The sequence below is a fragment of the Streptomyces sp. NPDC001668 genome, from assembly GCF_042893155.1.
In the GTDB taxonomy this organism is placed as follows: domain Bacteria; phylum Actinomycetota; class Actinomycetes; order Streptomycetales; family Streptomycetaceae; genus Streptomyces.
In genome coordinates this window covers 1-115,343 of record NZ_JBIAUQ010000025.1, presented here as the reverse complement: position 1 = coordinate 115,343, position 115,343 = coordinate 1, and the positions used below count along the sequence as shown (strand labels likewise).

The window sequence follows — 115,343 nt, the reverse complement described above, 5'->3', positions numbered from 1 at the left end:
CCTCGGCGTAGTGGGTCTCGTTCTCCACTAGGTGCTCTCCGTTACTTTTCGTCTGCGTATCGTCTTTTGTCCCGATCCGCCCGTGTGGCGGGGGGACGTGCGCGGAGAAGCGCTCCATCTGGTGCGGGCCGGTCTTCGATCGAAGCACCCGGGTTCGCAAGGCCCGGGGGCCACTACCGAGGACCGGCGGCGGCGAGGCGCACCTCTCCTTGTTTCACTGCGTTGTGCTACCACACTACAAAGCGGGTGTGACACCGCGCACGTTTCCGTACGCGCGGTGCGCATGTACGGCAAAGGGAGCGGCCCCCGATCGTTTCGGGAACCGCTCCCCTCACGGCGTCCTACTTGGCGCCCGCCGCACCGCGGCGGATGCCGAGGCGGTCGACCAGCGTACGGAAGCGCTGGATGTCCTTCTTCGCCAGGTACTGGAGAAGGCGGCGGCGCTGACCGACCAGGATCAGCAGACCACGACGGGAGTGGTGGTCGTGCTTGTGGGTCTTGAGGTGCTCGGTCAGGTCCGAGATACGGCGCGAAAGCATCGCGACCTGGACCTCGGGGGAGCCGGTGTCGCCCTCCTTGGTACCGAACTCGGTGATGATCTGCTTCTTCGTAGCGGCGTCGAGCGACACGCGTACTCCTCGTAGTCTCTTTGGGTAGCCACCGAGTGCCCCTGGTCCACTTCTCAGGGGAGCTTCCGTTACTCGGGAGGCGGGGATCCGCTGGGCGCGGCCTCCAGAGCGATGGCTCCGGGGGTGCGTACACAAACGGCCGTCAGCCAGGGTATCAGCCCGGCGGCGGTGTCCCGCCCACGCCCGCGTCGTACACATGACGCGGCGGCCGCCACCCGGATGGGTGACGGCCGCCGCGAGGTGTCCGGGTCGTCAGCTGGTCATGCCGCGGGCCGCCGCGTACAGGTCGAGGACCGCGAGGCAGAGCGGGACGAGGGAGAGGAGCACCGCGCCCTCGCTCAGGTCGAGCATCCGGCCCCAGAACGGGGTGACGCCCTTGCGCGGCACGATCAGGGCGATCGCCACGAGGAGCGTGGCGCCCAGGGCCACCGCGGCCGACAGCCAGACGGTGCGGATGTCGAGCGGGGCGCTGTTGTGGTCGTAGACGAGCTCCTTGATGATGTCGGTCGGCGGGTTCAGGGCGAGGCCGAGGACCAGCAGGCTGACGGTGATGATGCCCGAGATCATCAGGGTCACGACCTGGGACGTGTACAGGAAGAGGCGGGCCCGCATCAGCATGGCGAGGCCGGCCGCGAGCGACAGCAGCTGGGCCCAGCCGCTGCTGGAGAAGCCGAGCACCACGCCCGCGGAGGCCACGCCGGTGACCGCGCAGCCGCCGACGAGACCCAGCAGCAGTTCGTGGCCGCGGCGGGCCTGGTCGGTGATGAGCTGGTAGTCGACCGGCTCCTGCTCCTGCTGGTCCTCGGCGCGGCCGCGCTTGGCGATCTGGTCGGGCGAGCGGAAGCCGATGGGCAGCCGGGAGAAGCGGGCGGACCAGCCGGGCAGGAAGCCGATCATGGCGATCATGACGACGGCCGTGACGGCGGCGGTCTCGCGGGGCTCGGCCTCGGAGACGATCGCGGCGAAGGTGGCGAGGACACCGATGCCGGCGCCGAACGCGGCGGCGATGAAGGGGGCGTCGTTCTGCGGCAGCATCAGGACCAGCAGCACCGCGGCGACGAGCACGACGGCGAAGCCGACCAGGAGGTTGAGCCGTCCGGGGCCCTCGCCCGCGTCGAGGCCCATGACGCCGGAGCCGCCGACCATCAGGTGCGGCAGCGAGGCGAGACCGAGGGCGACGGCCGCGTGGTGGTCGTCGTAGACGCGGGCGCGGACGGAGGCGAGCGCGACGAGGACGATGCCGGTGGCGCCGGCGATGACGCCGGGCAGGCCGTGCATGTCGTGGCGCAGCGGCTCGGAGAACCACAGGGCCAGCGCCATCATGGTGAGCAGCAGCGCACCGGCGGTCAGGCCGACGACGCGCATCATGCCGTCGTTCCAGCTGCGGCGGTCGGCCTCGACGGCGGCGGCCACGGCGTCGACGACGTCGTCGAAGACGGCGGGCGGCAGAGAGTCCGCGAACGGCCGCAGGAGCAGCAATTCGCCATCGCGTATCTGCTGTTCGGCGAGCGAGCGGCCGTCGTCGAGGACGGAGCCGTCCCTGCGTACGAGGTTGTACCCGGTGGGCGCGGCCTCTTCGGGAGTCTGTCCCGACAGCCGCAGGATCTCCGGGTAGACGTCAGAGAGCGGCACGTCCTCGGGGAGTGCCACATCGATCCGGCTGTTCGGTGCCGCCACCGTGACCCGGCAGAATCCGGTTGCTGAAACCGTACTCACCTGACGGTTCCCCCTAGTCCAGTACTCGGTGATTCGTCGCGGTTTGCCAGGGCGATTCCCGCTCCGCGCTTCGTTTGGAGCGTCACCCTACCGTCCCCTTGCGGCATCTCCTCATCCCCTCCCGGCTCAACGGCCCCGCAGAACAGTAGGATCAACGCCCGACTCATGAGAGGGCCGAAGCCCCGTGAGTCGAGAGACGTACGGGGGCCGTCACGACGGGGGCGGTTCGACATTGCGACTGCGTGAAGGACTGGTGGATCGGTGAGCGTTGTCATCGTCAAGCGCCCGCCGCGGGTTTACCCGCCGGAGGTGCCGAGTGAGGAGGTCAAGCTCGAGTCCCCTCCCGAACTTCCTCGCATCGAGGACGACAGCATGCTGATGAACCTGCTGCCCATGCTGGGCATGGGTTCGTCGGCGGCGTTCTTCTTCATGCCGAACAGCTCGTCGAGCGGCGGCTTCATGAAGGTCATGGGCGGCCTGATGCTGGCGTCCACGGTCGCCATGGTCATCGCCCAGATCGTGCGGTCCCGCAAGGGCCCCTCCGGTCAGATGGCCGAGGCCCGGCGCGACTACCTCAAGTACCTGGCGCAGAAGCGGCGTGAGGTGCGCCGCACGGTGCACAAGCAGCGGGACGCGCAGTACTACCTGCACCCGGCGCCGGAGCAGCTGTGGGCGCTGATCGCCGAGGGTTCCCGGCTGTGGGAGCGGCGTTCGACGGACCAGGACTTCGTCCAGGTGCGGATCGGCCTGGGCCCGCAGCAGTTGGCGACGCCGCTGGTCGCGCCCGACACCGCGCCGGTCGACGAACTGGAGCCGCTGACCGCCCACTCGATGCAGCAGTTCATCGCGAGCTACGGAACGCTCGGTGACCTCCCGCTGGCGATCGGGCTGCGCTCCTTCTACCACGTGACGATCTCCGGCGACCCGGAGACGGTCTACGGCCAGACGCGCGCCGTGGTCGGCCAGTTGGCCTCGCTGCACTCCCCCGACGACGTGGTGATCGCGGTCGTGGCCGCGCCCGGTGCCGCGGTGGACTGGGAGTGGACCAAGTGGCTGCCGCACATGCAGCACAAGGAGTCCGACGGCGCCGGCAGCCGGCGTCTGCTCTGCTTCGACCTGGGCGAGCTGGAGGAGATGATCGCCCACCAGCTGGAGGGGCGCCCCCGCTGGAGCCGGGACGGCCAGCCGGTCCTCGACCAGCCGCACGTGGTCGTCATCCTCGACGGCGGCGGGGTGCCCGCGGACTCGGTGCTGGCCTCGGCGGAGGGCCTGCAGGGTGTGACCATCCTCGAGGTGGTGCCCGGTGAGCTCGACGAGGCGCGCGGTTCGCTGTCGGTGCGGGTGTGGCCGGACGCCATGGAACTGGAGGCGGGCACGGGTGTCTTCACCGGTGTCCCCGACGTGCTGTCGCAGGCGCAGGCCGAGTCGGTGGCCCGGCAGCTCGCGCCGCTCCGGCTCGGTGCCGCCGACGCGGACGAACCGCTGCTGGCGAACCTGGACTTCACCGACCTCATGCAGATCGGTGACGCGGCGAGCGTGGACGTCTCGCGCACCTGGCGCCCGCGCACGCTGCACGAGCGGCTGCGGGTGCCGATCGGTCTCGGCGAGAGCGGCGAGCCGGTCATGCTGGACCTCAAGGAGGCCTCGCAGGAGGGCATGGGCCCGCACGGACTGTGCGTCGGCGCCACCGGTTCCGGAAAGTCGGAGCTGCTGCGCACCCTCGTGCTCGGTCTCGCGGTGACCCACTCCTCCGAGACGCTCAACTTCGTCCTCGCGGACTTCAAGGGTGGTGCCACCTTCACCGGCATGGGCAACATGCCGCACGTCTCCGCGGTCATCACCAACCTGGCCGACGAGCTCACCCTCGTCGACCGGATGCGCGACTCCATCACCGGTGAGCTCAACCGCCGTCAGGAACTGCTGCGGCAGGCGGGCAACTACCAGAACATCACCGACTACGAGAAGGCCCGTGCCGCCGGTGCCGCGCTCGAACCGCTGCCCTCGCTCGTCCTGATCATCGACGAGTTCAGCGAACTCCTCGCCGCCAAGCCGGACTTCATCGAGATGTTCATCCAGATCGGCCGGATCGGCCGTTCGCTGGGTGTGCACATGCTGCTCGCCTCGCAGCGCCTGGAGGAGGGCAAGCTGCGCGGCCTGGACACCTTCCTGTCGTACCGCATCGGTCTGCGCACCTTCTCGGCGGCCGAGTCCCGTACGGCGATCGGTGTGCCCGACGCCTACCACCTGCCGAACGTCCCCGGCGCGGGCATCCTCAAGTACGACACCGAGACGATGGTGCAGTTCAAGGCCGCGTACGTGTCCGGCACCTACCGGCCGAACGGGCCGATGGCGCAGGGCGGCGGCCGGATCGACCGCTCCCCCGTGCTGTTCACCGCGGCGCCGGTGCCGGTGCGGATCCTCGCCGAGCCGGAGCCGGAGACCCGGGGCAACCAGGTCGACGACGCGCTCGCCGACACCGTCCTCGACGTCATCGTCAGCCGCCTCGACGGTCAGGGTCCGCCCGCCCACCAGGTGTGGCTGCCGCCGCTGGACGAGCCGTTCAGCCTGGACCAGGTGCTGCCGGCGCTGGGCATCAGCCCGGAGCGCGGTCTGCACGCCGAGGGCTACCACGCGCAGAGCAAGCTGATCGTGCCGGTCGGCCTGGTCGACAAGCCCTTCGAGCAGCGCCGTGACGTGATGTACGCGGACCTGTCGGGTTCCGCCGGTCACGCGCTGATCGTGGGCGGTCCGCAGTCCGGCAAGTCGACGCTCGTCCGCACGATGATCACGTCGTTCGCGCTCACCCACACCCCGGCCGAAGTGCAGTTCTACGCCCTCGACTTCGGCGGCGGCGGCATGCTCGCGCTGGAGAACCTGGCCCACATGGGCGGCGCCGCCTCCCGTCTGGACCAGGAGAAGGTGCGCCGTACGGTCGCCGAGGTGCACGGCATCCTCAACGCGCGTGAGGAGTTCTTCCGCTCCAAGAGCATCGACTCCATGGGTACCTTCCGTTCCCGCCGGGCGCAGGGGCACTACCCCGACCAGCAGTGGGGCGACGTCTTCCTGATCATCGACGGCTGGGCGACGTTCAAGAACGACTACGAGATGCTCGACCCGGTCATCGCGGACATCGCGACCCGTGGTCTCGGTTTCGGCATCCACCTGATCGTCACCGCGACCCGCTACACGGAGATGCGGCCGGCGCTGCGCGACCAGATCCTCAGCCGGCTCGAACTGCGCCTCGGTGACGCGATGGAGTCGGAGTTCGACCGCAAGCGCGCCGAGAACGTGCCGATGGGCAAGCCCGGCCGCGGTCTGTCCCCGGAGAAGCTGGACTACCTCGCCGCGACGCCCCGCATCGACGGGTCGACGCAGGTGGAGGACCTCGCCGACGGCATGGCGCACCTCGTGCAGAGCGTCAACAGCGCCTGGCAGGGCCCGACGGCCCCGAAGGTGCGGATGCTGCCGACGATGCTGCACGCGTCCGAACTGCCCGGCGGCGGAGACTTCGGCAGCCGCGGTATCGCGGTCGGCGTCGACGAGCTCACCCTCTCGCCGGTCTTCGTGGACTTCGAGACCGACCCGCTGTTCGTCATCTACGGCGAGAGCGAGTCCGGCAAGTCCTCGCTGCTGCGGTTCATGGCCAAGCAGATCTCCGAGCGGTACGCCCCCAACAAGGCGCTGTTCGTGGTCTCGGACTTCCGGCGCGCGCTGCTCGGCCAGGTGCCCGAGAGCCACATGTACAAGTACTGCGCCTCGGGTCCGCAGCTCCAGGAGGTCATGGAGTCGCTGGCCGGCTCGATGAGCCGCCGTATGCCGGGCCCGGACGTGACGCCGGACCAGCTGCGCAACCGCTCCTGGTACAACGAGCCCGACGCGTTCATCTTCATCGACGACTACGACCTCGTCGCCACGTCGATGGGCAACCCGATGTCGGTGCTGCTGGAGTACCTGCCGTTCGCGCGTGACCTCGGTCTGCGCATCATCCTGGCCCGTACCACGTCGGGCGCCTCGCGCTCCTCCTTCGAGCCGGTCCTCACCCGGATCAAGGAACTCGGCGCACAGGGCATCGTGCTGTCGGGCGACCCGTCGGAGGGCCCGGTGTTCAACAACATCAAGGCCACACCGCAGCCGCAGGGCCGCGGCCAGTTCATCTCACGCCGGTCGAGCGGGCAGCTCGTGCAGACGGGATACCTGCCGGAGAGCTGAGTCTGCGTCGGGTGGGAGGGGCGGGCCGTGTCTGCGGGCCGCCCCTGTTTGTTGTTGTGAAGGAACCTGCCGAACGGGGAGAGAGATCGTGACGGACTATTTCAAGACCGACACCGCCGAACTGGGGCGCTTCAGAAAGACGTTGGAGGACGCGAAGGCGGAACTTGACAACGTCCGCAAGTGGATGCAGGACGTGTCCGCGGAGGGCATCGGCACCAAGGAGCTGGACGACGCCTGCGCCGAGTTCCACGAGCACTGGAAGTACGGCTCCGAGCAGATCGCCGAACTGACGGGGAAGTTCGCGGACAGTGTGGGTCAGAGCAAGGCCAACTACGACGAGGTCGACCACGCTCTCGAAGAGGGCTTCCGCAAGGCGGCGGCACAGGGAGGCGGCAAGTGACCTCCTATCCGTCGCTGGGCTTCGATCCGGCACCGGGCAGCGTTTCGGTCGTGTCGGAACTGACGTCACGGCTCCAGAAGTCGGCGCAGACCATCTCCGACGCCCACAAGATGATCGAGAACCTGCGCTCGGGCGGCGACTGGGAGGGGGACGCGGCGGTCGCCTTCCGCGAGCAGCTCGACGGGGCACTGCCGACGAACCTGAAGAACGCCCACTCCTCCATCACCAGGGCGGCGACCGCGCTGGCCGACTGGCAGAAGGCGCTGGACGGCTACCAGCAGCGGGCACGGGCACTCGACGGCGACGCGAAGGACGCGAAGGGGAAGATCGACACCGCGGAGGGCCAGGAGAAGACCGCTTCCGCGAACCCCGATCTCAAGCTGGCGGGCAAGACCTTCACGGACGACGCCGAGCTGAAGAACGCGCAGGCGCGGCTGGACCGGGCGACCGAGGAGCTCACCAAGGCACGCGAGGCGGTGACCAACGCCAGGACCGCCTACAACGACGTCATCAGGAAGGCGCAGGAGCTCCAGGAGGAGCACGGCACCGACGCCCGCGGCAAGGCGCGTGTGCTGCGGGACTCCACGGACAAGCTGGCGCCCGAGGAGCCGAACTGGTTCGAGAAGGCCATGGACTGGGTCGGCGACAACCTCACCGACATCCTCGGCACGATCGCGGCCATCGCGGGCCTCGCGGCGCTCTTCTTCGCCGTACCGGTCGGCCCCATCCTCCTGCTGGTCGCGGCGGCGGCGAGCGCGGCGACGCTGATCAGCCGGTTGTCGAACCCGGTGGTGCGGGCGTCGCTCAAGGACGGGTTCACCAAGGGGGAGTTCGACGCGGACTTCTGGAGCAACGCGGTGGGCGTGGTCGGCGACACCCTCGGCATGGTGCCGGGTGTTGGTGCCGTCGCACGTGGGGTCAACGGTGCCGCGCGGTCGGCGAGCGCCGGCGCGGAGGCACTCACCCTGGGCGAGAAGCTGAGCAGCGCGGGCGGCAAGACCTGGCTGGCCGCGCAGCGCATCCACGCCGCCGAGAACCCGCTGACCACCTGGCTGGTGAAGGGCGCAGCCGATCCGTCCTCGGCGGCGAAGGTCATCGACGTCTCGGTCTCCGGCGCGGGTGCGCTCACCGGGACGTACGGCGTGGCCAAGAACCTGTGGGACGAGATCAAGAACCCCGCCGCGGAGAACGCGGCGACCGGGGCGGACGGGGTCCGGGCCGGCAGCTTCGACGGGGCCGGTCATGGTGCCACCGCCCTGAAGACGCTGAAGATCCTGTTCGGCGCGACGCACTGAAGGAGTGGAACTCATGACCGACGACACGGACGAGTTCGAGTACGCCATCGACGAGTCGGCCATGGAGCGTGGCTGCGACCTGTGGTTCGCGCTCGCGCCCGGCTATGTGGAGGTCCCCTTCCGCAACCTGTTCGCCGATCCGGAGTCCCCCGAGGGCGCGCGGGTGGTCGAGGCGGTCAACTCGCTCCTGGAGCTGGTCCCTCAGGAGCAGCGGTCCGGCTTCCTGGAGCAGCTCGCCGAGGCCCGGGCCCTGACCTCGCAGATGCGGCGGGAAGGCGTGGTGAGCTTCGCCATCGGCGCTCACGAGGGGGACGACGGCACCATGCTGGAGTCGGTCGTCATGCTCGCCCGGCGTGAGATCCCGTGGACTCCGCCGAAGCTGGCGGCGGCACAGGCGGCGACCGCACGCGACAACGCACTGCCGGTCTCCGTGACGGACCTGCCCTGCGGGCCCGGCGCGTTCACCGAGGCCTTGGTGGAGCTGCCGCCGGAGGCCGATGTCCGGCAGCGGTCCCTGTACGAGGCGACCGCGTACCTGCCCTTCCCGGACGGGCGGAACCTCGCGGTCCTCACGCTGACGACGACGGCCGTCGACGCCCGCGAGCACTACCGTGACATCCACCGTGCCATGGCGGAGATGGTGAGCTTCGACAATCCGCTCCCCGAGGAGTTCAGGGCCCGGATTCCCGAGTCCGAGGTCGAGGCGTCCGTGCGCGCGGTCTTCGGCTGACCCGATGGAGACAGACGCAGTGGACGTTCCCCTGACGAAGACGGCGTACGAGGACCCGGCCACCCGGCGGGCCTGGCGCCGTACGGCCGCGTTCCGGCTCAGTGCCCTCGTGCTCTCGCTCGGGTCCGTCGTGGCGTGGCTGTACGCGGTGCTGCTGACGCCCGTGTGGACGCTCTGGGTTCTCTTCCCGGCCCTGTTCGTGCTGATCTACCTGGCCATGCTCAGCACGGCACGGGTCCTGGGCATCCGGTCGCTGCGCCGGATCCTGAAGGTCTACCCGTGGCAGTCGGTACCCGGAGCCGCGTCGATCGCGAAGAACGGCACCACCCGGTTCTCCCTCACGGACCCCGACCGCCCGGACAAGACCGTCTCCCTCGGCTACGGCAGCTTCCTGGGCAGCGGATACACCTTCTGGGTCCGCAAGGTCAGGTCCGGCGAGGTGGGCGAGGTCTGGTTCGCGGGTGACCCCCGCTTCCTGGGCGTCGTCGCCGTACCGGGCCCACGACGGCTGTTCGGGGTGGCCCAGCGCACGGCGGTGGACGACCGGACGTCGGCCCGCAGACGTGGTGTCAGCCCCGAGGCGCGGGATCGGGCCAGGGCGGCGGGGGCGCGGGTCGGTTGACGGGCCGAGCGGCCACGAACACGGCGGTGCCGGCACCGCCGTGTTCGTGCCGTCTGTCAGAGCCGTGTGTCCAGGAGCTTGCGGAGCGGCGGGGAGAGTTCGTGCACGGGCGCTCCCGCGGCCTGGGCGCTGGTCAGCTCGTCGAGGTAGCGGAGGGCCTCGCCGGACAGTTCCTGCTGGCGTTTGCCGAGGCGGTGCCCGGCCACCCACGTCCAGACGCCGAGGCCGACGAGCAGGACGGCCGCGTACGCCGCGGGCAGGTCCTTGACCACGGCGTAGCCCACGCCGACGGCTCCGGCGACGACGAGGATCCAGCCCGCCTCGTCGTGCCAGCCTCCGTGGTCGGCGATGCGCTCGTACTCCTCGACCGGGGCGGGCTTGGGCGGCAGGGCCACACGAGCGGCTCCCGCGCCGGCGGACGGCCCTCCGGACGGTGCGACGTAGGACGGCAGCGGAGCCACGTCCAGTGCCGCGCCGCCCCGGCCGGTCAGCCAGGTGGGCACATAGGTCAGGGGCGCGCCGTGTGCCCGTGCCGCCGCGAGGACATGGCGGTACCCCTCCAGGAACGGGTGGCGGAGCTTGCGCCTGCCCTGGATGTTGACCAGGACGAAGGCGGCGAGGGCCAGGACGAGTACGGCGGCCGGGGGCGCGACCGCGACGACCATGTCGTCCTGCTCGCGGGAGGCGGCCCACATGACCCAGACGATGCCGACGGCGGTCCCCAGGGACCCGGCCCAGACGAGCCCGCCGCGCGCGAGTCGGCGCAGGGAGGTCTCGTGTTCGGCCAGGGTCCGTCGGACCGTCTCGTCGTCGAAGTAGTCGTAGCCGTACGTGCTGCCGAACTCCCGCACGGCGGCGGCGAGTCGGGGGTCCGCGGACAGTGCGTGGGCGCCGATCGGCAGGAGTCCGCCGGTGGTGTCGTTCATGCTGGAGCCCCTTCGCTATCCGAACACGGAGTCGCCGGGCCCGCGCACCGTGCGGGTGCAGGGGGCGACGACCTCGACGACGAGCCGCTGCCGGCCGTGGATCAGTGTGACGTTGACGCGGTGTCCGGCACCGCTGTCCGCGGCCAGGGACGCGCTCTCCCCCGGTGTCCCCGCCAGTTTGAGCCAGCCCTGGCTCTGGAAGTGGGCGTCCAACCGGCCGACGGCGGCGGCGAGTTGCTCGTCCGGGACGCCGTCGATCCGCCAGAGATGGCGGGCCGTGCACACCGTCGTCAAGCCCTTGGACCAGCAGTCGGCGCAGGTCACCGAGGACACCTCGTTGCCCTCGTCCATGCGGCCGCGCACGCCCAGGCCGTCGAGGACCCGGCTGGAGAAGGAGTAGAGCTCCTGGACCACGGCCGGGTCGGGCCTCACGTCCGGGACCGGCTGGGCCTGGGAGAGGGCGGCCTCCATCTCGGCCTGCTCCTCCGTCGCCCAGTCCAGGGTCCGCACGATCGTCGCGAAGAGCTCCGAGTAGAAGTCCCAGTCCTCCATGCAGGGCGTGGAGAGCTCGAAGGCCAGCAGGTCCGCGTTGTTGGGCAGCGGGATGTACACCTGGATCTGGCCGCGCGGCACCTCCAGGGGCTCCCCGGTGGGAGAGGCCTCGGCGGTGAGCGTGAAGGGGGCCTGGCCGATCCGTACGACGGCCCGGGCGTCGCCCTTGCCGGAGGGCAGGGTGCTGATCCGGACGTCGTCGTCGGGGTAGGCCCGCTGGAGGCCGGTCAGGGCCTCCGAGAGCACGTCCTCGGCGGTGATGTCGTGCAGCGGCATGCGGTAGACGGCGACGGTGGCGGTGCTGGGGCGGCCGTCGAAGTCCAGGTTGCAGAAGCCCGCGTACACGGCTCCGGCGTCCCGCAGGTCGTCGATGATGCTCGCGTAGGTGACGAACATGCGGAACCGGTCCTGGTCGGTGCCGCCCGGCATGACCTTGTGGACCGTCTCGTAGAGCTGTTCGGCCGCCTCGTCGGCATCGTCCGTGGCCAGCGGGAGTTCGTGGAAGAACGGCGGGACCACCCAGCCGACATGAAGCCTGAACGGCTCCGTCACCGGCACGGCGGTGATGGTTTCGGTCATGGTGCTCAGGCCGCCAGGGTCTGGTGGAACTTGTCACCCGAGGCCGGCCAGGGCATCGTCGTGACCTGCGGGGCGGGCCGGGGCTGGCCGGTCGCCGGCGCCGGCTGGGTGGAGACCGCGGGCGCGCCGCCGCCCTCGTTGCCGCCGGAGATCAGGTGGCCGATGCCGAAGCCGGTGGAGAAGCCCTTGACGCCACCGGTGATGAGCGACGGGTCGACCGCCTTGCCGAACTTGCCCAGTCCCCAGTTGATCATCTTGGTGCTCATGGGGTTCTTGATCTGGTTCATCATCACCTTGGCGCCCGAGGCGAGCGCTCCGGCCTCGCGGGCTCCGGTGAACAGCGCCTTGCCGCCGGAGATCAGCGCCTTGCCCGCGCCGCCGACACCGGGAATCACACCGAGCGCGTCGAGGCCGACCTTCCACATGGGGGCGCCGCCCATCCAGTGGCCGGCCATGGCCGCACCGGCGAAGGCGACCGAGCCCGCGCCGAGGATGGCCGAGGCCACCTGACCGCCGACCGGGATGACGTTGACGACGATGGCGGCGGCCGCGAGCGCGGCGGAGATGGTGGAGAACAGGTCCGCGTTGTCGATCAGGAAGTTCTTGAAGCCGTCCCAGGCGCCCTTCAGGCCATCGGTGATCTTGTCCCAGACGCTGATGTCCGGCGGCCGGTTGTTCGCGGCCTCGCGGATGGCCTTCTCCGCCTTCGCGGCCTGTTCCTCCCAGTACTTGCGCAGCGCCTCGGCGTCCTGGATGAGGATCTTGAGGTCGGTCGCGGCGTCCTGGGCGGCCTTGGTGGCGGAGTCGGCCTCTTCGGAGAGGGCCTTCGCCTGCTGCTCGGTGATCTGCTGGAACTGAGTGCCCTCGATCTTGACGTTGACCCGTTCGACGTCGGCGTTCTTCTGGTCGAGCCGCTTGCGGGCCTCGACCGCGCGCTCCTCGAGGTTCCTGGCCTGGCGCTGCAGGGTCTCGAGTTCGTCGTGCCAGCCGCGCAGGGCCCTGGAGCAGGCGTTCATCGACTCGTGGCCCTGCTGAAGGTACTTGGGCAGTTCGCCGACCTTCTCCTGGAACTTCTTGGCGGCCTCGCCGTCCCAGATCCCGTCGGTCTTGCCGATGCCCACCAGCATCTCGCGCATCTCGTCGAGCTCGTCGCCGACCGTCTTCACGTCGTATGCCAGCGACTCGATCGTGTGCAGGTCACCCTTGGCCGGGTTGAACGTCAGTCCGGGCCAGCTGGGATCGTCGAACATCCCCATCGTCTTCTCCCCGTTGTGTGCGTGTGCGTGTGCGTGTGCGAGTTGTGAGCGGTGCTGCGGGCTACTTCTGGCTGAAGCCCTTCTGCAAATCCTGGTCCGTCGTCTGATACGCCTCGAGCGTCTTCTGCAGACCCTCGTGCAGCTGCTTGGCGCCGTCGGCGATCCGCTTGATGCCGTCGCCCCAGTCGTCCTGGAAGTCGTCGCAGGCGTTGTCGAGACCGTCCGTGCCGAGCCCCTTGGGACCGACCTTGTTGAGCCGCTCCTGGGCGCCGCGCATGCGGTCGCCCACCTGGTCCAGCCGATTGATCAGGGTCTTCATACGATCGGCGTCGATCTGGAAGTCCGCCATCGCCGTGTGCCTCCCCGTAGCGTGATCGGTGATCGCCGGTCAGACTATCGGAGCAGCAACTTCCGGCCTACCTGGCGAAGTTCGCTGTCGCCAATTTGTGGCATGCGCATGCTAGGCGCGGTCCCATACGTGCAGGACGGCCTGCGCATACGCCAGCCGGGGGTCCAGCCGCGGTGACGCGAGGCGGTACTTACGGCCCGTCTGGTATTCGATGGCGACCTCCGCCCCGCCCGCGTGACGCCAGCGCGTCCACGTCGGGGGCTCCATCTCCCAGGCCGCTTCCTTCTTCGCCTCGCCCTTCTCGCCGAGGAGCAGCCAGATCGCCCCCTGGGCGGCCATGACCGCCCAGCACACGAAGTACAGCGGGGAGATGAGCACGAACACCGTCCACGCCTTGCGGGTCCCGACCTCTCCCTCCAGCGGTTCGCCGCCCTGCGCGGGCTGCACGCTCCAGTGCACGCGGCGCGGCCACGGCAGGGTCCGTCCGCCGCGCCTGGTGATCCGCCCGACCGGGATGCCGTCGCCGCCGTAGACCTCGTAGACGCCGTCGCCGACGGACCGCACCGAGCTGAGCGGTTCACCGTTCGGGCCGCTCACCGTGAACGGCGGACGTGACCCGCGCCCGCCCTTCGGAGCGTCCTGGGGGACGTGGACGTACGCGAGCGGCTCGCCGTTCGTGCCGGGGCCGGCGTGCCGGATGGTGACGGTCTGCTCCCCCGGCTTGACCTTGTCGTATCTGTGCAGCCTCTTGTTGGGGACCTCGATGACGGTCTCCGCCGGGGCGTGGGCCCGGCCGTACGGGTGCGGGGCCTGCGGTGGGTGTTGCGGCTGTCCCGGTTGCTGGGTGTGCGAGGCCCACTCCTGGCTGCTCTGGTTCATGGCCGCCCAACTGTCGATGCGGTTGACGATGACGATCGACAGACTCTCAAAAGTGGGTCGGTGATGTCGCGGGGCGGTCGGCGTCAACCGGCCCGGGGGCGACTCGTCCACAGAACGTCCACGGGATTTCCCCGTCGACTCTCGGTTCCACCGTTCTACGGCAGCCGGGCCCGCCACAGATCCCGCAGCAGCGCGATCTCCGCCATGTGGTGGATGAGTTCCAGGTTGGACCCCCACAGCACGGAGATGTACGGCTCGTCGGGCGCGGAGCCGTACGGGTACTGGGAGAAGCCGATCGTGTCCAGCTGCTCCTCGGTGACCCGGCCGACCGCGTCGCGCCAGCGGTCGAGCAGGGTCCAGAAACGGTCGAGGGCCAGGGCCGCGGAGGGGGTGAAGGCGACCAACTGGTGGGGGTCCGTGCGCCGTTCGCCGAAGGTCCACTCCCACTCGCCCGCGAAGCAGGAGTGCAGGTGGCCCAGGCGCCACGCGATGGTCGTGACCGGTGCCGCGTCGGGTGGGACGGGGCCGGTGTGGGCGAGGACCTCCTCGACCCGTGCGACGCTCACGCTCCAGTCCTCGGCGATCTTGGCGACGCTCATGCCGTCGGCGGCCTGCCGGGCGACCTCGGCGTACTCGCCCGAAGGGATGTCCGGGGCGCCCTTGTCGAGCACCCACTCACCGGGACCGTAGGCCCGGGGTGTCACCGCCTCGCTCCGGCGCCGGATCGACCAGCAGCCGGGGACCGGCTCCCAGAGGTACTCCTCGTCGCCGAGGCCCTCAAGGCGTACCTCGGCCCGCTCCCTGACGCAGTCGAACTGGTCCAGCAGTACGCCCAGTCGGTCGGTCCGTACACGTCCCGTCTCCATGCCCGGCTCCCCTCGCGGTCCCGCCCAGGCGGGGGCTAACCGGGCGCCCGCGGGGAGCGCGACGGATTTCCGTGCCCATCGGTTCCGTCCGGAAAGGTCTGCGCCAATCTGCGCCAACTGGGCCTCAGTTCAAGTCATGTGACGCCTGGTGAGCTTGTTCGCGAGATCCGGTCGAAGTTACGTTGCCCGGAGAAACTTTCGAACGGGGGTCCCTGTGGGTGTAGTCCTGCCGAGCGAGCTGGATGCGGCCCTGGACCTGATAGGCATCAGCTGGCCCAACGTCGACGAGGACGACTACCGCGACATGGCCCAGGCCATGCGGGAGTTCGCCGACGACATCGAGGACGGCGCCGCGGACGCGCACCAGGTGATCACCGATCTGGTCGGCGGCAACGAAGGCCTCGCGATCCAGGCGCTCGAGAAGCACTGGGACCTCGTCAAGGGCAAGCATCTGACGAACCTCTCCGAAGCGGGCCGGGTGGCGGCGACCGCGCTGGACGCGGTCGCCGTGCTGATCGAGGGCGCGAAGATCGCGGCCATCGCCCAACTCGGCATCCTCGCCGCGGAGATCGCGGCCGCCCTCGCCGCCGCCCCGCTCACCTTCGGCCTGTCCACCCTGGGCGGGATCGCGGGCACCCAGGTCACCCGGATCGCCGTGAAGCGCATCTTCGAGGAGGTGTGCGAGGAGATCGCCGGGCGGATCATGGAGGTCGCGATGGGCCCGGTCTTCCAGGCGATCGGCTCGATGGCGGGCGACCTGGTCGTGCAGATCGGCGGCAACGCCCTCGGCACCCAGAACGGCGTCGACCTCGGCCAGACCGTGAAGGCGGGCGAGAAGGGTCTGGGCGAGGGCGTCGACACCCTCAAGTCGGGCGGGATGCAGCTGGCCAGCGCGGGCGGGGGCGCGGGCGGTTCGATGCAACTGGCCGGTGCGGACGGCGGATCCGGTGGGTCCGGTGGGTCCGGTGGCTCGGGCGGGGGCGGCGGAGGGCAGTTCAGCCTGGACCCGGACTCCTACGACCGCGCGGGCAACGGACTCAAGAGCGCGGGCGGCAAGATCCGGGACGGGGCCGGCACCAAGCTGTCCCGCGCGAAGTCCTCGCACGGCCGCGCGCGGGGCAAGGACCCTCTCACCAGCCTCCTCGACCCCATGGTGGACGAGGTCATGGAAGGCATCGGGCGGGGCGTCAAACGCTCGGCCGACCACCTGGGCGAGAGCATGACCGACGGCCTGCGGAAGATGGCCAAGAACCACCGGGACAACGACGACGACGTCGCGACCAAGCTCCAGGGCATCAGCAAGCAGCACGTCTACCACGTGAACGACCAGGGGAAGGTCACCCGCCTCACCTCCTCGGGGCACCAGGATCTGACCGACAAGGACCGGGAGCGTCTCACCCCCCTGAACCTCCAGAGCGACGACAACGTCGGGCGGCGGGTCGCGGGCGACTACCGGCTGCCCGACGCGGCGGACCGGAAGCGCAAGTCGTCGCAGCAGGTCCCCTTCGGAAGCACCGATCTGTCGCAGGCCACACGTATGGCACGTGATGCGAACAAGGATTACGGCCAGACACGAAAAGGAAAGTTCTCCAGCCGGAACTACGCCGCGGCGCGCTACGGCGAGCCGGGCGGAAACAATGAGTTCGTACTCGTCGGCCGCAGCAAATGGCCTTCCTCCCATTCGGAACGTCAGGTCGGTATCCCGTTCCTCAACAATGGCACCGAGAAAGGGATGACCGAGCTCTACACCGAGCGTGAGCCCTGCACGACAGGCCCGGGAGCCAAGGACTGCAGTGCCTGGATATCGCAGCACCTGCCCGATGGCGTGAAAGTTTCGCACACCGTGGAGTACGGCCACACCGCGGATTCGAAACAGAAGGGCAACGACGACATGGAGCGATATCTCAACGGCATCAATCCCAAGAAGAAGTAGAAGAAGCAGAAAAAGTAGAAATTGACCTGGGGTGGCAGTCTCGATAAAATGCCGTGCCCAGCAGCAGTGATGGTGAAATAACCGACAGGACAGAAAATGCCCCAGCTTGTCGACCGCGCGATGATGGAGTCGGTCTTTCCCCCGGAGCGGCTTGTGACGCTGGAGGGGGAAAAGCTGCCCGCCGGACTTCACGAGTCGGCCCGCTCGGTCCTGACCGGCGTCGGCCTTCCGGACGACCGGAGCTCCTTCTTCCTGATCGACGGGGCGCTCTTCGAGGGGGAGACTCCCCACCGGTTCCGCCGCTGTGCGGAACTCAGCTACTTCTCCGACTACAAGGACATGCCGGAAGGCTGGGAGAACTGGCTCGTCATCGGGGAGATCTTCGAGGACGTCGTGGTCCTGGACCCCGTGTCCGGGACGGTGTACTGCCTGCCGGACGGCGAGCCGGGCACCTACCCGCTCAACCAGAGCCTCGATTCCTTCGTCTACTTCACCTATCTGCTGGAACTCGAACGCCCCAACTACGACTTCACCGTGTCGGACGAGATCCCCGACTCCGAGGGAGTCGCGGTGTCGCTGCGGGAACGGATGATCCGAGCCGATCCGCTTCCGTTCGAGGGGGTGGAGCCCGCCTGGTCGGAGGAGTTCGACTGGGAGGACGAGGACGCCCCGCGCATGCCCGCGTGGGATGTCGTGCTCTCGAACGTGTACGAGTCCATCGGCTGATGACGCCCCCCATCGACCGGGAAACCCTGGAGACCGAGTTCGGTCCCGACGAACTCACCACGTTTCCCGATGCCGTGGTGGCGGACATTCGGCACGGGCCGAGCGCGCGTTTCCTGCGCCATGTCGGCCTTCCATGCCGCCCCAACCCCTGGTTCGACCTCGTGGACGGGAGTCCGGAGCAGACCAGGACGCTCGGCGCCTGTTACCCCGACCTCCGCGAGCGGTGGACCGATCTGCCCGCGGGCGCCGAGAGTTGGCTCGTGCTCGGCACGATCCCCTACGACGACATCGCCCTGGACGGGGTCACAGGGGTGGTCCAGTTGCTGCCGGGCGACACCTGCGACAGCCGTCCGCTGAACAAGGACCTCCACTCCTTCGCGCACTTTCTCCACCTGCTGGAGAAGGAGCGCCCGCACTACGACTTCGCGTCGGAACAGGAGACCCTCGACCTCGAGGGAGCGGCCCGCCGGCTGACCGAGCGGATGCGGGAGATCGATCCGGAGGCCCTGGCGGCGACCCGATCGCGCTGGCACGACATCCTGGAGTACGTCGAATTCCCCGAAGCGCGATAAGGCGGAGCCATTCATGACTGTCCCCGACAACGGCGTCCGGCACTTCCGGCAGGAGGCGAGCGGTGACGCCTTCGACGTGCCCGCGAGCGTGCGCCGGCTGGCGGAGGTCGCGGTCCCCGTCCAGGTCGGGCCGTACTTCGTCACCGCCCCCGACGACGCCGTACGCCTGGCGGAGTACGCCGAGGCCGTGGGCCGGCAGGTCGTGAAGGAGTCCTGCCGGGACTGGGCGCGGCTCGGCTCGGACCGGGGCTTCGAGATCTGCGCGGACCCCGAAGGTGTCGTACGGGCCGTACTCCTCGACTGGGCCGAGGAGTCGAGGTTCGTGAACTCCGGTCCCGAGGCGTTCGCCGAGTCGCTCGTCCTGCTGGACCGGGCCCTCGCCGAGATCCTCGGTACCGAGGAGCCGCAGGAGGCCGCGGCCGTGTTCGCGCAGTTGGAGCAGCGGTTGCGGACCCGCGATCCGCAGGCCTTCGAGGGACGCGAGAACTGGTGGCCGCTCGTCCTCGACGACATCCGGGACACCGCGAGCGCGGAGTGGTTCACCGCGTTCGAGATCGTCGACGGCCAGGGTGAGAAGCAGATCGTCACGCAGGCCGGCGGAATCGCCGTCCACCCGGAGGAACGGCTCTGGTCCCGGCTGCGGGCCGCCGGGGTCGAGCCGGAGCAGGTGCTGCGGATCCACACCGAGTTGGAGGCCTGCTTCATGCCGGGCCACTACTGCTCGCTCTGGCTCGGACAGGTCTTCCCCGACGCCCAGTTGACCCACAACTTCCCCTACGGCGAGACGGCCGAGTCCCGCGCCGAGGGCATCCGGCTGCTGAACGAGGCCGCCGAGCAGCAGCCGTCGTAGAGCGAGCCGTCGAGCAACAGCCGCCGAGCAGCAGCCGTCGTAGAGCGAGCCGTCGAGCAACAGCCGCCGAGCAGCAGCCGTCGAGCAGCAGCCGTCGTAGCACGGCGGAGAACGACCGATGAGGGGAAGCAGTACGCCATGACCGCCGGTACCACCACACCGGACATCGCCGCCTGGCCGCCGCTGGACGAGCATGAGCGGGCCGCCGGGCGGCAGTTGCTCGACTGGGCGGCGGACGACAGCGGGGCCCGGCCCCGGTTGTGCCTGGTGCGGGGTGCCGCGGGCAGCGGCAAGAGCCGGCTGCTCGCCTGGTTCCTGGCCGGGTCGGCCGGCCACCCGGCGACGACCGTCCACGCCACCGTCCTGGCCGAGGGACTGACGGCCGAGTCCTTCGCCTGGGCGGCCGGGCGGCAGCTCGGCTACGGCCCGCTGGCCCCGGCGCGGCTGCTGGACCGGATGAGCGAGGACGAGCGACCGGTCCTGCTGCTCGTCCCGGATCTGCACCGGGCCGGAGCGGGCCCCGCCGATCTGCCCGCGGCGGCACCGGCGCCCCTGGTCACCGAGCTGCTGGAGCCCCTGCTGTCCCTCCCCCATGTGCGAGCGGTCGTGGAGGTCGGCGAATCCGGTCTGCTGCCCGCGGACGACGCCGAGACCATCGACGTGGGCGACGGCGCCACCGCACGCCCCGGCACCGGACGGCAGTCGTTCGCGGACCTCGTCGCGACGGTCCCGCACACCGCAGAGGGCCGACCGGACTGGGCCCAGGCATCCGCCCCGGTCCTACGGCACGTCCTCGACGCCGCACTGCGTGCCGACGACCAAGGGGCCGCCGTACGCGGCCTGTTGAGTGATCCGGGGTTCCTGGTGCACGGCTCGGTGCCCGCCCTCACCGCCGTCCTCGCCGACGAACGCATCGCCGTACCCGGGCAGTTACGCCGGGTGTGGCGGCGAGCCGCGTCCGGGCTGACGGCCCAGGACGACGACAGCACCGGCCGTGCCGCCGTGCTGCACGCCGCCGCCGTGGACACCGACGCGTCCCTGACGGAGTTCCTGCGTCCCCTCGCCCGGCGGCACTGGTGGTCCGCCGTGTGGGCACGCCCTGACGTCCCGGTGACCGCGCTGGCGCTGCTGCCTGGTGCCGGGCGCGGCCTCGGCCTCCTTGCGGCCGACGTGACGGGGCGGCTCAGGACGTACGACGTGGACACGGGCGCCGGGACGGACGTGCACGCCGGCTCCGGCGCGGGCTTCGTGCACGCCGGCTCGGGCGCGGGCTTCGTGCGGCCCGGCTCTCTCGCCCCGCGCGACGCCCGCTCGGTGCTGCTGCTCGACGACCGGGCCGACGCGCTGCTGCCGTGGGTGCCCGAGGACGATCCGACGGCCGCGATCGTGCTCGGGCACATCGCCGAGTACCACGGCTCGCAGGCCCTCGCCGAGCGGGACGCCCGGGTCACCGCGCTCGGCGGCGGCCCGGAGAGCCCGTACGCGGTGGTCGGCGACGGCTCCGGTGCCCTGCACCTCTGGTCCCTGACCGAGTACCAGGACAGCCCGCGCTCCCGCCCGGTGCACGAGCGGCCGGTCACCGCCGTCGCGTGCCTGCATCTCAGCGACAAGGACCTCACCCTCGTCTTCAGCGCGGGTCTTGAGGGGGCCGTGCGGCTGTGGGAGGCCTCGGCCGAGCCGATGCCCGACCCCGTGGAGCGGCGCGGGTCCCGGCCCACCGCGCTCGCGGCCGCCGACACGCCCGTCGGCCCGGTGCTCGCCGTGGCCTGGGACGACGGCGAACTGCACCTGTGGCACGTGTTCTCCGGCCGGGTGCGTACCCTGCCCCTGCTGCACCCCTGCGCCGCCCTCGCGCTCACACCCGAGGGGCTGCTTGTCGTCGGGGACCCCGAGGGGCTGTACGCCGTACGACTGCGGCTGGACGTGCTCTGGGAGCTGTGACCCGTGCTCTGAGAGCTGTGGGACGCGCTCTGGGAGCTGTGGGACGCGCTCCTGGATCTGTGGGACGCGGTCAGCGAGCTGCGGGACGGCTATCCGAAGGGGCTCGCACCGGCGGGCGCGCTCACCGGGACCCGGGCCGGTTCCGGTGCCGTGAAGGAGATTCCGGCGGCTACGAGCGTGGCCAGTTCCAAGAACTCCTCCTCCGCCTCGAAGACCTCGGTCGACAGGGACACCACCACCGCCTGCGGGATCCGTGGGAAGGCGAGGTGGAACGTGGCGGTGCGGACGGCCGAGGTGCTCTCCCCCTCGACGCCGAACAGCGCTCCGGGGACCGTGACGGCCTGGTCCGCCACCACGACCGCGGCGAGTCCCGCCGGCAGCGGGACGATCCCCTTGTGCGTGTCCGGCTGGTCCGGGTGGGCGCGCAGCGCGCTGTGCGGGTAGAGGTGGGGGTCTCCGGCCGGACGGTCGGTCACCGAGATCTGGCAGATGCCGGTGAGGAGGAGGTCGTCGTCCGTGCGCAGCACGAAGGAGCTGAAGTGGACCAGGCCGTCCGCGACGAGTCTGCCCAGTGCGGCCTCGAAGGCGAGGGTGCTCGCGACCAGTTGGCCGGTCGTCGCGTCGGGGCACAGCTCGGCCAGCGCGGTGTAGTTGGCCTCCATGCGCTCTTCGGGCTCGGCCGAGAGCTCGACCGGCCGGAAGCCCTCCGGCAGCGTGTACCAGAGCGGCAGCGGCAGGCCGGTGCCGGCGGTGTCGACGGTCTCCGGCGCCCGGGCCGTCACAGGGCCCTGGCCACGGCGAAGATCTTCTGGAGGGGTTCGACGGCGAGCCCGCCCGCCATGACGCCGTCGCCCGCGACGGTCGCGTTCGTGGCGGGTGTCGCCCACCTGTCGGTGTAGTCGGGGTCGAGGGTGATGGCGGTGGGCAGGGCGAGGGCTCCGGTCGCCACGGCCTGTGTGACGTCCGCGGCCATCGCGCCGGCGGCGGACGAGGAGCCGAGCTTGGCGGCGGCCCACTCGACGGGTCTGGCGATGAGCGGGTTGGACGGATCGGCCGCCTTCGCCGCCCAGTTGAAGGCCTCGCCGCCGTCTTTCACGGCCTGCGAGACGGTCGCACCGGTACGGGCCAGTGTCTCGGCACCCCGCGCCGCCTCGAACGCGGTCCTGCCTCCCTCGATGGCGGCCTTCGTGCCGTCGATGGCGGGCCCGACACCCGGGACGGCACCGAGCAGGTCACCGCCGAGGGTGGCCCACTCGCTCAGGTTCTTCGACGTCGGCGGCCACATGTCCTTGCCGCTCCGAACGTACTGGTAGGTGTGCTGGGCCGCCGCGGCCAGGCTGAGGCCGATGGCGATGGGCGCGAGGACGGGGCAGAAGATCGCGGCGATGCCGACCACCGTCGCGGCGACGGTGAGCAGGTCGCCGCCGTGCTCGTTCCACCAGTCCTTGAACTTCTCCCAGGCCCCGCCCTCGGGCGCGTACTCGCTGGCGTACTTGCGGATCGCGTCGGCGTACTCCTGGGCGCGTTCGCCGTGCTGGTTCTCCAGCTTCCTGGCGTCGTCGATCAGATCCTGGAGTCGGCCGCGGGCGGTGTCCAGGGTCTTCCCGGCGTGCTCCAGCCGGCTGTTGGCGCTGTCCAACCGGGCCTGGGCGTCGTCGAGTTGAGCCTTGTCGGTGAACATCCGCCCGGCCAGGCGCAGATCAGGGTCGGACCGGGCGCTCTCGTAGTCCCGCTCGGCCTGGTCGGCGTTCCTCCGCGCCTCCTCGGCGTCCGCCTCGTAGTGGCCGGCCCTGACCTTGAGGTCGTGCAGGGTGTCGCTCCACTTGGCGATCTCCCCGCCCGCGGCCTTGAGGGAGTCGTGGGCGCGCCGGAGGTAGTCGGGGAGGTCCGCCACCTTGTCGGTGAACGCCTTGGCCGCCTCCCCCGACCACCAGGCGCTCTCCTTGGAGAGGGAGTCCAGCAACTCGTAGGTGGTCTGCAGGGTTTCGGCGGTGTGCAGCAGGTTGGTGGAGAGGTTGGTCGCCAGGTGGGGGTGGCCGGGGGTGGGGTTCCAGCCGAGGCCGCTCCAGTCGTCGCTCACTTCGCCGCCTCTCGGGTACGGGCTCCGGCGTGGGCTCCGGGCTGGGCAGCGGCCTGAGCGCCGGCCTGGGCTCCGGTGTGCTGGAACGCCCCCTGGATCTCCTGCTCGGTCTGCTCGTACGCCTTGATGATGGCGGGGAGGGCGTCGTTGAGGACCTTGATGCGTTCCTGCGTCTTGCCGAGTCCGAACTCCCAGCCGTCCTCGAAGTCCTCGCACGCCTTGTCGAGCACCCGCTTGCCCAGGTCCTTCGGCCCGGTGTCCTTCATCCGGCGCATCGCCTCGTCGAGTTGCGCCTGGCTGTCCTCGAGTTTCTTCTTCAGCTTGTGCAGTTCGTCGAGACTGACCTTGAAATCGGCCATGTTCCTTCCCCCGTACTCGAGTTCCGTGCGTCAGTCGGAGACCTGGCGCAGGAAGAGCCACATTCCCTTGGTGCCGTGGGTCTGCCGGGCGAACCCCTCTTCCCCGGCGATGGCCTCGGCCTCGCCTGCGGAGATCCCGGGGTACCGGGCGGGATTGACGCGGATGTGCCCGCGCACGTTCGGGGCGCCGTTGCGGATCTCCCCGCGCAGTTCTTCACGGAGTCGCGCGGGCGGGACCTGCCTGCGCCGGCGCCGCGCCCCGAAGGCGATCAGGAGGTTCACGAGCACCAGCGCGGCCAGGCCGGCGCCGATCCACCCGAGGGTGACCGGGCTGACGACACCACCGGGCGGGGCCGCGAGCGGAACACCGGCCATGTGCATCGCGGGGAAACCTCCAGGTGAGAACGGCTACTACGGGAGCTACAGGTATTACGGCGACTACGGCGACTACGGCAGAGGGCCCGCACCTTAGCGAGGCCCGGTAAGGATTCGGCCAGAAGGATCGCCGCCGAATCGTCGCGTCCACACGTCCGTTCTGTGGCCGTACCGGCGCTGTTGCACCCCGGAGGCCATGGTTCCCTCACGGTTCTTCACACCATCACCCCAGTCGGCCCACATCACCCCCGTCGGTCTTTTCCGTATGGATCACCATCTTTTTCCGCCCGGATGAGGAAGGGCGCGGGGAGCGGCGCAGGTCGGAAACAGACGTGCTTGTAGGGTGTCATGAGCATTTCGGGGGAGCTTTTGATCACTTGAGCGCCATGCTCCATTTCGCTGTGGGCTCCCACGCATCGTCGAGACTCACGAGACTCATGGGGAGAGGGAGTTCATGTCGTACCCTCCGCCGCCCGGAGGGCCGGGCGGCGCGTATCCACAGGGGCAGGGAGGGTGGACACCACCTCCGCAGCCCCAGCCTCAGCCGCAGCCGGGTGGCGTGCCCTATCCGCCGCAGGCCGCGCCCGGTGGCGGGACGTATCCGCCGCAGGCCGCGCCGACTGCTGGGCCTTATCCGCCCCAAGCCACGCCGGGTCCCTACGGCTATCCAACGCAACCACCCACCCCCGCGCCGGGTTGGCCCACGGCGCCCTACGCGCCGTATCCGCAACAGCAGCCTCCCGGCATGGGCGGCGGTGGAGCCGGCGGTGGAGGCGGCAAGGGCCAGGGCGGCGGAAGCGGAAGCGGCCTGAAGAAGGCCGTCATCGGTGTGGTCGTCCTCGCCGTGCTCGCCGTGCTCGGAATAGGTGGCCTCGCCGCCTACCGGGCCCTCGGGGGCGGCGCGTTGCCCACCGCGGCCGGCAATGCTCAGGGCGATCAACTGCTCAGCCGGAACGACATCGAGAAACTGCTCGACGGCCGTAGCCGGGCGTTGCGGAGCGGTGACGAGGACACGTATCTCGCGCCCTTCACCGGTGAGGCCAAGGACACGCAGAAGAACCTCTTCGAGAACCTGCGGAAGATCCCCTTCGCCCAGGCCCAGTACTCCATCCTCAACACGACCGGATCCACCACGGACGAGTACGGCGACGGCGCCACGGTCGCCCTCGACGTCGCCTTCGTCCACAAGATCCAGGACGTGGACGTGCGGCCGGTGTCCGAGTGGTACCGGTGGATCATCAAGCGGGAGTCCAAGGACGCCGAGCCGCGGATCACCAAGGTGGGCCCCTCGCCCGGCGCCTACGGCTCCAAGGGCTATGTCTTCTACCCGGCTCCCTGGGACCTCTACGAGGACATGCACGTCGTCAAGAAGGCCCACACGCTCACGATCTCGGACAAGAAGCACGCCGCCGACACGGACCGCTACGCGCCGTACATCGAGAAGGCGGCGGCCGACGACATCGAGCTGTGGAAGGCGAACGGTCCCGAGGACACCGAGACGCCCACGGGATTCGTGACGGTCCTCGAACCGGACCGCAAGACCTACTCCTCCCTGTACGGCTCGCCGTACGTCGACTGGGAGGCCGGACAGAGCGTGGCGATGCCCACCTTCGACGCCGGTTTCGGCGGGGACGAGAAGGACCTGGAGTACGGCGGCGCGCGGGTCAAGATGGACATGTCCGGCAGCCGTTTCACCAACGCGACGTACTGGCCCAAGCTCGTGCGGGAGATCTCCCACCACGAGTTCGCGCACGCCATCGTGCAGCCGCTGGAGTCCACCGGCACCTTCACCACCGAGTCCAACGCCCGCTGGTGGGTGGTGGAGGGCTTCGCCGACTATGTGGCGTTCCGCTTCGACACCGAGCTCGGCGCATGGAACGTCCGCAACGACGTCACCGGCAAGAGGTTCAGCGGCACACTGCCCACCTCCCCCGGGAGCGAGGGCGACGTGAGCATGGACTACACGGTCAGCTACCTGGCCATCCGGTTCATCGCCGAGAAGAGCGGTGCCGCCGCCGCGCTCGAGTTCGTCGCCGACCACTATCGCCACCCCAAGCAGCTCGACCAGCAACTGCGCGCCGCCACGGGCATGGGGGAGAGCCAGTTCCAGGCCGCCTGGGCGAGCTATGTGAGGAGCCACAGCTGATGAGCACAGACGGCACGCAGGGAACCGGGGCGCCCGGCGGGGCGTACGGGGGACAGCCTCCCGCGCCCGCGCCCCCACCGGGATACGGCTACCCGCAGCAGCCCCCGGCACCACCGCAGGGGGCTCCGCCGCAGCAGTACGGCTACGGGTACGGGTCCCCGCAGCAGACCCCTCCGCCACCGGAGCCCGGGTACGGGACCCCGCAGGCGCCTGCCCCCGGGTACGGGGCGCCGCAGCAACCCCCGCCGGGTTACGGCTACCCGCAACAGCCGTATCCGCAGCCGCAGCCGTACGGTTATCCCGGCCCCGTCGGCCCCGTCGGTCCCGTCGGCGGGCCGCAACCGGGGAGCACGCGCAAGAAGCCCGTCGGAATGATCGTGCTGCTCGTCATGGCCGTGCTCGTCCTGAGCGGGGCCGGGTTCGGGGCCTGGTACATGTTCGTCGGGTCGCCGAGCAACAACGTGCTGTGGAGCGTGAAAGCCCCCGAGCAGAGCGGTGACTCTGCCGACGCGGCCGCGGCGGCGATCAAGGCGAACACCCGGGGCACCTGGTTCACCGACAAGGCGGTTGTCCAGACCCTGTCGAGCGGTGTGAAGGCGTACGACATCGACACCGGCAAACAGCTGTGGGCCACGCCGCTGCCCGGCGACAGCAACGAGGCGTGCGTCGCGCCCGAGAACTCCTCCGGTGACATCGGGATCGTCGCCTACGGCGAGGGACAGGCCTGCGATCACGTGGTCGCCTACGACCTCGACAGCGGCGAGCAGCTCTGGGACAAGGACCTCAAGCCCGGGGACACGACGTCGAAGGACCAGGTGTCGGTCGCGCGGGCCGGCGATGTCGTGGTCATCCACGCCGCCAAGGCGACGCTGGCCCTGAAGGCGGCCGACGGTACGACGGCATGGGATCCGAAGAAGTTCGCGACGAAGGACTGCGACAGCGGCGAGTTCACCGGCGGCAAGGCACTGATCCGGGTCCGCGGCTGCCAGGTCAACGACTTCGACGACCCCGACTGGGGCCAGAACTGGGACGAGGTCTCGCTGATCGACCCGGCCACCGGAAAGGCCCGCTGGACCTACCACCACAAGGTTCCCGAGGACAGTTTCGGCGAACTCGACGGCGGCGACGTCGTTTCGACCTCCCCGGTCGTCCTGCTTCGGCACGGTGACGACGGAGACGCCCTGTTCTCCCTCGACGACGAGACGGGGAAGGTCCGCAGCCAGTTCTCCCCCGCCACACCGGCGCGGTACGTCATGACCCACGACTCGCTGGGCGGCCCCTGGTCGGAGGCGGGCGCCTTCGGCGACACCTTCGTCATCGGTGTGACCGGCGACAAGGACAAGGACCTGCTGGCCGCCTACGACCTCGACAGCGGCAAGCTGCTGTGGAAGACCGAGGCGGTCGAGTTCAGGGCGTTCTATCCGTTGCCTGCGGCCGGCGGCGACCGGATCCTGGCGTACCGGGAGAACAACGACAACGACGAGGGGTCCGAGCTGGTGGAGCTGGGAGCGAAGGACGGCGCCATCAAGACGGTCGTCGAGTACCCGCCGGACGTCCACAAGGGCATGTCCATCTACGCCAGGCCCTACTGGCACGACAACCGGCTCTACGTCTCCGAGGCGAACCCGTCCGTCATCTCCGGGGACACCCCGTACACCCTGGTGGCCCTCCCCACCACCGACTGACGGCCGGACCGTCGTCGTACACGAAGAAGCTCCCGTCACCGGCACCCTGGCGACGGGAGCTTTCTTCGTACGTCAGTGACGCGCGACGACCCTCGGATGTTCTGCCGCCCCTTGCGGACAGCCCACGATCCACCCTGCGACGCCGTTCCGACCGCCGGCGACCGTCAGTCAGCGCCGGGCCGCCCTTTACCTCGCCCTCGCGCTGATCAACGATGTGACCGCGGGACCCCGGTCGGCCGGGTGGGGTGCGCGTCACCGGTGCGGGCGTCGGCTAGTCACCGTGCTTCACCGCTGACCTCGAAGCTGCTGAGCCGCCGTCTCGGGGGCCATCCTCGCCATCGACTGCAGGGCGAAGCCGACACCCGGAGCGAGCAGGCCCGCCACGGCGGTCCACCACCGCCAGGCACCGCTGTCCGGGACGAGCAGCAGGGTGGCGAGGCAGCCGAACGCCACCGCGAACCCCACGACTCCCTGCAAAGTCGCTGTCACCAGCCAGCCCGCTCCAAGATCCAGCAACCCGACCCGCCGCTCGGGGTCCGGCCGCGCGGGCTCGGTGAGCTCTTCCGCTACGACCTCCTCGGCCACCCGCACCGGAACCTTGCCCGGCAGCTGCCAGCCGTCGTCGCCCACCAACTCGGCGAGGACGTCACGGCCTCGACGCTGACGGGGATGCCAGAGCAGCCGGCCCTGCACGCCGAACAGGACTTCTCCGGCCGCTTCGGTTCCCATCTGGGAGTGGAAAGGGATCTTTCGACCGCGGCACTCCAGCACAAGGCACTGCAACCGGCGGGTGTTCTCCCGGCGCTTCTTCTCGTCGGCCGCCTCGGGGCTTCCGGGCAAGGGCGCCTCGGTGTGCTGTTCGGTGCCGGTGACGGTGACTCGTAGGGTCCGCCACTCCGGAGTGACCGTGCGGGCGGGGCGCCGGAGGCTGTCGGTCAGGAACCAGCCCATGGTCGCGGCGAGGGTCACCAGTAGCCAGAAGGCCCCGATCACCAACATGCTCTCGAACTCCACCGCGCGTCCGTCGAGTTGGCGTTCCACCTCGGCGAGCCGATCGTCGCCGATGGCACCGAGGCCGGGCCGCCCGGGTACGGACGCCACGTACAGCTCGCTGCCGATTCCCTGGCGCCGGTTGGTGTCCGCACGGAAGGTCACGGGCACGGTGCTTCCTCCGTCAGACGGGGGAAGGAGGACGGTGTAGTCGGCCGTGGCGGAGGAGCGGGGGCTTCTGTTCGCTTCCTGGTTCTCGATCTTCACGACCGGGCGCCGTTCGATCACCGCGCCTTCCCGGGCCAGCACCGCGCTCACGCCTGTTCCTCGCGCATCCGATGCGGCGAGCGTCACCCATAGGGCCACCAGCGTGAGGGAGGTGACCACCGCACCGCCGTAACGAAGCGTCAGCCAGCGTGTGCCGCTCATCCGCAACGGTACGGTTCCCTCGCCGCGTCCGGGCGAAGCCGAGGCTGTCCGCACCGCCCACCCGTAGGTCTCACCGCGGGACCGGTCGCCGTCGCGCAGCACCGCGACAGCCCAGATGACCAGGGACGCGGCGAGCAGAGACAGCGAGCACCACAGAACGGCCGTGCGCACCGGCGTGGCACCCAGGAACAGCCGGCCGGCGGTCAGCGCCACGAGGGCGAGCGGGACGGCCACGGTGACGAACCTTCCGCAGCGCGGGTAGGCACGAACGTCGTTCGCGGCCTTGTCCAAGGTCCACTGGCTGCTCATCCGAACGCTCCGTACCGCCGTGGGTCGGGCCGGTCCGGCAGAGCTCTGGCATCTGCACGCGTTCCCCTGCGCGTGTCATCGGCCGCGCCGGGTCGGTCCGCCTTCTCGTCCGCGTTGGGATCCCCGTTGACCGCCGCGTCACCGTGCTTGGCCAGGTTGCCGCCGGCACCGAGAGCGAAGCCGACGGGAACGTTGGTGGCCACATCACCCGTCAGGTTTCGCGCCGCCGAGAGGGTCCGCCCGCCCGTGGCCCGGTGAACGGCTGCGCTACCCGCTCCACCCGCGAGCCCTCCCGCAACCGCTCCGTACGCCATCTGTGAGCCGTCGAACCGAGCTCCGCTCCGCAGGGTGTTGGCGGTGTCACCGGCGACGGAGGAGAAGGCGCCCAGCGCGACGCCGTCGACAGCGTTGGCGACCGTGCCTCCGCCGAGCTGCGCCGCCAACCGACCCGCGAGGAACCTGCCACCTACGGCTCCCAACACGCCGTTGACCGCGTTGCCCCTGAAGTCGGCGTCATCGCCGGTGGCCAAGTTCGTCACGACACCGGAGCCGGTACCGGCGGCCCACTGGACACCCAGCTCGACGCCCAGCCTCAGCACCTTGCTGTCCCTCACAGACGTACGAACGGTCTGGAACATCCGCGCGGCAGCCACCAGCAGCCGCCCCAGCCTCGTAGCCGCCTCCCCGGCCTGCGCACCCAGGCGCACCGCATTGGCCGCCCCGGCCGCCGCCAAGAATCCGACCGTCACAAAGGAAAGAGCGACGGACGCGGCGATCGAGACACCGATCTCAAGGTAGATCTGATGAATCTCGTCGTTGATCTCCTCGATGTTGTCGGCCGCCTCCTCCAGCCCTTTCGCCGCCTGTTCGAAGAGCGGCACGGTCTCCTCGACCGCTCGCCCGGTCTTCTCCCAGTACTCCCGGAATGCCTCCGCGGACGCCCCTCGCCAATGCGCACCGAGTACGCCCTGCACCTGCCTGTCGAGCCCGCCGTACGCCTCCTCCAGCTCCTCCCCCATGGTTCGCCACCCCTTGGCCGCCGCACGCAGCACATCCGGACGGCCACCGGGATTCACGACCTCGATCCCGGCTTCGTAGACCTTCTCGGCGACGCTCTCCTCGCTCAACGCTTCCCACCCTTGAACAGCCCGGCGAGAGCGTCGTCCGCCGCTGTGGAGTTCTTCGCGTTGTCTTGCAGTGCCTCACCCACGGAGTCGAATTGCCGAGCCAGATTCCCCAACGCCTCGGCCATTCCGGCGGCCAGATCGACATAGGCCGACGTGACCTCTTCGGACTCCGTCAGAAACCCGAAGCCGTCATGGATCTGCTCCGCCCCTGTCGCCCGCTCAAATGCGGTGACCGCACTCGCCAGGTCGTAGGCGCGCGTTCCGAACGCGCCGGCCAGACTCGCCATTTCCTGCGGTTCTAAAGAGAAGTCACCAGACATGCGTCGCTCCGTACACCCATCCCTCGACGACCTTGACCGTGCACTTCCGCAACCGCACACAGGCCGAAGAGTCACGCACCGGCACACGATGGGAGGACGGCGTCAACTCCCTGTCTGTAGGACCCTCTCAATTCCTGGCGGTCTGGAAAAGGCCCAGGAGGCGTTCGACTCGGCCCAGTACGCGGTCGAGGACTTCGAGCAGGCCAAGGCCCACGGCGACGGCACCGCCGTAAAGCCACCCGACCGTCCCCCGGTCACCGAGGCCCTGCGCGCCCAGGTCTCCCGCCAAGACGGCGGCGAGTTCTCGCACCACCCGAACTACCGCCCCTCGCCGGTGGCGTTGGAGGCTTCGGCACCGACCACGGCCCTGGACGCCGCCACGCACCAGGCCGTCACCGGCTACACCTCGCCACCATTCCCGCGGCGGCTCTGCGGCCTTGGTGCAGTGAGTTCAAGCCGCTCCCACCAACCTCTGCTTCACGACGGCAGCTTCGCCGGTGCCCCGCAGCCATGCCGGGCGGCGGACTGCTGGGCGAAGTGCGTCAGGTCCGCTCGCTCCTCCTTCGTGAGCGGGGCCGTCGTGAACCTGCGGTCGCTGCCCTCGACCGGTGAGGCGTGGTAGTAGCCGATACCCAGGGCGCCCTGGCAGGTGACCGACGTCCAGGCCGTGGACCTGTCGATCCCCGACGGTTTGTCGTAGCCGCCGTACTTGCCGTCGTCGACCGCGTCGGAGGCGTCGCTGAAGGGGCCGTAGGCGGCCGTGAGTTGCAGACCGCTGAGCAGGCACTCTTCCACTGGTGACTTTTCCACGCCGGTCTCGCGCACTGTTGATGCGGAGGTCATCCCCGCGCAGGTACCCGTCGCGTCGCCTGCTGACACGGTCCTGGCGTCCGCCTCGGGGGCGGTGAGCCCGCTCTCGTCACCGGGGTCTGTTTCGCAGCCGGTCCGCTCCGCCGCGCGCCGTGCCGTTCCGGTGGCCACGCGGGCCAGCTTGAGCCGTACGGCTGCCGTGACGGCGGTGTCGTAGGGCGAGTCGGCCGTCACGAGTATTCCGCTGCCTTTTTCAGGCGTCCAGTTCTTGCAGCTGAGGAGGACGGAGGCGGTGGATGCGTCGTTTTTCGTGACCATCAACCCCTGCCACCCCCCGTCCAGAGGGACGGGAAAGCTGTTCGGATCACGCTGGAAGGTATAGGCACCGTATGCGTTGTGGGCGCCTTCCGTGGTTTCGATGGCGATCTCGGCGCCGTCCACCTTGCAGCGTGTGGCCAGGCCGGCCGGTTCCGTCACATCGTCCGAGACGTCGAATTGCCAACTGGAGATGTGAAATCCGAGTCCGGACACCGAAAGTCTCGACTTGCCCACGAGATCCAGCACCGGGCCGACGGGGAGCATCCCGCTGCACGCCCGTCCGGTTCTCGCGGCCGGATACTGGAGCTGAAATCCGTAGTATCCGCAGCCCAGCACGGCAAGCGCCACGATGGAATTGATCAGTCGACGCCCCGCGTTCCCACGTCGGAGACCCCGGAATATAAGGCCGTTCAAGCCCATGTCTCTCTCAGCCGTCCGAAGCACTCGGGGAGGCCGGCCCGGAAGCCGCTGGTGAAGGGGACGCCGAGCACTTGAAGACATCGTCACCGAGGTAGCTCGTGGCGATGGTCAGGGCGGAGACGAACGCCTTGGTCAGCGAGTCGTCGAGGGTCCGCGCCGGCGGCGGCTCCTTCACCTCGATCTCCAGCACGGCGTGATCACTCGTCGCCTCTCCCGGAATCGCACATGGAAGAGCCAGCCACGCCCGGTTCTCGTTCACGTTTCCCTTGGCCACCCGCACCTTGGTCGTCTCCAGGTATCCGGTGGTTGAACCGACTTTGAAGGTCTTGACGGTGGAAGGGCCCGGAGACCTGTACCGGTCGAGGTTGTCGATGCTGTCCGAGTGAAAGAGGTAGTCGACGACCACGGCGTGCTTCTTGCCGTAGACCGAGCAAGACCCGGCGGCAGTCCACTCAGTGGGAGAGAACTTGTCGACGTCCTCCTCGATGACGCCGCCGTCGCCGACGAGCGTCTGGAAAGCGTCTCCATCGAGCTTGCCACCGCACACCGGCTTACTCTCGTCGTTCGTCTGCTTGTCCGAACTGCTGCAACCTGCCACGGCCACCAAGGCAACGGCGAGTGCGATCAGGTGTCGAGTTCTCCGAGGAGCGCGTGACAACACGGTGATCATCGTCCATTCACTGAGGAGTTCCAGGTGGCCCCCGCCGCGTGCCCGGACTTCGCGGTCTGTGCCACGGAGCCGGCCAACTGGTTGAGGTCTTCGTCCGACATGTGCCGACCCGAGTGCGCGATGGCGTCCCTTACCGACGAGGCGCTGGATTCACCTGCCGCCTTCCAGCCTTCGGCGTACTTGGTGGCTGCCTCTCGCTTGGCTTCGTCCGTGGTGTCCTGTTGAACCTGTTCCACCACCATTGCCTGGATGTCCTCGACGGCCCAACCTGCGATCGTTCCCACGATCGGTGCGGCCGTACCCGTCGCCGCGCCGACCGCCATGCCGAGACCTCGACCGGCCCACTTGTCGCCGGTCGCCACGGCGTCGTTGAAGTCCTTGTCCGAGGCGGAGTGTTCCTCGAAAATGGCCTGGTCACGTGAGTCGCTGAGAAATCCCGCCACGACGCCTCCGGGATAGGCGACGTTCTCCATCGCGGCGGTGAGGTCCGACGGGTTCCCCTTTGCCACCTCCTGCATCCAGATGGCCGTGTTCGCCTGGGACGCCTCAGTGATCGCGACATAGGCGTCAGGATCCCGCCCGACCGTCGAGAGGAACGGCTCCAGCGTGCCCATGTCGAGGTGGGCGTCCGCACCGAAGGGCTTGATGGTGCCCTGTTCGTTGGCAATGGAGGCCTGCACGTCCGCCATGTACTCCGCCGTCATGTTGCCCAGGCTGTCACGGAGCGCGTCGCGGCCGGAGTCACTGGCCAGGCTGGGATCGCCGCCGATGGTGTCGACCACCTCCTTCATCAAGGCCGCACGCTCAGGGGTGTGCTTCACGGGAGCGCCGTCGTCGTCGAAGGCACGGCCCGAGGTTGCGGACTCCATGGCGTGGCCGAGGTTGTTGTAGCCACTGGGATTTGCGGGGTCACCCGTATAGCCGGAGCCTTCGGGCCAGTGCCGGTCCTTGAGCAGATAGTCCAGGTGGTCGACCTTCTCACCGTCGACGGTGGCGTCGGAGGTGAGGAACTCGGTGGAGGCGTCCGGGTTGTGTCCCAGGGCGTCCATGAATCCCGTCATCGGGTCGAGCGCGCCGATGTTGGTCGAGCCCAGCGTCCGCGGATACCCCCAGTAGGCGTCCGGGTTCTGCCCGGCGTTGGCGCCGTTCTTCTCCGCGGTGATCAGCGCGTCGCCGTAGTCCTGGAGGAAGTCCTTGTCCCACTTGCCCTCGCTCATCAGGCTGCTGGTGAGCTGGTAGCCGCTGAGGCCGTACGGCGACTCGGTGGGGTTGGCGTTGAAGTCGCGCCCGCCTGCCTTGAGGAGGTCGTTCTGGAACTTGGTGATCTCCGGGTCGGGTCCGCCCCTGCGCTGGTCGTCCGACGTGGTCGCCGTGCCGATGGTGGTGCCCAAGTTCGCCTTGAGCTGCTTGAGTTGGGCCAGCTGCTCCTTGGAGAGCGTGGTCCCGGCCGGCGGGCTCATGAGCTCGTTGTACTTGCTGAGCATGTTCTCGCCGCCGGTCTTGACCGCGAAGTCCCGTGAGAACTCGGGGTCGTTCTTGTTGGCGGAGAGAAGCAGGTTGAGCTTGGTGATCTCGGCGTCGGACAGACGCCCCTTCTTGTTCATCAACGCGGCCGCCTGGTCGGCTTCGACCGCGTCGAGGGTCGTGTAGACGCTGGTGTTGAAGGACTGGCTGTCGCCGTTGTTGTCGCGTTCCAGGGCGGCGCTGGCGGCCTCGTCCGCGGCGGTGGCCAATTCCAGGACCCGCGTCAGCCGCGAGACGAGGGAGTCCAGCTTCTCCTTGCGTTCCTTGGCAAGGGACGGCGAGGCGGAAGCGGTCGGGCTGTCCTGCCGCGGATCGACGTCCTCGACGCGGCCGTCTTCGTAGACCTTGAAGTTGTCGTTGCGGGCCTCGTCGAGCAGGGCATGCAACTGCTTCTGGGACGCGCTGAATTCACCGTGTGCGTCCAGGAGCAGCTTGGCTATGCGCTCCGCCTCGGTGGCGGCGTTCTCGTACTCCGTGCGGGCCTTGCCCATGGTGACGAAGGCGGCGTCGGCCGCGTCGCCGTTCCAGTGGCCCTTGAGGTGGTTGATGACCCGCTGCTCGAACTCCCGTTGCAGCGCTTCGTACTTGGCCGGCAGCGCCTTCCAGGATGCGGCGGCATCGGCCAGCGGGCCGAGGTCGGCCTTGTCGAGATAGGGGATGGACACCATGTGCGACTGCTCCTTGCGAGGGGGTTCCGGTCCGGCTCGGTGGGCTCACCCGGGCGTGGCGCTACGGCGACGGCCCGGGCGGCCCTACGTCACCCGAAGGGCGTGCCGATCGAGTTCTGCCGGGCCCGCTCCTCCTGCTCGGTGCGGGTGTAGTGGCCGGACGTGGTGTGGAGCTTGTCGCTGATGTCCTGGAGCAGCTGCTTGAGGTTGAGGACCTGCGAGCCCCAGCGGACGTCCATGGTCACCAAGGAGCCGGCGGTGGCCCAGGACCCGGCCTCGGCCATGCCCCCGGCACTGTGCTTGTTCAGCCCCCTGGAGGCGCTCAGGCAGTCGTCGTCGGCGCCGTTGTCGGCGTTCTCGGTGTCACCGCGCAGTTCTACGAGCGCGTTGGCGGCCTCGTCGAGGCGCTGGGTATCGACGTCGGTACCGACACCACCGCCCCCTCCACCACCGTCCGCGGGTACGGAGTTCAACCGCGTCCGAGTGGATCCGCTGTGCTGCGGCGCATCGAAGGGAGTACTCATCCCTTGCCTCATCCCCGTTGTGAAAGTGGTGGGCATGTCCGTTTCTGCCCTCACCCGGCCCCGGATCTCGTTGCATCCGTACGACGGGAGGCGGGTGCCCACTCCGGCCGAGCCGCACGCTCGGTGCCGTAGGCAAGGACATGCCAATCAAGCAGGGCGAAGATACCGGATCTTCCGTTACGTGGACCACCGTTCACCAGACGGTGAGACACGAACGCGGACCGCCCGACGGGCACCAGCCCGCCGAGCCGTCCTTCGCCCGCCTCGGATCACAACTTGGGCGCCGCCACGACCGCCCCGGCCGGCGCCTTCGCGCCCACCGGCGTGCCGAAGTCGGAGTCCGCGAGGTCCAGCGTGTTGGAACCGGTGCTGTCCTGCTTGATGAAGTACGGCTTGCCGGTGGTCGCCACGTACCACGTGACGGACTCGCCCTTCTCCGTCCCTACGACCGGCACCGCCTGCTGACCGTCCACCGTGGTGACCTTGCCCTTGGTCGCCTTGGTACCGGCGTCGAGCGTGTCGGGGGCGGTGAGCTGCTCCGGGTGGCACCAGCTGGCGAGCTTCGCCATCAGCGCGTTGCTCGACGTCCCATGCACCCACTTGTCAGCGGACAACGCGGTCTCGCCGATCGCCGCGTTCATGCCCTTGGCGAACGCCGAGTCGGGCTTGGCCCAGATGTCGCTCCCCTTGCGGATGATCTCGAAGGAGCCCTTTCCGGACAGTTCGACGGTGCCGACACATTCCGTGGCGGAGAGCCCCAGATCGCTCGTGCTGCCCTCGCGGTCCATCTTCTCGTGGAAGGATCCCGCCTCGGCATTGGTCTTCATGCCGGTGTCGTAAATCTCCTTCGCGGAGAGCTTCTCGATTCCGTTCGGCTCCGCGGCGGGGCCGGTGGACGCGACCGTGGACGGCGTGGAACCGGCTGCGGACTCCGCGGCATCGCTGTCGCTCTTGCAGGCCGTGAGCGACACCAAAGCGGCGGCACAGGCGGCCGCGGTGACGGCATGCCGCAGGGAGAGGTGGTGCTTCTGCATGGATACCCCGTAGATATTCGTTCGCGGGCGAGTTGACCTGATCATTCAACAGCAGTCGCCCGGCACTCCAACTCGGTTTCCCATCGGCGGAGTTAAAGCCCGAAACCCCCAGGGATATCGCACCTCGACGCCGATAGGGCCGTCGCAGCTTACCGGAGCTCGCGAGCAATCGAAGACGGAGTCCAACCGGCAGCGAATCACAGCGATATCCCCACCCTCCGGCCACCGGCACTTCACACAACCCGCCGAAATTCTCCGCTCCATGCCGATCCGCTACGGACACTCTTCGAACTCCAGGGCACAGGTGCTCGTAGATTGAACCCATGGGACTCTTCGACAAGTTGACCGGCACCCGGCACCCCGCCGACGATGTCGTACCGGCCTCGGCCGCGGAGGTACGGACAGCACTGCTCGGCCTCAACCGGCCCGACCTCCCCTACGTCATCCGAGACGGCGCTACGGAGGACGCCGACCTGGTCGCGGAGTGGCGCCTGGCGGAGCCGACCTGGCAGGGCTTCTTCCTCAAGTCCCAGCTGTCCCGCGCCGTCCGCATCCGCATGCGCCTGGACCACGAGGACCATGAGGTACGGGCCCTGGAGGAAGGGTGGGAGGTCAGCCGGGTCGGAAATCCTCCGACACTGAAGATCTCGTCGCGGTACACACGAGGCCCGAGCAGGACCATCTCCACCCACCGGAGGATCCAAGAGGGAGAGAACGGCACCCTCGAAGCAACGGAGACCTTCCGCTTCGACAGCTCGGACCTCCTCACCCCCCTGCGGGACACCGTCCTCAAGTGCGGGTGGACTTGGCGGGGGGTGGTCTTCGGCACATTGTGAGTGAGCGGTCCGAGTTTTTACCGAACCCAGAACAGACCGTGCGGGCGTGGAATTCGTGTGCGTCAGCTTCCGGCATTCATGGCAGTACGGGATCAAACAGCTTTGGTGCGGTGCCCCACCGCGCCTTCTGACCCAAGGGTGCCCACACAGGACCCGACCGTCCACGGACGGGTCCCTGTATTCGCTGGAGACGCCGTAATCCAGGGGGCTGCGAACGGCTGCTGCGCTGCTGCGCTGCTGCGCTGCTGCGCTCAACGGTCCTTGGAATGGAGAACGGCCTGGGCGTAGACAACGCGGATATCCATGTGGCCGGGGTCAAGGTGGTAGACCTTGTTGAGCCCCCGGTACTCCATGACGACGCCCGGCCCATGGAGCCGCCACAGCGTCCGGCTCGGACCCATGACTCGCATGTCGTCGATGTCTCCGCTGAGAAGCGAGTAGACCACCATGCAGAGCCAGAAGAGCACCCACAGCGGGGCGGCCACGTAATAGACCAACCACGAGTACCAGGTGCCGACCTTGCCGCTGACGTGCTGTGCGGTGCCGGCCACTTGCACGGTCCACCGAACACGGCGAGGTCCCAGCAGAATCCGGCCCGGCCGACGCGTGATCCGCGCGAGCGGCGAACCGTCGGCGGCGAACACCTCGTACGTCGCAGGGCCTGTCGGCCGGACCGAACACAGCAGCCCATTGTCCGGCCCGCCGTGGATGCTGAACGGAGGCGGGGAGGACCGATCGCCTCTCTTCCCCTCCCCCGGCTCGAAGACGACCCAGGCGAGACCGACTTCCTGTGGCCCCACACCCCAGAGACGGATCCGCTCGCCGATCTCGCCGGCGATGGAATGCCTGCCGACCGGGATCGGAGCGGACGGCGCAGGAAAGCCCGACTCCTGGTACGACGGCTGCCGCGCTGGGTGCGGGGTGGGGGCGGGGGCGGGGGCGGGGGCGGGGGACACGAACTGCCGCTGGTGCTCGGGCCCTTCCACCGAACGCCGCCGCAGCACCAACCACTTCGGCGCGTACCGGGCGGTGTCCTCGGGCAGGTGCCAACCGTGCTCCCCCGCGATCTGCAACGCCCTCGTCGCACCGAGCTGGCGGAAGTAACTGTCATCCACCTGGACGACCTGCGCCGCGCTCCTCGCACGCCCACTGGCAGCCGGGAGGTCGGCGAGCCGTTCCCGCAGTCGCGCCTCCACCTGGCCTGCGTCCGTACTCCGCTCGCGTCGCAGCCGGTCGCGACTCAGCCAAATGCGCCGGGGCGGGCGCGTCCGAGGGCTCCCTGACATGTCGTGAAGGACATGCAGGACCCCGCTGACGAACGGTGCCAGGACCATTGCAACGAGATACAGCGCCCCCCAGAACCACTGAAAGAGATACCGGCTCCACAGCCGGAACGCGGACTTGGGCGGGCGTGGCCCCCACGCCGAACCCGCCAAGGTACTTACCTGTGAGTTCACGGGCACCTCAGCTGCAACCAGCCAGGCAGCTTCTTCTCGACACCGTCCACTGGCACCCATCCGAACTCGTCGCAGGCGATGCCCAGAGCGCGCCTCGCACCCAAGAGACGGTAGTAGCAGTCGTCGAGGCCAAGCCGGTGCCGGCCACCGGGGCACGGCAGCGGCACAGGTGCTCCGGGCCGCGGCGGGACACAGTTCAGCCGATGGTCCGCGAGAAGTTGCCGCAACTCACGCTCCTGCGCCTGCGGGTCCCGGATCCGGTCGAGACGCAGTCGCTCCCGGTCCACCCAGATCCGTCGCCGCCAACGCGGTTTGCGCATCCGTCGTCCCGTCCCGGATCCCTGGACCTCGATCTCGAGAACGGCCAGCAGCAACAACGGAATCCGGGCGAGCAGCCAGATCACGGGGCCCCAGATCCACTGCACGCCATAGCGCACCCAGATACGCAACGCCGACTTGGGCGGTCTCGGCTCCCACTCCCTGTGGAAACCGCGGGTCGTTGTACTCATCAGATGTTGAAAGCCCCCGGGAATGTAGCGCTGCCTGAGCGTAAGCGACACGGAAGTCCAGTCGCCGCGTCGCCAGGTGGTGGATCTTGTCAATGCCCGCTGACCGTCGTCACCAGTCGCGAGGGCGCAGGGGCCGGCGAAGTTCCTCAGGGCCTGGTACGGGCCACGGGTTGCCCCTTAAAAGCCCATTCTGATGTGCGCCCCACGAAAAAGCCCTGAGCCGAAGGGCGCTCCCCCCACACCTGGCGTGCCGGACTCGCAAGCGGGGCCTAACGAACCCTGCTCCGTCAAACACCCATCCGCGGAAAACGAATCATGGAAAGTCGACCGTATAAGTGGACCATCAACTGCCGATACCCGGAATTTCCGAGCGAACCCATGAAGCCCATTGCGACCAGAAGCGGTCTTCCTCCACTCCGAACAGAGTTGGGTAAAGTTTTTCTTCGTTCGCGGGGTCCGCATAAAAGAGCGCGACGAAGCGGAGCGCCTTTTCTTCACCGTACTTTTGTGCCATGTACTGGACTGCCAGCCGAGACAGCGTGTAATTCCCCGCCCTCTCGCGTGCGTCATCCGAGTAGAAATCTTCGCCGCCGGACGGCGGAGTCCCCCTGAAGAAATAGCCGTTCAGCGTACTGAGTTCTGCTTGAGCAGCGCTGGAATCCCCCCGAAGCTCCATGAACTCGGCGAAGCCTTCAGCCAGCCACGTAGCTGGAGGTGAAGAGTGAGCGAGCATCGCATGCGCGATCTCATGACGGCTGATTCGTTGGACCCCGTCTCGCCACGTACTCGAGGTGAACCTAGCGAGCGATGAGTCCATGATCACGCGGGAACCGAACTGAAGCCTCTCATTGGATTTCGATTTGTACGCCGGCACCGATACGGTAGATCCAGCTTCCAAGGAGTCGTTTTCGCCGCCCCTAGAAAAGAACCTGTCGTAGATCTTTCTGTTCGGCTCCAAAATCACCATCGCGCCCTTGGTCACGGACACGTCGGCAGGACCCTTTTGGTCCCAGTAGGAGAAATCTTCAGCACCTGCACGGAAGATATACGGGGCATAACACTGGGTACTCCGTGCATACTTCTTGTCCGACACGACCACTACACGCCCCTGCTTGACGACAGTCATGTCGTCATAAACATCCCAGGGTGCAGGGTAGTACGTCGCATCCAGCCCGATATAAGGGGCGTCGCTTTCGCGGACCTCGCTGACGGAAAAGGGGTACTCGGATTCGTAGTCAAACTTCAGCTTCCACGTGTACTGCTCGTACACAGGAGCGACATCGACACCCTCGATCTGATGTACAAAGGCGATGTCTTCGTAACCAGCTGCTGCTGCTTCCCTGAGAGGCTGAAACCGCGCCACCGAGAAAGGGACCTTCACAAGGTTGCGAAAAACCTTGCGCTGCTTTTCTTTGGCCGTTCCATTGAAGTGTGAAATGAAAGAGGCCTCATCCTTCTCTTTGAGAGCCTGGTTGAGGTCGTCAAAGAGCCTGCCCACGGAGTAAGCATATTCTTCATCATCTGTGGGCGCATGATACGTCATTTTTCCATAAACGAGCATGCTCGTGAGTACGAGAAAGACGAACGCAACTACGCCGGCACTGGCAATCAGAATCTTGCGTAGAGGACTCCGGCGGGGAGGCGGCGGTGTCGGTTGAGGCGGGGATTGCCAGGACGACTGCAAGAAATGCTGTCGCTGATCATCCTGCTGAGGTGCTTGGCCCGGCCAGTTGCCGCTAGGAGGCTGCGAGTACGACACAAAAGTCCCTACGGTTCTCAGAATGCGAGTTCAAGAGAGTTACTCGAACCGCCACGCATTCGTAGCGTCTACCAATCGACATGACGAGTCGGAGCGATCCGAGTTGCCTGACTGAGTAGCCTAGGAACAGAGGAACGTGGGCCCTTCGTGGCAAACGTCCCGTCCCCTGCTCGCCCAGCCACTACAAGTCAGCGAGCCCACTTGAGGTGGCCGGAAGGCCTTGAGGTCCCACGTCCACGTCAGGCCGCTCCCTCTCTGGCTACCCGCGGCTACTGCTGAGGCGGCCACTGCCCCTGCGGCGGCGTGGGCTGTTGGTACGGGTTTTGCTGCGGCGCTGTCTGCTGCTGGTACGGGTTCTGATGCGGCGGAGACGGCTGCTGGCCATAGTTCGGATAGCCGCCCGGCCCTTCAGGACTGCCGTTCTTGTTCCGTCGAGACAGCTTGACAATCAGGAGAACAATGAAGCCGATCACGACCAGGCTGACAACACCAAGGACGACGACGAAGAGTACTTGCTTCTGGTCTTCCTTTTTATTTTCGGCGGTACCGATGTCGGACGCTCCCGAACTAGGAACATCTGAAGAAGCCTCGGATCCTGAAACCCTGAGAGGTCCGTACTTGGAACCCGCTGGGAGATTCTTCGTCAAAGCCATCAGCGGGTTGACGATTCCGTAGCCATACTTCTTGTCCGGGAGAGAGATACCCTTGGCTGAGGGGGGAACGACAGCAGTCTTCACTAGGCGGTTAGCAATCTGACCCGCTGTAAGGTCGGGAAACTTCGCCCGGATCAACGCTGCAGCAGCAGAAACATAGGCAGTGGCATCTGAAGTTCCGTTTCCGATGCTGAGCTTGGTATTTCCGGGCCATCCCGCATGCACAATGCGGGTAGCCGGCGCAGTTAGAAGAACTTCAGGACCGTAATTGGATTTTTCCCAAACATTTCCGCTACTGTCCACGCCTCCGACAGTTAGCACGCCTGGATACTTCGCAGGGAACTGAATGTTAGCATTTCCGTTATTCCCCGAGCCTGAGACGATCAAGACATTGTGCTCAATTGCATATGCCACAGCCTCTCGATCTTGGGGGAGATCCTGCGTCTGAAATTCAGAAACGTTGATGATTGAGGCGCCCTGGTCGACGGCGTAGCGGATGGAATCCGCGTAGCCATTGGTGCCGGACCGAATGGGGAGAATCTTGGCGCCCGGCGCCAGCCCCTTGACGCCATCCTCTCCTTCTTGTCCATGGCCGTGAGCGGCAATAATCGAAGCCATTGCCGTGCCGTGACCTGATCCCGAATTGCTCCCCTCGGGACTCGGATCGTCGTCGTTGTCCTCAAAGTCTCGCCCCTTGAGCACATTGCCCGTCAGGTCGATATGGTCGGCATTGACGCCATTATCAATGAGGGCAACAGTGACGCCCTTGCCGGTCGAGACCTTCCAGACCGATTCGGCTTGCAGTGCATCCAGTGCCCACTGGTCACGTCTGGTTTGGTCAGCGGAAGCAGCAGGGGCTGCGGCGAGGATCAGCGCGCCAGTCAGCGCCATGGCACCCAACGCGTGCACCGTTCGCTTCAAGGCCATTCTGTCTTCCCTATCCCGTTACTGAGCGTGGGCGTGGCCCGGAAGCCACGCCCACGCATCCTGTCACGTGCCGGTGAGCCCCGACTGCAGGCGACTACTCAATGACTCGAGGAGCCACGTTTGTCTGCGGGGTCCAGGTCTCCTCGTCCTCGACCAGGTAGTCGGGACGCTCGCCCTCGTGCTGTTCGTCTTCCTTGCGGCGGCCGGTGCGCGAACCGGGGGCGCCTGCGATGCCGCCCTTACGGACAGCGCTGGCTCCCTTTCCTGCGGCACCACGGCTGCTGTGCAGGCCCGAGCCACCAGCGGTGCCCCTGCCCGCGCCCGCACCGGACTTGGGCGTGCCACCGACTACGCCACCGCGAGCCGTGCCTCCGACCCGCCCGGCCGCGCCCTTGGCAGCACCTGCGCCGCCCACGCTTCCGGCGCGAGCAGCGCCGCCCACGCTTCCGGCACGACCTGCCGTACCCGCAGCGCCGGCCCGGCCGACCATGCCACCACGGGCTGCACCGGCTCCAGCCGCTCCGCCCACCGCGCCACCGACGAAGCCGGCACCGCCACCGACGCCACCGCTGGCAGATCCACCACCGACCATGCCAGCGCCGCCAACCGTCGGCGCACCAGTGCGCCCCCCGGAAATGCCATCAATCGCTGTGCCTACAGTCGGGCTCTGGGGCATCGCTTTATGTGCTCCACCGGTGACGCCCGAAGGCGGAGACACAGGCTTGGATGAACTGATCGCACCGGTCTGGCCGCTAGGGCGAACACTGCCCGTCGATACCTTCTGCGGGCTGCGCGTTGCGGTCCCTGTAGGCACGACCACGGGAGCGGGCGGAACGCCACCACTAGGATCACCAGGGTAGTCCTGGGAATCCTCGATGCCGCCTTTCCACCTACCCATCTCCATGGCCCGGCTGTTATAAGCCGCACCCAAAATCTCCATTTGCTCAGCCATCTTGAGCTGAGCCTCTCGCCCCGCTGACAAGCTGCCCTCGTTACTGGCGAGGACATCGCCGGAACTGGCTCCGTTCTTAAGGGCGTTGTCTGCATTCCCTGCGTCCCGGTCGCCGAGATCGCCTACATAGTCGAGTGCACTGGAGGTCTTGCTTGGCTTCTGCATCGCCATGACCGTGTCCTTTACCTTCGAAAGGATCACAGACGCACCATGGAGGGAAGCCGCGACATTGTCGGCGTAGCCGGCGCTGTCGGCGATTGTCTTACTGATCTCCTGCGCCCGCTCCCGGAACAAGTCCGCACTCTGGCCTTCCCAGTGCGCCAGGACGTGCTGGACGGCAGCTTCAAGACTTTCCTTGATGCCGCCGCTTCCGACGAGGTCGTTACTGAGATCTGCCCAGCCCTGTGCGACCGACGACACAGTTCCCGCGTCTGCACTCTGGACCATCGCTTTCATCTGGTCCATGTCGTATTCAAGCCCAAATTTCGTGGTGGGCTTTTCCGCGAAGCACTGATTCGCCGGAATGTATTCCAAGCTGCCGATGCCCTTGTCGCCCATGGCTACTGCCCCCTCATCTCCATGTAGCAGAACACCTGTCACTTCCCTCGGAACGCGGAGTAGTTCTCCGCCTCAGCGTCGCTGAACGCGTCATGCGTCTTCTTCGTCTTCTGCCCGAAGTCGTCCAGCAGGTCCTCGAGGTATTGGACGACACCCTCAAGGACCGTCTTCATCTGGTCATGCGCTGTGTACAGCGCCTCTGCCTCCCCGAAGCCAGTCCCAAGAGCCCCCGGCGGCAGATACGTCTTGCTCTGAACACTCGCCTTGGACGCCGACATGTTCTTGAGGACAGCGTTCAGCTTGGTGATCGTCCCCTCGATCTCACTCAGATCGACCCTGTACTGCTCAGCCATAATGCTCAGCTCCCCGTTGACTCCACGTTGTTACCCACACCCTGCTTGCGCCGCCAGTCACTCAGCACCCGTCCGCCCCCGAACAGCAGCAGCACCAGCGCGAAGCCCGCCGCGACGACGTACAGCGCGTAGCGTTCCGTGCGTTGTTGTTCGGACTCGCCGAGGACCAGTGTCGCGGCCTGGACGTTGGCGGAGTCGCCCGCGCGGCCGATCGAGTCCGGCTTGGGGCCGGCGGCCGAAGGGGGCGTCGTGTCGTCGTTGACCGCGGCTGCCGGGTCGATGACGCCCCAGCCCACGAAGTCGTCACGGCCCGCCTTGGTCCGGTCCGCCGTCTGCTCGATCTGCGTGATGACCTGCTTGTAGGTCCACTCGGGGTGCTTGGCCCGGATCAGTGCGGCGACCCCGGAGACGTACGGCGCCGCGAAGCTGGTGCCCTGGTCGACGCAGTGGCCGCCCACCGGGACCGTCGAGACCATGTCGATGCCCGGCGCCGCCACCCCCACGAAACTGCCCGACTGGGAGAAGGGGGCACGCGCGTTGTTGCGGTCGGAGGCCGCGACCGCTAGGACACCCGGATAGGCCGCGGGGTAGGTCTTCTGGGTCCTGCCGTCCGCGCCGTTGTTGCCGGCCGCCGCGACGATCAGGACGTCGTGCTTGTCCTGGGCGTACTTGATGGCGTTCCGGAACGCGGTGTCCACCGTCGGGTTCATCTTCGACGCGGTGTCCTGCGAGATGTTGATGATGCTCGCGCCGTGATCGGCGGCCCAGATGATTGCCTGCATCATCGTGCCGACGTTGCCGCTGCCCTTGTCGTCGTTCTGGCGGATCGGGATGATCGTCGCTTCCGGGGCGAGGCCGATGAATCCGGTGCCTTCGAGCTTCCGGGCCGCGATGATGCCCGCCACCTTGGTGCCGTGGCCCACGGTGGGGTCGATCTTGCCCGTGCCGCCCTTGTGCAGGTAGTCCGTGCCGTCGATGACGGCGCCGCCCTTGAGCTGCGCGTTGACGGTGTCGACGCCGGTGTCGATGACGGCGACCTTGACGCCCTTGCCCCTGGTGTCCTGCCACAGCTGGTCGAGCACGATCCGCTGGAGGGACCAGGGCGTTCCCTTGATGATGTCGGACGGGAACGAGCAGCTGGTGTCGTCGATCTGGAAGCGCACGTCGTCGTCGGCCAAGACGGTCCGCACCTGGTCCGCGGCGGCTGCCGGTGCGACGCCCGCGAAGGGCAGCCCACAGGCGAGGACCGCCAGGGCGGCGGTGACTGCCGCGCTGCGACGCGCGGCTGTGGTCCCACGCGCGACCACGCTCCGACGTGTGGCGCGCGATGCCCCGGATCCCACTGTCTTACGTCCTCCCGTTTTGTTCCTCTGCGGGGCGCATGAACCGGCTATGAGCCGATACGTCCATACGCCCCGTGAATCGCCGATGGGGGCGAGTGCGCGACAGCACACTCGCCCCCATCAAGCGGTCACGTCAGCCGCCCCAGATCTGGGCGTTCTTCGACTCGGTCGCCTGGTAGTTCTGGGCGGCGCTGTCGAGGGCCTTGGCGATGGCCTCCAGCGTCTGCTGCATGGAGGCGGCGCGCTGGTCCCACTCGGCCTGCTTGGCGCGGTAGGACTCCTGCGCCTGGCCTTCCCAGCTGGCGGAGATGCGCTTGACGCCGCTCTCCAGCTCGTCAAGCTGCGTACGGATCTTGCCCGCGGTGCTGCGGACGTCCTGCGCGGCCTGGGAGATCGTGGCGAAATTTACAAGAATCTGCCCGGACATCTCTTCTATGTCTCCTCGGATGTGTGGATGGTCGGTCACGGCCGTGCGCGACGGCGCACGGGTCCGATCATCCGAAGGGGGACGAGGCGGCGATGTTCTGGATGGACGCGCGCTGCTCCTCTTCCGAAGCCGCGTAGGCCTTGGTGCTCTGGTCGATCGCTTCCTTGATGTCGTTCAAGATCTGGTTGATCTTGTTGGCATCCTGGTTCACCTGCGACTGCAGGTTGTTGTACGCGGTGGCCGCCGAGCCCTTCCAGCCGCCCGTGATCGTGTCGATCACGGTCTGCAGGCGGGAGATTTCGCCCTGGATCGAGGAGTTGACCGAGGAGATCTTGCCGCTGAACGCGACCATCTCCTCCTCGGTCATGGTGAACTGCTGTCCAGCCATGTTGTGTCCCCCATGAGACGTAGGAGTTCTGAGTCGACCCTCACTCGAAACGCCGACACCGAATGGCGGCAGACGTATCCAGTCCGGTCTGGTTCCACTCTAGTCGCATCCGCTGACAGAGCGAACATCAGTTGGGGCTTGTAGCAAGATCGCGATGAACTCAACTCACCTTTTTCACAAGTGCGTTCGTGAAGTGTGAGGGCGAGGGTGAGTGTGACGCGACCAGACTGCGGGGTTACGACCCCTGCGCCTGCTCCGCGTTGCCGCTGCTCAGCTCCGGCCCCGCCGCCAGCAGGTCCGCCCACGCCGCCGGAACCGGCACCGGCTTGATCTTGCCGTAACCGAGCCTGACCTGGGCGGTGTTGGTCTGCTGGGTGTCGGCCTTCTCGCCGCCGGTCACCTCGCTGTCGTTACGCGCGGGGACCGAGTAGCGCAGACCGGTGTCGGTGACCAGGAAGGTGCTGCCGCCGCCGGCGTCGGCGCCCGTGAGGCGCTTGAACAGCAGGCCGCTGCCGGGCGAGACGTAGGTGCTCGAACCGCTCTGGGAGACGTCCTTGGGGTAGTCGGGGCCGGCCCAGACGGTCATCTGGTCCCGGCCGGTCCGCGGGTCGTCCTTGCCGCCGTGCCAGACGCTGCACGAGACCTTGTTCCCGCCCCTCTCCTGCGTGTTGGCCACGATCACCGGCTCCTCGGGCCAGTTCTTCGAGGACATCCACTCGCCGGGCGACGGCCGGACGTCGTTGAACCTGACCTGCACCGGTGCCGGCGTCCGGGAGCCGTAGGCGCCGTCCACCCAGGTACTGCGCAGCCACATCTTCGCCGTGAAGTTCGACACCGCCTGGACCTTGTCCTTCAGCACGATGTACTGCTGCTTCTTGCCGCCGATGGAACCATCGGCCTCGAGGATCAGGCCCACCTTGGAGTAGTTGGGATCAAGGCCCTCGACGTGCGCCTCCGACCCCACGTCCCCGCCCAGGTCGGGGAAGTCGAGGTCGCCCACGACGTGCAGCGTCCTGATGAAGTCCGCGCTGACCTTCTGCGGCGTCGCGGAACCGAACACCGCGCGCTCCAGCGTCTGCATCGACTCCTCGCCCCGGAGCCTCCAGCCCACACCGCCCAGCAGGTAGGCCTGTCCGTTCGCGGTGACCATGTACCGCGGGCCGGTGGTGTCGCCGGTCGCGGCGGGGCCCTCGACGTACAGGGCCTCGCGCTGGTTCAGCTCCTTCTTCCCCTTGTGCAGCAGGTCGTTGTAGTCGCCCTGGTCGAGCACGTACGTCGCCCGCACCGGCTGGCCGTCCTCGCCCGGCGCCTCGCACAGCGCCCAGACCTTGGCCTTCTCCGCGTCGGAGGCCGACGGCAGCCGGTCCGGGGCGAAGGGGATGCCGACCGTCGCGCCCATCGGGTACTTGCTGTTGTCGAGCACCGACTCCTTGATCTTCATGACCTGGGGGTTCTCGCCGTTGAGCAGCAGCTTGGCGGACGCCAGGTTGAGGACCGGGTGCAGGCTGAGCTTGTCCTCGCCCTTGGTCTTCACCAGCACGTAGCGCGTCGTCGACTCGCTGCCGACGAGGATGTTCTTGCCCTGGGCGTCCCAGCCCTTCGGCGCGGTCGGGCTGAGCATGCCCCAGGCCCCGAATCCGATGAGCACCAGCGTGGCCACACCGAGACTGGGCAGGACGGTCTTCAGGGGACGCGGTGCCGCCTCCTCCGAACCGTGCGGCGACGGCTGAAGAAACGCCGCCACCGTGCGCCTGCGCGCGAAGGAGTAAGCGTTCAGCTCATCCCGACGTGTCGCCATCGATGGGTCAACTCCCCGTTTTTTCGCTTTGTTTCCGAATGCGGAACTCCCCAGGGCCGCCCGGTACTCCGTGGCGTTTGCTCCTGCAGGGGCCTCTACTATGCCGTGTGACGATCGCACCGTACGGTACGGGGTACGGTGATCCGCCGCCAGCTCGAGTCGCGGCCAGACAATGCAAAGGGGTTGTACCGGGGGATGAGCACTGCGACCAGGTCCCGGCGCCGTAACGGCCGCCGTCGTACCCAGGAGAACCAGGGGCCCGGGCAGGTGCCGCAACCGGCACAGTCGTCCTCGGCCCCGAGGCCCCCGAGTCCGGCCTCGCCGTCGCTCGCCCGGCGCCCCGGCAGCATCGGACCGATCCGCGTCCAGCAGCTGGTCGGCATCGAACTGGCCGCCGCCGTCCTGCTGATCGGCTGGCTGCTGCGCCCCATCGGCCTCACCGTCGGCATCGTGCTCGCCGTACCGCTGGTCCTCGCCGGACTGCTGCGCCGGCGCGGCCGCCCGCTGCCCGAGTGGTTCAGCACCGCCCGCGCGCTCCGGGACCGCCGCAAGCGCAACGCCGAACCCGTACCACCCGGCACCGACCCCGGCTTCGCCCCGGCCGTCGAGTGCGACCCGGCGCTGCGCACCTACAGCTTCCAGGACCGCGCGCAGCGCGAGATCGGCATGCTCGGCGACGGCACCTTCCTCACCGCGCTGGTCCAGGTGCAGGCCGCGGACACCCCCCTGCGGCCCTCCTACGGCAGCGGCGACATCCCCCTCGACCTGTTGCAGGGCCTGCTCGAGGTGGACGACATCCGGCTCGCCTCGGTCCAGGTCGTCCAGCACACCCAGCCCGCACCCGCCCCGCACCTGCCCCCGCAGGCCATGGCCGTGCGCTCCTACGGGCCGCTGCAGGCCCAGAGCATGACGCCGGGGCTGCGCATCACCTGGGTCGCGCTCAAGCTCGACCCCGAGCTGTGCCCGGAGGCCGTGGCGGCCCGCGGCGGCGGTATGCAGGGGGCCCGGCGGGCGCTGCTGCGGGTCGCCGACCAGCTGGCCAGCCGGCTCATGGGGGCCGGCATGCAGGCCAAGGTGCTGAGCGAGTCGGACATCTGCGGGGCCATCGCGACCTCCAGCTGTGTCAATCCGATGGCCACCACCGGCGGTGCCGCCCTCGACGGCAGCCGTTCGGGCCGCCGTACGGCCGAGACCACCCGTACCTGGCGCTGCGACGACCGGCTGCACACCACGTACTGGATCTCCAAGTGGCCGCAGTTCGGCGGCGCGGGTCCGGCGTTCCCCCGGCTGGTCGGTGCGCTGACCTCCGCGCCCACGCTCGCGAGCACCTTCTCCCTCACCATCAGCAGGCGGCGCGGCAAGGTCCTGGCCCTGTCCGGACATGTGCGTCTGACCAGCCGCGGTGAGAACGAACTGGGCGAGGCCGCCCAGCACTTGGAGCGGGCGGCGTCCGCCTTCAAGGTCGGTCTCGTCCGGCTCGACCGTGAACAGCTGCCCGGAGTTCTGGCCACCCTGCCGCTGGGAGGTACCCGCTGATGTCCGCTCCCACCATGAGTCCCTCCGGCCGCTCCGGCTTCGGATCGTCGTCCACGCCGGGCTTCCCCGGACAGCGTCCCGGGCATCTGCCCCGCTCCCCCGAGCCCGCCCGGATCGGCCCCGAGCGGCGCCTGCGGGAGGCCTTCGGGCTGCTCGGTCCCCGGCGTGACCGTCACCTCGTCGACGCCGAGGTGCTCTCGCAGCTGACGCTGCCGGTCGGCGACGACGGTCTGATCCTCGGTATCGACCAGGACAACCAGCCCGCGGTGCTGGGCCTGTGCCGCCCCACGCGCCTCGACATGGTGCTGGTGGGCGGTACCTGGATGGCCCAGGTCATCGCCCTGCGGGCGGCGGCGATCGGCGCGCGGGTGGCCGTCGAGACGGCCCGTCCGCAGTTGTGGGCGCCGATGGCGCAGGCGGCCGGCGGCGGCCAGCAGGCGGTGACGGTGCACCAGGTGGGGCGGATCGCCCCGCAGGGCCCGTCCCCCGCCAGCCCCGTGCTCATCATCCGCGACCTCGGCATCCGCCCCCCGCGCAGCCGTCTCACCACGGCGCCCTGGCAGTCGGTGCTGACCCTGCTCCCCTACCTCGGCCCCACCGCGCCCCGCCTGCTGGCCAACGCGGACGTGGTCGGCGTACAGCGGATCTCCCCGCAGGAGTCCCAAGTGGTCGGCAAGTCCATGCGGTTGCCCCAGCGCGACGCCGCGTCCCTGTCGTCCCTCGCCGACAACGTGGCCCTGTGGTGCACGCAGAAGAGCCGGCAGTACGTGATGACCCAGCCCACCGACGCGGAGACCGGTCTGCTCGGGGCGCCCCGCCGTATGGACTGACGGGCGGCTCGTGGTGTGCCCAAGCTGTCGGTCCCTCGCACGAGTTCGTGACCGGACCGTTGCGCCGCGTGAGGGGGCGCAGGCCAAGTAGGGTGCTCCTGCACGAGGTTCGCTCATGAGAAAGGGCCCGCCGACCATGACTGACGCGGACGACATCGCCGCAAAGACACCGGACGCGGACGTGAAGGCGCGAAAGGAACGGGAACGGGACGAGCTGTACGGCCTGGACATCTCCGGCGTCGAGTGGCACAGCGCGCCCGGCACCGAGGAGCACGAGGAGCGCGTCGAGATCGCCTATCTGCCCGAGGGCGCGGTGGCCATGCGGTCCTCCCTGGACCCGGACACCGTGCTGCGGTACACGGAGGCGGAGTGGCGGGCCTTCGTACTGGGCGCGCGCGACGGCGAGTTCGACCTGGAGCCCGCTCCGCACGACGGCGGCACCGCCGCCGAGCAGGCCGAGCAGCGGAGCTGACGGAGCAGCCCGCGCTCAAGAGACGGACAACCGCCACAAGGACGACAAGGACGACATCGAGGCAGGCAGCGGTCCGCGGTGCGTGCGAGCGCACAGCGGACGGGCCTGCCCCGCCGACGCCTGTGGCGTTTACGCTTGATGCGGGTGCGACGTCAGAACCCACGGGTGGGTTGTTCGCGTCCAGGGGACTTCAGTCGGATCGGACAACAGGAACGGTCGCCCCCAGCCCGGCACATGACTGCCCACACGGCACGAGGGTGCTCGACCAACCAGGAGGAATTGTGCAGAGCGATCGGGACGGGCTGCGCGCGGGCTGGACCACGCCCAGCGACGACCAGTCCGACGCGGAGTCCGCCACCGAGTTGACGGGCGAGTTCACCATCGACTACGCCGCCCCTGCCTGGTACACGCAGAGTGCGGCGCCCGAGGCCGAGCCGGAGCCTCCCGCGCCCGCCCCTGCCCCTGCCCCCGCCGCGCCTGCACCCCACCCCGGTTACCCCGATCCGTCCTCTTCCGCACCGACGGCTCCCGCGCCCGGCCCGCAGTTCGCGCCGCCCGCGGGCCCGGCCGGCGCGACGCCCCCACCGCCTCCGCCGCCGTGGGCGGGAAACCCGGCGGCCCCTCAGCCGCCGGCGCCCCCGAACCCGCAGAGCGGCTACGGCTACCCGCAGCCGCCCGCGCCTCCCCACCCGCAGAGCGGTTACGGCTACCCGCAACCGCCCGCGCCCCCGCAGGCCGGCTACGGCTACCCCCAGCCCCCCGCGGCTGCGGCACCTCCCACGGCACCGGTGCCCCCCGCACCCCCCGCCGCACCCGTGGCCCCCGCGCCCCCGGTGGCCCCCAGCCCCACCGGCGCCGACAGCCCGGCTGCAACGGGCGGTGACGCGGAAGGCCGTACCGACACGCCTGCCGCCCCCGCCGCGACACCGAGCGCACCGCAGCCCCCTGCGGCATCCGCGGCCCCCTCGGCGGACGCGCCCACCACACCCGAGCCGCCCACCACACCCGAGCCGCCCGCCCCCGCCGAGGCCCCGCAGGCTTCCGCGGAGGCTGCTGACCCCGCACCGGCCGCCGCCCCGGCCCCGGGCGAGACGGCACCCGGCTCCGACGACGAGCCCGGCACCGCCGCCCAGGACACCGAGGCCCCCGAGGCCGTGCCCAGCACCGAGGCCCCGGCGCCGGAAGCCGCGGCAGCGTCGTCCGCCGCGCCCAGCGGTGACCCCGACACCGGCACGGAACCGCAGGCCGCCGCGCAGACGGCCGTACCGGAGCAGCCCCCGGCCGCCCCGAGCCCCGCTCCCGAGCAGCCCGAGGCCGCGCAGCCTCCCGTACCGGAGCAGCCCGACGCCCAGCAGCAGGAAGGCTGGCGTCCGCCGCCGGCCCCGCAGGGCGCCGTTCCGCCGCTCCCGCCGCAGTTCGCGCAGGCGCCTGCCGGTGCGGCGCCGCCCGGGGCCCCGGAGTGGACGACGGGCGGTCAGCCCGGTGCCCCGCTCCCGCCCGCCCAGCCGGGGGCCGCCGCGGCACAGCCCCAGGCACCGCAGCCCGCCCCCTCCGGCTGGTCGGCCACCCCGCCGCAGCCCGACGGCCAGGCGCCGCAGGGCGGTTACGGCTTCCCGCAGCCGCCCGCGCCCCAGCCCCCGCAGAGCGGCTACGGCTTCCCGCAGCCCCCGGCCCCGCACCCCGGCCAGGGCGGCTACGGCTACCCCCAGCCGCCCGCGCCCCCCAACCCGCAGGGCGGCTACGGCTTCCCGCAGCCCCCCGCGCCCCAGCCCCCGCAGAGCGGCTACGGCTATCCCCAGCAGCAGCCCCAGCCGGGGCAGCAGCCGGGTCAGCCCGTGCCGCCGCCCCACGGCCAGCCTCAGGCGCAGCCGGGACAGCCGCAGTTCCCGGGACAGCAGCCGCCGCAGGCCCCCCACCCCAACCCCTACGCGGGCGCTCCCGGCCAGCCCGGCGCGGACCCCCGCGCGGGTGCCGGCTGGCCCGCGGCCGTCCAGCACGACCAGCGGCAGCAGGTCGCCGGCGCGGGCGCGCCGCTCGGCTACAACGCCGCGGTCGAGCTGACCTCGGACCGGCTGGTCAACAGCAAGAAGCAGAAGGCCAAGAGCAGCCGTCCCATCCCGGGCGGATCGAAGTTCAAGCTCGGCGGCAAGAAGGAGGAGCAGGAGAGGCAGCGCAAGCTCGACCTCATCCGCACCCCGGTGCTGTCCTGCTACCGGATCGCGGTGATCAGCCTCAAGGGCGGCGTGGGCAAGACGACCACGACGACCGCGCTCGGCTCGACGCTGGCCACCGAGCGGCAGGACAAGATCCTCGCCATCGACGCCAACCCGGACGCCGGCACCCTCGGCCGCCGGGTGCGACGGGAGACCGGCGCGACCATCCGTGACCTGGTCCAGGCGATCCCGTACCTCAACTCGTACATGGACATCCGCCGGTTCACGTCCCAGGCGGCGTCGGGTCTGGAGATCATCGCCAACGACGTCGACCCGGCCGTGTCCACGACGTTCAACGACGAGGACTACCGGCGCGCGATCGACGTGCTGGGCCGCCAGTACCCGATCATCCTCACGGACTCGGGCACCGGCCTGCTCTACAGCGCCATGCGCGGGGTCCTGGACCTCGCCGACCAGCTGATCATCATCTCGACGCCGTCGGTGGACGGTGCGAGCAGCGCCAGTACGACGCTGGACTGGCTGTCGGCGCACGGGTACGCGTCCCTGGTCTCGCGGTCCATCACCGTGATCTCGGGGGTGCGCGAGACCGGCAAGATGATCAAGGTGGAGGACATCGTCACCCACTTCGAGCAGCGCTGCCGTGGCGTCATCGTCGTACCGTTCGACGAGCACCTGGCGGCCGGTGCCGAGGTGGACCTCGACATGATGCGGCCGAAGGTCCGGGAGGCGTACTTCGACCTCGCCGCGATGGTGGCCGAGGACTTCGTGCGGGCCCAGCAGGAGCAGGGTCTGTGGACCGGCAACGCCGGTGTCCAGCCGCCGACCATGGCTCCGCCGATGCCCGGTCAGCAGCAGCCCGGCCAGCCCCCGGCCGCACAGCCGCCCTTCCAGGGCTTCCCCGGCGCCCAGCCCGGCCAGCCGTGGCAGACGGGCCAGCCCGGTCAGCCGCAGCCCGGGTTCCCGCAGCCGCCGTACGACCCGAACGCGGGGCAGCCGCCGCAGCAGTAGGACCACGAGAAAGAGGGCCGGCACCGTGAAGGTGCCGGCCCTCTCGTCATGCCCCGGGGCTCTCAGCCCTCCGCGGCCCCGATCAGTTCACGGCACCGCTGCACGTCGACGGCCATCGCCTTCAGCAGCGCGTCCAGCGAGTCGAACTTCTGCTGCCCGCGCACATAGGCGAGGAAGTCCACCGCCACGTGCAGCCCGTACAGGTCGAGTCCGACGCGGTCGATGGCGTACGCCTCGACCGTGCGCTCGGTGCCGTCGAACTGCGGGTTGGTGCCGACGGAGATCGCGGCCGGCATCGCCTCGCCCTGGGCGTGCAGCCAGCCCGCGTAGACGCCGTCGGCGGGGATGGCGGTGTGCGGGAGGGTCTCGACGTTGGCGGTCGGGAAGCCGAGTTCACGGCCGCGCTGGGCGCCTCGGACCACCACGCCCTCCACCCGGTGCGGGCGGCCCAGGATCTCCCCGGCGCCCTCCACGTCGCCCTCGGCGACCAGACGCCGGGTCAGGGTGGAGGAGAAGGGCTCGCCGCCGCCCGCCGCACCGGTCACGTACAGGTCGACGACCTCGACCTCGAAGTCGTAGGTCTTGCCCTGCTCGACGAGGAACTCGACGTTGCCCGCGGCCTTGTGGCCGAAGCGGAAGTTGGGGCCCTCGACGACCGCCTTGGCGTGCAGCTTGTCGACGAGGACCTTGACGACGAAGTCGGCGGGCGAGAGCTTCGAGAACTCCTTGGTGAACGGCAGGATCAACAGCGCGTCCACGCCCAGGTCCGCCATGAGCTCGGCGCGCCGGTGGTGCGGGGCCAGCAGCGGCGGGTGGCTGCCGGGGCGGACGACCTCGCTGGGGTGCGGGTCGAAGGTGACGACGACCGAGGGAACACCCAGCTCACGCGCCCGGTCCACGGCATGCCGGATGATCAGCTGGTGCCCGCGGTGGACCCCGTCGTAGGAACCGATGGTGACGACGCTGCGCCCCCAGTCCTCGGGGATGTCCTCCAAGCCACGCCAGCGCTGCACTGTGACCGCTCCTCGTCGAACCCGTGTCCGTATTGACTCTTGCGACTTACGCAGGTCTAAGGGTGCCATGCCGCGTGCCCGTCGCTCGCATCGGCATGGAGGCTGTGACCCGACGCACGCGGCCCCGAGGGGCTGGGAGGGCCCGCTCAGGCGGGCACCCGTACGCCCGCCAGGTTCTCGATCATCCGCCGGGTGCTGGGCCCGACCACCGCCGCCCACTCCTGCGGGGACTCGGCGAGCCAGCCGGCCACCAGCGCGGCGAACCCGGGGACGTACCGGCCGAGATCGACGAGACCGCGGTCGAAGCGGGTCGCGCCGTCCGGGGTGCGGACGAGGTGGAGGCCGATGCGGTGGATCAGGTCGCGGATGCCGGTGTCCGCGCGGGCGGCGGCCGCGGGCAGCAGGGCGGCCAGGACCGCGGGCTCCTGTTCGTGCTCCAGGAGGAAGTCGAGGAGTTCCTCGCGCAGCGGGCGGGAGACGGGCGTGCCGGGGCCGGCGAGCACGGCCGCCAGCGCGGCCCGCACCCCTTCGGGACCGCCCGCCAGCAGGGCGGTGACCAGCGGGAGGAGAACGGCCCGCGCGGCGGGGCCCTGGTCGAGGCGCCGGTCGACGTACGCGGCCACGTCCCCGGCGGTCTCCGGGCGCCGCTCCACGGCCTCCCGCACCAGCACGGCCACCCGGCGGGCCGGTGCGGGCGTGGTGATGTCGGCGAGCGCGCGCAGCGCCTGCCCGGCGTCCGGGCCCCGCAGCCGCTCCCGGAAGGCGTCCAGGACGGGATCGGGGTGGGTGGCGAGCGCGGGGAGCAGCGCGCTCGGCGGGAACTGCGGGTCACCGGCCGCGAAGTACCCGAGCGCCTGCGGGAGATGACGGGCACGGGTGTGTGGATCGCGGACCAGGAGGGCGAGCGCTCCGCCGTGCAGGGTGCGGTCCTCGGGGCGGGCGAGCAGGGCGAGGGCCGCGTAGCGCAGGAGCTCGCGGTCGGCCTCGGTGCGCACGTGCGGGGCGGCACGCAGTCCGTACGCCACCGCCGCCACCCGTCGCGCGGGCCGCTCGTCGTGCGCCCACCGGTCCACGGCCCGGCACACCGCCGACGGCTCGTCCTCGGCCAGCACGGCGAGCAGTTCGTCGGCCCGCCGGTGCGCACAGCCGACGAGCACCTCGGCGAGGTCGTCCAGGGCCCGGGTCCGGTGTGTGTGCAGCAGCGCCTGCGCGGCCTTCGCCACGGTCGCGTGCGGGGTCGCGGGCAGCGGCCGCTCGTCGTCGAACCAGCGGGTCAGCTGCGCCTGTACGGCGGTGGGGTCGGCGGCGAGCAGCTCGGCGACGGCGTCCAGGAACCGGGGGCCGGGCTCCCGCGGCGGTCCGTCGGCGAGGACGAGACGGCGGAGCAGGTCCAGGAGGGCGCCCGTCGGGAGCGGGAGGGCGGTCCAGAAGGCGGGGCCGAACGCGGCCGGGACCGGTTCCTCCTGGCGGCGCCGGGCCACCAGGCGGTCGGCGAGCTGCCGCAGCACATCGGTGTACGGCGTCGCGTCGGGCACCCGCAGCAGGGTCCCGGTGAGCAGATGGGCCGCCCACCAGGAGTCCGGGTCGGCGTCCAGGGCGTGCAGCAACTCCTCCAGCCGGTACGCCAGTTGGGGTGTGCCGTGCTGGCGGGCGACGAGGAGCAGGGCCTGGACGACGGGGCCGATGCGGTGGTGCGGGACGGGGAAGGGGTGGTCGCGGCCGGTGCGGCGGCGGTGGACCAGGGCGCGCAGGGCCTCGTCCAGGTCCAGGTGGGTGCCCTGGATCCAGTCGGCGAGTTCCTCGTGGGCGAAGCGGTAGCCGCTGCCCGCGGGAACGAGGAGGCCCTCGGTGAGGACGGCGGAGGCCCAGCCGGTGTCGCCGAGCCTCTTGGGGGCCGGGCCCCAGGGGAACACCGCCTCGAACGACGCCCGGTCCAGTTCGCCCTGGCCGGGGCCGAGGCTGCGGCGGGCGGCCTCGTGGACCTGGCCGGAGACCTTCGCGGCGAGCCGGCGGACCGCGGCGCCGCGCAGACCGCTCGGGGTGGCCAGCCGCACCGCGATGCGCAGGCACATGAGGTCGAGGTAGGCCTCGAAGACCTGGTCGCGGTCCAGGGGGGCGTGCGCGTCGGGCGGGAGAGCCGCGCGGACCTCGGACAGGAGGCGCAGGGCGAGAGGGTGCCGGGCGTCGGAGGCGGCGATGGCGCTTTCGGGGAGGGCGTAGCGGGCGCGGGCACGGCGGGCCTCGTCGTCGGTGAGGTCGCCGAGCCGTACGCAAGGCTCGTCCGGGCCGCCGTACAGCAGTTCCTTGGGGAAGCCGGCCTGCTCCCAGTACTCCTCCCGGCACGCCACCACCAGCCGTGCCCCGGTCTCCGCCAGCCAGCTCGCCGTGTTCCGCGTCCACTCGGCGAGGCGGTGGGCCAGGACCGGGGGCATCTCCTCGGGGCCGTCGAGGAGGAGGAGCAGGGGCCGGCCGGCGGTGCGGGACAGGCGGGCCAGCCGCTCGGGGGTGGTGTCACCCAGGTCGGCGGGGACGGTGTCCGCGGAGGTCGCCACGATCCGGGCCGCCCTGGCGAGCGCGCGGCGGGCCGCGTCGGCCACCGAGGCGTCGGTGTCCGCCAGGTCGGCGCCGCGCAGCCAGAGGGTGGGGGCCGGGGCGGGGCCGCGGTGGCGGCGGGCGGCGAGGGCCGCGAGTTGTGTCGTACGGCCGCTGCCGGGCGGTCCGACGAGGGCGAGGACGGTGGCCGGGCCGGCGGTGAACGCGTCGAACTCCCGGGTGACCGCGGCCCGTTCGACCAATTCCGTGGTGTCCTCGCGGCCCACGTGACCGGCCAGGGCACCGGGCGGGCCGTCCTGGCCGACCGAGGTGGCGGTCAGTTCCAGCACGCCGGCGAGGTTGAGGTCGGCGCCGTAGGCCGGGACGGTCGCGGCGTTCTCCGCGAGCAGGTCGGCGAGGGGGCCGGGGCGGACGGGGCGGAGCGGGACCGCGTGACCGCTGTCGCGCCGGCCGCTCTGCAGGGCGGTGCCGAGGACCGCGACCACCGCGCCGGTCCCGGCGTCGAGCACGGGCCCTCCGGCGGCCCCGCCGCCCAGCCGCAGGGCGTCCCGTCCCGCGGTGCCGATCGCCAGCTCCAGGGCGCCTTCGAGGAGATGGAAGCGGTCGGTGGCTGTGTAGGTCACGGAGGCCGTACCGAGCACCCGGGCCTCGCGCCAGCAGCCCGCGGGGAGCCGGACGTAGGTGCCGGTCCCGACGGAGTCCCGCACGGAGACGGGCAGCGGGTCCACGCCGAGCCCCTCGGTCCGCACCAGCGCCAGATCCAGCTCGGGCAGCGGGGTCACGGCGTCGGCGGCCACCACACAGCTGCGGTCGCCGGCGTGCAGCACGAGCCGCGCCAGCCCGTCGACGGCCTCGTGGCTGGTGACGACGGTGCCGTGGTGATCCGCGACGAAGCCGGTCCCCCGGGGCCGCCCCGCCAGATCGTGGATCCGCACGAATTCCGGGTCCTGCCCGGGTCCGGACGAGACCTGCTCCTGGGGTTCGCGCCGGCGTCCGTGCGCGGGCTGATGACGATCGCCGCGGCGACCCCACCGGTTCCTCTCGCACCCCGGCCGCGGCTGCCCGTCCTCCTCGGTGGCCGCCCGGTCGCCCCACCGGACCCGCGGGCCCGTCTCGCGCGCCTCCGGGCCCTCCTGCGCCGACATCCGATGGCCGGAGGCGGACGGCACGGCTCCGCCGACGGAGTCACCCCCTGCCACCATGGCCGACCTCCCCGCCGTACGCACGTTCCTGTTTTCGACGGTAGGCGTGCGGTGATCAGCGGGACAGATCGCGTGGTGAACGCGCCCCCTTCCACACCCCCGGTTCACTCCGAGCGCCTGCCCGCGCGGGTGAATGGAAGGGGGACGGCGGATACACCCTAGGGGTGGGGGAACCGAGGGGGGACCGTGGAGCGGCGGCGCAACCCCGTGATCGCCGCTCCACGGGCGGGCCGCCCCGGTGCCCCCGGTTCGGCGTCAGCCGAAGACGGCCAGGCTCTTGGCCTTGCCCTTCTGTTCCTCGACCAGCGCCAGGAAATGGCCCTCGGGGCCGAAGACGGCGACCGTACCGGCGCCCGCGTACTCGTCGGGCATGTCGAGCCGTACGCCGTTGGTGAGCAGCTTGGCCCGGCGGCCGTCGACGTCCCAGCGCGGGAAGGCGGCTGCCGCGGCGTCGGCGATCGGCATCACCGTCAGCTCCTGCTGGAGCTGGTCGAGGGTCCTGGCCGAGTCCAGCTTGTACGGGCCCACGCGCGTGCGGCGCAGAGCCGTCAGATGACCGCCGACGCCCAGGTCGGCGCCCAGGTCGCGGGCGAGGGCCCGGATGTAGGTGCCGGACGAGCAGACCACGGAGACCACCAGGTCCAGCACCGGGGTGCCGTCCTCGGCGACGGCGTCCCGGATGTCGTACACCGCGAAGGACGAGACGGTGACGGGGCGGGCGGGGATCTCGAACTCCTCGCCCTCACGTGCCCGCTTGTACGAGCGCACCCCGTCGATCTTGATGGCGCTGACCTTGGACGGCACCTGCATGATGTCGCCGGTCAGCTTGGCGATCCCGGCGTCGACGGCGTCGCGGGTGACCTTCGAGGCGTCCACCGACCCCGTGATCTCGCCCTCGGCGTCGTCGGTCAGGGTCGTCTGGCCGAGCCGGATCGTGCCCAGGTACTCCTTCTCGGTCAGCGCGAGGTGTCCGAGGAGCTTGGTCGCCTTCTCGACGCCGAGGACCAGCACACCCGTCGCCATGGGGTCGAGGGTGCCGGCGTGTCCGACGCGGCGGGTCCTGGCGATCCCGCGCATCTTGGCGACCACGTCGTGCGAAGTGAAGCCCGACGGCTTGTCGACGATGACAAGGCCGTCGGGCGTCCGGTTCTTCTCGGTCATTCGGCGGCGTCGTCCGTCTCGTCCTCGTCGCCCGGCTTCCGGTACGGGTCGGCGTCGCCTGCGTACCTGGCGCCGGCCGAGACCTCGCGCACCTTCTCGTCGGACTGGCGGGCCTTGTCGAGGAGGTCGTCGATGGTCTTGGCGGTGTCGGGCAGCGCGTCGGCCACGAAGGTCAGCGTCGGGGTGAACTTCACGCCCGCCGCCGCCCCGACCGCGGAGCGGAGCACGCCCTTGGCGCTCTCCAGTCCGGCCGCCGCGGCCGCCCGCTCCTCGTCGCCGCCGTACACCGTGTAGAAGACGGTCGCCTCCCGCAGGTCACCCGTGACCCGGGTGTCCGTGATGGTGACGTGTGAGCCGAGCCGCGGGTCCTTGATCCCGCGCAGCAGCTTCTGGGCCACCACCTCTCGGATGAGGTCCGCCAGCCTCTTGGCGCGCGCGTTGTCGGCCACTGGTCCGTCTCCTTAAGTACTTACTTGTTGCTTCAGTCTTCGTCGCTGTGGAGCCTGCGTCGAACCGAGAGCAGTTCCACCTCGGGCCGCGCCGCCACCAGCCGCTCGCAGCGGTCCAGTACGTCGGTGAGGTGTCCCGTGTCCCCGGAGACCACCGCCAGCCCGATCTCGGCCCTGCGGTGGAGGTCCTGACTACCCGTCTCCGCCGCGCTCACCGCGTACTTGCGCTGGAGCTCGGCCACGATCGGACGGACGAGAGAGCGTTTCTCCTTCAGTGAGTGCACGTCACCGAGGAGCAGGTCGAAGGACAGAGTCCCCACATACATGTGTGTCCGGATGTCCCGCCGGTTCGGGGTACGGGCACCGCTTCGGCGCCGATACGGGAACCGTACACGCAACGGCCGGGGCCGATCGACGGATATTACGTCCGCCGACCGGCCCCGATCGCGTGCTGTGACGGTCAGCCGCGCGGCTTCTCGCGCATCTCGTACGTCGCGATGACGTCGTCGACCTTGATGTCGTTGAAGTTGCCGAGGTTGATACCGCCCTCGAACCCTTCGCGGATCTCGGTGACGTCGTCCTTGAAGCGACGCAGACCGGAGATGGTGAGGCTCTCCGCGACCACCTTGCCGTCGCGGATGAGGCGCGCCTTGGTGTTGCGCTTGACCTCGCCCGACCGGACCAGGACACCGGCGATGTTGCCCAGCTTGGACGACTTGAAGACCTCGCGGATCTCCGCCGTGCCGAGCTCGACCTCTTCGTACTCCGGCTTGAGCATGCCCTTGAGGGCCGCCTCGATCTCCTCGATCGCCTGGTAGATGACCGAGTAGTACCGGACGTCCACGCCTTCGCGCTCGGCCATCTGCGCGGCACGCCCTGCGGCGCGCACGTTGAAGCCGATCACGATGGCGTCCGAGCCCATGGCCAGGTCGACGTCCGACTCCGTGACCGCACCGACACCGCGGTGCAGGATGCGGATGTCGACCTCTTCGCCGACGTCGAGCTGGAGCAGCGAGGACTCGAGAGCCTCCACCGAACCGGACGCGTCGCCCTTGATGATGAGGTTGAGTTCCTGCACCAGACCGGCCTTGAGGGCCTCGTCCAGGTTCTCCAGGGAGAACCGGACTCCGCGCCGGGCGAAGTTGGCGTTGCGCTCACGCGCCGCGCGCTTCTCGGCGATCTGGCGGGCCGTGCGGTCCTCGTCGACGACGAGGAAGTTGTCGCCGGCGCCCGGGACGTTGGTGAGACCCAGGACGAGGACCGGAGTCGACGGACCCGCCTCTTCCAGGTTGTCGCCCTTGTCGTCGAGCATCGCGCGGACACGGCCGTACGCGTCGCCGACCACCATGGTGTCGCCGACCCGCAGGGTGCCTCGCTGGACCAGGACGGTCGCGACGGCACCGCGGCCACGGTCGAGACGGGACTCGATCGCAATACCCTGCGCGTCCTGCTCCGGGTTGGCCCGCAGGTCGAGCGAGGCGTCCGCGGTGAGGACCACGGCCTCCAGGAGAGCCTCGATGTTGAGGCCCTGCTTGGCGGAGATGTCGACGAACATGGTGTCGCCGCCGTACTCCTCGGCCACCAGGCCGTACTCGGTCAGCTGACCGCGCACCTTGGTCGGGTCGGCACCCTCGACGTCGATCTTGTTGACCGCGACCACGATCGGCACATCGGCCGCCTTGGCGTGGTTCAGCGCCTCGATCGTCTGGGGCATCACACCGTCGTTGGCCGCCACCACGAGGATCGCGATGTCGGTCGACTTGGCACCACGGGCACGCATGGCGGTGAACGCCTCGTGACCCGGGGTGTCGATGAAGGTGATCTTGCGCTCTTCGTCGTTGACCTGAGTCGTGACCTGGTACGCACCGATGTGCTGCGTGATACCGCCGGCCTCGCCCGCGACGACGTTCGTCTTGCGGATGGTGTCGAGGAGGCGGGTCTTTCCGTGGTCGACGTGACCCATGACGGTCACGACCGGCGGACGCGGGACGAGGAACTCGTCGCCGCCCTCGTCCTCGCCGAACTCGATGTCGAAGGACTCGAGCAGCTCGCGGTCCTCCTCCTCGGGGCTGACGATCTCGAGGGCGAAGTTCATCTCGTCCGCGAGGAGCTTCAGCGTCTCGTCGGAGACGGACTGCGTGGCAGTGACCATCTCGCCGAGGTTCATCATCACGCCGACGAGCGACGCCGGGTTGGCGCCGATCTTCTCCGCGAAGTCGGTGAGGGAGGCACCGCGCGACAGGCGGACGGACTGTCCGTTGCCGCGAGGCAGCATCACGCCGCCGACCGACGGGGCCTGCATGGCCTCGTACTCCTGGCGCCTCTGCCGCTTCGACTTGCGACCGCGACGCGCGGGACCGCCGGGACGGCCGAAGGCGCCCTGCGTGCCACCACGGCCACCCGGACCACCGGGACGACCGCCGAAACCGGGACGACCGCCGCCGCCACCGCCGGGACCACCCGGACGGCCGGCGAAGCCGCCGCCACCGCCACCGGGACCGCCGGGACGGCCGGCGAAGCCGCCGCCACCACCGGGACCGGCCGGACGGCCGGCGAAGCCGCCGCCACCCGGACGACCGCCGCCGCCACCGGGACGACCGCCGCCACCGGGACCGCGGCCACCGGGGCCACCGCCGCCGGGACGCGGGCCGGCAGCCGGACGCTGCGGCATCATGCCGGGGTTGGGACGCGCGCCGCCGGGGCCGCCGCCGGGACGGGGACCGCCCTGCGGACGGGGCATGCCGCCGGGGGTGGGACGGGCGCCGCCCGGAGCCTGCGGACGGGGACCGCCCGCCGCGCCCTGGGGACGGGGACCGCCCTGGCCCTGACCCTGCGGACGCGGGGCGCCGCCGGGACGCTCACCGGGGCCACCCGGGCCGCCGGGGCGAGGGGCGCCGCCGGGACGGGGCGCCTGCGGGCGCGCCATGCCGGTGGAGCCACCAGAGGTGAAGGGGTTGTTGCCCGGACGGGGACCGGCCGGACGAGCGCCGGGACGGGCACCCTGGCCGCCCGGACGCGGAGCGCCGGGACGGTCGCCGCGGTCGCCGCGGCCCTGGCCGGGAGCGCCGCCCTGACCGGGAGCGCCGGCCGGACGCGGGGCGCCCGGACGAGGAGCCTGGCCGGCCGGACGCGGGGCGCCGGGGCGCGGGCCGGAACCCTGGCCCTGGTTCTGGCCCTGGGAGGCCGGTGCGGCGGGAGCCGACGGCGGTGCCGTGAACTCGGGCGTGGTCGGAGCCGGGGACGCCGGGGCGGGCCGCGGCGCGGGCTTCGGGCCCGGGGTGGGACGGGGGCCGGGAGTCACCGGCGCGGCGGGAGCCGCGGGCGTCTCGGCGGCGGCCGGCTTGGGGGCCGGCGGGCGCGGGGCGGCCGGACGGGCGGCCTGCGCGGGAGAGGGGGCTGCCGGACGTGCCGGGGCAGCCTTGCGTGCGGGGGCGGACTTGCCGCCTCCGTTGCCCTGCTGGAGGGCGTCCGTCAACTTACGGACGACGGGCGCTTCGATCGTCGAAGACGCCGAACGGACGAATTCACCGAGTTCCTGGAGCTTGGCCATGACGACCTTGCTCTCAACCCCGAACTCCTTGGCGAGTTCGTATACCCGGACCTTAGCCACTTCGCTCCTTTTAGGTCCGGGTTGCGTCCGGACCGTCGCTACTTCATGGGCGTACTCATCGCGTGCTCATCGAGTGCTCATCGCAATCTCGACCTACTTCCAACTCGCGGGGTACCTGGGCCGCACGGGGGTTCCGCGCGACGCTTCTTACGGTGTTGCCTGCTCAGCAACTGTCTGTCTGCTCGACGTACTGGCGCAACGCCTTTGTGTCGAGCGCTCCCGGGGCGCGCAGCGCCCGCGTGAACGCCCGGCGGCGTACCGCCTGGTCGAAACAGACCAGGGCGGGGTGGATGTACGCACCCCGGCCGGGCAGCGTACCGCGAAGATCAGGGACGCATGCGTCCTTGATCGCCACGATGCGCAGCAGATCGGTCTTGACCGCTCGCTGCCTGCATCCCACACAGGTTCGTTCAGGGCATGCGCGGGCGTGCGTCCGGCCAGACACTCTTAAGTCTACCTCCCCGTACCGACCTCACCCCTTGGGGGCGAGGATCGAACGGTTGTTGTCGTGATCTGAGCCACCGACGGCTTGGATCTATTCCCCGGTCTGCTCGGTGTCCGGCCGGATGTCGATCCGCCAGCCGGTGAGCCGGGCCGCGAGCCGGGCGTTCTGACCCTCCTTGCCGATGGCGAGGGAGAGCTGGTAGTCGGGGACGGTCACGCGCGCGGAGCGGGCGGCCATGTCCACGACCTCGACCTTGGAGACCCGGGCCGGCGAGAGGGCGTTCGCCACCATCTCGGCCGGGTCGTCCGACCAGTCGACGATGTCGATCTTCTCACCGTTCAGCTCGCCCATGACATTGCGCACACGACCGCCCATGGGGCCGATGCAGGCGCCCTTGGCGTTCAGGCCCGAACGGGTGGAACGTACGGCGATCTTGGTGCGGTGACCGGCCTCGCGGGCGATCGCGGCGATCTCGACGGACCCGTCGGCGATCTCCGGCACCTCCAGGGCGAAGAGCTTCTTCACCAGGTTGGGGTGCGTACGGGACAGGGTGACGGACGGACCGCGCACACCCCTGGCCACCCGTACGACGTACGACCGCAGCCGCATCCCGTGCGGGTACGTCTCGCCGGGCACCTGCTCCTGCACCGGCAGGATGGCCTCCAGCTTGCCGATGTCCACGAGCACGTTCTTCGGGTCGCGGCCCTGCTGGACCACGCCCATGACGATGTCGCCCTCACGCCCCGCGTACTCGCCGAGCGTCGCGTCGTCCTCGGCGTCGCGCAGCCGCTGCAGGATGACCTGCTTGGCGGTGGTGGCGGCGATACGGCCGAAGTCGGACGGGGTGTCGTCGAACTCCCGGGGCTCCTGGCCCTCTTCGAGCTCCTCGGGGTCCTCCTTCGCCCACACGACCACGTGTCCGGAGTCCCGGTCGAGCTTCACGCGCGCGTGGCGGTGGCTTCCCTCGGTGCGGTGGTAGGCGATGAGGAGGGCCGACTCGATCGCCTCGACCAACAGGTCGAAGGAGATCTCCTTCTCCCGTACCAAGCCCCGCAGGGCACTCATGTCGATGTCCACGGCTACGCCTCCTCTTCGTTCTTGTCCTTGCGGTTGAACTCGACCTGCACACGCGCTCTGTCGATGTCGGAGAAGGCGAGTCTGCGGGCGGTGGCCTTGCGGCCCTTCACACCGGGCACTTCGAGATCGAGGCCCTCGTCGTCGACCTTCAGGATCCTGGCGACCAGTTCCCCGCCGTCCTCGGTCAGCTGGAACTTCACCAGCCGGTCCACGGCGCGCACGTAGTGCCGGTGTTCCTTGAGAAGTCGTTCCGCGCCCGGGGTGCCGACCTCGAGGGTGTACTCCCCCGCGCCCATCGCGTCGGTCTCGTCGAGCTTCGCCGAGAGCGCGCGGCTCACATCGGCGATCTGGTCCAGGTCGGCTCCGCTGTCCGAGTCGACGACGACGCGCAGCACCCGCTTCCGTCCTACGGAGTCCACGGCGATCTCTTCGAGATCCAGGCCCTGGGAGGTGACGAGCGGTTCCAGGAGCTCTCGCAGCCTCTCGCTCTGGGTGGTGCTCATCCGGGTGACTCCTCGGCCGCGTGTGCTGTTGTGGGTAGGTCGCGTGTCTGGTCAAAGGGTATCCGGTCGCGGAGGGTGTTGCCGTCCAGGTGACCACGGACGCACGGGTACCGTGATCGCCGGCGGGCCCGACCTCCCGCCCGTGTGTTCGTACGAGCTTCCTGAGGACGTCTGCCGTGCCGTACCCCCCTCCGCCGCGCGTCCCCTCCGGGCCGCGCAGAAGATCCCTGCTCGCCTCGGTCGCCGGGGGCGCCCTTCTCGTGGGGTGCTCCGACGGGACCGGAAGCAGCGAGGAGGGCACCGCCGGCAGTCCCTCCCTCGTCGAGCGGACACGCGTGCGTGCGGCTCGGGACAGCCGGGGGATCGTCCAGCGGTACGACGCCGTCCTGGCCGCCCATCCGGGCCTCGCGGAGCGGGTGGGGCCGTTGCGGGCGGAAGCCGTGCGGCATCTGGAGGCGTTCGGGGAGACGGTCAGGACGGCCTCCCCCAGCGCGTCGAGCAGCGCCTCGCCCTCGCCCTCGTCGCCGTCGCCGTCATCGTCGTCGGCCACCGTGCCCGCGACCGAGAAGGACGCCCTCGCCCAGCTGGCCGCCGCCGAACGGGCGCTCGCGGACCGGCGCGCCAAGGCGCTGCTGGACGTGCCGGGTGAGCTGGCCCGGCTGCTGGCCTCGGTGGCGGCGGCCGGCGCCGCGCACGCCTATCTGCTGACGGAGGCCGCCCGATGACCGAGAAGCAGGAGCTGGAGGCCCTCCAGAAGGCGCTGGCCGCCGAGCACGCCGCCGTCTACGGCTACGGCGTCGTCGGGGGCCGGATCGGCGAGGGCCGGCGCGCGGAGGCCATGGCCGCCTACGACGCCCACCGGGCCCGCCGGGACGCCCTGGCGCGCGAGGTGCGGGGCCTCGGCGCGACGCCGGTCGCCGCGGCGGCGGCGTACGCGCTGCCCTTCCCGGTGCCGGACTCCGCCGCGGCCGTACGGCTGGCCGCCGATCTGGAGGACCGGGTGGCCGGGGTGTACGCCGACCTGGTGCGGGCAACCGAGGGCGGGCGGCGGAGCACGGGGGCCGAGGCGCTGCGGGAGGCCGCGGTGCGCGCCGTGCGCTGGCGCGGCCGGAGCGTAGCCTTCCCTGGGCTCGCCGAGCGGGCGACCACGGTGTCGCCCTCGTCCCCGGCCTCGGTCTCTCCCGCGGCCCCCACGGCATAACGCGGCACTGGAAGGAAACGACTCGCGCATGGCTTTCGAACCACCGCGGCGGCTGGTGCGGGCGCTCGCCGAGAGCGTCCCGGACGGTGACGACTGGGTGGAAGGGCTGCCCGAGACCGCCGGACAGGCCGTCGCGCTGCGCGAGTTGACCGTGGAGCGGGTGCAGGTGCCCGGAGGCCGCAGCAGCCTCGTCGTGCTCGTACGGCGGCCCGACGGGACGCCCGCCGTGCTCAAGCTGGTACCGCCCCGGTCCCGGCCGGAGAGCGAGCGGGCGGCTCTCGCGCACTGGGACGGCAGGGGGGCCGTACAACTGCTGGAGCCCTTCGTCACCGAGGGTGTGCTGCTCCTCGAACGGCTGCATCCGGATGTCTCCGTGCGGTCGCTGCCGGAGGCGAAGGCGCTGCTGGAGGCGGCCGGGACCCTGCGGCGGCTGTGGGTGGAGCCGCCCGGTGACCATGTCTTCGAGACGGTCGCCGAACGGACCGGACGGCAGGCCGACGCGATGCGCGGTGCCCCCGCGGAGGTGGCGGGACTCGTCGGCGCGGCTCTCGACGCGCGCGAGTCGTTGCTGGCGTCGCCCCCGGAGACGCGGTTGCTGCACGGCACGTTCCGGCAGAGCAAGGTGCTGTCCGCCGAGCGGTCGCCCTGGCTCGCCGTCGGGCCCGATCCGGTCGTCGGCGAGTGCGCGTTCGATCTCGCCCGGCTGGTGCGGGACCGGGTGGAGGACCTGATCGCCACGCCGTCGGGCGCGGCGACGACCCGCCGCCGGATCAAGCGGCTCGCGGAGTCGCTGGAGGTGGACCAGGAACGGCTGCGGGGGTGGACGCTGTTCCGGGCCGTGGAGTCGGGGGTGCGGGCGCTGCGGGTGGGCCGGCCCCGGGATGCCGAACTGCTGCTGGAGTTCGCCGGGTGGCTGTGAGGCGGCGCTCGGGTACGCCGCCTCACCCTGCCGGTTTTCCCTAGGCGCTCAGGCGGGCGATCGCCTCGTCGACCGTCAGCTCCTCCCGCTCACCGGTGCGGCGGTCCTTGAGCTCCAGGACGCCCTCGGCGGCACGGCGGCCCGCGACCAGGATCTTCGGTACGCCGATCAGCTCGGAGTCGGTGAACTTCACTCCCGGGGAGACGCCGGCGCGGTCGTCGACGAGGACCCGCAGGCCCGCCTCGCGCAGCTTCTCCGAGACATCGAGGGCCAGTTCGATCTGGAGGGCCTTGCCGGCGGCGACGACGTGCACGTCGGCCGGGGCGACCTCGGCGGGCCAGCACAGGCCCTTGTCGTCGGCGGACTGCTCGGCGAGGGCGGCGACCGCGCGCGAGACGCCGATGCCGTAGGAGCCCATGGTCACGCGGACCGGCTTGCCGTTCTGGCCGAGGACGTCGAGCTTCAGCGCGTCCGCGTACTTGCGGCCCAGCTGGAAGATGTGGCCGATCTCGATGGCGCGGTCCAGCTTGAGGCCGGTGCCGCATTTCGGGCACGGGTCGCCCTCCTCGACGACCACGACGTCGACGTACTCGTCTACCTCGAAGTCACGGCCCGCGACGACGTTCTTCGCGTGCGTGTGCTCCTTGTTGGCGCCGGTGATCCAGGCGGTGCCGGGGGCCACGCGCGGGTCGGCGATGTACTTCAGCTTCTCCTGGCGGCCCTGCGGACCGACGTAGCCGCGGACGAGGTCGGGACGGCCGACGAAGTCCTCCGCCGTCACCAGCTCCACGGCCGCCGGCCCGAAGTGCGCCTCGACCTTGTCCATGTCGACCTCGCGGTCGCCGGGGACACCGACGGCCACGATCTCGCCGTCGACCTTCACGAGGAGGTTCTTGAGGGTCTGGGAGGCCTCGACGCCGAGGTGGGCGGCGAGGGTCTCGATGGTGGGGGTGTCCGGGGTCGGGATCTCCTCGAGCGCGGGCACGCCGGCCGCGTCGACCGGCTTCAGCTCGTACGCGATCGCCTCGGTGTTGGCCGCGAAGTCGCAGTTCGGGCAGTCGGCGAAGGTGTCCTCGCCGGCCTCGGCGGGAGCCAGGAACTCCTCCGACTTGGAGCCGCCCATCGCACCGGCGGTGGCGGCGCAGATGCGGTAGTCGAGGCCCAGGCGCGCGAACACCTTCTGGTAGGCCTGGCGGTGCAGCGCGTAGGACTGGGCCAGGCCCTCCTCCTCGGTGTCGAAGGAGTACGAGTCCTTCATCAGGAACTCGCGGCCGCGCAGGATGCCGGCGCGGGGGCGGGCCTCGTCACGGAACTTCGTCTGGATCTGGTACAGGATGACCGGCAGGTCCTTGTAGGAGGACGCCTGGTCCTTCACCAGCAGGGTGAAGAACTCCTCATGGGTCGGGCCGAGCAGGTAGTCACCGCCCCTGCGGTCCTGGAGGCGGAACAGCTCCGGGCCGTAGTCGTCCCAGCGGCCCGTCGTCTCGTACGGCTCCTTCGGCAGCAGCGCGGGAAGCAGCACCTCCTGGGCGCCGATCGCGTCCATCTCCTCGCGGACGATCCGCTCGACGTTGCGCAGCACCTTCATGCCGAGCGGGAGCCAGCTCCACACTCCGGCCGCGGTACGGCGGACGTACCCGGCGCGCACGAGCAGCTTGTGGCTGAGGACCTCGGCGTCCGCCGGGTCGTCGCGCAGCGTCTTCGCCATCAACTGGGACATGCGCTGGACCGGTGCCTTGGCCATGGTTCTCGTACTCCTGCCGGGAAAGGGTGATGGCAAGGAGGTTAGCCGGGCGGGCTGTGGGGGCGGAAATCCGGTGTTCAGCGACGGCGCAGCGGGAGGGGGGCGCCCATCACGGCGTACGGCTTGGGGGCGCTCGGGAAGAGGACCTGGCGGGCGAGGTCCTGGTAGCCGAGGGAGTGGTACAGGCCACGGGCCGGGCTGTCGGTGTCGATCGCGGAGAGGATGGAACGGGGCTCGGCGGCGCCGTCGGTGATCGTGGTGATCAGGGCACGGCCGATGCCGCGGTTCTGGTGGTGCGGGTGGACGTGCAGCTCGGTGATCACGAAGGAGTCGTCGAGCCAGATCTCGTTGTGCTGGGCGCGCAGATAGGGCTCCACGACGGTGGACCACCAGTGGGTGCGGTCGTTGGGCATGCCGTACACGAACCCCACGAGGCTGCCGCCGACGGTCGCGCCGAGCGCTCGCGCACCGGGGTAGGTCATGTGCCGCAGGACGATCTGGCGGCGGACCGCCACCTCGTCGGCGCCGAGACCGAAGGCGACGGCCTGTACCGCGAGGGCCTCGTCCACGTGGGCGGACAGGTCCAGGGGGCCGATGACGAGGTCCATGCCGGGAGCGTACAGGCAGACGCGCTCAGAAGAGGACGCTCATGAAGGCGCCCACCTCTTGGAAGCCCACCCTCTTGTACGTCCTCCTCGCCGCCGTGTTGAAGTCGTTGACGTACAGGCTGACCACCGGGGCGACGTCCGCGAGGGCGTACCGCAGCACCGCGGCCATCCCGGGCGCCGCCACTCCCCTGCCCCGGTACTCGGGGGCCACCCACACGCCCTGGATCTGGCAGGCCCGGTCCGTCGCCGCGCCGATCTCCGCCTTGAAGACGACCTTGCCGTGCTCGTCGAGGCGGGCGAAGGAGCGCCCGGAGCCGACGAGTTCGGCGACCCGGGCCTGGTACAGCAGACCCCCGTCGCCGGCCAGCGGCGAGACACCGACCTCCTCGGTGAACATCGCCACGCACGCCGGCATGATCGTCTCCATCTCGTCCTTGCGGATGCGGCGGACGTACGGATCCGGGGCGATGGCGGCGGGCATGCGGTCGGTGACCATGAGGGGCTGGTTCGCGCGGACCTCGCGGGCCGGGCCCCAGCTGGGCTCCAGCAGACGCCAGAGCTGGGCGGTGGGTTCGGCGGGTCCGACGATGGAGGAGCAGCGGCGGCCGGCCCGCCGGGCGCGGTCGGCGAAGGCGCGGACGGCTCGGGGGGTCGCGCAGATCGGGACCAGGTTGGCGCCGGCGTAACAGAGGGACGTGAGCATCCCGTCCTCGTACCAGCCCCACATCTCGCCACCGAGCCGCCACGGGTCGAGGCCGGCGACCTGCACCCTCGACGTCACGAAGGCGTTCGCGACCGGATCGCGGTCCAGGACGGCGAGAGCGGCGTCCAGGTCGCTCGGTTCGAGGACCCGGGAGGTCGTCTGGGTCAACACGGGCGGGGCCTCACACTGGGGTCTGCTGATCTCCGCACTGTACCTGCGGAAGCTGAGGCGTGCCGAGCCGCGTTCAGGTGCCGGTTGCCCGTGGGGTGCCGTGTGTTTCGGTGACCGTCCCTGGGGGCTGCGCCCCCGACCCCCCTTCGGCCCTGAAGGGGCCTCGTCCTCAAACGCCGGACGGGCTGGACGTCCCGGACCGGCGTTGAGAAGACCTGACCCCGATAAGCCTCGTCAGCCCGCGACCGACACGGACGGCTCGCCCGAGGAGACGCCCTCCGCCTCCATCTGCTCGGCCAGCTTCATGGCCTCCTCGATCAGGGTCTCCACGATCTTGGACTCGGGGACGGTCTTGATGACCTCGCCCTTGACGAAGATCTGGCCCTTGCCGTTGCCGGAGGCGACGCCGAGGTCGGCCTCGCGGGCCTCGCCGGGGCCGTTGACGACGCAGCCCATGACGGCGACGCGGAGGGGGACCTCCATGCCGGTCAGGCCCGCCGTGACCTCCTCGGCCAGCTTGTAGACGTCGACCTGGGCGCGGCCGCAGGACGGGCAGGAGACGATCTCCAGGCCGCGCTGCTTGAGGTTCAGGGACTCCAGGATCTGGTTGCCGACCTTGACCTCCTCGACCGGCGGGGCCGAGAGGGAGACGCGGATGGTGTCGCCGATGCCCTGGGAGAGGAGGGCGCCGAAGGCGACGGCCGACTTGATGGTGCCCTGGAACGCCGGGCCCGCCTCCGTCACGCCGAGGTGGAGCGGGTAGTCGCACTGCGCGGCCAGCTGCTTGTACGCCTCGATCATGACGACCGGGTCGTTGTGCTTCACCGAGATCTTGATGTCCCGGAAGTCGTGCTCCTCGAAGAGCGACGCCTCCCACAGGGCCGACTCGACGAGCGCCTCCGGCGTCGCCTTGCCGTACTTCTGGAGCAGGCGGCGGTCCAGGGAGCCCGCGTTCACGCCGATGCGGATCGGGGTGCCGTGGTCCTTCGCGGCCCGCGCGATCTCCTTGACCTTGTCGTCGAACTGCTTGATGTTGCCGGGGTTCACCCGGACCGCCGCGCAGCCCGCCTCGATGGCGGCGAAGACGTACTTGGGCTGGAAGTGGATGTCCGCGATCACCGGGATCTGCGACTTGCGGGCGATCGTCGCGAGGGCGTCGGCGTCGTCCTGGGTGGGACAGGCCACGCGCACGATCTGGCAGCCGGAGGCCGTCAGCTCGGCGATCTGCTGGAGCGTCGCGCCGATGTCGGACGTACGGGTCGTCGTCATGGACTGGACCGAGACCGGGGCGTCGCCGCCGACCGCGACGGTGCCCACCTGGATCTGCCGGCTCTTGCGGCGCTCGGCAACCCTGGTCGGAACGGACGGCATGCCGAGAGAAATCGCAGTCATCTGCAGTGCAACCCCAAGTCGTGGATCAAGGTCCAGGTCCCGTCAGCGGCGGGCTCCAGGCTTCGAGATTACGGCACCGACCGCGACGCGAGCACATCCCGCCCGCCAAACCCACTCAATGGAAGGCGACCCGGCATGGCACACACCGGGCCGCCTCGAACGCCGGATGGCTAGGAGATGCGGACCGGGTTAACGACGTCCGCGATCAAAACGAGGATCGTGAAGCAAATGAAGATCCCCGCCACCACATAGGCCACCGGCATCAGCTTCGCCACGTCGAACGGGCCCGGGTCCGGGCGCTTGAGGAGCTTGGCCAGGTTGCGGCGCAGGGACTCCCACAGGGCGCCGGCGATGTGGCCGCCGTCCAGGGGGAGCAGCGGGAGCATGTTGAAGAGGAACAGGGAGAGGTTGAAGCCCGCGACCAGCATCAGGGCCATGGCGAGTTGCTGGGTCGGGGGGATGTCGAGGGTGAAGATCTCGCCGCCGACCCGCGCCGCGCCGACCACGCCCATCGGGGAGTCCGGTTCGCGCGGGGCGTCGTCGAAGGCCGCGTTCCACAGGGCCGGGATCTTGCCGGGGAGGGCGGCCAGGGAGTCGACGGCCTCGCCGACGCGGTCGCCCATCCACACCACGGAGTCGCCGAAGTCCTGCTTGACGATGCCGGTGGCGGCGCTGAAGCCGAGGAAGCCGGCGGTGACGTACTCGCCCTGGACGTACTGGCCGCTGGAGTCCTTCTTGGCGACCTGGTTGCTGGCGATCTTCGCCGTCAGCGTCACGTCCTTGCCGTCGCGCTCGACGACGATCGGGACCGTCTTGTCGGGGTTGGCGCGGATGAGGTCGGAGAGCTTGTTCCAGTCGTCCGTCTTCACGCCGTTGAACGAGAGGATCTTGTCGCCCGCCTTGAGGCCGGCGGCCGCGGCCGGGGAGGCCGGGTCGGAGGCCTTGCAGTTCTGGCGGTCCTGGCTCTGGGCGATCACGCACTTGGAGACCGAGCTGACCGTGTTGGTCTGCTGGGAGATGCCGAAGCCCATGAGGACGGTGAGGAACAGGGCGACCGCGAGGATGAGGTTCGCGAAGGGGCCCGCGAACATCACGATGACGCGTTTCCAGGGCTTACGGGTGTAGAAGAGGCGTTTCTCGTCGCCGGGCTGGAGCTCCTCGAAGGCGGCCGAGCGGGCGTCCTCGATCATGCCGCGCCAGGGGGAGGTGGAGCGGGCGCTGATACGGCCGTCGTCGCCGGGCGGGAACATGCCGATCATGCGGATGTAGCCGCCGAAGGGGACTGCCTTGATGCCGTACTCCGTCTCGCCCTTCTTGCGCGAGAAGACGGTCGGGCCGAAGCCGACCATGTACTGCGGCACGCGGATGCCGAAGAGCTTGGCGAAGGACAGGTGCCCCAGCTCGTGCCACGCGATCGACACCAGCAGGCCGAAGGCGAAGAGCACTATGCCGAGGATGAACATCAGGGTCGTCATGCACGGGCCTCCGCCGTCTGTGCCGTCAGTTCCCGGGCCCGGGTCCGCGCCCAGGTCTCCGCTTCGAGGACGTCCGCGACGGTGAGCGAGGTTCCCCGGCGCGGGGTGCCGTGCTCGTCCACCACCCGGGTCACGGTCTCCATGATCCCGTTGAACGGCAGCGCGCCGGCCCGGAAGGCCTCGACGCACTCCTCGTTGGCGGCATTGAACACCGCCGGGGCCGTGCCCGCGAGCTGTCCCACGTGTCTCGCAAGGTTGACCGAAGGAAACGCGTCGTTGTCGAGCGGGAAGAACTCCCACGTCGACGCCTTGCTCCAGTCGAAGGCGGGCGCCGCGTCGGGGACGCGCTCGGGCCAGCCGAGACCGATGGCGATCGGCCCCCGCATGTCGGGGGGCGTCGCCTGGGCGATCGTGGATCCGTCCGTGAACTCAACCATCGAGTGGACATACGACTGGGGATGCACGACCACCTCAATGCGGTCGAAGGGAATGTCGTAGAGGAGGTGCGCCTCGATGACCTCGAGACCCTTGTTGACGAGGGTCGCGGAGTTGATCGTGATGACCGGGCCCATGGCCCAGGTGGGGTGGGCGAGGGCGTCCTCGACGGTGACGTCGGCGAGTTCTTCCTTCGTACGGCCGCGGAAGGGGCCGCCGGACGCGGTCACGACCAGCTTGCGGACGTCGGCCCTGGTCCCGGAGGCCAGTGCCTGGAAGAGGGCCGCGTGCTCGGAGTCGACGGGGATGATCTGCCCGGGCTTGGCGAGGGCCTTCACCAGGGGGCCGCCCACGATGAGCGACTCCTTGTTGGCGAGCGCGAGGGTGCGGCCCGCCTCCAGGGCGGCAAGGGTCGGGGCGAGTCCGATGGAGCCGGTGATGCCGTTGAGGACGGTGTGCGCGTCGGAGGCGGCGAGCTGGGTGGCCGCGGCCGGTCCGGCGAGGATCTCGGGGAGCGGCTCGCCCGCGCCGTAGAGACCGCTGAGCGCCTCGCGGAGCTGCGGTACGACGTCCTCGCGGGCGACCGCGACGGTCCGTACCCTCAGCCGGTGCGCCTGCTCGGCGAGGAGGGCCACGCGTCCGCCGTTGGCGGAGAGCCCGGTCACCCGGAAGCGGTCGGGGTTGCGCAGCACGAGGTCGATGGCCTGGGTGCCGATCGAGCCGGTGGAGCCGAGGATCACCACGTCCTTGGGGCCGTCGCCCGCCACGGGGTCGTAGACGAGGTGCGGGTCGGCGAGAGGGGCTGGACTGTCGCTCATCTCTCCATTGTGGCCGTAAGGACGGCGTAGGAGGACAGCGCGTCCCCCTCTCGGGGGGCGCGCTGTGGTGAGTGGTCAGCGGACGGGGCGGTGGACGTTCTCCTTCTCGGAGGGGCCGGGGGTGGCGTCCGCGATCCAGACGCCTTCGCCGGAGGGGTCGACGATGCCGTCCTCCAGCCAGGCGTAGGTGCCGGAGAGCACGCCCTTGACGACCTTGCGGTCCTGGTCGTCGGTGTTGTTCCACAGGCGGCCGAAGAGTTCCTCGACGCGGAGGCGGGACTGGTGGCAGAAGGCGTCGGCGAGCTGGTAGGCCTCGCGGCCGTGGGCCTCGGTGGTGTAGAGGAGTTCGGCGCGTACGCAGGCCGCGCTCATGGCGAAGAGTTCGGCGCCGATGTCGACGATGCGGCCGAGGAAGCCCTGCTTGGTCTCCATGCGGCCCTGCCAGCGGGACATGGCGTAGAAGGTGGAGCGGGCGAGTTTGCGGGCCGTGCGTTCGACGTAGCGCAGATGCGTCGAGAGGTCGACCTCGCGCTTGAACTCACCGTAGGAGTTCGGCAGTTGACCCGGCCCCGCGACCAGCTTCGGGAGCCACTTGGCGTAGAAGACGCCCGCGTTCGCGCCGGCCTTCGCCTTGTCGCCGAGGGACTTCTCCGGGTCGATGAGGTCGCCGGCGACGGAGAGGTGGGCGTCGACGGCCTCGCGGGCGATCAGCAGGTGCATGATCTCGGTCGAGCCCTCGAAGATGCGGTTGATGCGCAGGTCGCGCAGGACCTGTTCGGCGGGGACCGCCTTCTCGCCGCGGGCCTTGAGGGATGCGGCGGTCTCGAAGCCGCGGCCGCCGCGGATCTGGACGAGTTCGTCGGCGATGAGCCAGCCCATCTCGGAGGCGTAGAGCTTGGCGAGGGCGCCCTCGATGCGGATGTCGTTGCGGTTCTCGTCGGCCATCTGGGAGGACAGGTCGAGGACGGCCTCCAGGGCGAAGGTCGTCGCCGCGATGAAGGAGATCTTGGAGCCGACGGCCTCGTGATGGGCGATCGGCTTGCCCCACTGTTCGCGGGCCGTGGACCACTCGCGGGCGATCTTCAGGCACCACTTGCCGGCGGCCACGCAGGAGGCGGGCAGCGAGAGGCGGCCGGTGTTGAGGGTGGTGAGGGCGATCTTCAGGCCCGCGCCCTCGGCGCCGATGCGGTGGGCCGCCGGGACCCGGACCTGGTGGAAGCGGGTGACGCCGTTCTCGATGCCGCGCAGGCCCATGAAGGCGTTGCGGTTCTCGACGGTGATGCCGGGTGAGTCGGTCTCGACGACGAAGGCGGTGATGCCGCCCTTGTGGCCCTCGGACTTCGGGACGCGGGCCATGACGACGAGGAGGTCGGCGACCACGCCGTTGGTGGTCCACAGTTTCACTCCGTCGAGGAGGTAGTCGTCCCCGTCGGGTACGGCGGTGGTGGCGAGGCGGGCCGGGTCGGAGCCGACGTCCGGTTCGGTGAGGAGGAAGGCGCTGATGTCGGTGCGGGCGCACCGGGGCAGGAACTTCTCCTTCTGCTCCTGGGTGCCGAACAGCTTCAGCGGCTGGGGCACGCCGATCGACTGGTGGGCCGAGAGCAGCACGCCGATCGCGGGGCTCGCGGAGCCGGCCAGGGCGAGTGCCTTGTTGTAGTACACCTGGGTGAGGCCGAGGCCGCCGTACTTGGTGTCGATCTTCATGCCGAAGGCGCCGAGCTCCTTGAGGCCCGCCACGACCTCGTCGGGGATGCGGGCCTCGCGTTCGATGAGGGCGCCGTCCACCTTGGTCTCGCAGAAGTCGCGGAGTTCGGCGAGGAATTCCTCGCCGCGCCGGGCGTCCTCCTCGGGGGGCATCGGGTGCGGGTGGATGAGGTCGAGCCGGAACCGGCCGAGGAACAGTTCCTTGGCGAAACTGGGCTTGCGCCAGTCCTGCTCCCGGGCGGCCTCCGCCACCTCGCGGGCCTCGCGCTCGGTGACGACGGGCTTGGTGGACGGTGCGGACATCAGGCTCACCTCGTCGTGAATCGGGATCTTGGGGGCCGTATGGTTACCGACGGGTGCTACCCGATCGTATGTACCTGATCCGGGGCGAGGCCACCACCCTTCGCGCGGCCGTTCGGCCGATGTCGACGGAATCCGGCGGGGTGTCGAGCGGTGGGGGCGCTGGTGCGGGTGCCGGTGCCGGGTTCGTGTCCGGCCGTTGTGCAGGGCACGTCCATGTGGGGGAGGTTGGCGGGGCGGGCAGCCCGGACGACCCCCGCCCAGCCCCGGAGGCACCCACGTCCCCCGGTCCATAGCCCCCCGCAGCCCGTCGTGGTAGGCAGGTGGCCCCGCCCCGGCCGCGCGTCCAAGAGTCTCTGTCGAAGCGCTTCGACAACCTATGGACACCCACTGTCGGGAGAGCTACTGTCGAACCACCCCCACCCGCACCTGTTCGTACTGCGCACTGTCGAAGCGCTTCACAAAGCTTGGAGAGCTGGATGGTCACCCTCGCCGAGGTCGCCCAGCACGCCGGAGTCTCGGCGAGCACGGTGAGCTATGTCCTCAGTGGCAAGCGGTCCATCTCGACGAGCACCCGGCAGCGGGTCGAGGAAAGCATCCGCGAACTCGGCTACCACCCGAACGCGGGCGCCCGCGCCCTCGCCAGCAGCAGGTCGAACATCATCGCGCTGATGATCCCGCTCCGCACCGACATGTACGTGCCGGTGATGATGGAGATCGCCATCGCGGTGGCCACCACCGCGAGGACCCACGGGTACGACGTCCTGCTGCTGACCGGCGAGGAGGGCCCCGACGCCGTACGACGGGTCACCGGCAGCGGTCTCGCCGACGCGATGATCCTGATGGACGTCGAACTCGACGACGAGCGGCTGCCGTTGCTGCGCGGCACCGACCAGCCCTCCGTGCTCATCGGCCTCCCCGCCGACACCTCGGGACTGACCTGCGTCGACCTCGACTTCCGGGCCACCGGCGCGCTGTGCGTCGAGCACCTCGCGAAGCTCGGTCACCGCGACATCGCTGTCATCGGCGAGGCTCCGGCGGTGTACGAACGGCACACCGGTTTCGCCGAGCGCACTCTGGACGGACTGCGGTCGCGGGCCCAGGAGTTGGGCGTACGCCTGCTGCACCGGCCGTGCGAGGGCGGGTACGACGCGATGGCCGTGACCCTCGCCCGCGTCCTCGACGAGCGCCCGTCCACCACGGGCTTCGTCGTGCAGAACGAACAGGCCGTCGAACCGCTGCTCGCGCTGCTGCGCCAGCAGGGCAGGGCCATCCCCGAGGACGTCTCGGTGGTCGCGATCTGCCCCGAACAGGTCGCCGTCCAGGCCTCGGTGCGGCTGACGTCGGTCGCCATCCCCGCCCAGGAGATGGGCCGGCACGCCCTGGAGCGTCTCGTCGCCAAGCTGGAGGGCCGCGGTGAGGACGAAGTCGTCCTGATCGAGCCCGAGTTGACGGTCCGGTCGAGCACGGGCCCGGCACCTTCGGCGGCCTGACCGCTCACCCACCTCACGTCACGCCCCACGCTCACTTCACGCACCACGTCTCACTTCACGCACCGCATGTCACGTGCCTGCGCGGCACGCCCCTGCACTCCTCCAGGAGCACTCCTCGTGAATCAGCCTGCCGAAATCCAGCCCAAGGTCAGCCTCGCGCAGTCGTCCCCCACCGTCGGCACGTTCCGGGAGCGGGACGGCGCGCTGGAGTGGAGCGGGCGCCAGGAGACCGTACGCGTCGAGCCGTGGGGTCCGGACGCGGTACGCGTGCGGGCCCGGCTCGGCGGGCCGGTCCTGGAGGGGCAGCCGGGCGCCCTGCTCGACGAGCCGCCGGCCACCGAGAGCACGGTCAAGATCGGTGACGGGGAAGCCCAGTTGACGGTGGGCGCGCTGACCGTCCACGTCGACGCCGAGGGTCAGATCCGCTTCCTGCGCACCGAGGACCTGTCCGAGCTGCTCGCGGAGGCCCGCGCGCACTTCTGGTGGCCCGGCGCGCGCCTGTACACCGCGGTCGGCAACGGCCACCACCGTCTGGAGCAGCGCTTCGCCGCCTACGACGACGAGAAGCTGTACGGCCTCGGCCAGCACCAGCACGGCAAGCTGGACCAGAAGGGCCTGGTCCTCGACCTGATCCAGCGCAACGCCGAGGTCGGCATCCCGGTCCTCGCCTCCAGCCGCGGCTACACCCTGCTGTGGAACAACCCGGCGATCGGCCGTGTGGAGCTCGCCCACAACGGCACACGCTGGGTGGCCGACTCCGCGCGCCAGATCGACTACTGGATCACCGCGGGCACCCCGGCCGACGGCCAGCGCCGCTACAGCGCGGTGACCGGCCGTACCCCGATGCTGCCGGAGTGGGCGGCGGGGTTCTGGCAGTGCAAGCTGCGCTACCGCACCCAGGACGAACTCCTGTCCGTGGCACGGGAGTACAAGCGGCGCGGACTCCCGATCTCCGCGATCGTCTGCGACTTCTTCCACTGGACGCACCTCGGCGAGTGGAAGTTCGACCCCGCCGAGTGGCCCGACCCGGCGGCGATGGTCCGTGAACTGGACGAGCTGGGCATCAAGTTGGTGGTGAGCGTGTGGCCGTCGGTGTCGCCGCTCAGCGAGAACCACCCGGTCATGGAGCAGCGCGGTTACTTCATCGGCACGCAGTACGGTCCGATGGCGCACGCGGACTGGCCGGACAAGGGGGTCGCCTCCACCGTCCAGGTCGCTTTCTACGACGCGACGAACCCCGAGGCCCGGGAGTTCATGTGGTCCCGGGTGAAGGAGAACTACCTGGAGCCGTACGGCATCACGGCGTTCTGGCTGGACGCGTGCGAGCCCGAGCTCAAGCCCGGCTTCCAGGAGAACCTGCGCTACTGGGCGGGCCCCGGCCTCGAGGTCGGCAACATGTACCCGGCCGAGAACTCCCGTACCTTCCACGAGGGCCTGACCGCCGCCGGCGAGGAGGTCATCACTCTCAACCGCTCGGCGTGGGCGGGCAGTCAGCGCTACGGCGCCGCGCTGTGGTCCGGTGACATCGGCACCGACTTCCCGACCCTGCGCGAGCAGATCGCGGCCGGTCTCAACACCGCGATGTCCGGGATCCCCTGGTGGAACACCGACATCGGCGGCTTCCACGGCGGTGACCCGGACGACCCGGCGTACCGCGAGGTCATGGTCCGCTGGTTCCAGTTCGGTGCGCTGTCACCGCTGATGCGGCTGCACGGCTTCCGCGACCCGGGGATGCCACTGGGTCCGGACATGACCGGAGGCCCGAACGAGGTGTGGTCGTACGGCGAGGAGGCCGGCGCGATCATGGAGAAGTACCTGCGGCTGCGGGAGCGGCTGAAGCCGTATGTCCTTCGGGTGATGCGGGAGGCGCACGAGGAGGGGCTGACTCCTATGCGGCCGCTGTTCCTGGAGTTCCCGGAGGACCAGGCGGCCTGGTCGGTCGACGACGCGTACCTCTTCGGGGCGGATCTGTTGGTCGCGCCTGTTCTCACGGCGGGGGCGACGGCTCGTACGACGTATCTTCCGGCGGGGGCGAGCTGGACGGACGCGTGGACGGGTGTGTCGTACGAGGGGGGCACGACGGTGACCGTCGACGCCCCGCTGGACCGGATTCCGTTGTTCCTGCGGGACGGGGCGCGGTTGCCGATTCAGGACGTGCCGCGGTAGGGCGTCGGTCGGCTGCGGGGCCGTCGTGGCTGGTCGCGCAGTTCCCCGCGCCCCTGAGGAGTTGCGGTCCCGCTGCCAGAAGAGGGGCCGCAACTCCGCATTGAAACCGGTCAGTCGCGGCAGATCGAGGGCAGGGCACGCACCAGGGCGCGGGTGTGCAGGGCGTCCAGGCGGTTCTCGTGGTGGACCTGGAGGCCGGCCAGGGCCAGCTCGGGGCGGCAGGCGAGGGTGCCGCGGGTCCCGGACGTGCCGGCCAGGGCCTGCACGAGTGCGCTGGTGATCCGGTTGATCTCCTGCCGTACGACGCTCAGGTCGGGCTTGGTCGTCGGGGCCTCGTCGGGGTGGTCGGTCCAGCGCTGGAACAGGCCGCGCTGGACGGTCTTGTTGGCCTCGATCTGGTCGCGGAAGATCACCCGGATCTCCTCCGGGTCGGCGCCGAGCTGCTGGGCCTGGGCGGCCACGTTGTCGAGGACCTGCTGTTCGCGGGCGGGGTCGTCGATGGGGCTGTCGGTGCCCCACTTGGCGGCGGCGACCAGGTCGGCGGTGGCCAGGCGTTCGGCGGCCAGTTCGACGACAGGGTGCAGGGGGGAGAGGGAGTCGGCGGCGGCCTGGGAGGCCGCGCCGGTCCCGGGGACCGGAACCGCGACCGCGGTACCCGTCGCGGTGAGAACGACGGCCGCGGTCGCGGTCAGGGTGATCAGGGCGCGTCGGAGGGGGATGGTGGTACGCATGTCACCATCCAACCCGACGCTCCCCCACGGTCAGGTCAACTGCTGCTTACGGTGAGGTTGTTGGTGGTGAAGTTCAGGCCGCCGGAGGAGCTGGTGATCTCGAAGCCGAACTGCACGTCACCGATGGTCTCGTTGCCGAACCAGCCCTTGGTGTCCTTGATCCACTTGAGGATCGGGAGGATGTTGACCGTGCCGGAGCTGGAGTTGGAGGTGCGGACGAAGGAGAAGACCTGGTTCGCGCCGTTGGTGCCCTTGTAGACGGTCCAGGTGTGGCCGCCGAGCGTCACGTTGCCCTGCGAGGTGCCGAGGGGGCCGACGGCTCCGGTCTTGTTGACCCAGAGCATGATCTCGTAGTCGTAGTCGGTGTCCCAGATGTCGTACGACGTGTTGTACGCGCCGGACGAGGGGACCGTGACGTTGTAGTTGCTGGAGAGCGAACCGAGCGAGGTGATCGACTTGTTGATCACCTTCTTGGAGTTCGGGTAGGACTTGATGCCGCCGGTGTTGGGGTGGTTGGCGTTGACACCCCAGTTGGTGCCGGAGTTGGCCCAGATGCACTGGCTGCCGGCGCCGGAGCCCCAGATGTTGTTGTAGAGGGTGTAGCCGTTCAGGCTGGTGTTGGCCCACTGGTCGCAGGAGCTCCAGACGGCGGCGGACGCGGGCGCGGAGGCGAGTCCGACGACGGCGCCGACGGCCATCGCCGGGGCCAGTACCGCTGTGGTGATCTTGCGCAGAGTGCTCTTTGCCATGGTGTCCCTTTCCATGGGTGGGGGGAAATGCGGGGGGGTTACCACGCCTCCAGACGGATGACGTGGTCTTCTCCGGCGACGAGGTCGAGCGGTTCGGCGCCGGAGGAAGTCCTCAGTTCGACGCGGTGGGTGCGGGTGGGGCGCAGCACCGCGGTCGCTTCGGTGGGGCTCCAGGTGAGGTCGAGTCCGGCCCCGAACCTGGTGCGGATGCCCCGTAGTTGGCCTCGGGGGCAGGTGGTGGGTACCGCCGGGAGCAGCACCAGCCGGTCCGGTGTCGACTGGACGAGCATCTCGACGAGGACGGCGGGCAGGGTGTGGGCGGCGTCCGCGTTGTAGACGTCCCGGTCCGGGTAGTGCGCGCTCATCAGCGAGGTGTGGAAGAAGTCGCCCTTGAGGACCTGGCCGAGGGCGTGCGCGACCCGTTCGCCGTCGCGCAGCCGGGCGGCGACGAGGGCGTGGTGGAGGTGGCCGTGGGCCGAGTCGTTCTCGGATCCGCGCAGTTCGAGGGCGCGGTGGGCCGCGCGGGCGAGGTCGGGGGTGTCGTAGGGGGTGATCTCGTCGAGCGGCCAGACACCGTAGAGGTGGCTGAGGTGGCGGTGGTCGTAGGTGTCGTCGAGGCCGGGCCAGGCCCATTCGGCGAGGGCTCCGTCGGTGTTGACGCGGTGGGGTGGGAGGCGGTCGGCCAGGGACCGCCAGGCTTCCGCCCTCTCCGGGTGGTATGCGGCGGCCGTGCGCAGCGCGTGCCGGGCGGCCGAGAGGTCCATGGCCGCGTTGATCGCACCCCAGCCGGCGTTCGCCGGGCGGTTCTCGGGCGAGTAGGAGGGGACGACGACGAGCTGCCCTTCGGCGTCCGTACGGGTGAGGAAGTCCTCGTAGAACAGGGCGAGTTCGGCGAGGGCGCGGGCGGTGCGCGGGTCCTGTTCACCGCGGGTCTCGTCGTGGTCGACGAGGGGTTTGAGCAGCCAGTCGGCGCCCGCTGTCCACAGGTGCAGCGGGTACTCGCGGCTGAAGTGGTACGTCAGCCCGGACTCGCCGTCGGAGTGCGGCGGGGCCACGATGCCCCGGGCGCCGAAGATCTCGCGGGCGTTGTCCTGCCAGTCCGGCAGCTGGCGGTGGATCAGGGAGGCCAGGGCTGCGGCGACTTCGGGGAGGGCGGCGCTCGCGGCGGACGCGGTCTGGAGGTTGACGTTGGCGTCGTTGGTGAAGGCTCCCGACCATGCCGTGTCCCAGTCGCCGGTCCACAGGCCGGTGAGGCGGGGCGGGAAGAGGCCGCTGGAGGAGAGCAGGTGGTAGCGGCCGGCGGCGAAGAGGCGTTCCAGCAGGGCGGGGCTGTCCGGCCGTTCCAGCAACTGCGAGCCCGGCAGGGCGCGTTCGGCGGGGTCGGCGGCGAGGTCGAGGGTGACGCGTGAGTAGGCGGTGCGGTGGAGGCGGGTGTGCCGGTCGAGGAGCCGGGCGTATGCGTCGGACCCCGACTCGGGCTCGGGTTCGGACTCGGGGACCAGGTCGCGCAGGGCCTCGACGTGGGGTGTCGTGTCGAGTTCGCCGGTGTGGCGTACGACGCGGGTCAGTAGCAGGACGGACTCGGCGCCGGTGATGTGGGCGCCGGGCGGGACGAGCGCGGTGCGGCCGCCCGTGGGGACGGCCAGGGTGATGCCGGTGTAGCCGCGCTCGCTGCCGGGGTAGCGGACGCGGAGGGTGAGGAGGGCTCCGTCGGCGGCGCGGACGATGCTCTGGCCGACCATCAGGGCGTGGGGCGCGCCCGGGAGCCGGTGGTCCAGGGACACCACCAGGTCCGGCGCCTCGACGTGCTGGACGATGACGTCGTCCGCACGGGAGACGAAGACCTGACCGCGCCACCCCTCGCTCTCGGTGCGCAGGACACCGGTGGTGAAGTCGGCGGAACGCCGGTAGCCGGAGGCCTCCGCGCCCGGACGGCGCAGCCGGATCTGGAAGGCGGGGTGGAAGGGCTGCACCCACTGGAGCGGGCGGCCGTCCGTGAAGCGCTCGGCGGCGTCCAGCTCACCGGCGAGCAACCGGTCCTGGAGGGCGGGCAGTTCGGCGGCGAGGCGGGGCGGGCGGGCGTGTTCGGCGCCGTTGGGGCGGACCAGGGTGTGGTGGGTGACCACGACCCGCTCGTCGCCCGGGTCCCCGAACAGGAGGGCGCCGTGGTGGCCGTTGCCGCTGAGGAAGCCGTCCTCCCAGCGGGCGGCCGGCCGGGACTCCCAGGTGCCGTGGACGGGTCCTTCGGTCATGGCCTGAGCACCGCCACTCCGTAGCGGCCCAGCGTGACCCGGTCCGTGTGGGAGCGGCCCGTCAGCAGGTCCTGGTGGGTGCCGGGCACGTCGACCGTCACCGGCTCGCGGTCGTGGTTGAGCAGGAACAGCAGCTCGCCGCGGCGGACGGCCTCGACCTGGTCGGGCAGCTGGTCGAGGACCGGTCGCGCGCCCGCCTCCGTGGCGATCCGGGCGAGGAGTTCGCGCAGGGCGGCCGGCTCGGGAAGCGTCGAGAGGTACCAGGCGCGTCCCCTGCGCAGCACGGCGGGCAGCCCGTCGAGCTCACCGCCCTTGTAGACGGCCTCCGCGGTGGCGTCCTCGGTCTTGTCGATCTCCTCCGACCACAGGGTGCCGCGGAAGCCGCCTGGTCGGCCGTCGCACTCGGCGAGCTCCCCCGCGTCCAGCGGCCACCACTCGTGCAGGGTGCGGATGCCGAACAGTGCGCGCAGCCTGGCGTCCATGCCGCCGGGGCGTACCCGGTCGTCCTGGTCGGCGACGCCGGTGAGGAAGCCGGAGACGAGGGTGCCGCCCTGGCGGACGTAGGCGAGGAGGTTGTCGATCGCCTGGTCGGTGAGGGCGTAGAGCTGGGGGAGGACGACCACCTTGTAGGCGGTGAGGTCGTGTTCGGGGTGGGCGAAGTCGGTGGTGAGGTGGGCCTGCCACAGGGCGCGGTGCCAGGACCTCAGTACGTCCGGGTGGTCGACCTCGCTGGAGAGGCGGCCGTCCTGGGCGCCGGCCCACCAGGCGTGCCAGTCGTGCAGGACGGCGATGTCGTTGGCGGTGTGACTACCCGTCACATGCGGTGCTATCGCGGCGAGTTCGGCGCCGAGCTGCTTGACCTCCTGGTAGGTGCGCCCCTCCTCCCCCGCGTGGCTGACCATCCCGGAGTGGAACTTCTCCGCGCCCTGCCGGGACTGGCGCCACTGGAAGTAGCAGACGGCGTCGGCGCCGCGGGCGACGGCCTGGAGGGACCAGAGGCGGTTCAGGCCACGGGGTTTGGGGTGGTTCACGCCCCGCCAGTTGACCGGCCCCGCGGCCTGCTCCATGAGCATCCAGGGGCCGCGCGCCTGCGAGCGGGTCATGTCCTGGACGAGGGCGCCCTGTTGGGCCCCCAGGGGGTCACGCGGGTCGGGGTAGAGGTCGACGGAGACGACGTCCTCCTCCTCGGCCCAGCGCCAGGCGTCCTGCCCGACCCACAGGGGCATGAAGTTGCTGGTCACGGGGATGTGCGGGGTGGCCCTCCGGACGATGTCCCGCTCGGCGAGGTAGCACTCCAGGAGCATGTCGGAGGTGAAGCGCTTGAAGTCCAGCACCTGGGTGGGGTTCTTCATGTAGTGCGCCTGGCGGGGCGTGTGGATCTCGGCCCAGTCGCCGTAACCCTGGCTCCAGAAGGCGGTCCCCCAGGCGGAGTTGAGGGCGTCGAGGGTGCCGTACCGCTGCTGGAGCCAGCTCCTGAACCGGGCGGCGGCCTCGTCGCTCCAGTCGTAGGTGCAGTACTCGTTGTTGATGTGCCACATGGTGAGGGCCGGGTGGCTGCCGTAGCGGGCGGCGAGGTCCTCGGTGATGGCGGCGGCGTAGCGGCGGTAGGTGGCGCTGGAGTGCGAGAAGTGCTGGCGCCCGCCCCAGTACTCGGTGCGGCCGTCCTCGGTGACGGGGAGGGTGTCGGGGTGGAGGTGTCCCATCCACGGCGGCGGCGAGGAGGTGGGGGTGGCCAGGACGACCCCGATGCCGTTCTCGTGCATCAGGTCCATCAGCCGGTCCAGCCAGCCGAAGTCCCGCTCACCCGGGCGGGGTTCGAGCTTGGCCCAGGAGAAGACGCCGAGGGTGACGGAGTTGACGCCGGCGGCCTTCATCAGCCGCACGTCCTCCAGCCAGGTCTCCTCGGGCCACTGCTCCGGGTTGTAGTCGCCGCCGAAGAGGATGCGGCCGCGCGTGGCGTCGCCCAGCGACGGCTTCCTTCCCGCGGCCATCAGACGGGCTCCCCGTACTGGATGCCCCGGCCGTTGGTGGCGATGTAGACGCGGCCGTACACCCGCGGGTCGGCGGCGATGGCCGCGCCGATCCAGCCCCACTGGTGCTGGTCGTCGTTGACGCGCACCCAGCTCTTCGCGCCGTCGTCGGAGCGGTACACGGCGGTGAGAGTCCCCGCGGAACCGACCGAGCCTGCCGAGCCTGCCGAGCCGACCATGTAGACCGCCGGGTACGCGGCCCCGGCGGCGGCCTTGCCGAAGGCGAGGGTGTGCGAGGCCGAGCAGCTGGTGACCTCGGTGAAGGTCGCCCCGCCGTCGGTGGAACGGTGGAGGCCGTTCGTCTTGGTGCTGAGCCACAGGTCGCCGGAGCGTCCCGGGGCCGCCGCCAGCTGGAACTGGCTGTCCCCTGAGGGCAGCCCGCTGGCGCGCCCGGTGAAGGTGAGACCGCCGTCCGTGCTGGCGAACAGGGTGCCGGTGTCGGTGTCGTACGCGTAGAAACGCGCCGGGTCGGCCGGGTCGGCCAGCGGGGTGGCGCCCTTGGGGCAGGTGAGGACCTCGGACCAGGTCGCTCCGTTGTCCGTGGAGCGCTGGGCGGGGTACTTGGTGCCGTCCCAGTGCACGAAGGTCCACAGCAGCACGCTGCCGTCGGCGTTGGTGGCGATGGGGCCCGGCGCGTCCTTGGCGAGGGCGGGCTGGGCCGCGAAGGGCGCCCAGGTCCTGCCGCCGTCGTTCGAGAAGGCGCCGTTGCCGTGGTCGCCGAAGCCGGTGCGGACGACGTACGAGGGCTTGGCTGCGGCCTGGGCGAGTCCGGTCGCCGACCCGAACACCGGGTTCGAAGCCATTCCGCGCGAGGGCGAGGCGGTCAGCCGCTCGTGGTACATCACCCCGATGTCCCCGAGGCCGCTGAGCAGGTGCGCCTCGCCGGTCGGGGGCGAGATGAGGTGGCGTACGGAGGTCTCCTCCAGGCCGCGGATCTGCGGGGCCCAGTGCTTGAGGTCGCGGGTGCCGTAGAGGGTGGCGCCGGTGCCGTAGACGATGTGCCGCGAGTCGTACGGGTCGACGGCGACGGCCTGGATCCACCAGCCGAACTTGGGCTCGGCGGCGCCGAAGGTGAGGAACGGGGTCTCGGAGATGTCGAGGACCGCGGAGTCCTTCAGGGACGTCCAGGTGCGGCCGCCGTCGGTGGTCCGGTACAGGGTGTCGACGTCGGCCCAGCGGTTGTTGGTGGAGACCACGACGGTGCCGGGGCGGCGGGCGTCCACGGAGACCCCGCCGTACCCGAAGGTGTCGGCGGAGCCGTCGCTCGTGGTCCCGCCGGGCTTCACGGGTGTGACGTCGGTCCACTTGCCGCTCGCCGTGGCAAGCTTGTGCACACTGCCGTCGGACTGCCCGTTGGGGCCGGGCGCGTTGGCGTAGGTGAGGTACAGCTCGCGGGTGTGGCAGTCGTACGCGGCTCTGATCGGCACCTTGGCGGAGGCGCCTGAGGGCTGCCCGGGGACGGCGTCCCAGGTGGTGCCGTCGGAGGTGCGGTACAGGTTGGCGGCGGTCCCGTCGGAGTCGCCCCAGCCGGTGTAGAGGACCCGCCCGGCGGCGACGAGCAGGGTGACGCCCTGGCCGCCCGCGCCGGGCGTGCCGGGGAATCCGTCGGCGACGGCCCAAGTGGCGCCCCGGTCGGTGGACTTGAGCAGCCCGTCATGCCTGGTGCCCAGCCACAGCGTGTCGCTGTCCCGGGGATCGACGAGCAGCCGCTCCCCCGCTCCCCGCCCGTCCTCGTTCCCGCCGAGCTTCACGGAGAGGTCGGTCCGGGCCCAGGTGGCACCGCGGTTCTCGGACCGCAGCACTGCTCCGTTGCCGGCCCAGGGCTGGGCGTAGGTGCCGAGCGCGAGGTAGACCCGGTCGGGGTGGGCGGGGTCGACGGCCATCGCCTCGACACCGAGGAGGTTCCAGTCGTCCCACCCGAGGTCGTCGTTGAGCGGGATCCAGCGCGCGCCCCGGTCGTCCCAGCGGTAGGCCCCGCCGATGTCGGTACGGGCGTAGGCGAGTCCGGGTACGGAGGGGTGGAAGAGGACGCCGGTGACGAAACCGGTTCCGCCGATGGCGACTTGGCGCCAGCGGTAGGAGGGGGTGGCTGCCTCGGCGCGCCCCTGGAGGGAGGCCGGAACAACGGTGAAGGCGGCAGCGACCGCAGCTCCACCAAGAACGGCACGACGGCTGACACCGGACGCGCGCATGACACATACCTCGCTGATCGAGAAAGGGGGGAGATACTTACCTGGGGGCGCGGGACTGTATCGATGTGCGGCTCCGCCGCGTGTGCGCGCCCAGCCACAAACGACCCGCAGCCGCCGTCCGTCGGAACCACCCCTCCGAGGTGGCGAACGGTCAGCCCTTCACCGCACCCGTGAGCATGCCCTTCTTGAAGTGCCGCTGCACGAACGGAGAAGCCACGGCGACAGGGATCAACGCCAGCACCATCACGGCCATCTGCAGACCCAGCGCCGACAACTGCCCCGTGCGCACCGCCTGCTGCAACCCTGTGGGTGACTCCGTGTGCTTCTGGACGAGCTGAATGAGCACGTTCTGCAACGGCATCATGTCCTGGTCGCTCAGATAGATCGACGCGTTGAACCAGGCACTCCAGTAACCCACCGCGTAGAACAGCGAGATCACGGCCAGCACAGCTCGGGACAGCGGCATGATGATGGTCAGCAGGATCCGCATGTCACCGGCCCCGTCGATGCGCGCGGACTCGGTGAGCTCGGGCGAGATGCCCATGAAGAAGGCCCGCAGCACCAGGATGTTGAAGACACTGACCGCGCTCGGCAGGATCAGCGACAGATACGTGTCCGTCAGTCCCAGCGACTGCACCAGCAGGTAGGTCGGAATGAGGCCGGCCCCGAAGAACATCGTCGCCATCATGGTCATCAGGAAGAACCGGTGCCCCAGGCTCCCCGGCCGCGACAACCCGTACGCGGCCAGCACCGACACCGCCATCGAGAACAGCGTGCCGACGAGCGTCACCCCGACCGAGACCATGATCGCCCGGCTCACCTGACCGCCGCTGAGCAGCTCCGTGTAGTTCACGAAGGTGATGCCCTGCGGGATCACGACGAGGCCGCCTACCCGGTCGATCACCGGCTTCGGGGAGAGGCTGGTGACGATGACGATCCACAGCGGACCGAGCACGCCCAGGCAGCACAGGAGAAGGAGACCGCCCTTGGCGGTGAGGCCGGCCTTGTTGGGCTCCTCCTCCCACGCCGGCCGCGCGGGGGCCTTGAGACTGCGGATGAGCTGCGTGTTGAGGCTCACTTCTTGTACACCCCCTGCTCGCCGAGCAGATGCGCGAACTTGTTCGCGGCCAGGACGAGACACACTCCGATGGCTCCCTTGACCAGTCCGACCGCGGCCGCGTAGCTGAAGTCGCCGTTCTGGATGCCCATGTTCCACACGTAGGTGTCCAGGACCTCGCTGGCCCCGACCCCGACCGCGTCCCGCTGGAGCAGGAACTGCTCGAAGCCGACGCTCAGTGCGTCGCCCACCCTGAGGACCAGCAGCAGCGCGATCACCGGGCGCAGTGCGGGCAGCGTCACGTGCCACATGCGGCGCCAGCGTCCGGCGCCGTCCATGGCGGCGGCCTCGTACAGGTCGGTGCTGACGGCGGCCAGGGCGGCGAGGAAGACGATGATCCCCCAGCCGGCGTCCTTCCAGACGGCCTGCGCGGTGACCAGGTACTTGAACAGGCCCGCGTTGGTCATCAGGTCGAAGCCGGTCCAGCCGTGGTCCTCCAGGGTCTGGGCGATGATGCCCGCGCCGCCGAAGATCTGCTGGAACACGGTGACGACGAGGACCCACGAGAAGAAGTGCGGCAGATACATGATCGCCTGTGCCACGGCCCGCACCCGGGGCCTGATCACGCTGTTGATGAGCAGTGCCAGGGCGATGGGGATCGGGAAGAAGAGCACGAGTTGGAGCACGAACAGCACGATGGTGTTCTTCGCGGCGCCCCAGAACAGCGGGTCGTCGATCATCCGGGAGAACTGCTCCACCCCGACCCAGGGGCTGTGGAAGATCGCGGTGACGCCGTTGCTGGAGATGTACGGGTCGTAGTCCTGGAAGGCGACGACGTTGCCGAGCAGCGGGACGTAGTTGAAGAGCAGGAGCAGGAGGATGACGGGCAGCGTCATCAGGATGAGGGTGCGGTCGCGGCGCAGCCGGACCCGGAAGGGGACCTTGCCGGCCTTCCCCTCCTTGCGCGGCACCCGCACCTTCGCCGAATCCGCCACCTGGGCGACCGCGGCCGTCGGTTCCTCGACGGCCGCGGGGGGACGAGTCCCGTCGGGCCTGCTCCCGGCCGTGAGAGACATCAGTTGCCGCTGCCGTTCTTGTCGATGAGCTGCTTGTACCAGTCGCGCAGCTTGTCGCCGCCGGAGGACTTCCAGGTGGAGATGGCGGCCTGGACGTCGGAGAGCTTGCGGTTGCCGCGCACGTAGTCGATCTCGAGCTGCTCGAACTGGCTGGAGAGGTTGGCGTAGCGGGTCGGCTCGACGATGTTCATGCCGAACGTGGACGTCTTCTTCATGAAGGCGCCCATCCGCTGCTGCCACTCGACCTGCTTGCGGGCGACCTCGGGGAAGTCGGGGTGGGCGTAGTAGGCGGCCGGCGCGGCCAGCATCACCCAGGCGTTGACGACCTCGGAGTTGCCCAGGTCGTTCTTGACCGGGACGCCGTTCTTGACGGTGTAGTGGGTGCCCTCGACGCCGTAGTCGACGAGCATCCGCTCCTTGGTGCCGTAGGGCGCGGCCGCGAAGTCGGCGGCGGCCAGGGCGTTCTCGATCGTGGTCTTCGAGGCGCCCTTGCGGATCATCGACCAGATGCCGGCGGGCTGGGCCGCCCACAGCTTCGGGTTGCCGCCGTCGGCGCCGAAGATGTCCATGCCGTCGATCACGAAGTCCGGGTTGGACGCCGCCTGTTCGGCGGTCTTCCCGTACCAGTGGGACATGTCGTTGTTGTAGACCAGGATCTGTCCGGCGGTGAACCGGTTGCCCACGTCGCCCGAGCGCGCCTTGTCGTCGGGGTGGACCACACCGGCGTCGAACAGCTTGCGCGTCCACTCCAGGGCTTCGAGGTACTCGGGCTGCTCGACGCGGTACGTCAGCTTGCCGTCGTCGCCGATGTTCCAGCCGAGGGCCCCGGAGGCACGGACGCCGAAGATGTTGAAGGCGCTCCACGACATGTCACCGCAGGCCCACACCTTGGCCTTGGCGCTGGTGGCCTCCTTGGCCCAACTAAGGAACTCGTCCGGCGACTTGGGGACCGTGTACCCCTTCTTGTCGAAGATGTCCTTGCGGTAGTACGGCACGATGAAGGACGCGGTGGCGGCCGGCATCGGGATGCCGCGCAGCGCACCGCCGAAGATGCCCATGCGCCAGGCGTCGGAGGGGATCGCGGCCAGGTTCGGGTACTTCTTGACCTTGTCGCCCGCGATGTAGGGGCTGAGGTCCATGAACTTCGCGGTGACGGCGTTCGAGATCTTGCCGACCAGTTCCCAGCTCGGCACCACCACCATGTCGGGTATGGCGCTGGAGGCGAGGACGGCGCCGAGCTTCTGGCCGTAGGTGTTGCCGTCCTGGTTCTGCCAGGTGATCTTGGTGCCCGCGGCGGCGTCGAGCGCCTTGTAGTAGGCGCAGCCGGCCTTCGGCGGGGAGCCCCAGAACGGAGACATGATCTTGAGGGGGGCGCCGGTGCCGAGCTTCTCCGGGACCGAGGTCTTCAGGGCCGCGAGGTCGACCTTTCCGGTGTAGCCGGCGGCCGAACCGTTCTTGGACGGCAGGTCCGGGTTCGCGACCGTGCTGGCGACGAACGTCGGGAGCAGCTTGTCCGCCGCCTTGCCCGACGTGGTCCCTTCGCGCTCCCCGCTGTCCGAGCCGCCACAGGCGGCAAGCAGCGGCATCCCGCCCGCCACCGCTGCGGTGGCGACCGCGGTGGAGGCGAGGAAGCTTCTCCGGCTGGGCCCGGAGGAGGCGGAAGCGGCGTTCGGCGTCATTGCGTCAACCCTTCATGGCGCACCAGGACACCCGGCGGTGGAGCCGTCGGCTGCGGTGTCTTGAGTGGAACTGGCTGAGCTGAAGCGATGCTTCGACCCTTGCTACGAATCCGTAGTCGAAGCGCTTCGATGTTGCTGTGAGGTTAAGTGAACACCCAGGGGTGCACAAGGGTCGTTCCCAAGATTCCTCGGAGGTAAGAGGGGTGACCTTTTCTTATGCACCGCTTGAAGTGAAGGTGTCGATCTCTTGACACCCGCCCTGATGTCGAATGAGCATCGAAGCGCTTCGAAAGCATCGAACCGATCCATCGCAAGGGGCTCCCGACGTGACCGCACACTCGCCGCACACACCGCCTTTTCGCGATCCGCACCTGCCGTTCGCGAAGCGCATCGACGATCTGCTGTCGCGGCTGACCCTCGACGAGAAGATCGGCTTCCTGCACCAGTTCGCGCCCGCCGTCGAACGGCTCGGCGTCCCCGCGTTCCGCACCGGCCAGGAGGCCCTGCACGGCGTCGCGTGGATGGGACCCGCGACGGTCTTCCCGCAGGCGGTGGGCCTCGGCGCGACCTGGAACACCGACCTCGTACGGCGGGTCGGCGAGGCGGTGTCCAAAGAGGTCCGGGCGATGCGCGCCCGCGACGACCGGGTCGGCCTCAACGTCTGGGCTCCGACCGTCAATCTGCTCCGCCACCCGCTGTGGGGCCGTAACGAGGAGGGCTACTCGGAGGACCCGAAGCTCACCTCGGCCATCGCCACCGCCTACACCCACGGGCTGCGCGGCGACCACCCCACGTACTGGCGCACGGCCCCGGTGCTCAAGCACTGGCTGGCCCACAACAACGAGACGGACCGGGCCACTTCGTCCAGCTCGGTGCGTCCGCGCGTGCTGCACGAGTACGACCTGCGGGCCTTCCGCGAGGCGGTCGAGGCGGGCGCGGTGGCGGGCGTGATGCCGGCGTACAACCTGGTCAACGGCCGCCCCAACCACGTCTCGCCGTATCTGCGCGAGCACCTGCGCGCCTGGACCGAGGAGGAGCTGCTGGTCTGCTCGGACGCGGGCGCGCCCTCCAACCTGGTCGACCACGAGCACTACTTCGACACCCACGAGGAGGCCACCGCGGCCTCCCTCAGGGCCGGTGTCGACAGCTTCACCGACCACGGCACGGACAGCTCGCAGATGGTCGCGCGCATCCAGGGGGCGCTCGACCAGGGCCTGTTGACCGAGGCCGAGATCGACACCGCGGTCCGCCGGCAGCTCTCGGTCCGTTTCCGGCTCGGCGAGTTCGACCCGGACCACGACCCGCACGCCGGCGTCCGGGACTTCGACACGCCCGAGCACCGCGCCCTCGCCCAGGAGGCCGCCGAGCAGGCGATCGTGCTGCTCCGGAACGACGGCGTGCTCCCGCTCGCCGCCGACACCCGGCTCGCCGTGGTCGGCCTCCTCGCCGACGAGTGCAAGCTCGACTGGTACAGCGGCACGCTCATCCACCGCTCCACCCCGCTGGAGGGGCTGTACGAGCGGTTCGGGGCCGAGCGGGTGGAGTTCGCGGAGGGTGTGGACCGGGTCCGGCTCAAGACCTCCGCCGGGACGTTTCTGCACGTCCCGGCCTCCGAGGGTGCCGAGGACGAGGTGCGCGGCGCCGAAGGCGCTCTGGACCCGGCGCTGCTCGCGGGCCGCACCGACCTGCCCCCGCTGACGACCGACGCGACCGGCACCGAGTTCGCGCTGATCGACTGGGACGAGGGCGTCCTCACGCTCCGCGCCCCCGACGGCCGCTATCTCTCCGTCGCCGAGGACGGCTACCTGCGCGCCTCCGCCGACCAGCCCGGAGGCTGGGTCGTCCAGGAGACCTTCCGCCTGGAGCAGCACGGCAGCGGTCACCTCCTCAGGCACCTCGGTACGGGCCGCCACGTCACTGTCGCCGCGGACGGAGTGAAGGTTGCCGACGAAAACGACGAGAACGGCGAGCACGCGGAAATCTTCACGCTGATCATCGCCGAACGCGGTGAGGACGCAGTGACCCGGGTCACCTCCGAGGCCGACGTCGTCCTGGTCGTCGCGGGCAACGACCCGCACATCAACGGCCGCGAGACCGAGGACCGCGCCTCCCTGCGGCTCCCCGCCCACCAGGAGCGCCTGCTGCGGGCGGCCCGCGCCGCGAACCCGCGGACCGTGCTGGCCCTGGTCTCGGCCTACCCGTACGCGCTCGACACCTCCGACCTGGCCGCGGTGGTCTGGACGGCCCACGGCGGCCAGGCGGCCGGCACCGCCCTGGCCCGCGTCCTGGCCGGTGACGTCTCCCCCGCGGGCCGCCTCCCGCAGACCTGGTACGAGAGCGACGCGGACCTGCCCGGCCTGCTCGACTACGACGTCATCGGCAGCCGCCAGACCTACCTGTACTTCGAGGGCACGCCCCTGTTCCCGTTCGGCCACGGACTGTCGTACGCGGCCTTCTCGTACGGCGATCTCGGCGTGCGGATCGACGACGGGGTGGCCCACGTCTCGTTCACGATCACGAACACCGGTGACGTCACCGCCGACGAGGTCGCGCAGCTCTACTCCCGCGCGATCGACCCGGCGCTCCCCCGCCCGCGCCGCGAACTGGTGGCGCACCGGCGCGTCACGCTCGCCCCGGGCGCCAAGGAGGAGCTGTCCTTCGACGTCCCCTTGCGCGCCTTCGAGTTCTGGGACGTGGCCCAGGGCCGGTGGCGTCTGGAGCCGGGCCCGTACGAGCTGCTGGCGGGCGCCTCCAGCGAGGACGTCCGGCTGCGGACGACGGTACTGCTCGACGGCGAGCCAGGCGCGCCGCGTCCCGTGCTCCAACAGGGCCTGGAAGGCGCGGACTTCGACGAGCAGAGCGGTGTCGAGATCGTCGACCGGACCAGGACGGCGGGCGACGCGGTGACCGCCGCCGAGGGTCGTACCGGTGAACTGGTCTACCGGGACTGCGACTTCGGGGACGGCGTCACCGAGGTGACGATGACGGTGTCCGGCGAGGGCGCGGTCGAACTGTCCCTGGACGGCGGCGCGGTGCTCGCCTCCGTGGAGGTCGAGGAGTCCGACGCCGGACCGTACGACTACACCACCCTCGGCGCCGGCATCGTCGCCGAGGGCGTGCACGACGTGCATCTCAGACTGCGCGGCCCGCTGCGGCTCGCGCGCGTCGGCTTCTCCGGTTGAGGGGCCGGACCAGCCGACGCACAAGAAGGGGCCCGGCACCGGAAGGCATCGGTGCCGGGCCCCTTCGGGGCGGCGGGTCAGCGTCGCTGCCGCAACACTACATGAAAATGGTTCCCATTAACTAGTGGGTTCTCCTAGAGCGCGAGGCCGGTCAGCACCAGCACCCGCTCGTACGTGTAGTCGTCCATCGCGAACTTCACGCCCTCGCGGCCCACACCGGACTGCTTGGCGCCGCCGTACGGCATCTGGTCGGCACGGTAGGACGGCACGTCACCGATGACCACGCCGCCGACCTCGAGGGCGCGGTGGGCGCGGAAGGCGGCCTGGAGGTCGTGGGTGAACACGCCCGCCTGGAGGCCGTACTTGGAGGCGTTGACGGCCGCGAAGGCCTCGGTCTCGCCATCCACCTTCTGCACGGTGAGAACCGGTCCGAAGACCTCCTCGCAGGAGATCGTCGTGTCGGCCGGGACGTCGGTGAGGACGGTCGGCGCGTAGGAGGCGCCGTCGCGGTCGCCGCCGGTGAGCAGGGTGGCGCCCGCCTCGACGGCCTCCTTCACCCACGCCTCGACGCGCTTGGCCGCGTCCTCACTGACCAGGGGACCGACGTCGGTCTTGTCGTCGCTCGGATCGCCGGTGACCTGGGCCTCGACGGCGGCCACGATCCGCGGGAGCAGCCGGTCGTACACCGACGCGTCGGCGATCACCCGCTGCACGGAGATGCAGGACTGGCCGCCCTGGTAGTTGGAGAAGGTCGCGATGCGGGTCGCGGCCCAGTCGAGGTCGGCGTCGGAGGCGTAGTCACCGAGGACGACCGCGGCGCCGTTGCCGCCCAGTTCCAGCGTGCAGTGCTTGCGGGGCACCGAGTCCATGATCGCGTAACCGACCTTCTCGGAACCGGTGAAGGAGATCACCGGCAGGCGCTCGTCCTGGACGAGCGCGGGCATCCGGTCGTTGGGGACGGGCAGGATGCTCCACGCGCCGGCGGGCAGCTCGGTCTCGGCGAGGAGGTCGCCGATGATCAGCCCGGAGAGCGGGGTGGCCGGGGCCGGCTTCAGGATGATCGGCGCGCCGGCCGCGATCGCCGGGGCGATCTTGTGGGCGCAGAGGTTGAGCGGGAAGTTGAAGGGCGCGATCCCGAGGACGACCCCCTTCGGGAAGCGGCGGGTCAGCGCGAGGCGCCCCTGGCCGCCGAGGTCGGTGTCCAGGCGCTGGGCCTCACCGCCGTTGAACCGCCGGGCCTCCTCCGCGGCGAAGCGGAACACCGAGACGGCGCGGCCGACTTCCCCCCGGGCCCACTTGACCGGCTTGCCGTTCTCGGCGGAGATCAGCTGGGCGATCTCCTCGGTGCGCTCGACGAGCCTGCGGCTGACGTGGTCGAGGGCGGCGGCGCGGACGTGGGCGGGAGTGGCGGCGAACTCGTCCCGTACGGCGTACGCGGCGGCCACGGCCTCCTCGATCTGCTCGTCGTTCGGCACGGCGACCGCGCCGACGAGCCGGCCGTCCCACGGGGAGGTGACGTCGAAGGTGTCCTCGCCGGTGACCTGGCGGCCGGCGAGCCAGAAGGCGTGGGTGGAAGTCATGTCCCCACGGTAGGGCCGGGAGGGCGGGATCGATTTTGTCCGGGGTGGAGCAGTGGGGGACCCGGACACTACGGTTCGGCCCGGTTCGGCCCGGTCCGGCGCTCTGGGCGGGACCTGGGTGCCCAGATGCCCGGGTTCCTGGGTGCCTACTCCGCCGACACCGTCTTCAGTGCCAGCCAGAGCTCCATCCGCACGTCCGGGTCGTCCAGTGACCGGCCGAGGATCTCCTCGACCCGGCGCATCCGGTACCGCAGGGTGTGCCGGTGGACGCCCAGGTCGGCGGCGGCCGCGTCCCACTGGCCGTGCCGGGAGAGCCAGGCCCGCAGCGAGGCGACCAGGTCGCCGCGGCCGGTCGCGTCGTGCTCGTACAGCGGCTGCAGCAGCCCGCCTGCGAAGGCCCGCACCGCGTCGTCGGCGAGCAGCGGCAGCACCGAACCGGAGGCCAGCTGCTCGTGCTCGACGTACACCCGGCCCCGCCGCCGGGCGACCGACAGTGCCTGTTCGGCCTGCGTGTAGGCGGCCGCGGCGGCGATCGGTCCCACGGGGGCCGAGACGCCGACGACCAGTTCGTCCTCGTCCCCGGCGCCCGTCTGCTCACGCGTCCGCGCCGCCTCCACGGCCACCGCGTACTCCCCGCACGCGGTGACGGCGGCCCCGCCGTCCGCGGCCAGCACCACCAGCCGCTCCCCCTCCGGCACCACGAGCACGGTCTCCCCGGAGCGGGCCGCCGCGGACTCCACGAGCTCGGTGAGCGCCCCGAGCGGGTCGCCGTTCGCGCCGGCAGCCGCCGCCAGCGCGGCGGCGGACGGGACCCGGGCGGGGGCGTCGGCGCCGATCCGTACGGACGACACGGCGGCCGTCTCCGCCACGATCAGCCGGAAGGGCGCGTCCAGGAGACCGCCGTACAGATCACCCGCGACCGTGCGCGCGTGCTCAGGCTCGCCCGCCAGCAGCATCCGTACCACGGCCGCCCCGATCCGCTGCTCGGCGGCGTACAGGGAGCGGTTCCGCTCGGTGGTGAGCGTCAGCAGCGCGATCGCCGAGTGCACCGCGTACCGCTCCGCCGTACCGAGCGCGGACGCCGTCCCCACCGCCAGCGCGGCCCGCGGCCGCCGCCCGGTGCCCAGCGAGTGCAGCTCCACCCGGTCGTCGTTGTCGGCGGTGCCGGATCCGCCGACCACGGAGGAGGCGGGCGAGGGCCGCTCCCGCAGCCGTTCCACGTCGGCGGTGAGACGTGCGGCCCGTCGGCCCGCCCACTCCGGCGCGGCGGCGACGACGGCGCCCGAGGCGTCGTACAGCGCCGCCCAGCCGTCCACCTGGGCGGCGAGCGCGGCGAGCAGCCCCTCCGGGCCGTCGGCCAGGGCCTGCCGGGTCAGTTCGCGCTGGGCGGCGAAGCCCGCGGTGACGGAACGGTACTGATCCGCCGCGATCGCCGCGGACACGGCCTTGCTGATGGCCAGGAAGGGCGTGCGGCGCGGCACTTCGAGCAGTGGGAGCCCCTCCTCGCGGGCGGCGTCGACGAGGGCCGCGGGGATCTCCTCGTAATTGACCCCGACGGCGAACCCCAGCCCCACCACCCCCGCCCCGGCCAGCCGCTTCACATACCGGCGCATCGCCTCCGGGTCCTCCGCGTCCAGCTTGAGCGCGGTGATCAGCAGCAGCTCCCCGCCCTCCATGTAGGGCACGGGATCGGCGAGCTCGCTGACATGCGCCCAGCGGACGGGGACGTCCAGCCGGTCCTCGCCCGCGCGCACGGTCAGCTTGAGCGCGGAGTGGTGGACGAGCGAGGCGAGGGTGGGGGGCATGGGGCCTTCAGAGCGTCAGGGTGCGGTGATCGCCGGTCGCTGCGATCTTTTGGCCGCCGTGTATGAACGACCTGTGACGATTCTGCCTCACCGTACGGTCATCGGGTCACGTCGTCCCCGCCACGTCATCCCCGCCACGTCGTCCCCGCCACGTCATCCCCGCAGATCCACCAGCAGCGGCGGCGCGTGCTCGCCCGTCACCGTGGTCAGCGACAGCACCGCGTGCCCGGGCGGCACCCCGTGCGCCAGCTCGGACGCGGACCACCGCTCCCGCTCGACCTGCCGCACGGTCACCGCCCGCGCGGTCGGCGCCTTGCCGGTGATGACCCGGCGCACGGCGTGCAGCACCTTGCCGGCCGGGGTCTCGGCGATGATCTGCCGGTCGGTGACGTCCCGCGCCTCGATCCACTCCTTGCCCCACACCTCGGCGAAGTCCTGCCCGTCCCACGGGGTGAGCCCGGACAGCGCCATCCGGCACCCGGTGGCCCCGAGCAGCGGGCCGCGCAAGGGCCTCGGTACGTCGTCCAGGGTGCGCAGCGTCAGCACGACCCCGGCGTTGCCGGACCGCAGCCGCTGGATGCCCCGTACGGCCTCCGGCGTCACGACCCCCGTGGCGTCGTCGACGATCAGACAGGCGAACAGCGACCGGTCCTCCCGCACCGCGACACTCGCCGTGAACTGCGCGAGCACCAGCCGCGCCAGCATCCGCGAGGCGTCGGCGTGCCCGCGCTGGGGCAGGTCGATCCGGACCCGGACCGGATGGTCGAGCGCCTTCAGCGAGAACGGCCGCGACTGCCCGGACGTGTCGAAGAAGGCGGCGAACGCGGGCCGGTCGAGCAGCGCGACCCGGTCCGCGAGAATCCCGCCCACATCCCCCGGGTTCCCCATCTGCCGCTCCCGCGCGTCGAGTTCACGCAGCAGCGACGCCTGACCCGAGTCCTCGAGCCCCTTGCGCAGCGCGGCCATCGGCCCGGGCGCTCCGTCGAGCAGCCCCCGCAGCTCCGGTACGGAGGGGAAGCGGCCGTGGACCGCCCGGAACGGTCCGAGGAGCTGCGCGAGCACCGTGGTGGACCGCCGGGTGTCACCGCCCTGGTGGGGCTCGGCGAGATCCCCGACCAGCGCCTCGGCGAGCACGGCCGCGGCCTCGTCGGGGTCGGTCGTCCCCCCGTACAGGTCGAGGTCGTACACCGACTCCGGATTGCCGATCTGTACGACCACGTCGTAGGCGTCGGCCGGTCCGAGCCCCGCGCCCGCGGCGCCGATCACCACGACGGCGGCCCGTCCGGCGAGCGCGTGCAGACACAGCGACTCGGCGAGCGGCCTGATGACGGTCCCGGTCTTCCCGGACCCGGCCGGCCCGACGGCGAGCAGCGAGGTCCCGAGCAGCTCGGGCCCGAGCCCGAGCCCGGCTCCCCGGTAGGCGTACGGGTTGCGGGCGTCGTCGGCGGTGGTCCCCAGCCGCACCTGCCCGGTCAGCAGGTCGTGCCGAGCGAGCCTCGTGGGCAGGTCCCGCTCCCCTGACGGGTGCAGACAGGCGGCGGAGCCGTCCTGGAGCACGGCACCGGTGAACGTGGCCAGCCCGAACCGACCACTGCGCACCCCCTGCCAGGCCCGCGCGATCCGGGCATGGTCCACATCCCGCATCAACCCGGCCCTGGCCTCCGCGGCCAGCCGCTCAGCGGCGTCCACGGCACCGGCGGCACGGAGCTGGGGCCATTCGACGGGGTCTTCTTCGGGGGCGGGGGGAGGTTCGTGGGCGGGCGCGGCGGGACGCCAGGCCGGGGGGCCGAAGCGGCGCCAGACCTCGCCCCAGCGGCTGATCTTTCCGAAGACGGCGAAGATCGCGGCGAAGAAGAGCCCTTCATAGACATAGGAAAGCGAGCTGAGCCACCCCGCTCGCCCCAGTGTCCACGAGTCCGGAGCCATCACGTACCAGGGCCACAGCCAGAAGCCGCCAAGGTAGCCGTTGTACAGCAGGGAACAGAGCAGCCATCCGCAGAGGAACCCGATCACGGCGCCGCTGAGCAGTTGCCGCGTCGGGATCTGCTCCGGCTCCTGCTCCGGCCGGACCCGGTGACCGAACCTCCACACACCGGGCGGGGCCTCGGGGCGGGGGGCCCGCAGCCAGCTCAGAAACGCCGAACCGTCGGGCACCGGGGGCACTCCGGGTGCCCGGGACGGCATCGGCGGCATCCCGGACCGTGCCCGCGGCACAGGATTCGCATGCGTACCCCGCGCGTCCTGCGTCCCGTCGCTGTCCATCGCCCCTGCTCCCTGACCAGCCGTTCCGTCCACCGTCAGCGGCCAATCTAACGCGCCCGCAAGGGGAGTTCACCGATTGCGGCGCCGAGCCGTCACACCGCTCCGGAAACCGGCTATGTCCACCACGGACAACCCGCCCCGCCGACAACGCCCACATGGAGCATGCCCACCCCTCCTCCTCCGCCCTAGCCTGCGAGAAAAGACTGGACAGAGTCCGCGACACCTCCGCCCGCAACACCCCCAGGAGCCCCTCATGACCGCACTTCCGCAGGAGCGCCGCCTCGTCACCGCCATCCCCGGACCCAAGTCGCAGGAGCTGCAGGCCCGCCGGGTCGCCGCGGTCGCGCAGGGTGTGGGGTCCGTGCTGCCCGTCTTCACGGCGCGCGCGGGCGGCGGGATCATCGAGGACGTCGACGGGAACCGGCTGATCGACTTCGGTTCGGGCATCGCCGTGACCTCCGTCGGCGCCTCCGCCGAGGCCGTCGTACGCCGGGCGACGGCACAGCTCGCCGACTTCACCCACACCTGTTTCATGGTCACCCCGTACGAGGGCTACGTGGAGGTCGCCGAGGCCCTCGCCGAGCTCACCCCGGGTGACCACGCCAAGAAGTCCGCTCTGTTCAACTCCGGCGCCGAGGCCGTCGAGAACGCCGTCAAGATCGCGCGGGCGTACACCAAGCGGCAGGCCGTCGTCGTCTTCGACCACGGCTACCACGGCCGCACCAACCTCACCATGGCGCTGACGGCGAAGAACATGCCGTACAAGCACGGCTTCGGCCCCTTCGCCCCCGAGGTCTACCGCGTCCCCGTGGCGTACGGCTACCGCTGGCCGACCGGTGCGGAGAACGCGGGCCCGGAGGCCGCCGCCCAGGCCATCGACCAGATCACCAAGCAGGTCGGCGCGGAGAACGTCGCCGCGATCATCATCGAGCCGGTGCTGGGCGAGGGCGGCTTCATCGAGCCGGCCAAGGGCTTCCTGCCGGCGATCAGCCAGTTCGCGAAGGACAACGGCATCGTCTTCGTCGCCGACGAGATCCAGTCCGGCTTCTGCCGCACCGGCCAGTGGTTCGCCTGCGAGGACGAGGGCATCGTCCCGGACCTGATCACCACCGCCAAGGGCATCGCCGGCGGTCTCCCGCTCGCCGCGGTCACCGGCCGTGCCGAGATCATGGACGCCGCCCACGCGGGCGGCCTCGGCGGCACCTACGGCGGCAACCCGGTGGCCTGCGCCGGCGCGCTGGGCGCCATCGAGACGATGAAGGAGCTCGACCTCAACGCGCGGGCGAAGGCGATCGAGGCCACGATGAAGGCCCGCCTGACGGCCATGCAGGACAAGTTCGACGTCATCGGCGACATCCGCGGCCGCGGCGCCATGATCGCCATCGAGCTCGTCAAGGACCGTACGACCAAGGAGCCGAACCCGGAGGCGACCGCCGCGCTCGCCAAGGCCTGCCACCAGGCGGGCCTGCTGGTCCTGACCTGTGGCACCTACGGCAACGTCCTGCGCTTCCTCCCTCCGCTCGTCATCGGTGAGGAACTGCTCGAAGAGGGCCTCGACATCATCGAGCAGGCCTTCACCCGCATCTGAGGCCACAGCAGGCACACTGCCGACCGGAAGTGGACTGACCCCTTCCGACATCAGGGGTCACAGGCCTGACGGCCCTTGGGATTCCGGGGCTGCGGTGGCGAGAGGCAGAGGGTGTGAAGAAGGTGTGCGAGGTGGCGGTGAGGATGGGATTCTGCCTGTCGTACGCCGCCGCGCTGCCGTAGGTTCTACCCAGATGAGAGATACACCCCGCCCACAGGGGACTGTGGGTGACATCAGGCCGGGGCCTCCCCAGCTTCGACCTGGTCGTGCCCTCGCGCACACAACTGGAGCCTCCGGCTCCGGATCTCCTCACCGATCGGACAGTCGCCCGCCCCAAACCCCCCGGGGCGGCCGACCAACCGATCCGACCGGCCGCCCCGGAACCACCCCCCCTGTTCCGGGGCGGCCGGCCCTCCTCCTCATCCTTCTCGGAATCCCGGCCCTCCTCTTCGCCCTGATCACCTGGCAGGTCGTCGAGGACGGGCCGCTTCTGCGTGCCGACGAGCGGGTCAGCCGCGCGCTGGTCCACCCGGACCTCTTCTCGGCGGCCCTCGCCGACCTGGGCAATGTCGAGGTCGCGGTCCCGGTCCTCCTGGTCGCCCTCGGTTACGCGGCCTGGCAGGCCCGCCGGATTGGTACAGACCGATGGTGGCTGCCGTCCACCGCGGCGGCCGTCCTGATGGCCCTGGTCCCGGCCCTGGTCGTCCCCCTCAAGGAACTCACCGACCGCCCGGGCACCCCCGTCTCGCCCGGGACCGGCTACTACCCCTCCGGCCACACCGCCACGGCCGCCATCGCGTACGGCGCCGCCACCCTCCTCGTCCTCCCCTGGCTCCGGTCCATCCGGACCCGCCGCGCGCTGGTCATCGTGTACGCCCTACTCGTCCTCGGCGTCTCCTTCGGCCTGGTCCGCCGCGGCTGGCACTGGCCCCTGGACGTGGTGGGCAGCTGGTGCCTGTGCACGATCCTGCTGCTCGCGTTCCGCCTCTTCCTCGCACGACTCAGCCGCCACTGAACTCCTGGACCCCCTGAACGTCGCCGCTGCCTCGCCCAACCACCTCGGCACCTCGCACGGAACCGGAGTGGCAGACGCGGACTGGGTCACCAAGCACCACCGCCCCTGAACCACTCACCCAGCCATCGCCGCCCCCTGGGCACACCGGGGCATCGCCGCTGCCGGCCGGAGGACGCCCCCAGCCGTCTCACTCCCACCCCACGGCCCTGTCGCTCCCGGATCCTGACTCTTCCCGCCCCAGCACAACCGCCCGCGGGCACCACCGCCGACCCCCTGGGCACCGGAAGTCGCCGCCGCCGACGGAAACAACCGGCGCCGCACTCCCCTGCGCCACCCCGCTGCGCACGTTCCGCCTCTTCCCGGCCCCAGCACAACCCGCCACTGCCCCCTGGACACACCGAGCATCGCCGCTGCCGGCCGGAGGCCGCCCCAGCCGTCTCACCCCCACCGCACGGCCCCGTCGCTCTCAGATCCTGACTCTTCCCGGCCCAGCACAACCGCCCCTTGCGCCACCCTGCTCCGCGCGTTCCGCCTCCTCCCGGCCCGGGCACAACCGTCACTGACCCCCCGGGCACACCGGGCGTCGCCGCTGCCGGCGGGGGACGCCCGCAGCGTCGTACTCCCCCTGTGCACAGGGCTGCCCGCCCGGTCCGCGTCGGCCGCACGGGTGGCCGACGAGGGTGTGGCGGGACCGTCAGGTCAGCTCTCGTCCTCCGTCGCCAGGCCCGCCGCCGCCTCGTGCATCGCCAGTTCCAGCAGCGCCGGATCGATGAGTACGCCGGAGCCGTCCGGTGGGACCAGCCAGCGCACGCCTCCCCCGGCCACCCGGCCCGGGTACGGCACGACGATCCAGGTGCCGGCCCCGGCCGTACGGATGCCGGTGCCGAGCCAGCGGGCCGCGGTGCCCGGTGGCACGAAGAAGCCCATCCGCGCGTCGCCGAAGTCGACGAGCACCGGGCCGAGCTGGTCGAGGATGCGGGTGAGGACGTCGAGGGTCGGATAGCCGAGCTCGCCCGGCAGGATCAGTACGTCCCAGGCCTTGCCCGCCGGAAGCAGCGCGACCCCGAGGGGGTTGCGCTCCCACTCCCAGCGGCAGGCCTCGGGATCCGGTGCGACGGATGCCAGCCACTCGACCGCCGTCTTCGCCCCTGTCATGAAAAGACCTCCCTCTCTCTCGTCGACACTGGTTGCGTCACGAGAGAGAGGGAGGTTTCCCGGGGAGCATTACGCGGGTTCTGACCACCCGTTGGAGTGAATCAGATCACCTACGACCGTTCAGCTGTCGAATCCCAGACCGAGTTTGTCCATGGTCCGCAGCCACAGGTTGCGCCGCCCGCCGTGCGCGTCGGCGCGGGCCAGCGACCACTTGGTCAGGGCGATGCCGGTCCAGGCGAAGGGTTCCGGCGGGAAGGGCAGCGGCTTCCTGCGGACCATCTCCAGCGAGGTCCGCTCGGTGCTCTCCCCGGCCAGCAGGTCCAGCATCACGTCCGCCCCGAAGCGCGTCGCCCCGACACCGAGACCCGTGTACCCCGCCGCGTACGCCACCCTGCCCTGGTGCGCGGTGCCGTAGAACGCGGAGAACCGCGAGCAGGTGTCGATCGCGCCGCCCCACGCGTGGGTGAAGCGGACGCCCTCCAGCTGCGGGAAGCAGGTGAAGAAGTGCCCGGCGAGCTTGGCGTAGGTCTCCGGACGGTCGTCGTACTCGGCGCGGACGCGACCGCCGTACGGGTAGACCGCGTCGTAGCCGCCCCACAGGATGCGGTTGTCGGCGGAGAGCCGGAAGTAGTGGAACTGGTTCGCCGAGTCCCCGAGCCCCTGGCGGTTCTTCCAGCCGAGCGCCGCGAGCTGCTCTCCGCTCAGCGGCTCGGTCATCAGCGCGTAGTCGTAGACCGGCACGGTGTACGCCCGCACCCGTCTGACCAGGTTCGGGAAGATGTTGGTGCCGAGCGCGACCTTCCTGGCCCGGACCGAACCGTACGGCGTGCGTACGGCCATGCCGGCGCCGTAGGGCCTCAGGGTGAGGGCGGGGGTGTGCTCGTAGATCCGGACGCCGAGTCTGAGGCAGGCCCGCTTCAGGCCCCAGACCAGCTTCGCCGGGTTGAGCATGGCCACGCCCCGGCGGTCCCACAGCCCCGCCTCGAAGGTCGGTGAGGCGACCTGTTCGCGCACCCCGTCGGCGTCCAGGAACTCGACGCCGTCGGCGAGGCCCTTCTCCTGGAGCTCCTGGTACCAGTCGGCGAGTTCCCGGGCCTGGTACGCCTCCGTCGCCACGTCGATCTCGCCGGTGCGCTCGAACTCGCAGTCGAGGTCGTGCCGGGCGACCGCCTTCTCGATCTCGTCGAGGTTGCGCGCGCCCAGCTCCTGGAGCTTCACGATCTCGTCGGGCCAGCGGGTCAGCCCGTTGGGCAGTCCGTGGGTGAGGGAGGCGGCGCAGAAGCCGCCGTTGCGACCGGAGGCGGCCCAGCCCACCTCACGGCCTTCCAGCAGGACGACGTCCCGCTCGGGGTCGCGTTCTTTCGCGTTGAGCGCGCTCCACAGTCCGCTGTAGCCACCGCCGACGACCAGCAGGTCGCAGGTCTCGGCGCCGGTGAGGGCGGGCTCGGGGTGGGGCCTGCCGGGGTCGTCCAGCCAGTACGGCACCGGCTGGGCTTCGGAAAGTGCCTTTGTCCAACGGCTCATGGCGCTTGGGGCCATGATTTCAACTCCCTACAGGGTGCTGCGAAAGGCCTGTCGAGAAGACTTATGCCTTTTGCTTGTTACGGCGATTGCTGATGACCATGGAGGTCAGGACCAGAAGGACGGCGACGAGGAACATGGTCGTGCCGATGACATTGATCTGGACGGGAGTTCCGCGCTGTGCCGAACCCCAGACGAACATGGGGAAGGTGACGGTCGAGCCCGCGTTGAAGTTGGTGATGATGAAATCGTCGAAGGAGAGCGCGAAGGCGAGCAGCGCGCCCGCGGCGATTCCGGGGGCGGCGATCGGCAGGGTGACCCGGACGAAGGTCTGGAACGGCCCGGCGTACAGGTCCTGCGCGGCCTGTTCCAGGCGCGGGTCCATCGACATCACGCGCGCCTTGACCGCCGTCACGACGAAGCTCAGGCAGAACATGATGTGGGCGATGAGGATCGTCCAGAAGCCCAGCTGGGCGCCCATGTTGAGGAACAGGGTGAGCAGCGAGGCCGCCATGACGACCTCGGGCATCGCCATCGGCAGGAAGATCAGCGAGTTCACGGCGCCGCGCGCGCGGAAGCGGTAGCGGACCAGCGCGAAGGCGATCATCGTGCCGAGGACGGTCGCGCCGATCGTCGCCCAGAACGCGATCTGGAGGCTGACGGACAGCGAGCCGCACATGTCGGCGACCCCGCAGGGGTCCTTCCAGGCGTCCGTGGAGAACTGCTGCCACTCGTAGTTGAAGCGGCCCTTCGGTTTGTTGAAGGAGAACACCGTGACGACGACGTTCGGCAGCAGCAGATATCCGAGCGTGATCAGTCCCGCGATGACGACGAGATGACGCTTGAGCCAGTTGACGAAGGCCATTTAAACCAGATCCTCCGTGCCGGACCTACGGATGTAGAACGTGACCATGAAGAGAATCGCGGCCATCAGGATGAAGGAAAGAGCCGCGGCCGTCGGATAGTCCAGGATCCGCAGGAACTGCGTCTGGATGACGTTTCCGACCATGCGCGTGTCCGTGGATCCGAGCAGGTCGGCGTTGACGTAGTCGCCGGCCGCCGGGATGAAGGTCAGCAGCGTCCCGGAGACCACGCCCGGCATCGACAGCGGGAAGGTGACCTTGCGGAAGGTGGTGACCGGCTTGGCGTACAGGTCGCCGGCCGCCTCGTGCAGCCGCCCGTCGATCCGCTCCAGGGAGGTGTACAGCGGCAGGATCATGAAGGGCAGGAAGTTGTACGTCAGACCGCACACCACCGCGAGCGGCGTGGCCAGGACGCGGTCTCCCGTGGTCCAGCCGAGCCAGTTGGTGACGTCCAGGACGTGCAGCGTGTTGAGGGCGCTCACCACCGGGCCGCTGTCCGAGAGGATCGTCTTCCAGGCGAGGGTGCGGATCAGGAAGCTGGTGAAGAAGGGCGCGATCACCAGAACCATGATCAGGTTCCGCCAGCGTCCCGCGCGGAAGGCGATGAGGTACGCGAGCGGGTAGCCGAGCACCAGGCACAGGATCGTCGCGGCACCGGCGTAGAGGATCGAGCGCAGGAACTGCGGCCAGTACGCGGACAGCGCGTCCCAGTAGGTGGCGAAGTGCCAGGTGACCTTGTAGCCCGTCTCCAGGGAGCCCGTCTGCACGGAGGTGGAGGCCTGGTAGATCATCGGCAGCGCGAAGAAGACCAGCAGCCAGAGGATGCCGGGCAGCAGCAGCCAGTACGGCGTGAAGCGGCCCCTCTTGCGCGGGGGCTTCTTCTCCGGCGCGGTCGGGGTCAGAGGCGGGGGCGCCTCGGTGAGCGTCGCCATCAGACCGTCGCCTCTTCCTGGATGCCGGCGTCGATGTCCTGGGCGGCGTCCAGTCCGAAGGTGTGGGCCGGGTTCCAGTGCAGGACGACCTCGGCGCCGGGCACGAGCCGGTCGTCGCGGTCGATGTTCTGGGCGTAGACCTCGAACTCCGGGCAGACGGGACTGTCGATGACGTACTGCGTGGAGACGCCGATGAAGCTGGAATCGGCGATCTTCCCGGTGATCCGGTTGCGGCCGTCAGGGATCTCGCCGGCCTCGTCGGCGTGGGTGAGGGCGATCTTCTCGGGCCGGACGCCGACGAGCACCTTCCCACCGGTCGCCGTGGGCCCGGAGTAGCGCGCCTCGGGAAGGACCAGCTTCCCCCCGCCCGCCTTCAGGACGATCTCGCCGCCGCTCTTGGAGTCGACCTCGGCCTCGATGAGGTTGGAGGTGCCGAGGAAGTTGGCGACGAAGGTGGTGTTCGGGTTCTCGTACAGGTCGGTCGGCGAGCCGAGCTGCTCGACGCGGCCCGCGTTCATCACGGCGACCGTGTCGGCCATGGTCATGGCCTCCTCCTGGTCGTGCGTGACGTGCACGAAGGTGATGCCGACCTCGGTCTGGATCCGCTTGAGCTCCAGCTGCATCTGGCGGCGCAGCTTGAGGTCGAGGGCGCCGAGCGGTTCATCCAGCAGAAGGACCTTGGGCGTGTTGATCAGCGCCCGCGCCACCGCGACCCGCTGCTGCTGGCCACCCGACAGCTGGTGCGGCTTCTTGCGCGCCTGCTCACCCAGCTGCACGAGCTCCAGCATGTCCTCGACCTGCTTCTTCACCGACTTGATGCCACGCCGGCGCAGACCGAAGGCGACGTTCTCGAAGATGTCGAGGTGCGGGAAGAGGGCGTAGGACTGGAAGACGGTGTTCACCGGCCGCTTGTAGGGCGGCAGCCGGGTGACCTCCTGGTCGCCGAGGTGCACGGTGCCCGTCGTGGGCTCCTCCAGGCCGGCGATCATGCGCAGGGTGGTCGTCTTGCCGCAGCCGGAGGCGCCGAGCAGGGCGAAGAAGGAGCCCTGCGGGACGGTCAGGTCGAGCGGCTGTACGGCGGTGAAGCCGTTGTCGTAGGTCTTGCTGATCCCTGCGAGGCGGACGTCTCCGCTGTTGTCGGTGTTCTTGTTCGTCACGGTGATCACGCCCCAGTCAGCTTCGCGAACTTCTCTTCAAAGGCCGTCTCTTCCTTCGCGCTCAACGAGCGGAAGGCGTGCGACTTCGCGGCCATGGCCTTGTCGGGGATGATCAGCGGGTTGTTCGCCGCATCCGGGTCGAGCTTCTCCAGCTCGGGCTTCACGCCGTCGACGGGAGACACGTAGTTGATGTAGGCGGCGAGCTCGGCGGCAGGCTTCGGCTGGTAGTAGAAGTCGATGAGCCGCTCGGCGTTCGTCTTGTGGCGCGCCTTGTTGGGGATCAGCATGTTGTCGGTCGACGTCATGTATCCGCTGTCCGGGATGATGAAGTCGATGTCCGGACTGTCGGCCTTCAGCTGTACGACGTCCCCGGCCCAGGCGACACAGGCGGCGAAGTCGCCGCTGGTCAGGTCGGAGGTGTAGTCGTTGCCGGTGAAGCGGCGGATCTGCCCCTTGTCGACGGCCTTCTGGAGGCGCGCGATGGCCGCGTCGTAGTCGTCGGCGGTGAAGTGCGCCGGGTCCTTGCCCATGTCGAGCAGGGTCATGCCGATGCTGTCGCGCATCTCCGACAGGAAGCCCACCCGGCCCTTGAGCTTGGCGTTGTCGAGCAGGTCGGAGATCGACTTCACCTCGACGCCGTCGAGTGCCTTCTTGTTGTAGGCGATGACGGTCGAGATGCCCTGCCACACATAGGAGTACGCCCGTCCCGGATCCCAGTCCGGGTCGCGGAACTGCGCGGACAGGTTGGCGTAGGCGTGGGGCAGGTTGGAGGCGTCCAGTTTCTGGACCCACCCGAGCCGGATGAGCCGGGCGGCGAGCCAGTCGGTGAGCACGATGATGTCGCGCCCGGTGTCCTGCCCCGCCGCGAGCTGCGGCTTGATCTTCCCGAAGAACTCGACGTTGTCGTTGATGTCCTCGGTGTACTTCACCGAGATGCCGGTCTGCTTCTTGAACTGGTCGAGCGTGGGGTGGTGCTTCTCGCTCTCGTCCACGTCGATGTACTCGGTCCAGTTGGAGAAGTTGACGGTCTTCTCCTTGGCCGAGTGGTCCTCCGCGGAGACCCCGCCCTGGGTGTTGCCGGCCGCGGGGATGCCGCAGGCGCTCAGCGTCCCGAGGCCGCCGACCGCGAGCGCGCCGCCCGCGGAGGCGCGCAACAGGGACCGCCGGGTCATGGCGGCCCGGCCGTTTCGGAAGCTGCGCCGCATGGCGGCCACTCGGGCCGGGGACAGGCGGTCGGGCTCGTACTGCTCCATGCGCTGGTGCCCTTTCGGGAAGGTGGGCGGCCGCGGGTCGGGCGGCCTGAATACGTCACCCGGCGGTAGCCGGAAATCGGTTACAGCCGGTCCCCGAAGATCGTGCGGTGCCAGTCCTTCCTGACGACCGCCGTGTTGTCGAACATAACGTGCTTGATCTGCGTGTACTCCTCGAACGAATACGAGGACATGTCCTTGCCGAAGCCGGACGCCTTGTACCCGCCGTGGGGCATCTCGCTGATGATCGGGATGTGGTCGTTGACCCACACGCACCCGGCTTTGATCTCCCGCGTGGCCCGGTTCGCCCGGTAGACGTCGCGGCTCCAGGCGGAGGCGGCGAGCCCGTAAGGGGTGTCGTTGGCGAGCCGGATGCCCTCGTCGTCGCTGTCGAACGGCAGCACGACAAGAACAGGCCCGAAGATCTCGGACTGGACGATCTCGCTGTCCTGGGCGGCGTCGGCGACGAGAGTGGGCCGGTAGTACGCCCCCTTGGCCAGCTCCCCCTCCGGAGCCTCTCCCCCGGCCATCACGCGCGCGTAGGCACGCGCACGGTCGACGAACCCGGCGACCCGGTCCCGCTGGAGGTGGGAGATGAGAGGCCCGAGATCGGTGCCGGCGGCGAACGGGTCACCGAGCCGGACGGTCTCCATGAGGGCGGCGGTCCGCTCCACGAACGCCTCGTACAGCGGCCGCTGCACATACGCGCGCGTGGCGGCCGTGCAGTCCTGCCCGGTGTTGATGAGCGCGCCGGCGACGGCCCCGTGGACGGCGGCGTCCAGGTCGGCATCGTCGAAGACGACGAAGGGAGCCTTGCCGCCCAGCTCCAGGTGCAGCCGCTTGACGGTGGCGGTGGCGATCTCCGCGACCCGCTTGCCGACAGCGGTCGACCCGGTGAACGAGGTCATGGCCACGTCGGGATGCCCGACAAGACGCTCCCCCGCCTCCTTCCCGGTCCCGGTGACGATGTTGACGACGCCGTCGGGAATCCCGGCGTCGGCGGCGGCCTGGGCGAAGAGGAGCGAGGTGAGCGGGGTGATCTCGGCGGGCTTCAGCACGATGGTGTTGCCCGCGGCGATCGCCGGGAGGATCTTCCAGGCGGCCATCTGCAGCGGGTAGTTCCAGGGCGCGATGGACCCGACGACCCCGATGGGCTCCCGCCGCACGTAGGACGTGTGGTCCCCGGAGTACTCACCGGCGGACTGCCCCTGCAGATGCCGGGCGGCACCGGCGAAGAAGGAAGTGTTGTCGATGGTGCCCGGAACATCGAACTCCCGGGTCAGCTTCAGCGGCTTCCCGCACTGGAGCGACTCCGCGCGGGCGAAGTCCTCGGCCCGGTCGGCGAGCACGGCGGCGAACCGGTGCAGGGCGTCCGAACGGTCACCGGGAGTGGCGGCCGCCCACCCCGGGAAGGCCGCGCGAGCCGCGGCGACCGCGGCGTCGACATCCTCGACGCCGGCCAGCTCATAGGTGAACACCTCCTCTCCGCTCGCGGGATCCACGACCGCGTGCGTACGGCCGGAGGTCCCCTTGGTGAGACGCCCTCCGATGAACTGCGCGCCGTCGGCGAACCGCTCCTGGGCCGCGAACCGGTCCGGGGTGGCACTGCCCGGGTTGTGCATGTCGCTCTCCTCCGCCGTGACCCCGCGGCTACCGCGGGCGGGTGGCGTAGCTCCAGCTCGATTTGAGTGCCGATCCTGACAGAGCAATGACACTCCTACAAGTGATTCCGTTGTTGCCTTTCGGTTACGCGACGGAATCTGTCGACCAGGTGTCGAGTCGCCCCGGAAAAGGCAGGACGGAGTGTCAGTGGCTCCTGCCAGACTGGCGTGCATGGGGAAGATCACGGGGAAGATCGATTCACAGGATGCCCTGGTCCATCAGGTCCGGGCCGGAGCGAAGATCAAGTATCTGCACTTCTGGGGCCACCGCCCGCGTCCGGACGGCCGAGTCGGCGCGAGCTGTCTGAGCCAGTGGTGGCCGTCACCGTTCGTGGTCGACGGGGTGACCTATGCGACCGCCGAGCACTGGATGATGGCGGGCAAGGCGCGCCTTTTCGAAGATCGGGAAGCCGAGCGCCGGGCCGTGTCCGCCGGCCACCCGTCCCAGGCCAAGGCGGCGGGCCGCCTGGTCCGCGGCTTCGACGAGCAGACCTGGCAGCGCGAGCGCTTCGCCATGGTCGTCGAGGGCAGCGTCCACAAGTTCACGGCCCACGACGACCTGCGGGAGTTCCTCCTGAACACCGGCGACCGGGTCCTGGTGGAGGCCAGCCCGGTGGACCGGGTGTGGGGCATCGGCCTCGCGGCGGACGACGAGGCGGCGGGCGACCCGGCCCGCTGGCGCGGCCCGAACCTCCTGGGCTTCGCCCTGATGGAGGCGAGAGACCGCCTCAGAAACGCCTGAGGGGGACCACCGGATCCCCGGCAGTCCCCCGCGTCCTCCCGGACCGGTGCTACGCGACCGGACCGGCCGTTGCCACCACAGCGAGGGAGCCGTCGTAGTAGTCGGGCTCGTCGTCCGAGTTGATGGCGGCGGTGATGCCGATGGCGAGCAGGACGATCACGGCGATGCCGAGGATCGTCCCGATGATCCCCATGATGAACCCGGCCTGCGCCTGCCCGTGGTTGGTGGCCTCACCCCGCTCGGCCCGCTTGCGCCCCTTGATCCCGAACACGATGGCGAGGACCCCGAGCACCAGCGAGAGGATGCCGTACATGCAGAACAGGGCGCAGGACAGGATGCCCAGCACCATCGCGGCGACACCCATGCCGTTCTGCGGGGGCATCGGCGGGGCCCAACCGCCGTACCCCTGCGGGCTCTGCGGGTAACCGGGGTAGCCGTAGCCGGCGGGAGCGCCGGGGCCCTCGGGCCCGATGGGCGGGGGCGGCACGGAGGCGCCCTGCTCCGGCGCGGGATAGCCGTACCCGGGGGTGGGGGCGGGCCCCGCGGCTGCGGGCGGCGGAAAACCGTAACCGTCGTTCGGCACCGACGTCACCGTGGCCTGATCATGCACGGACGGCGACGGCGGCTGACCGGCGCCGGGCGGCGGGCTCTTCTCCAGCGAAGGCCCACTCTCCGGCGGCGCCCACGGGTCCCGCCCGCCCCCGCCCTCCCCGTTCGCCTGCGTTCCGTCCGTCATGCCCACGTTCCCCCTCGATCGTTCGTGCGGCCATGCTACGGGACCGCTGCGCTGGGCTTGGGCGGGGCGCCTATGGGGGTGCCGGGTGCGGTGGTCGGGCGGGTGCGGGTGCGTTGTGGCTGGTCGCGCAGTTCCCCGCGCCCCTGGGTGGGTCAGGTCGGCGCCAGCCAGGACGGGCCGTTGGCCGC

The 115,343-nt window shown here is 70.1% G+C and carries 92 protein-coding genes (1 of these 92 running past the window's edge); 26 read left to right on the top strand and 66 right to left on the bottom strand.

Translation table 11 applies throughout. The features are described from left to right. From ACFYZ8_RS43875 to eccD, 3 genes are all read right to left on the bottom strand, one after another. Nucleotides 1-28: the start of a polyribonucleotide nucleotidyltransferase gene (locus tag ACFYZ8_RS43875; protein ID WP_359034840.1), read on the bottom strand. 2,195 nt of this gene lie to the left of the window's left edge; only the first 28 of its 2,223 coding nucleotides appear in the window; its start codon is at nt 26-28; the stop codon falls past the left edge of the window. Between the two features lie 313 nt (nt 29-341). Beyond that, nucleotides 342-629: a 30S ribosomal protein S15 gene (gene rpsO / locus ACFYZ8_RS43870; protein WP_020138875.1), complete on the bottom strand. Its 288-nt coding sequence runs from the start codon at nt 627-629 to the stop codon at nt 342-344. A gap of 252 nt (nt 630-881) precedes the next feature. Beyond that, the gene (gene eccD, locus ACFYZ8_RS43865; RefSeq protein WP_388533830.1) at nt 882-2,345 is read right to left on the bottom strand and encodes a type VII secretion integral membrane protein EccD; all 1,464 of its coding nucleotides are present in this window, start codon (nt 2,343-2,345) and stop codon (nt 882-884) included. 261 nt (nt 2,346-2,606) lie between these two features. On the opposite strand from eccD, the gene eccCa reads away from it, so the two are divergent. From eccCa to ACFYZ8_RS43840, 5 genes are all read left to right on the top strand, one after another. Beyond that, complete coding sequence (gene eccCa / locus ACFYZ8_RS43860) at nt 2,607-6,554, top strand: type VII secretion protein EccCa (RefSeq protein WP_359034845.1); 3,948 nt, start codon at nt 2,607-2,609, stop codon at nt 6,552-6,554. A gap of 88 nt (nt 6,555-6,642) precedes the next feature. Further along, the gene (locus ACFYZ8_RS43855; RefSeq protein ID WP_356593824.1) at nt 6,643-6,954 is read left to right on the top strand and encodes a hypothetical protein; all 312 of its coding nucleotides are present in this window, start codon (nt 6,643-6,645) and stop codon (nt 6,952-6,954) included. Continuing rightward, on the top strand, nt 6,951-8,249 hold the full coding sequence (locus tag ACFYZ8_RS43850; RefSeq protein WP_388533834.1) for a hypothetical protein: 1,299 nt from the start codon (nt 6,951-6,953) through the stop codon (nt 8,247-8,249). The genes ACFYZ8_RS43855 and ACFYZ8_RS43850 overlap by 4 nt, the downstream gene beginning before the upstream one ends. 13 nt (nt 8,250-8,262) lie before the next feature. Further along, complete coding sequence (locus ACFYZ8_RS43845; protein ID WP_359034851.1) at nt 8,263-8,979, top strand: hypothetical protein; 717 nt, start codon at nt 8,263-8,265, stop codon at nt 8,977-8,979. 4 nt (nt 8,980-8,983) lie between these two features. After that, a complete protein-coding gene (locus ACFYZ8_RS43840) occupies nt 8,984-9,601 on the top strand; it encodes a hypothetical protein (protein WP_388533837.1) in 618 nt (205 codons plus the stop codon). A 56-nt stretch (nt 9,602-9,657) separates the two neighbouring features. Here ACFYZ8_RS43840 and ACFYZ8_RS43835 read toward each other — a convergent pair whose 3' ends face one another. The 6 genes from ACFYZ8_RS43835 to ACFYZ8_RS43810 form a co-directional block, all read right to left on the bottom strand. Continuing rightward, nucleotides 9,658-10,527 (bottom strand): hypothetical protein, encoded by an 870-nt coding sequence (locus tag ACFYZ8_RS43835; RefSeq protein ID WP_388533839.1) that lies wholly within the window; start codon nt 10,525-10,527, stop codon nt 9,658-9,660. A 15-nt stretch (nt 10,528-10,542) separates the two neighbouring features. Next, nucleotides 10,543-11,658: a hypothetical protein gene (locus tag ACFYZ8_RS43830; RefSeq protein WP_359034857.1), complete on the bottom strand. Its 1,116-nt coding sequence runs from the start codon at nt 11,656-11,658 to the stop codon at nt 10,543-10,545. Between the two features lie 5 nt (nt 11,659-11,663). Continuing rightward, on the bottom strand, nt 11,664-12,914 hold the full coding sequence (locus ACFYZ8_RS43825; protein ID WP_359034859.1) for a putative T7SS-secreted protein: 1,251 nt from the start codon (nt 12,912-12,914) through the stop codon (nt 11,664-11,666). A gap of 61 nt (nt 12,915-12,975) precedes the next feature. Continuing rightward, nucleotides 12,976-13,263 carry a type VII secretion target gene (locus ACFYZ8_RS43820; RefSeq protein WP_359034861.1) on the bottom strand — a complete coding sequence of 96 codons (288 nt, stop codon included), beginning with the start codon at nt 13,261-13,263 and terminating at the stop codon, nt 12,976-12,978. A 111-nt stretch (nt 13,264-13,374) separates the two neighbouring features. Next, nucleotides 13,375-14,142, bottom strand: coding sequence for a hypothetical protein (locus ACFYZ8_RS43815; RefSeq protein WP_388533843.1), 768 nt, complete (start codon nt 14,140-14,142; stop codon nt 13,375-13,377). A gap of 155 nt (nt 14,143-14,297) precedes the next feature. Further along, the gene (locus tag ACFYZ8_RS43810; protein WP_388533846.1) at nt 14,298-15,008 is read right to left on the bottom strand and encodes a DinB family protein; all 711 of its coding nucleotides are present in this window, start codon (nt 15,006-15,008) and stop codon (nt 14,298-14,300) included. A gap of 214 nt (nt 15,009-15,222) precedes the next feature. Here ACFYZ8_RS43810 and ACFYZ8_RS43805 point away from each other — a divergent pair, with 214 nt between their 5' ends. The 5 genes from ACFYZ8_RS43805 to ACFYZ8_RS43785 all read left to right on the top strand — a co-directional run bounded on the left by ACFYZ8_RS43805 (nt 15,223) and on the right by ACFYZ8_RS43785 (nt 21,030). Next, nucleotides 15,223-16,941, top strand: a complete 1,719-nt coding sequence (locus ACFYZ8_RS43805) for a nucleic acid/nucleotide deaminase domain-containing protein (RefSeq protein WP_388533849.1) — start codon at nt 15,223-15,225, stop codon at nt 16,939-16,941. A gap of 96 nt (nt 16,942-17,037) precedes the next feature. Continuing rightward, the gene (locus ACFYZ8_RS43800; RefSeq protein ID WP_359034869.1) at nt 17,038-17,667 is read left to right on the top strand and encodes an SUKH-4 family immunity protein; all 630 of its coding nucleotides are present in this window, start codon (nt 17,038-17,040) and stop codon (nt 17,665-17,667) included. Beyond that, nucleotides 17,667-18,239 carry an SUKH-4 family immunity protein gene (locus ACFYZ8_RS43795; RefSeq protein WP_388533852.1) on the top strand — a complete coding sequence of 191 codons (573 nt, stop codon included), beginning with the start codon at nt 17,667-17,669 and terminating at the stop codon, nt 18,237-18,239. The genes ACFYZ8_RS43800 and ACFYZ8_RS43795 overlap by 1 nt, the downstream gene beginning before the upstream one ends. A 13-nt stretch (nt 18,240-18,252) precedes the next feature. Next, nucleotides 18,253-19,089, top strand: a complete 837-nt coding sequence (locus ACFYZ8_RS43790; RefSeq protein WP_388533854.1) for a nucleic acid/nucleotide deaminase domain-containing protein — start codon at nt 18,253-18,255, stop codon at nt 19,087-19,089. A gap of 138 nt (nt 19,090-19,227) precedes the next feature. Further along, complete coding sequence (locus ACFYZ8_RS43785; RefSeq protein ID WP_388533857.1) at nt 19,228-21,030, top strand: hypothetical protein; 1,803 nt, start codon at nt 19,228-19,230, stop codon at nt 21,028-21,030. A gap of 89 nt (nt 21,031-21,119) precedes the next feature. Here the strand turns inward: ACFYZ8_RS43785 and ACFYZ8_RS43780 are convergent, their stop codons facing one another. From ACFYZ8_RS43780 to ACFYZ8_RS43765, 4 genes are read right to left on the bottom strand one after another with little or no spacing between them, the layout of a single operon-like run. Further along, nucleotides 21,120-21,812: a hypothetical protein gene (locus ACFYZ8_RS43780; protein ID WP_388533862.1), complete on the bottom strand. Its 693-nt coding sequence runs from the start codon at nt 21,810-21,812 to the stop codon at nt 21,120-21,122. After that, nucleotides 21,809-23,110 (bottom strand): hypothetical protein, encoded by a 1,302-nt coding sequence (locus ACFYZ8_RS43775; protein WP_388533865.1) that lies wholly within the window; start codon nt 23,108-23,110, stop codon nt 21,809-21,811. Before ACFYZ8_RS43775 ends, ACFYZ8_RS43780 begins: the two co-directional genes overlap by 4 nt. Beyond that, entirely contained in the window at nt 23,107-23,469 is a 363-nt protein-coding gene (locus ACFYZ8_RS43770) for a hypothetical protein (RefSeq protein ID WP_388533867.1), read from the bottom strand. Before ACFYZ8_RS43770 ends, ACFYZ8_RS43775 begins: the two co-directional genes overlap by 4 nt. Before the next feature lie 30 nt (nt 23,470-23,499). Further along, nucleotides 23,500-23,850, bottom strand: a complete 351-nt coding sequence (locus ACFYZ8_RS43765) for a hypothetical protein (RefSeq protein ID WP_359034883.1) — start codon at nt 23,848-23,850, stop codon at nt 23,500-23,502. A 739-nt stretch (nt 23,851-24,589) separates the two neighbouring features. On the opposite strand from ACFYZ8_RS43765, the gene ACFYZ8_RS43760 reads away from it, so the two are divergent. Together ACFYZ8_RS43760 and ACFYZ8_RS43755 are read left to right on the top strand one after the other, a co-directional pair. Then, a complete protein-coding gene (locus ACFYZ8_RS43760; RefSeq protein ID WP_388533870.1) occupies nt 24,590-25,990 on the top strand; it encodes a hypothetical protein in 1,401 nt (466 codons plus the stop codon). After that, a complete protein-coding gene (locus ACFYZ8_RS43755) occupies nt 25,990-27,675 on the top strand; it encodes a PQQ-binding-like beta-propeller repeat protein (RefSeq protein WP_388533873.1) in 1,686 nt (561 codons plus the stop codon). Before ACFYZ8_RS43760 ends, ACFYZ8_RS43755 begins: the two co-directional genes overlap by 1 nt. Before the next feature lie 285 nt (nt 27,676-27,960). Here the strand turns inward: ACFYZ8_RS43755 and ACFYZ8_RS43750 are convergent, their stop codons facing one another. The 8 genes from ACFYZ8_RS43750 to ACFYZ8_RS43715 all read right to left on the bottom strand — a co-directional run bounded on the left by ACFYZ8_RS43750 (nt 27,961) and on the right by ACFYZ8_RS43715 (nt 36,818). Beyond that, nucleotides 27,961-29,403 (bottom strand): hypothetical protein, encoded by a 1,443-nt coding sequence (locus ACFYZ8_RS43750; RefSeq protein ID WP_388533875.1) that lies wholly within the window; start codon nt 29,401-29,403, stop codon nt 27,961-27,963. Next, entirely contained in the window at nt 29,400-30,530 is a 1,131-nt protein-coding gene (locus tag ACFYZ8_RS43745) for a WXG100 family type VII secretion target (protein ID WP_388533878.1), read from the bottom strand. Before ACFYZ8_RS43745 ends, ACFYZ8_RS43750 begins: the two co-directional genes overlap by 4 nt. Beyond that, nucleotides 30,527-30,850: a hypothetical protein gene (locus ACFYZ8_RS43740; protein WP_359034893.1), complete on the bottom strand. Its 324-nt coding sequence runs from the start codon at nt 30,848-30,850 to the stop codon at nt 30,527-30,529. Before ACFYZ8_RS43740 ends, ACFYZ8_RS43745 begins: the two co-directional genes overlap by 4 nt. 477 nt (nt 30,851-31,327) lie before the next feature. Next, nucleotides 31,328-32,326 (bottom strand): hypothetical protein, encoded by a 999-nt coding sequence (locus ACFYZ8_RS43735; protein ID WP_388533881.1) that lies wholly within the window; start codon nt 32,324-32,326, stop codon nt 31,328-31,330. Between the two features lie 79 nt (nt 32,327-32,405). Continuing rightward, nucleotides 32,406-33,068, bottom strand: a complete 663-nt coding sequence (locus tag ACFYZ8_RS43730; protein ID WP_388533884.1) for a hypothetical protein — start codon at nt 33,066-33,068, stop codon at nt 32,406-32,408. Beyond that, entirely contained in the window at nt 33,065-35,260 is a 2,196-nt protein-coding gene (locus tag ACFYZ8_RS43725; RefSeq protein WP_388533885.1) for a DUF6571 family protein, read from the bottom strand. Before ACFYZ8_RS43725 ends, ACFYZ8_RS43730 begins: the two co-directional genes overlap by 4 nt. A gap of 89 nt (nt 35,261-35,349) precedes the next feature. After that, a complete protein-coding gene (locus ACFYZ8_RS43720; RefSeq protein ID WP_388533888.1) occupies nt 35,350-35,733 on the bottom strand; it encodes a hypothetical protein in 384 nt (127 codons plus the stop codon). Between the two features lie 320 nt (nt 35,734-36,053). Further along, complete coding sequence (locus ACFYZ8_RS43715) at nt 36,054-36,818, bottom strand: hypothetical protein (RefSeq protein ID WP_388533891.1); 765 nt, start codon at nt 36,816-36,818, stop codon at nt 36,054-36,056. 323 nt (nt 36,819-37,141) lie between these two features. Between ACFYZ8_RS43715 and ACFYZ8_RS43710 the strand changes: the two genes are divergently transcribed. Continuing rightward, nucleotides 37,142-37,654, top strand: a complete 513-nt coding sequence (locus ACFYZ8_RS43710) for a hypothetical protein (RefSeq protein ID WP_388533894.1) — start codon at nt 37,142-37,144, stop codon at nt 37,652-37,654. A 251-nt stretch (nt 37,655-37,905) separates the two neighbouring features. Here the strand turns inward: ACFYZ8_RS43710 and ACFYZ8_RS43705 are convergent, their stop codons facing one another. From ACFYZ8_RS43705 to eccB, 10 genes are all read right to left on the bottom strand, one after another. Next, entirely contained in the window at nt 37,906-38,850 is a 945-nt protein-coding gene (locus ACFYZ8_RS43705) for a hypothetical protein (protein WP_389050831.1), read from the bottom strand. Nucleotides 38,851-39,107: 257 nt separating this feature from the next. Then, the gene (locus ACFYZ8_RS43700) at nt 39,108-39,620 is read right to left on the bottom strand and encodes a hypothetical protein (RefSeq protein WP_388533899.1); all 513 of its coding nucleotides are present in this window, start codon (nt 39,618-39,620) and stop codon (nt 39,108-39,110) included. Nucleotides 39,621-39,963: 343 nt separating this feature from the next. Next, nucleotides 39,964-41,118, bottom strand: coding sequence for a hypothetical protein (locus ACFYZ8_RS43695; RefSeq protein ID WP_388533902.1), 1,155 nt, complete (start codon nt 41,116-41,118; stop codon nt 39,964-39,966). Between the two features lie 530 nt (nt 41,119-41,648). Next, nucleotides 41,649-42,959 carry a S8 family serine peptidase gene (locus ACFYZ8_RS43690; protein ID WP_388533905.1) on the bottom strand — a complete coding sequence of 437 codons (1,311 nt, stop codon included), beginning with the start codon at nt 42,957-42,959 and terminating at the stop codon, nt 41,649-41,651. Between the two features lie 94 nt (nt 42,960-43,053). Beyond that, a complete protein-coding gene (locus tag ACFYZ8_RS43685; RefSeq protein ID WP_359034914.1) occupies nt 43,054-44,469 on the bottom strand; it encodes a hypothetical protein in 1,416 nt (471 codons plus the stop codon). A 38-nt stretch (nt 44,470-44,507) separates the two neighbouring features. Beyond that, entirely contained in the window at nt 44,508-44,822 is a 315-nt protein-coding gene (locus ACFYZ8_RS43680) for a hypothetical protein (protein WP_359034916.1), read from the bottom strand. 5 nt (nt 44,823-44,827) lie between these two features. Next, entirely contained in the window at nt 44,828-46,129 is a 1,302-nt protein-coding gene (mycP, locus tag ACFYZ8_RS43675) for a type VII secretion-associated serine protease mycosin (RefSeq protein WP_359034918.1), read from the bottom strand. Nucleotides 46,130-46,298: 169 nt separating this feature from the next. Then, nucleotides 46,299-46,592 carry a WXG100 family type VII secretion target gene (locus tag ACFYZ8_RS43670; RefSeq protein ID WP_359034920.1) on the bottom strand — a complete coding sequence of 98 codons (294 nt, stop codon included), beginning with the start codon at nt 46,590-46,592 and terminating at the stop codon, nt 46,299-46,301. A 67-nt stretch (nt 46,593-46,659) separates the two neighbouring features. Continuing rightward, nucleotides 46,660-46,980 carry a WXG100 family type VII secretion target gene (locus tag ACFYZ8_RS43665; RefSeq protein ID WP_007385064.1) on the bottom strand — a complete coding sequence of 107 codons (321 nt, stop codon included), beginning with the start codon at nt 46,978-46,980 and terminating at the stop codon, nt 46,660-46,662. Between the two features lie 235 nt (nt 46,981-47,215). Continuing rightward, nucleotides 47,216-48,778 carry a type VII secretion protein EccB gene (gene eccB / locus ACFYZ8_RS43660; RefSeq protein WP_388533909.1) on the bottom strand — a complete coding sequence of 521 codons (1,563 nt, stop codon included), beginning with the start codon at nt 48,776-48,778 and terminating at the stop codon, nt 47,216-47,218. Between the two features lie 195 nt (nt 48,779-48,973). Between eccB and eccE the strand changes: the two genes are divergently transcribed. The 4 genes from eccE (at nt 48,974) to ACFYZ8_RS43640 (ending at nt 54,798) form a co-directional block, all read left to right on the top strand. Then, a complete protein-coding gene (eccE, locus tag ACFYZ8_RS43655) occupies nt 48,974-50,314 on the top strand; it encodes a type VII secretion protein EccE (protein WP_388533911.1) in 1,341 nt (446 codons plus the stop codon). Then, complete coding sequence (locus ACFYZ8_RS43650; RefSeq protein WP_388533914.1) at nt 50,314-51,144, top strand: hypothetical protein; 831 nt, start codon at nt 50,314-50,316, stop codon at nt 51,142-51,144. The genes eccE and ACFYZ8_RS43650 overlap by 1 nt, the downstream gene beginning before the upstream one ends. A 136-nt stretch (nt 51,145-51,280) precedes the next feature. Beyond that, nucleotides 51,281-51,616 carry a DUF397 domain-containing protein gene (locus tag ACFYZ8_RS43645; protein WP_359034929.1) on the top strand — a complete coding sequence of 112 codons (336 nt, stop codon included), beginning with the start codon at nt 51,281-51,283 and terminating at the stop codon, nt 51,614-51,616. Nucleotides 51,617-51,897: 281 nt separating this feature from the next. Beyond that, nucleotides 51,898-54,798: an SCO5717 family growth-regulating ATPase gene (locus ACFYZ8_RS43640; protein WP_388533918.1), complete on the top strand. Its 2,901-nt coding sequence runs from the start codon at nt 51,898-51,900 to the stop codon at nt 54,796-54,798. 62 nt (nt 54,799-54,860) lie between these two features. Here the strand turns inward: ACFYZ8_RS43640 and ACFYZ8_RS43635 are convergent, their stop codons facing one another. The 9 genes from ACFYZ8_RS43635 to rimP form a co-directional block, all read right to left on the bottom strand. After that, nucleotides 54,861-55,811, bottom strand: coding sequence for a bifunctional riboflavin kinase/FAD synthetase (locus tag ACFYZ8_RS43635; RefSeq protein WP_359034933.1), 951 nt, complete (start codon nt 55,809-55,811; stop codon nt 54,861-54,863). Between the two features lie 146 nt (nt 55,812-55,957). After that, nucleotides 55,958-59,566: a trypsin-like peptidase domain-containing protein gene (locus ACFYZ8_RS43630; protein ID WP_388533921.1), complete on the bottom strand. Its 3,609-nt coding sequence runs from the start codon at nt 59,564-59,566 to the stop codon at nt 55,958-55,960. A 255-nt stretch (nt 59,567-59,821) separates the two neighbouring features. Then, nucleotides 59,822-60,727, bottom strand: coding sequence for a tRNA pseudouridine(55) synthase TruB (truB, locus tag ACFYZ8_RS43625; protein WP_359034937.1), 906 nt, complete (start codon nt 60,725-60,727; stop codon nt 59,822-59,824). Further along, a complete protein-coding gene (rbfA, locus tag ACFYZ8_RS43620) occupies nt 60,724-61,176 on the bottom strand; it encodes a 30S ribosome-binding factor RbfA (protein WP_359034939.1) in 453 nt (150 codons plus the stop codon). Before rbfA ends, truB begins: the two co-directional genes overlap by 4 nt. 32 nt (nt 61,177-61,208) lie before the next feature. After that, nucleotides 61,209-61,502, bottom strand: a complete 294-nt coding sequence (locus ACFYZ8_RS43615) for a DUF503 domain-containing protein (RefSeq protein ID WP_019064765.1) — start codon at nt 61,500-61,502, stop codon at nt 61,209-61,211. 134 nt (nt 61,503-61,636) lie between these two features. Further along, complete coding sequence (infB, locus tag ACFYZ8_RS43610) at nt 61,637-64,786, bottom strand: translation initiation factor IF-2 (protein ID WP_359034941.1); 3,150 nt, start codon at nt 64,784-64,786, stop codon at nt 61,637-61,639. Between the two features lie 163 nt (nt 64,787-64,949). Beyond that, the gene (locus ACFYZ8_RS43605; protein ID WP_359034943.1) at nt 64,950-65,231 is read right to left on the bottom strand and encodes a YlxR family protein; all 282 of its coding nucleotides are present in this window, start codon (nt 65,229-65,231) and stop codon (nt 64,950-64,952) included. 90 nt (nt 65,232-65,321) lie between these two features. Continuing rightward, nucleotides 65,322-66,308, bottom strand: a complete 987-nt coding sequence (nusA, locus tag ACFYZ8_RS43600; RefSeq protein WP_359034945.1) for a transcription termination factor NusA — start codon at nt 66,306-66,308, stop codon at nt 65,322-65,324. Between the two features lie 2 nt (nt 66,309-66,310). Beyond that, on the bottom strand, nt 66,311-66,811 hold the full coding sequence (gene rimP / locus ACFYZ8_RS43595; RefSeq protein WP_359034947.1) for a ribosome maturation factor RimP: 501 nt from the start codon (nt 66,809-66,811) through the stop codon (nt 66,311-66,313). 176 nt (nt 66,812-66,987) lie between these two features. On the opposite strand from rimP, the gene ACFYZ8_RS43590 reads away from it, so the two are divergent. Genes ACFYZ8_RS43590 through ACFYZ8_RS43580 form a run of 3 tightly spaced genes read left to right on the top strand, consistent with a single transcriptional unit; the run spans nt 66,988 to nt 68,931 of the window. After that, nucleotides 66,988-67,536 (top strand): hypothetical protein, encoded by a 549-nt coding sequence (locus ACFYZ8_RS43590; RefSeq protein WP_388533927.1) that lies wholly within the window; start codon nt 66,988-66,990, stop codon nt 67,534-67,536. After that, on the top strand, nt 67,533-68,012 hold the full coding sequence (locus ACFYZ8_RS43585) for a ferritin-like domain-containing protein (protein ID WP_388533929.1): 480 nt from the start codon (nt 67,533-67,535) through the stop codon (nt 68,010-68,012). Before ACFYZ8_RS43590 ends, ACFYZ8_RS43585 begins: the two co-directional genes overlap by 4 nt. 28 nt (nt 68,013-68,040) lie before the next feature. Next, nucleotides 68,041-68,931, top strand: a complete 891-nt coding sequence (locus ACFYZ8_RS43580) for an aminoglycoside phosphotransferase family protein (protein ID WP_359034953.1) — start codon at nt 68,041-68,043, stop codon at nt 68,929-68,931. A gap of 40 nt (nt 68,932-68,971) precedes the next feature. On the opposite strand, the gene ACFYZ8_RS43575 is transcribed toward ACFYZ8_RS43580, so the two are convergent. The 7 genes from ACFYZ8_RS43575 to ACFYZ8_RS43545 all read right to left on the bottom strand — a co-directional run bounded on the left by ACFYZ8_RS43575 (nt 68,972) and on the right by ACFYZ8_RS43545 (nt 78,284). Next, a complete protein-coding gene (locus ACFYZ8_RS43575) occupies nt 68,972-70,675 on the bottom strand; it encodes a proline--tRNA ligase (protein ID WP_359034955.1) in 1,704 nt (567 codons plus the stop codon). 77 nt (nt 70,676-70,752) lie between these two features. Next, nucleotides 70,753-71,283, bottom strand: coding sequence for a GNAT family N-acetyltransferase (locus ACFYZ8_RS43570; protein ID WP_359034957.1), 531 nt, complete (start codon nt 71,281-71,283; stop codon nt 70,753-70,755). 25 nt (nt 71,284-71,308) lie between these two features. After that, on the bottom strand, nt 71,309-72,157 hold the full coding sequence (locus ACFYZ8_RS43565; protein ID WP_388533933.1) for a GNAT family N-acetyltransferase: 849 nt from the start codon (nt 72,155-72,157) through the stop codon (nt 71,309-71,311). 234 nt (nt 72,158-72,391) lie between these two features. Continuing rightward, nucleotides 72,392-73,549 (bottom strand): flavodoxin-dependent (E)-4-hydroxy-3-methylbut-2-enyl-diphosphate synthase, encoded by a 1,158-nt coding sequence (gene ispG / locus ACFYZ8_RS43560; RefSeq protein ID WP_359034961.1) that lies wholly within the window; start codon nt 73,547-73,549, stop codon nt 72,392-72,394. Nucleotides 73,550-73,719: 170 nt separating this feature from the next. Continuing rightward, on the bottom strand, nt 73,720-75,012 hold the full coding sequence (locus ACFYZ8_RS43555; protein WP_359035051.1) for a site-2 protease family protein: 1,293 nt from the start codon (nt 75,010-75,012) through the stop codon (nt 73,720-73,722). An 8-nt stretch (nt 75,013-75,020) separates the two neighbouring features. Next, nucleotides 75,021-76,277, bottom strand: a complete 1,257-nt coding sequence (dxr, locus tag ACFYZ8_RS43550; protein WP_388533936.1) for a 1-deoxy-D-xylulose-5-phosphate reductoisomerase — start codon at nt 76,275-76,277, stop codon at nt 75,021-75,023. A 75-nt stretch (nt 76,278-76,352) separates the two neighbouring features. Continuing rightward, on the bottom strand, nt 76,353-78,284 hold the full coding sequence (locus ACFYZ8_RS43545) for an acyl-CoA dehydrogenase family protein (RefSeq protein WP_388533938.1): 1,932 nt from the start codon (nt 78,282-78,284) through the stop codon (nt 76,353-76,355). A 476-nt stretch (nt 78,285-78,760) separates the two neighbouring features. Between ACFYZ8_RS43545 and ACFYZ8_RS43540 the strand changes: the two genes are divergently transcribed. After that, nucleotides 78,761-79,774, top strand: coding sequence for a LacI family DNA-binding transcriptional regulator (locus tag ACFYZ8_RS43540; RefSeq protein WP_359034968.1), 1,014 nt, complete (start codon nt 78,761-78,763; stop codon nt 79,772-79,774). Between the two features lie 117 nt (nt 79,775-79,891). After that, nucleotides 79,892-81,940, top strand: coding sequence for a TIM-barrel domain-containing protein (locus tag ACFYZ8_RS43535; RefSeq protein ID WP_388533942.1), 2,049 nt, complete (start codon nt 79,892-79,894; stop codon nt 81,938-81,940). Nucleotides 81,941-82,050: 110 nt separating this feature from the next. Here the strand turns inward: ACFYZ8_RS43535 and ACFYZ8_RS43530 are convergent, their stop codons facing one another. The 8 genes from ACFYZ8_RS43530 to ACFYZ8_RS43495 form a co-directional block, all read right to left on the bottom strand. After that, entirely contained in the window at nt 82,051-82,671 is a 621-nt protein-coding gene (locus tag ACFYZ8_RS43530; RefSeq protein ID WP_388533944.1) for a chorismate mutase, read from the bottom strand. A gap of 35 nt (nt 82,672-82,706) precedes the next feature. Then, nucleotides 82,707-83,420 carry a hypothetical protein gene (locus tag ACFYZ8_RS43525; RefSeq protein WP_359034974.1) on the bottom strand — a complete coding sequence of 238 codons (714 nt, stop codon included), beginning with the start codon at nt 83,418-83,420 and terminating at the stop codon, nt 82,707-82,709. Nucleotides 83,421-83,458: 38 nt separating this feature from the next. Beyond that, complete coding sequence (locus ACFYZ8_RS43520; protein ID WP_388533947.1) at nt 83,459-85,672, bottom strand: glycoside hydrolase N-terminal domain-containing protein; 2,214 nt, start codon at nt 85,670-85,672, stop codon at nt 83,459-83,461. Further along, nucleotides 85,669-87,663, bottom strand: coding sequence for a beta-galactosidase (locus tag ACFYZ8_RS43515; protein ID WP_388533950.1), 1,995 nt, complete (start codon nt 87,661-87,663; stop codon nt 85,669-85,671). The genes ACFYZ8_RS43520 and ACFYZ8_RS43515 overlap by 4 nt, the downstream gene beginning before the upstream one ends. Continuing rightward, a complete protein-coding gene (locus ACFYZ8_RS43510; protein ID WP_388533953.1) occupies nt 87,663-89,894 on the bottom strand; it encodes a 1,4-beta-glucanase in 2,232 nt (743 codons plus the stop codon). The genes ACFYZ8_RS43515 and ACFYZ8_RS43510 overlap by 1 nt, the downstream gene beginning before the upstream one ends. 151 nt (nt 89,895-90,045) lie before the next feature. Beyond that, complete coding sequence (locus ACFYZ8_RS43505) at nt 90,046-90,972, bottom strand: carbohydrate ABC transporter permease (RefSeq protein WP_388533956.1); 927 nt, start codon at nt 90,970-90,972, stop codon at nt 90,046-90,048. Continuing rightward, nucleotides 90,969-92,027 (bottom strand): ABC transporter permease, encoded by a 1,059-nt coding sequence (locus tag ACFYZ8_RS43500; protein WP_388533959.1) that lies wholly within the window; start codon nt 92,025-92,027, stop codon nt 90,969-90,971. The genes ACFYZ8_RS43505 and ACFYZ8_RS43500 overlap by 4 nt, the downstream gene beginning before the upstream one ends. Continuing rightward, nucleotides 92,027-93,706, bottom strand: a complete 1,680-nt coding sequence (locus ACFYZ8_RS43495) for an extracellular solute-binding protein (RefSeq protein ID WP_388533962.1) — start codon at nt 93,704-93,706, stop codon at nt 92,027-92,029. The genes ACFYZ8_RS43500 and ACFYZ8_RS43495 overlap by 1 nt, the downstream gene beginning before the upstream one ends. 326 nt (nt 93,707-94,032) lie before the next feature. On the opposite strand from ACFYZ8_RS43495, the gene ACFYZ8_RS43490 reads away from it, so the two are divergent. Further along, on the top strand, nt 94,033-96,888 hold the full coding sequence (locus tag ACFYZ8_RS43490) for a glycoside hydrolase family 3 C-terminal domain-containing protein (protein ID WP_388533965.1): 2,856 nt from the start codon (nt 94,033-94,035) through the stop codon (nt 96,886-96,888). 134 nt (nt 96,889-97,022) lie between these two features. Here ACFYZ8_RS43490 and ACFYZ8_RS43485 read toward each other — a convergent pair whose 3' ends face one another. The 3 genes from ACFYZ8_RS43485 to ACFYZ8_RS43475 form a co-directional block, all read right to left on the bottom strand. After that, nucleotides 97,023-98,468, bottom strand: a complete 1,446-nt coding sequence (locus ACFYZ8_RS43485; protein ID WP_388533967.1) for an aldehyde dehydrogenase family protein — start codon at nt 98,466-98,468, stop codon at nt 97,023-97,025. A 146-nt stretch (nt 98,469-98,614) separates the two neighbouring features. After that, nucleotides 98,615-100,273 carry a PucR family transcriptional regulator gene (locus tag ACFYZ8_RS43480; protein ID WP_388533970.1) on the bottom strand — a complete coding sequence of 553 codons (1,659 nt, stop codon included), beginning with the start codon at nt 100,271-100,273 and terminating at the stop codon, nt 98,615-98,617. Nucleotides 100,274-100,426: 153 nt separating this feature from the next. Then, nucleotides 100,427-102,535 (bottom strand): ATP-binding protein, encoded by a 2,109-nt coding sequence (locus tag ACFYZ8_RS43475; protein ID WP_388533973.1) that lies wholly within the window; start codon nt 102,533-102,535, stop codon nt 100,427-100,429. A 253-nt stretch (nt 102,536-102,788) separates the two neighbouring features. Between ACFYZ8_RS43475 and gabT the strand changes: the two genes are divergently transcribed. Next, the gene (gene gabT / locus ACFYZ8_RS43470; protein WP_388533976.1) at nt 102,789-104,123 is read left to right on the top strand and encodes a 4-aminobutyrate--2-oxoglutarate transaminase; all 1,335 of its coding nucleotides are present in this window, start codon (nt 102,789-102,791) and stop codon (nt 104,121-104,123) included. A gap of 223 nt (nt 104,124-104,346) precedes the next feature. After that, nucleotides 104,347-105,138, top strand: a complete 792-nt coding sequence (locus ACFYZ8_RS43465) for a phosphatase PAP2 family protein (RefSeq protein WP_359034998.1) — start codon at nt 104,347-104,349, stop codon at nt 105,136-105,138. A 699-nt stretch (nt 105,139-105,837) separates the two neighbouring features. Here the strand turns inward: ACFYZ8_RS43465 and ACFYZ8_RS43460 are convergent. From ACFYZ8_RS43460 to ACFYZ8_RS43430, 7 genes are all read right to left on the bottom strand, one after another. Further along, nucleotides 105,838-106,293 (bottom strand): hypothetical protein, encoded by a 456-nt coding sequence (locus tag ACFYZ8_RS43460; protein ID WP_359035000.1) that lies wholly within the window; start codon nt 106,291-106,293, stop codon nt 105,838-105,840. A gap of 120 nt (nt 106,294-106,413) precedes the next feature. Further along, entirely contained in the window at nt 106,414-107,832 is a 1,419-nt protein-coding gene (locus tag ACFYZ8_RS43455; protein ID WP_359035002.1) for an FAD-dependent oxidoreductase, read from the bottom strand. 46 nt (nt 107,833-107,878) lie between these two features. Further along, entirely contained in the window at nt 107,879-108,679 is an 801-nt protein-coding gene (locus ACFYZ8_RS43450; protein WP_359035004.1) for an ABC transporter permease, read from the bottom strand. Further along, a complete protein-coding gene (locus ACFYZ8_RS43445) occupies nt 108,680-109,609 on the bottom strand; it encodes an ABC transporter permease (RefSeq protein ID WP_359035006.1) in 930 nt (309 codons plus the stop codon). It lies immediately after the preceding gene. Then, nucleotides 109,609-110,775, bottom strand: coding sequence for an ABC transporter ATP-binding protein (locus ACFYZ8_RS43440; protein ID WP_359035008.1), 1,167 nt, complete (start codon nt 110,773-110,775; stop codon nt 109,609-109,611). Before ACFYZ8_RS43440 ends, ACFYZ8_RS43445 begins: the two co-directional genes overlap by 1 nt. After that, nucleotides 110,772-112,019, bottom strand: coding sequence for a spermidine/putrescine ABC transporter substrate-binding protein (locus tag ACFYZ8_RS43435; protein WP_359035010.1), 1,248 nt, complete (start codon nt 112,017-112,019; stop codon nt 110,772-110,774). The genes ACFYZ8_RS43440 and ACFYZ8_RS43435 overlap by 4 nt, the downstream gene beginning before the upstream one ends. A gap of 80 nt (nt 112,020-112,099) precedes the next feature. Further along, nucleotides 112,100-113,638, bottom strand: a complete 1,539-nt coding sequence (locus tag ACFYZ8_RS43430) for a gamma-aminobutyraldehyde dehydrogenase (RefSeq protein WP_388533983.1) — start codon at nt 113,636-113,638, stop codon at nt 112,100-112,102. 211 nt (nt 113,639-113,849) lie between these two features. Here ACFYZ8_RS43430 and ACFYZ8_RS43425 point away from each other — a divergent pair, with 211 nt between their 5' ends. Beyond that, nucleotides 113,850-114,419 (top strand): NADAR family protein, encoded by a 570-nt coding sequence (locus ACFYZ8_RS43425; RefSeq protein ID WP_388533984.1) that lies wholly within the window; start codon nt 113,850-113,852, stop codon nt 114,417-114,419. Nucleotides 114,420-114,468: 49 nt separating this feature from the next. Here the strand turns inward: ACFYZ8_RS43425 and ACFYZ8_RS43420 are convergent, their stop codons facing one another. Further along, complete coding sequence (locus ACFYZ8_RS43420) at nt 114,469-115,155, bottom strand: DUF4190 domain-containing protein (protein ID WP_388533986.1); 687 nt, start codon at nt 115,153-115,155, stop codon at nt 114,469-114,471. Nucleotides 115,156-115,343 lie beyond the last annotated feature (188 nt).

What these genes read in the sequence shown, in the direction of transcription:
- ACFYZ8_RS43845 (WP_359034851.1), top strand. Translation starts at nt 8,263, where the DNA reads ATGACCGACGACACGGACGAGTTCGAGTACGCCATCGACGAGTCGGCC.
- ACFYZ8_RS43840 (WP_388533837.1), top strand. Translation starts at nt 8,984, where the DNA reads ATGGAGACAGACGCAGTGGACGTTCCCCTGACGAAGACGGCGTACGAG.
- ACFYZ8_RS43835 (WP_388533839.1), bottom strand. Translation starts at nt 10,527, where the DNA reads ATGAACGACACCACCGGCGGACTCCTGCCGATCGGCGCCCACGCACTG.
- ACFYZ8_RS43830 (WP_359034857.1), bottom strand. Translation starts at nt 11,658, where the DNA reads ATGACCGAAACCATCACCGCCGTGCCGGTGACGGAGCCGTTCAGGCTT.
- ACFYZ8_RS43825 (WP_359034859.1), bottom strand. Translation starts at nt 12,914, where the DNA reads ATGGGGATGTTCGACGATCCCAGCTGGCCCGGACTGACGTTCAACCCG.
- ACFYZ8_RS43820 (WP_359034861.1), bottom strand. Translation starts at nt 13,263, where the DNA reads ATGGCGGACTTCCAGATCGACGCCGATCGTATGAAGACCCTGATCAAT.
- ACFYZ8_RS43815 (WP_388533843.1), bottom strand. Translation starts at nt 14,142, where the DNA reads ATGAACCAGAGCAGCCAGGAGTGGGCCTCGCACACCCAGCAACCGGGA.
- ACFYZ8_RS43810 (WP_388533846.1), bottom strand. Translation starts at nt 15,008, where the DNA reads ATGGAGACGGGACGTGTACGGACCGACCGACTGGGCGTACTGCTGGAC.
- ACFYZ8_RS43800 (WP_359034869.1), top strand. Translation starts at nt 17,038, where the DNA reads ATGCCCCAGCTTGTCGACCGCGCGATGATGGAGTCGGTCTTTCCCCCG.
- ACFYZ8_RS43795 (WP_388533852.1), top strand. Translation starts at nt 17,667, where the DNA reads ATGACGCCCCCCATCGACCGGGAAACCCTGGAGACCGAGTTCGGTCCC.
- ACFYZ8_RS43790 (WP_388533854.1), top strand. Translation starts at nt 18,253, where the DNA reads ATGACTGTCCCCGACAACGGCGTCCGGCACTTCCGGCAGGAGGCGAGC.
- ACFYZ8_RS43785 (WP_388533857.1), top strand. Translation starts at nt 19,228, where the DNA reads ATGACCGCCGGTACCACCACACCGGACATCGCCGCCTGGCCGCCGCTG.
- ACFYZ8_RS43770 (WP_388533867.1), bottom strand. Translation starts at nt 23,469, where the DNA reads ATGGCCGATTTCAAGGTCAGTCTCGACGAACTGCACAAGCTGAAGAAG.
- ACFYZ8_RS43765 (WP_359034883.1), bottom strand. Translation starts at nt 23,850, where the DNA reads ATGCACATGGCCGGTGTTCCGCTCGCGGCCCCGCCCGGTGGTGTCGTC.
- ACFYZ8_RS43760 (WP_388533870.1), top strand. Translation starts at nt 24,590, where the DNA reads ATGGGCGGCGGTGGAGCCGGCGGTGGAGGCGGCAAGGGCCAGGGCGGC.
- ACFYZ8_RS43755 (WP_388533873.1), top strand. Translation starts at nt 25,990, where the DNA reads ATGAGCACAGACGGCACGCAGGGAACCGGGGCGCCCGGCGGGGCGTAC.
- ACFYZ8_RS43750 (WP_388533875.1), bottom strand. Translation starts at nt 29,403, where the DNA reads ATGAGCAGCCAGTGGACCTTGGACAAGGCCGCGAACGACGTTCGTGCC.
- ACFYZ8_RS43740 (WP_359034893.1), bottom strand. Translation starts at nt 30,850, where the DNA reads ATGTCTGGTGACTTCTCTTTAGAACCGCAGGAAATGGCGAGTCTGGCC.
- ACFYZ8_RS43730 (WP_388533884.1), bottom strand. Translation starts at nt 33,068, where the DNA reads ATGATCACCGTGTTGTCACGCGCTCCTCGGAGAACTCGACACCTGATC.
- ACFYZ8_RS43725 (WP_388533885.1), bottom strand. Translation starts at nt 35,260, where the DNA reads ATGGTGTCCATCCCCTATCTCGACAAGGCCGACCTCGGCCCGCTGGCC.
- ACFYZ8_RS43715 (WP_388533891.1), bottom strand. Translation starts at nt 36,818, where the DNA reads ATGCAGAAGCACCACCTCTCCCTGCGGCATGCCGTCACCGCGGCCGCC.
- ACFYZ8_RS43710 (WP_388533894.1), top strand. Translation starts at nt 37,142, where the DNA reads ATGGGACTCTTCGACAAGTTGACCGGCACCCGGCACCCCGCCGACGAT.
- ACFYZ8_RS43700 (WP_388533899.1), bottom strand. Translation starts at nt 39,620, where the DNA reads ATGAGTACAACGACCCGCGGTTTCCACAGGGAGTGGGAGCCGAGACCG.
- ACFYZ8_RS43690 (WP_388533905.1), bottom strand. Translation starts at nt 42,959, where the DNA reads ATGGCCTTGAAGCGAACGGTGCACGCGTTGGGTGCCATGGCGCTGACT.
- ACFYZ8_RS43685 (WP_359034914.1), bottom strand. Translation starts at nt 44,469, where the DNA reads ATGGGCGACAAGGGCATCGGCAGCTTGGAATACATTCCGGCGAATCAG.
- ACFYZ8_RS43680 (WP_359034916.1), bottom strand. Translation starts at nt 44,822, where the DNA reads ATGGCTGAGCAGTACAGGGTCGATCTGAGTGAGATCGAGGGGACGATC.
- ACFYZ8_RS43670 (WP_359034920.1), bottom strand. Translation starts at nt 46,592, where the DNA reads ATGTCCGGGCAGATTCTTGTAAATTTCGCCACGATCTCCCAGGCCGCG.
- ACFYZ8_RS43665 (WP_007385064.1), bottom strand. Translation starts at nt 46,980, where the DNA reads ATGGCTGGACAGCAGTTCACCATGACCGAGGAGGAGATGGTCGCGTTC.
- eccB (WP_388533909.1), bottom strand. Translation starts at nt 48,778, where the DNA reads ATGGCGACACGTCGGGATGAGCTGAACGCTTACTCCTTCGCGCGCAGG.
- eccE (WP_388533911.1), top strand. Translation starts at nt 48,974, where the DNA reads ATGAGCACTGCGACCAGGTCCCGGCGCCGTAACGGCCGCCGTCGTACC.
- ACFYZ8_RS43650 (WP_388533914.1), top strand. Translation starts at nt 50,314, where the DNA reads ATGTCCGCTCCCACCATGAGTCCCTCCGGCCGCTCCGGCTTCGGATCG.
- ACFYZ8_RS43645 (WP_359034929.1), top strand. Translation starts at nt 51,281, where the DNA reads ATGACTGACGCGGACGACATCGCCGCAAAGACACCGGACGCGGACGTG.
- ACFYZ8_RS43630 (WP_388533921.1), bottom strand. Translation starts at nt 59,566, where the DNA reads ATGGTGGCAGGGGGTGACTCCGTCGGCGGAGCCGTGCCGTCCGCCTCC.
- truB (WP_359034937.1), bottom strand. Translation starts at nt 60,727, where the DNA reads ATGACCGAGAAGAACCGGACGCCCGACGGCCTTGTCATCGTCGACAAG.
- ACFYZ8_RS43615 (WP_019064765.1), bottom strand. Translation starts at nt 61,502, where the DNA reads ATGTATGTGGGGACTCTGTCCTTCGACCTGCTCCTCGGTGACGTGCAC.
- rimP (WP_359034947.1), bottom strand. Translation starts at nt 66,811, where the DNA reads ATGAGCACCACCCAGAGCGAGAGGCTGCGAGAGCTCCTGGAACCGCTC.
- ACFYZ8_RS43585 (WP_388533929.1), top strand. Translation starts at nt 67,533, where the DNA reads ATGACCGAGAAGCAGGAGCTGGAGGCCCTCCAGAAGGCGCTGGCCGCC.
- ACFYZ8_RS43580 (WP_359034953.1), top strand. Translation starts at nt 68,041, where the DNA reads ATGGCTTTCGAACCACCGCGGCGGCTGGTGCGGGCGCTCGCCGAGAGC.
- ACFYZ8_RS43575 (WP_359034955.1), bottom strand. Translation starts at nt 70,675, where the DNA reads ATGGCCAAGGCACCGGTCCAGCGCATGTCCCAGTTGATGGCGAAGACG.
- ACFYZ8_RS43570 (WP_359034957.1), bottom strand. Translation starts at nt 71,283, where the DNA reads ATGGACCTCGTCATCGGCCCCCTGGACCTGTCCGCCCACGTGGACGAG.
- ispG (WP_359034961.1), bottom strand. Translation starts at nt 73,549, where the DNA reads ATGACTGCGATTTCTCTCGGCATGCCGTCCGTTCCGACCAGGGTTGCC.
- ACFYZ8_RS43555 (WP_359035051.1), bottom strand. Translation starts at nt 75,012, where the DNA reads ATGTTCATCCTCGGCATAGTGCTCTTCGCCTTCGGCCTGCTGGTGTCG.
- dxr (WP_388533936.1), bottom strand. Translation starts at nt 76,277, where the DNA reads ATGAGCGACAGTCCAGCCCCTCTCGCCGACCCGCACCTCGTCTACGAC.
- ACFYZ8_RS43545 (WP_388533938.1), bottom strand. Translation starts at nt 78,284, where the DNA reads ATGTCCGCACCGTCCACCAAGCCCGTCGTCACCGAGCGCGAGGCCCGC.
- ACFYZ8_RS43540 (WP_359034968.1), top strand. Translation starts at nt 78,761, where the DNA reads ATGGTCACCCTCGCCGAGGTCGCCCAGCACGCCGGAGTCTCGGCGAGC.
- ACFYZ8_RS43530 (WP_388533944.1), bottom strand. Translation starts at nt 82,671, where the DNA reads ATGCGTACCACCATCCCCCTCCGACGCGCCCTGATCACCCTGACCGCG.
- ACFYZ8_RS43525 (WP_359034974.1), bottom strand. Translation starts at nt 83,420, where the DNA reads ATGGCAAAGAGCACTCTGCGCAAGATCACCACAGCGGTACTGGCCCCG.
- ACFYZ8_RS43520 (WP_388533947.1), bottom strand. Translation starts at nt 85,672, where the DNA reads ATGACCGAAGGACCCGTCCACGGCACCTGGGAGTCCCGGCCGGCCGCC.
- ACFYZ8_RS43515 (WP_388533950.1), bottom strand. Translation starts at nt 87,663, where the DNA reads ATGGCCGCGGGAAGGAAGCCGTCGCTGGGCGACGCCACGCGCGGCCGC.
- ACFYZ8_RS43510 (WP_388533953.1), bottom strand. Translation starts at nt 89,894, where the DNA reads ATGCGCGCGTCCGGTGTCAGCCGTCGTGCCGTTCTTGGTGGAGCTGCG.
- ACFYZ8_RS43500 (WP_388533959.1), bottom strand. Translation starts at nt 92,027, where the DNA reads ATGTCTCTCACGGCCGGGAGCAGGCCCGACGGGACTCGTCCCCCCGCG.
- ACFYZ8_RS43495 (WP_388533962.1), bottom strand. Translation starts at nt 93,706, where the DNA reads ATGACGCCGAACGCCGCTTCCGCCTCCTCCGGGCCCAGCCGGAGAAGC.
- ACFYZ8_RS43485 (WP_388533967.1), bottom strand. Translation starts at nt 98,468, where the DNA reads ATGACTTCCACCCACGCCTTCTGGCTCGCCGGCCGCCAGGTCACCGGC.
- ACFYZ8_RS43480 (WP_388533970.1), bottom strand. Translation starts at nt 100,273, where the DNA reads ATGCCCCCCACCCTCGCCTCGCTCGTCCACCACTCCGCGCTCAAGCTG.
- ACFYZ8_RS43475 (WP_388533973.1), bottom strand. Translation starts at nt 102,535, where the DNA reads ATGGACAGCGACGGGACGCAGGACGCGCGGGGTACGCATGCGAATCCT.
- gabT (WP_388533976.1), top strand. Translation starts at nt 102,789, where the DNA reads ATGACCGCACTTCCGCAGGAGCGCCGCCTCGTCACCGCCATCCCCGGA.
- ACFYZ8_RS43460 (WP_359035000.1), bottom strand. Translation starts at nt 106,293, where the DNA reads ATGACAGGGGCGAAGACGGCGGTCGAGTGGCTGGCATCCGTCGCACCG.
- ACFYZ8_RS43455 (WP_359035002.1), bottom strand. Translation starts at nt 107,832, where the DNA reads ATGGCCCCAAGCGCCATGAGCCGTTGGACAAAGGCACTTTCCGAAGCC.
- ACFYZ8_RS43450 (WP_359035004.1), bottom strand. Translation starts at nt 108,679, where the DNA reads ATGGCCTTCGTCAACTGGCTCAAGCGTCATCTCGTCGTCATCGCGGGA.
- ACFYZ8_RS43445 (WP_359035006.1), bottom strand. Translation starts at nt 109,609, where the DNA reads ATGGCGACGCTCACCGAGGCGCCCCCGCCTCTGACCCCGACCGCGCCG.
- ACFYZ8_RS43435 (WP_359035010.1), bottom strand. Translation starts at nt 112,019, where the DNA reads ATGGAGCAGTACGAGCCCGACCGCCTGTCCCCGGCCCGAGTGGCCGCC.
- ACFYZ8_RS43430 (WP_388533983.1), bottom strand. Translation starts at nt 113,638, where the DNA reads ATGCACAACCCGGGCAGTGCCACCCCGGACCGGTTCGCGGCCCAGGAG.
- ACFYZ8_RS43425 (WP_388533984.1), top strand. Translation starts at nt 113,850, where the DNA reads ATGGGGAAGATCACGGGGAAGATCGATTCACAGGATGCCCTGGTCCAT.
- ACFYZ8_RS43420 (WP_388533986.1), bottom strand. Translation starts at nt 115,155, where the DNA reads ATGACGGACGGAACGCAGGCGAACGGGGAGGGCGGGGGCGGGCGGGAC.